Source organism: Dolomitihabitans soli (assembly GCF_022213955.1).
Classification (GTDB): domain Bacteria; phylum Actinomycetota; class Actinomycetes; order Streptosporangiales; family Streptosporangiaceae; genus Streptosporangium_A; species Streptosporangium_A soli.
This window is the reverse complement of sequence record NZ_JAKNTW010000006.1, coordinates 1-115,343: the sequence shown is the minus strand read 5'-3', so window position 1 is coordinate 115,343 and position 115,343 is coordinate 1. Positions and strand designations below refer to the sequence as shown.

Annotated in this window: 105 protein-coding genes and 1 tRNA gene (1 of these 106 running past the window's edge); 47 read left to right on the top strand and 59 right to left on the bottom strand. The window is 69.7% G+C overall.

Features of this window, described 5'->3' with window-relative positions; translation table 11 throughout:
- Positions 1-115: the 3' end of a S8 family peptidase gene (locus MBA17_RS13980; RefSeq protein ID WP_238496860.1), read on the top strand. 1,796 nt of this gene lie to the left of the window's left edge; the window shows 115 of its 1,911 coding nt (coding positions 1,797-1,911); the start codon falls outside the window, past its left edge; the stop codon is at positions 113-115.
- Positions 116-205: 90 nt separating this feature from the next.
- Positions 206-1,906: a signal peptide peptidase SppA gene (gene sppA, locus MBA17_RS13975; protein WP_238496859.1), complete on the top strand. Its 1,701-nt coding sequence runs from the start codon at positions 206-208 to the stop codon at positions 1,904-1,906.
- Positions 1,907-2,255: 349 nt separating this feature from the next.
- On the opposite strand, the gene MBA17_RS13970 is transcribed toward sppA, so the two are convergent.
- The 5 genes from MBA17_RS13970 to MBA17_RS13950 all read right to left on the bottom strand — a co-directional run bounded on the left by MBA17_RS13970 (position 2,256) and on the right by MBA17_RS13950 (position 6,464).
- Positions 2,256-2,732, bottom strand: a complete 477-nt coding sequence (locus MBA17_RS13970) for a flavin reductase family protein (protein ID WP_238496858.1) — start codon at positions 2,730-2,732, stop codon at positions 2,256-2,258.
- A gap of 306 nt (positions 2,733-3,038) precedes the next feature.
- Complete coding sequence (locus MBA17_RS13965) at positions 3,039-3,956, bottom strand: ABC transporter substrate-binding protein (protein ID WP_238496857.1); 918 nt, start codon at positions 3,954-3,956, stop codon at positions 3,039-3,041.
- Positions 3,957-3,992: 36 nt separating this feature from the next.
- On the bottom strand, positions 3,993-4,688 hold the full coding sequence (locus MBA17_RS13960; protein WP_238496856.1) for an ABC transporter permease: 696 nt from the start codon (positions 4,686-4,688) through the stop codon (positions 3,993-3,995).
- The gene (locus tag MBA17_RS13955; RefSeq protein WP_238496855.1) at positions 4,661-5,335 is read right to left on the bottom strand and encodes an ABC transporter permease; all 675 of its coding nucleotides are present in this window, start codon (positions 5,333-5,335) and stop codon (positions 4,661-4,663) included. Before MBA17_RS13955 ends, MBA17_RS13960 begins: the two co-directional genes overlap by 28 nt.
- On the bottom strand, positions 5,328-6,464 hold the full coding sequence (locus tag MBA17_RS13950; RefSeq protein WP_238496854.1) for an ABC transporter ATP-binding protein: 1,137 nt from the start codon (positions 6,462-6,464) through the stop codon (positions 5,328-5,330). Before MBA17_RS13950 ends, MBA17_RS13955 begins: the two co-directional genes overlap by 8 nt.
- A gap of 322 nt (positions 6,465-6,786) precedes the next feature.
- On the opposite strand from MBA17_RS13950, the gene MBA17_RS13945 reads away from it, so the two are divergent.
- The 3 genes from MBA17_RS13945 (at position 6,787) to MBA17_RS13935 (ending at position 13,036) form a co-directional block, all read left to right on the top strand.
- Complete coding sequence (locus MBA17_RS13945) at positions 6,787-8,334, top strand: hypothetical protein (RefSeq protein WP_238496853.1); 1,548 nt, start codon at positions 6,787-6,789, stop codon at positions 8,332-8,334.
- Between the two features lie 77 nt (positions 8,335-8,411).
- Positions 8,412-11,657, top strand: coding sequence for an AfsR/SARP family transcriptional regulator (locus MBA17_RS13940; protein ID WP_238496852.1), 3,246 nt, complete (start codon positions 8,412-8,414; stop codon positions 11,655-11,657).
- 209 nt (positions 11,658-11,866) lie between these two features.
- Positions 11,867-13,036 carry an FAD-dependent monooxygenase gene (locus MBA17_RS13935; RefSeq protein ID WP_238496851.1) on the top strand — a complete coding sequence of 390 codons (1,170 nt, stop codon included), beginning with the start codon at positions 11,867-11,869 and terminating at the stop codon, positions 13,034-13,036.
- 50 nt (positions 13,037-13,086) lie between these two features.
- On the opposite strand, the gene MBA17_RS13930 is transcribed toward MBA17_RS13935, so the two are convergent.
- From MBA17_RS13930 to MBA17_RS13910, 5 genes are all read right to left on the bottom strand, one after another.
- Complete coding sequence (locus MBA17_RS13930) at positions 13,087-14,247, bottom strand: lipid-transfer protein (RefSeq protein WP_238497166.1); 1,161 nt, start codon at positions 14,245-14,247, stop codon at positions 13,087-13,089.
- The gene (locus MBA17_RS13925; protein ID WP_238496850.1) at positions 14,247-14,663 is read right to left on the bottom strand and encodes a MaoC/PaaZ C-terminal domain-containing protein; all 417 of its coding nucleotides are present in this window, start codon (positions 14,661-14,663) and stop codon (positions 14,247-14,249) included. Before MBA17_RS13925 ends, MBA17_RS13930 begins: the two co-directional genes overlap by 1 nt.
- Positions 14,663-15,607: a bifunctional MaoC family dehydratase N-terminal/OB-fold nucleic acid binding domain-containing protein gene (locus MBA17_RS13920; RefSeq protein WP_238496849.1), complete on the bottom strand. Its 945-nt coding sequence runs from the start codon at positions 15,605-15,607 to the stop codon at positions 14,663-14,665. Before MBA17_RS13920 ends, MBA17_RS13925 begins: the two co-directional genes overlap by 1 nt.
- A 65-nt stretch (positions 15,608-15,672) precedes the next feature.
- A complete protein-coding gene (locus tag MBA17_RS13915; protein ID WP_238496848.1) occupies positions 15,673-16,827 on the bottom strand; it encodes an acyl-CoA dehydrogenase family protein in 1,155 nt (384 codons plus the stop codon).
- Positions 16,827-17,900: an acyl-CoA dehydrogenase family protein gene (locus MBA17_RS13910; RefSeq protein ID WP_238496847.1), complete on the bottom strand. Its 1,074-nt coding sequence runs from the start codon at positions 17,898-17,900 to the stop codon at positions 16,827-16,829. Before MBA17_RS13910 ends, MBA17_RS13915 begins: the two co-directional genes overlap by 1 nt.
- Positions 17,901-18,137: 237 nt before the next feature.
- Between MBA17_RS13910 and MBA17_RS13905 the strand changes: the two genes are divergently transcribed.
- From MBA17_RS13905 to MBA17_RS13895, 3 genes are all read left to right on the top strand, one after another.
- Positions 18,138-18,821, top strand: coding sequence for a TetR family transcriptional regulator (locus MBA17_RS13905; protein ID WP_238496846.1), 684 nt, complete (start codon positions 18,138-18,140; stop codon positions 18,819-18,821).
- 77 nt (positions 18,822-18,898) lie between these two features.
- Positions 18,899-20,038 (top strand): steroid 3-ketoacyl-CoA thiolase, encoded by a 1,140-nt coding sequence (locus tag MBA17_RS13900; protein ID WP_238496845.1) that lies wholly within the window; start codon positions 18,899-18,901, stop codon positions 20,036-20,038.
- A gap of 182 nt (positions 20,039-20,220) precedes the next feature.
- On the top strand, positions 20,221-20,895 hold the full coding sequence (locus tag MBA17_RS13895) for a FadR/GntR family transcriptional regulator (protein WP_238496844.1): 675 nt from the start codon (positions 20,221-20,223) through the stop codon (positions 20,893-20,895).
- 259 nt (positions 20,896-21,154) lie between these two features.
- Here MBA17_RS13895 and MBA17_RS13890 read toward each other — a convergent pair whose 3' ends face one another.
- From MBA17_RS13890 to MBA17_RS13825, 14 genes are all read right to left on the bottom strand, one after another.
- Positions 21,155-21,703 carry a GNAT family N-acetyltransferase gene (locus tag MBA17_RS13890; RefSeq protein ID WP_238496843.1) on the bottom strand — a complete coding sequence of 183 codons (549 nt, stop codon included), beginning with the start codon at positions 21,701-21,703 and terminating at the stop codon, positions 21,155-21,157.
- A 58-nt stretch (positions 21,704-21,761) separates the two neighbouring features.
- Positions 21,762-22,433 carry a hypothetical protein gene (locus MBA17_RS13885; RefSeq protein ID WP_238496842.1) on the bottom strand — a complete coding sequence of 224 codons (672 nt, stop codon included), beginning with the start codon at positions 22,431-22,433 and terminating at the stop codon, positions 21,762-21,764.
- A gap of 271 nt (positions 22,434-22,704) precedes the next feature.
- Positions 22,705-23,010: an L-rhamnose mutarotase gene (locus MBA17_RS13880; RefSeq protein WP_238496841.1), complete on the bottom strand. Its 306-nt coding sequence runs from the start codon at positions 23,008-23,010 to the stop codon at positions 22,705-22,707.
- Complete coding sequence (locus MBA17_RS13875) at positions 23,010-24,002, bottom strand: ABC transporter permease (RefSeq protein WP_238496840.1); 993 nt, start codon at positions 24,000-24,002, stop codon at positions 23,010-23,012. The genes MBA17_RS13880 and MBA17_RS13875 overlap by 1 nt, the downstream gene beginning before the upstream one ends.
- On the bottom strand, positions 23,999-25,480 hold the full coding sequence (locus MBA17_RS50410; protein ID WP_238496839.1) for a sugar ABC transporter ATP-binding protein: 1,482 nt from the start codon (positions 25,478-25,480) through the stop codon (positions 23,999-24,001). The genes MBA17_RS13875 and MBA17_RS50410 overlap by 4 nt, the downstream gene beginning before the upstream one ends.
- Positions 25,477-26,511 (bottom strand): sugar ABC transporter substrate-binding protein, encoded by a 1,035-nt coding sequence (locus MBA17_RS13865; protein WP_238496838.1) that lies wholly within the window; start codon positions 26,509-26,511, stop codon positions 25,477-25,479. The genes MBA17_RS50410 and MBA17_RS13865 overlap by 4 nt, the downstream gene beginning before the upstream one ends.
- Positions 26,512-26,594: 83 nt before the next feature.
- The gene (locus MBA17_RS13860; RefSeq protein WP_238496837.1) at positions 26,595-27,341 is read right to left on the bottom strand and encodes an SDR family NAD(P)-dependent oxidoreductase; all 747 of its coding nucleotides are present in this window, start codon (positions 27,339-27,341) and stop codon (positions 26,595-26,597) included.
- Complete coding sequence (locus tag MBA17_RS13855; RefSeq protein ID WP_238496836.1) at positions 27,338-28,630, bottom strand: enolase C-terminal domain-like protein; 1,293 nt, start codon at positions 28,628-28,630, stop codon at positions 27,338-27,340. Before MBA17_RS13855 ends, MBA17_RS13860 begins: the two co-directional genes overlap by 4 nt.
- Before the next feature lie 172 nt (positions 28,631-28,802).
- The gene (gene pucD, locus MBA17_RS13850; protein WP_238496835.1) at positions 28,803-31,097 is read right to left on the bottom strand and encodes a xanthine dehydrogenase subunit D; all 2,295 of its coding nucleotides are present in this window, start codon (positions 31,095-31,097) and stop codon (positions 28,803-28,805) included.
- Positions 31,094-31,558 (bottom strand): (2Fe-2S)-binding protein, encoded by a 465-nt coding sequence (locus MBA17_RS13845; RefSeq protein ID WP_238496834.1) that lies wholly within the window; start codon positions 31,556-31,558, stop codon positions 31,094-31,096. The genes pucD and MBA17_RS13845 overlap by 4 nt, the downstream gene beginning before the upstream one ends.
- Positions 31,559-31,561: 3 nt before the next feature.
- A complete protein-coding gene (locus MBA17_RS13840) occupies positions 31,562-32,419 on the bottom strand; it encodes an FAD binding domain-containing protein (protein WP_238496833.1) in 858 nt (285 codons plus the stop codon).
- Complete coding sequence (locus MBA17_RS13835) at positions 32,416-33,723, bottom strand: MFS transporter (protein WP_238496832.1); 1,308 nt, start codon at positions 33,721-33,723, stop codon at positions 32,416-32,418. The genes MBA17_RS13840 and MBA17_RS13835 overlap by 4 nt, the downstream gene beginning before the upstream one ends.
- Positions 33,724-33,728: 5 nt before the next feature.
- Positions 33,729-34,907: a peptidase dimerization domain-containing protein gene (locus MBA17_RS13830; RefSeq protein ID WP_238496831.1), complete on the bottom strand. Its 1,179-nt coding sequence runs from the start codon at positions 34,905-34,907 to the stop codon at positions 33,729-33,731.
- Complete coding sequence (locus tag MBA17_RS13825; protein WP_238496830.1) at positions 34,904-35,938, bottom strand: LLM class flavin-dependent oxidoreductase; 1,035 nt, start codon at positions 35,936-35,938, stop codon at positions 34,904-34,906. The genes MBA17_RS13830 and MBA17_RS13825 overlap by 4 nt, the downstream gene beginning before the upstream one ends.
- A 95-nt stretch (positions 35,939-36,033) precedes the next feature.
- On the opposite strand from MBA17_RS13825, the gene MBA17_RS13820 reads away from it, so the two are divergent.
- Positions 36,034-36,834, top strand: coding sequence for a FadR/GntR family transcriptional regulator (locus MBA17_RS13820; protein WP_238496829.1), 801 nt, complete (start codon positions 36,034-36,036; stop codon positions 36,832-36,834).
- A 370-nt stretch (positions 36,835-37,204) separates the two neighbouring features.
- Positions 37,205-38,419 (top strand): cytochrome P450, encoded by a 1,215-nt coding sequence (locus tag MBA17_RS13815; RefSeq protein WP_238496828.1) that lies wholly within the window; start codon positions 37,205-37,207, stop codon positions 38,417-38,419.
- 307 nt (positions 38,420-38,726) lie between these two features.
- On the opposite strand, the gene gmd is transcribed toward MBA17_RS13815, so the two are convergent.
- The gene (gene gmd / locus MBA17_RS13810) at positions 38,727-39,755 is read right to left on the bottom strand and encodes a GDP-mannose 4,6-dehydratase (RefSeq protein ID WP_238496827.1); all 1,029 of its coding nucleotides are present in this window, start codon (positions 39,753-39,755) and stop codon (positions 38,727-38,729) included.
- Between the two features lie 294 nt (positions 39,756-40,049).
- Here gmd and MBA17_RS13805 point away from each other — a divergent pair, with 294 nt between their 5' ends.
- The 4 genes from MBA17_RS13805 (at position 40,050) to MBA17_RS13790 (ending at position 46,259) form a co-directional block, all read left to right on the top strand.
- Positions 40,050-41,294, top strand: a complete 1,245-nt coding sequence (locus MBA17_RS13805; RefSeq protein ID WP_238496826.1) for a glycosyltransferase family 4 protein — start codon at positions 40,050-40,052, stop codon at positions 41,292-41,294.
- 28 nt (positions 41,295-41,322) lie between these two features.
- Positions 41,323-42,036, top strand: a complete 714-nt coding sequence (locus MBA17_RS13800; RefSeq protein ID WP_238496825.1) for a class I SAM-dependent methyltransferase — start codon at positions 41,323-41,325, stop codon at positions 42,034-42,036.
- On the top strand, positions 42,033-43,079 hold the full coding sequence (locus tag MBA17_RS13795; protein ID WP_238496824.1) for a prenyltransferase/squalene oxidase repeat-containing protein: 1,047 nt from the start codon (positions 42,033-42,035) through the stop codon (positions 43,077-43,079). The genes MBA17_RS13800 and MBA17_RS13795 overlap by 4 nt, the downstream gene beginning before the upstream one ends.
- A gap of 438 nt (positions 43,080-43,517) precedes the next feature.
- On the top strand, positions 43,518-46,259 hold the full coding sequence (locus tag MBA17_RS13790) for a type I polyketide synthase (RefSeq protein WP_238496823.1): 2,742 nt from the start codon (positions 43,518-43,520) through the stop codon (positions 46,257-46,259).
- A gap of 168 nt (positions 46,260-46,427) precedes the next feature.
- Here the strand turns inward: MBA17_RS13790 and MBA17_RS13785 are convergent, their stop codons facing one another.
- A complete protein-coding gene (locus tag MBA17_RS13785) occupies positions 46,428-47,066 on the bottom strand; it encodes a class I SAM-dependent methyltransferase (RefSeq protein ID WP_455432762.1) in 639 nt (212 codons plus the stop codon).
- A gap of 124 nt (positions 47,067-47,190) precedes the next feature.
- On the opposite strand from MBA17_RS13785, the gene MBA17_RS13780 reads away from it, so the two are divergent.
- From MBA17_RS13780 to MBA17_RS13770, 3 genes are read left to right on the top strand one after another with little or no spacing between them, the layout of a single operon-like run.
- Complete coding sequence (locus MBA17_RS13780; protein WP_238496822.1) at positions 47,191-47,661, top strand: pyridoxamine 5'-phosphate oxidase family protein; 471 nt, start codon at positions 47,191-47,193, stop codon at positions 47,659-47,661.
- 15 nt (positions 47,662-47,676) lie between these two features.
- A complete protein-coding gene (locus MBA17_RS13775; protein WP_238496821.1) occupies positions 47,677-47,868 on the top strand; it encodes a ferredoxin in 192 nt (63 codons plus the stop codon).
- A gap of 24 nt (positions 47,869-47,892) precedes the next feature.
- Positions 47,893-48,978, top strand: a complete 1,086-nt coding sequence (locus MBA17_RS13770) for an alcohol dehydrogenase catalytic domain-containing protein (RefSeq protein WP_238496820.1) — start codon at positions 47,893-47,895, stop codon at positions 48,976-48,978.
- A gap of 349 nt (positions 48,979-49,327) precedes the next feature.
- Here the strand turns inward: MBA17_RS13770 and MBA17_RS13765 are convergent, their stop codons facing one another.
- Positions 49,328-50,251: an AraC-like ligand-binding domain-containing protein gene (locus tag MBA17_RS13765; RefSeq protein WP_238496819.1), complete on the bottom strand. Its 924-nt coding sequence runs from the start codon at positions 50,249-50,251 to the stop codon at positions 49,328-49,330.
- A 178-nt stretch (positions 50,252-50,429) separates the two neighbouring features.
- On the opposite strand from MBA17_RS13765, the gene MBA17_RS13760 reads away from it, so the two are divergent.
- The 3 genes from MBA17_RS13760 to MBA17_RS13750 all read left to right on the top strand — a co-directional run bounded on the left by MBA17_RS13760 (position 50,430) and on the right by MBA17_RS13750 (position 53,181).
- Positions 50,430-51,005, top strand: a complete 576-nt coding sequence (locus MBA17_RS13760) for a dioxygenase family protein (protein ID WP_238496818.1) — start codon at positions 50,430-50,432, stop codon at positions 51,003-51,005.
- Positions 51,006-51,171: 166 nt separating this feature from the next.
- Positions 51,172-51,705: a GNAT family N-acetyltransferase gene (locus MBA17_RS13755; protein ID WP_455432761.1), complete on the top strand. Its 534-nt coding sequence runs from the start codon at positions 51,172-51,174 to the stop codon at positions 51,703-51,705.
- A gap of 201 nt (positions 51,706-51,906) precedes the next feature.
- A complete protein-coding gene (locus MBA17_RS13750; protein WP_238496816.1) occupies positions 51,907-53,181 on the top strand; it encodes an ATP-binding protein in 1,275 nt (424 codons plus the stop codon).
- Between the two features lie 58 nt (positions 53,182-53,239).
- Here the strand turns inward: MBA17_RS13750 and MBA17_RS13745 are convergent, their stop codons facing one another.
- From MBA17_RS13745 to MBA17_RS13720, 6 genes are read right to left on the bottom strand one after another with little or no spacing between them, the layout of a single operon-like run.
- The gene (locus MBA17_RS13745; RefSeq protein WP_238496815.1) at positions 53,240-54,247 is read right to left on the bottom strand and encodes a sugar phosphate isomerase/epimerase family protein; all 1,008 of its coding nucleotides are present in this window, start codon (positions 54,245-54,247) and stop codon (positions 53,240-53,242) included.
- Positions 54,244-55,425: a Gfo/Idh/MocA family protein gene (locus MBA17_RS13740; protein ID WP_238496814.1), complete on the bottom strand. Its 1,182-nt coding sequence runs from the start codon at positions 55,423-55,425 to the stop codon at positions 54,244-54,246. The genes MBA17_RS13745 and MBA17_RS13740 overlap by 4 nt, the downstream gene beginning before the upstream one ends.
- A gap of 15 nt (positions 55,426-55,440) precedes the next feature.
- On the bottom strand, positions 55,441-56,499 hold the full coding sequence (locus MBA17_RS13735; RefSeq protein ID WP_238496813.1) for a substrate-binding domain-containing protein: 1,059 nt from the start codon (positions 56,497-56,499) through the stop codon (positions 55,441-55,443).
- 8 nt (positions 56,500-56,507) lie between these two features.
- Positions 56,508-57,527 (bottom strand): ABC transporter permease, encoded by a 1,020-nt coding sequence (locus MBA17_RS13730; RefSeq protein ID WP_238496812.1) that lies wholly within the window; start codon positions 57,525-57,527, stop codon positions 56,508-56,510.
- On the bottom strand, positions 57,524-59,038 hold the full coding sequence (locus MBA17_RS13725; protein ID WP_238496811.1) for a sugar ABC transporter ATP-binding protein: 1,515 nt from the start codon (positions 59,036-59,038) through the stop codon (positions 57,524-57,526). The genes MBA17_RS13730 and MBA17_RS13725 overlap by 4 nt, the downstream gene beginning before the upstream one ends.
- A 15-nt stretch (positions 59,039-59,053) precedes the next feature.
- Positions 59,054-60,226: an ROK family protein gene (locus tag MBA17_RS13720; protein WP_238496810.1), complete on the bottom strand. Its 1,173-nt coding sequence runs from the start codon at positions 60,224-60,226 to the stop codon at positions 59,054-59,056.
- 284 nt (positions 60,227-60,510) lie between these two features.
- Here MBA17_RS13720 and MBA17_RS13715 point away from each other — a divergent pair, with 284 nt between their 5' ends.
- Positions 60,511-61,704, top strand: coding sequence for an ROK family protein (locus MBA17_RS13715; protein WP_238496809.1), 1,194 nt, complete (start codon positions 60,511-60,513; stop codon positions 61,702-61,704).
- A gap of 103 nt (positions 61,705-61,807) precedes the next feature.
- Positions 61,808-62,170 (top strand): DUF1801 domain-containing protein, encoded by a 363-nt coding sequence (locus MBA17_RS13710; protein WP_238496808.1) that lies wholly within the window; start codon positions 61,808-61,810, stop codon positions 62,168-62,170.
- A 72-nt stretch (positions 62,171-62,242) separates the two neighbouring features.
- Here MBA17_RS13710 and MBA17_RS13705 read toward each other — a convergent pair whose 3' ends face one another.
- Positions 62,243-63,139 (bottom strand): SDR family oxidoreductase, encoded by an 897-nt coding sequence (locus MBA17_RS13705; RefSeq protein ID WP_238496807.1) that lies wholly within the window; start codon positions 63,137-63,139, stop codon positions 62,243-62,245.
- 242 nt (positions 63,140-63,381) lie between these two features.
- On the opposite strand from MBA17_RS13705, the gene MBA17_RS13700 reads away from it, so the two are divergent.
- Both MBA17_RS13700 and MBA17_RS13695 read left to right on the top strand, forming a co-directional pair.
- Positions 63,382-64,440, top strand: coding sequence for an NAD(P)H-dependent amine dehydrogenase family protein (locus tag MBA17_RS13700; RefSeq protein ID WP_238496806.1), 1,059 nt, complete (start codon positions 63,382-63,384; stop codon positions 64,438-64,440).
- A gap of 385 nt (positions 64,441-64,825) precedes the next feature.
- Positions 64,826-65,683 carry an MBL fold metallo-hydrolase gene (locus MBA17_RS13695; RefSeq protein WP_238496805.1) on the top strand — a complete coding sequence of 286 codons (858 nt, stop codon included), beginning with the start codon at positions 64,826-64,828 and terminating at the stop codon, positions 65,681-65,683.
- A gap of 114 nt (positions 65,684-65,797) precedes the next feature.
- On the opposite strand, the gene MBA17_RS13690 is transcribed toward MBA17_RS13695, so the two are convergent.
- A complete protein-coding gene (locus tag MBA17_RS13690; RefSeq protein ID WP_238496804.1) occupies positions 65,798-66,646 on the bottom strand; it encodes a helix-turn-helix transcriptional regulator in 849 nt (282 codons plus the stop codon).
- A 138-nt stretch (positions 66,647-66,784) separates the two neighbouring features.
- On the opposite strand from MBA17_RS13690, the gene MBA17_RS13685 reads away from it, so the two are divergent.
- Positions 66,785-67,564, top strand: coding sequence for an NAD(P)H-dependent oxidoreductase (locus MBA17_RS13685; RefSeq protein ID WP_238496803.1), 780 nt, complete (start codon positions 66,785-66,787; stop codon positions 67,562-67,564).
- A gap of 260 nt (positions 67,565-67,824) precedes the next feature.
- On the opposite strand, the gene MBA17_RS13680 is transcribed toward MBA17_RS13685, so the two are convergent.
- The 7 genes from MBA17_RS13680 to MBA17_RS13650 all read right to left on the bottom strand — a co-directional run bounded on the left by MBA17_RS13680 (position 67,825) and on the right by MBA17_RS13650 (position 73,511).
- Positions 67,825-68,331 carry a flavin reductase family protein gene (locus MBA17_RS13680; protein WP_238496802.1) on the bottom strand — a complete coding sequence of 169 codons (507 nt, stop codon included), beginning with the start codon at positions 68,329-68,331 and terminating at the stop codon, positions 67,825-67,827.
- Positions 68,328-68,852: an NADPH-dependent FMN reductase gene (locus MBA17_RS13675; RefSeq protein WP_238496801.1), complete on the bottom strand. Its 525-nt coding sequence runs from the start codon at positions 68,850-68,852 to the stop codon at positions 68,328-68,330. Before MBA17_RS13675 ends, MBA17_RS13680 begins: the two co-directional genes overlap by 4 nt.
- On the bottom strand, positions 68,849-70,171 hold the full coding sequence (locus MBA17_RS13670; protein ID WP_238496800.1) for an LLM class flavin-dependent oxidoreductase: 1,323 nt from the start codon (positions 70,169-70,171) through the stop codon (positions 68,849-68,851). Before MBA17_RS13670 ends, MBA17_RS13675 begins: the two co-directional genes overlap by 4 nt.
- A complete protein-coding gene (locus MBA17_RS13665) occupies positions 70,171-70,359 on the bottom strand; it encodes a hypothetical protein (protein WP_238496799.1) in 189 nt (62 codons plus the stop codon). Before MBA17_RS13665 ends, MBA17_RS13670 begins: the two co-directional genes overlap by 1 nt.
- A gap of 178 nt (positions 70,360-70,537) precedes the next feature.
- Positions 70,538-71,590 carry an MBL fold metallo-hydrolase gene (locus MBA17_RS13660; RefSeq protein WP_238496798.1) on the bottom strand — a complete coding sequence of 351 codons (1,053 nt, stop codon included), beginning with the start codon at positions 71,588-71,590 and terminating at the stop codon, positions 70,538-70,540.
- A 52-nt stretch (positions 71,591-71,642) separates the two neighbouring features.
- Positions 71,643-72,929, bottom strand: a complete 1,287-nt coding sequence (locus tag MBA17_RS13655; RefSeq protein WP_238496797.1) for an MFS transporter — start codon at positions 72,927-72,929, stop codon at positions 71,643-71,645.
- 3 nt (positions 72,930-72,932) lie between these two features.
- Positions 72,933-73,511, bottom strand: coding sequence for an ArsR/SmtB family transcription factor (locus MBA17_RS13650; RefSeq protein ID WP_238496796.1), 579 nt, complete (start codon positions 73,509-73,511; stop codon positions 72,933-72,935).
- Between the two features lie 180 nt (positions 73,512-73,691).
- Between MBA17_RS13650 and MBA17_RS13645 the strand changes: the two genes are divergently transcribed.
- From MBA17_RS13645 to MBA17_RS13620, 6 genes are all read left to right on the top strand, one after another.
- Positions 73,692-76,223 (top strand): glycoside hydrolase family 9 protein, encoded by a 2,532-nt coding sequence (locus MBA17_RS13645; RefSeq protein ID WP_238496795.1) that lies wholly within the window; start codon positions 73,692-73,694, stop codon positions 76,221-76,223.
- 408 nt (positions 76,224-76,631) lie between these two features.
- Entirely contained in the window at positions 76,632-80,300 is a 3,669-nt protein-coding gene (locus MBA17_RS13640) for a multifunctional oxoglutarate decarboxylase/oxoglutarate dehydrogenase thiamine pyrophosphate-binding subunit/dihydrolipoyllysine-residue succinyltransferase subunit (protein ID WP_238496794.1), read from the top strand.
- Between the two features lie 361 nt (positions 80,301-80,661).
- Positions 80,662-80,895: a DeoR/GlpR family DNA-binding transcription regulator gene (locus tag MBA17_RS13635; protein ID WP_238496793.1), complete on the top strand. Its 234-nt coding sequence runs from the start codon at positions 80,662-80,664 to the stop codon at positions 80,893-80,895.
- Positions 80,896-80,904: 9 nt separating this feature from the next.
- On the top strand, positions 80,905-81,081 hold the full coding sequence (locus MBA17_RS13630) for a DUF6104 family protein (protein ID WP_238496792.1): 177 nt from the start codon (positions 80,905-80,907) through the stop codon (positions 81,079-81,081).
- A 90-nt stretch (positions 81,082-81,171) separates the two neighbouring features.
- Positions 81,172-81,975 carry a DUF4097 family beta strand repeat-containing protein gene (locus MBA17_RS13625; protein ID WP_238496791.1) on the top strand — a complete coding sequence of 268 codons (804 nt, stop codon included), beginning with the start codon at positions 81,172-81,174 and terminating at the stop codon, positions 81,973-81,975.
- A complete protein-coding gene (locus MBA17_RS13620; RefSeq protein WP_238496790.1) occupies positions 81,972-82,778 on the top strand; it encodes a PadR family transcriptional regulator in 807 nt (268 codons plus the stop codon). Before MBA17_RS13625 ends, MBA17_RS13620 begins: the two co-directional genes overlap by 4 nt.
- Positions 82,779-82,813: 35 nt before the next feature.
- Here MBA17_RS13620 and MBA17_RS13615 read toward each other — a convergent pair whose 3' ends face one another.
- From MBA17_RS13615 to MBA17_RS50405, 5 genes are all read right to left on the bottom strand, one after another.
- Positions 82,814-83,413, bottom strand: coding sequence for a TetR/AcrR family transcriptional regulator (locus MBA17_RS13615; RefSeq protein ID WP_238496789.1), 600 nt, complete (start codon positions 83,411-83,413; stop codon positions 82,814-82,816).
- The gene (locus MBA17_RS13610) at positions 83,410-84,285 is read right to left on the bottom strand and encodes an oxygenase MpaB family protein (protein WP_238496788.1); all 876 of its coding nucleotides are present in this window, start codon (positions 84,283-84,285) and stop codon (positions 83,410-83,412) included. The genes MBA17_RS13615 and MBA17_RS13610 overlap by 4 nt, the downstream gene beginning before the upstream one ends.
- A 69-nt stretch (positions 84,286-84,354) precedes the next feature.
- Positions 84,355-85,311, bottom strand: coding sequence for a zinc-binding dehydrogenase (locus MBA17_RS13605; protein WP_238496787.1), 957 nt, complete (start codon positions 85,309-85,311; stop codon positions 84,355-84,357).
- A 43-nt stretch (positions 85,312-85,354) separates the two neighbouring features.
- Positions 85,355-86,284, bottom strand: a complete 930-nt coding sequence (locus MBA17_RS13600) for a hypothetical protein (RefSeq protein WP_238496786.1) — start codon at positions 86,282-86,284, stop codon at positions 85,355-85,357.
- A 290-nt stretch (positions 86,285-86,574) separates the two neighbouring features.
- Positions 86,575-88,047, bottom strand: coding sequence for an acetyl-CoA acetyltransferase (locus MBA17_RS50405; RefSeq protein WP_238496785.1), 1,473 nt, complete (start codon positions 88,045-88,047; stop codon positions 86,575-86,577).
- Between the two features lie 180 nt (positions 88,048-88,227).
- Between MBA17_RS50405 and MBA17_RS13590 the strand changes: the two genes are divergently transcribed.
- The 3 genes from MBA17_RS13590 (at position 88,228) to MBA17_RS13580 (ending at position 90,487) form a co-directional block, all read left to right on the top strand.
- Positions 88,228-88,322: transfer RNA gene (locus MBA17_RS13590), tRNA-Sec, on the top strand.
- Between the two features lie 28 nt (positions 88,323-88,350).
- Positions 88,351-89,631: an L-seryl-tRNA(Sec) selenium transferase gene (selA, locus tag MBA17_RS13585; RefSeq protein ID WP_238496784.1), complete on the top strand. Its 1,281-nt coding sequence runs from the start codon at positions 88,351-88,353 to the stop codon at positions 89,629-89,631.
- Between the two features lie 256 nt (positions 89,632-89,887).
- Entirely contained in the window at positions 89,888-90,487 is a 600-nt protein-coding gene (locus MBA17_RS13580) for a dihydrofolate reductase family protein (RefSeq protein WP_238496783.1), read from the top strand.
- Between the two features lie 64 nt (positions 90,488-90,551).
- Here MBA17_RS13580 and MBA17_RS13575 read toward each other — a convergent pair whose 3' ends face one another.
- Together MBA17_RS13575 and MBA17_RS13570 are read right to left on the bottom strand one after the other, a co-directional pair.
- Entirely contained in the window at positions 90,552-91,307 is a 756-nt protein-coding gene (locus tag MBA17_RS13575) for an ABC transporter permease (RefSeq protein WP_238496782.1), read from the bottom strand.
- Positions 91,308-92,261 carry an ATP-binding cassette domain-containing protein gene (locus MBA17_RS13570; protein WP_238496781.1) on the bottom strand — a complete coding sequence of 318 codons (954 nt, stop codon included), beginning with the start codon at positions 92,259-92,261 and terminating at the stop codon, positions 91,308-91,310. It lies immediately after the preceding gene.
- Between the two features lie 161 nt (positions 92,262-92,422).
- Between MBA17_RS13570 and MBA17_RS13565 the strand changes: the two genes are divergently transcribed.
- The 3 genes from MBA17_RS13565 (at position 92,423) to MBA17_RS13555 (ending at position 94,762) form a co-directional block, all read left to right on the top strand.
- Entirely contained in the window at positions 92,423-92,872 is a 450-nt protein-coding gene (locus MBA17_RS13565; RefSeq protein ID WP_238496780.1) for a MarR family winged helix-turn-helix transcriptional regulator, read from the top strand.
- A gap of 58 nt (positions 92,873-92,930) precedes the next feature.
- Positions 92,931-93,362 (top strand): nuclear transport factor 2 family protein, encoded by a 432-nt coding sequence (locus tag MBA17_RS13560; protein WP_238496779.1) that lies wholly within the window; start codon positions 92,931-92,933, stop codon positions 93,360-93,362.
- 233 nt (positions 93,363-93,595) lie between these two features.
- Positions 93,596-94,762: an erythromycin esterase family protein gene (locus MBA17_RS13555; RefSeq protein ID WP_238496778.1), complete on the top strand. Its 1,167-nt coding sequence runs from the start codon at positions 93,596-93,598 to the stop codon at positions 94,760-94,762.
- Between the two features lie 311 nt (positions 94,763-95,073).
- Here the strand turns inward: MBA17_RS13555 and MBA17_RS13550 are convergent, their stop codons facing one another.
- A complete protein-coding gene (locus tag MBA17_RS13550; protein WP_238496777.1) occupies positions 95,074-95,883 on the bottom strand; it encodes an oxidoreductase in 810 nt (269 codons plus the stop codon).
- A 3-nt stretch (positions 95,884-95,886) separates the two neighbouring features.
- On the bottom strand, positions 95,887-97,059 hold the full coding sequence (locus tag MBA17_RS13545; RefSeq protein WP_238496776.1) for a cytochrome P450: 1,173 nt from the start codon (positions 97,057-97,059) through the stop codon (positions 95,887-95,889).
- 143 nt (positions 97,060-97,202) lie between these two features.
- On the opposite strand from MBA17_RS13545, the gene MBA17_RS50400 reads away from it, so the two are divergent.
- Together MBA17_RS50400 and MBA17_RS50395 are read left to right on the top strand one after the other, a co-directional pair.
- A complete protein-coding gene (locus tag MBA17_RS50400; RefSeq protein WP_455432760.1) occupies positions 97,203-97,898 on the top strand; it encodes a helix-turn-helix domain-containing protein in 696 nt (231 codons plus the stop codon).
- A 631-nt stretch (positions 97,899-98,529) separates the two neighbouring features.
- The gene (locus MBA17_RS50395; protein ID WP_238496775.1) at positions 98,530-99,279 is read left to right on the top strand and encodes a GNAT family N-acetyltransferase; all 750 of its coding nucleotides are present in this window, start codon (positions 98,530-98,532) and stop codon (positions 99,277-99,279) included.
- A 218-nt stretch (positions 99,280-99,497) separates the two neighbouring features.
- Here the strand turns inward: MBA17_RS50395 and MBA17_RS13525 are convergent, their stop codons facing one another.
- Together MBA17_RS13525 and MBA17_RS13520 are read right to left on the bottom strand one after the other, a co-directional pair.
- On the bottom strand, positions 99,498-99,989 hold the full coding sequence (locus MBA17_RS13525; RefSeq protein ID WP_238496774.1) for a GNAT family N-acetyltransferase: 492 nt from the start codon (positions 99,987-99,989) through the stop codon (positions 99,498-99,500).
- A complete protein-coding gene (locus tag MBA17_RS13520) occupies positions 99,979-101,037 on the bottom strand; it encodes a hypothetical protein (protein ID WP_238496773.1) in 1,059 nt (352 codons plus the stop codon). Before MBA17_RS13520 ends, MBA17_RS13525 begins: the two co-directional genes overlap by 11 nt.
- A gap of 467 nt (positions 101,038-101,504) precedes the next feature.
- On the opposite strand from MBA17_RS13520, the gene MBA17_RS13515 reads away from it, so the two are divergent.
- Positions 101,505-102,014 carry a hypothetical protein gene (locus tag MBA17_RS13515; RefSeq protein WP_238496772.1) on the top strand — a complete coding sequence of 170 codons (510 nt, stop codon included), beginning with the start codon at positions 101,505-101,507 and terminating at the stop codon, positions 102,012-102,014.
- A gap of 82 nt (positions 102,015-102,096) precedes the next feature.
- Here MBA17_RS13515 and MBA17_RS13510 read toward each other — a convergent pair whose 3' ends face one another.
- Entirely contained in the window at positions 102,097-102,708 is a 612-nt protein-coding gene (locus MBA17_RS13510) for an ATP-binding protein (RefSeq protein ID WP_238496771.1), read from the bottom strand.
- Positions 102,709-102,759: 51 nt separating this feature from the next.
- Here MBA17_RS13510 and MBA17_RS13505 point away from each other — a divergent pair, with 51 nt between their 5' ends.
- Both MBA17_RS13505 and MBA17_RS13500 read left to right on the top strand, forming a co-directional pair.
- Positions 102,760-103,584: a helix-turn-helix domain-containing protein gene (locus MBA17_RS13505; protein WP_238496770.1), complete on the top strand. Its 825-nt coding sequence runs from the start codon at positions 102,760-102,762 to the stop codon at positions 103,582-103,584.
- Positions 103,575-103,787: a DUF397 domain-containing protein gene (locus tag MBA17_RS13500; RefSeq protein ID WP_238496769.1), complete on the top strand. Its 213-nt coding sequence runs from the start codon at positions 103,575-103,577 to the stop codon at positions 103,785-103,787. Before MBA17_RS13505 ends, MBA17_RS13500 begins: the two co-directional genes overlap by 10 nt.
- A 161-nt stretch (positions 103,788-103,948) precedes the next feature.
- Here MBA17_RS13500 and MBA17_RS13495 read toward each other — a convergent pair whose 3' ends face one another.
- From MBA17_RS13495 to MBA17_RS13475, 5 genes are all read right to left on the bottom strand, one after another.
- On the bottom strand, positions 103,949-104,329 hold the full coding sequence (locus MBA17_RS13495) for a VOC family protein (RefSeq protein ID WP_238496768.1): 381 nt from the start codon (positions 104,327-104,329) through the stop codon (positions 103,949-103,951).
- Between the two features lie 39 nt (positions 104,330-104,368).
- Complete coding sequence (locus MBA17_RS13490; RefSeq protein ID WP_238496767.1) at positions 104,369-104,749, bottom strand: hypothetical protein; 381 nt, start codon at positions 104,747-104,749, stop codon at positions 104,369-104,371.
- On the bottom strand, positions 104,746-104,982 hold the full coding sequence (locus MBA17_RS13485) for a hypothetical protein (protein WP_238496766.1): 237 nt from the start codon (positions 104,980-104,982) through the stop codon (positions 104,746-104,748). The genes MBA17_RS13490 and MBA17_RS13485 overlap by 4 nt, the downstream gene beginning before the upstream one ends.
- A gap of 60 nt (positions 104,983-105,042) precedes the next feature.
- Positions 105,043-105,945: a DUF2293 domain-containing protein gene (locus MBA17_RS13480; RefSeq protein WP_238496765.1), complete on the bottom strand. Its 903-nt coding sequence runs from the start codon at positions 105,943-105,945 to the stop codon at positions 105,043-105,045.
- 184 nt (positions 105,946-106,129) lie between these two features.
- Positions 106,130-106,600 carry an SSI family serine proteinase inhibitor gene (locus MBA17_RS13475; RefSeq protein ID WP_238496764.1) on the bottom strand — a complete coding sequence of 157 codons (471 nt, stop codon included), beginning with the start codon at positions 106,598-106,600 and terminating at the stop codon, positions 106,130-106,132.
- A 318-nt stretch (positions 106,601-106,918) separates the two neighbouring features.
- On the opposite strand from MBA17_RS13475, the gene MBA17_RS13470 reads away from it, so the two are divergent.
- The 5 genes from MBA17_RS13470 to MBA17_RS13450 form a co-directional block, all read left to right on the top strand.
- Positions 106,919-107,977, top strand: coding sequence for a trypsin-like serine peptidase (locus MBA17_RS13470; protein ID WP_238496763.1), 1,059 nt, complete (start codon positions 106,919-106,921; stop codon positions 107,975-107,977).
- Between the two features lie 512 nt (positions 107,978-108,489).
- Entirely contained in the window at positions 108,490-110,055 is a 1,566-nt protein-coding gene (locus tag MBA17_RS13465) for a trypsin-like serine peptidase (RefSeq protein WP_238496762.1), read from the top strand.
- A gap of 304 nt (positions 110,056-110,359) precedes the next feature.
- On the top strand, positions 110,360-111,448 hold the full coding sequence (locus MBA17_RS13460; protein ID WP_238496761.1) for a trypsin-like serine peptidase: 1,089 nt from the start codon (positions 110,360-110,362) through the stop codon (positions 111,446-111,448).
- Between the two features lie 410 nt (positions 111,449-111,858).
- A complete protein-coding gene (locus tag MBA17_RS13455; RefSeq protein WP_238496760.1) occupies positions 111,859-113,451 on the top strand; it encodes a trypsin-like serine peptidase in 1,593 nt (530 codons plus the stop codon).
- 938 nt (positions 113,452-114,389) lie between these two features.
- Positions 114,390-115,343, top strand: a 954-nt coding sequence (locus MBA17_RS13450; RefSeq protein WP_455432759.1) for a trypsin-like serine peptidase, incomplete at its 3' end; no start/stop codon positions are given.

Below are 115,343 nucleotides of genomic sequence, written 5' to 3'. Positions count from 1 at the left end.
CGCGACCACGCTCAAGGCGGCCCTGGCCAGAGCGGAGTACATGCGCCTCGACAAGGGCGCGACCCCCGCCCAGCTCGCCCGGTCCACGACGCTGCTGGAGCGGCACGTCAACTAGTGAGCCCCGGGCCCGGTCGTGAGGCCGGGATTCCTCCGTCGTTTCAGCCAGGCGGCGCGGGGGGTGAAGACGTCGCTTAGGGTGGGCCACATGGACGCGACCAAGGCGATCATGGACACCGTCGGCAAGCTCAACCAGCGGCGGATCGCACCGCTGGTGCTGGAGCTCGACCTCACGGAAGGGCTCACCGAGGGGCCGCCGGCCGACCCGCTGAGCGCGCTGCTGTCCATGCGCAAGCCACGGCTGGCCGACGTGCTCTCCGGGCTCAAGCGGGCCAGGCAGGACTCGCGGGTCAAGGCGCTGGTCGTCAAGATCGGCGGGCAGCCGCTCGGGCTCGGCATGGTGCAGGAGCTGCGTGCCGCCGTCGTCCGGTTCCGGGCATCGGGCAAGCTGACGGTCGCGTTCGCCGAGACGTTCGGCGAGTTCGGTTCGGGCACCGTGCCCTACTACCTGGCCAGCGCCTTCGAGCGGGTCTACATGCAGCCCTCCGGTGATCTCGGGCTGACCGGGATCTCGCTGGAGCAGCGGTTCGTCAAGGGCGCGCTCGGCAAGCTGGGGGTGGAGTACCAGGTCGCCCAGCGTCACGAGTACAAAACGGCCGCCAACATGTTCACCCAGGGGGGCATGACCGAGCCGCACCGCGAGTCGATCGGCCGGATCGCCGAGTCGATCACCGAGCAGGTCGTGGCGGGCGTCGCCGAGGGCCGCAGGCTCGAACCCGGCAAGGTCCGCGAACTGGTCGACCAGGGCCCGTTCCTCGGCGCCGAAGCGGTCGACGCGGGCCTGGTCGACCGGCTCGCCTACCGCGACGAGGTCTACGACGAGGTGCGCAAGGCCGCCGGAGCCGACTCCCTCCTGCTCTACGTCGCCCGTTACGCCAAGGGCGCGCTGGCCAGAAAGCTGTCCCGGCCGGGCGAGGACGTCGTGGCGCTGGTCCACGGCTCGGGCGCGATCCGGCTCGGACGCAGCGGCCGCAGCCCGCTCGGCGGCGGAGGCGCGATGGGATCCGACACGATCTGCGCGGCACTCCGTTCGGCCAGGCGTGACGAGCACGTCAAGGCGGTCGTGTTCAGGGTCGACAGCCCCGGCGGCTCCTACGTGGCCTCCGACGCGGTGTGGCGCGAGGTGACGCTCACCCGGCAGGCGGGCAAGCCCATCGTGGTCTCGATGGGCGACTTCGCCGCCTCCGGCGGTTACTTCGTCTCGATGGCCGCCGACGTGATCGTCGCCCAGCCCGGCACGCTGACCGGCTCGATCGGCGTGTTCGGCGGCAAGCCCGTGGTCGGCCCCATGCTGGAGCGCCTCGGCGTGTCCACCGAGGTCGTCACCGAGGGCGCCAACGCGGGCATGTTCTCCCCCACGAACGCGTTCTCCGAGCCGCAGTGGGAGCGGGTCAACGCCTGGCTCGACCGCATCTACGATGACTTCGTCGCCAAGGTGGCACAGGGCAGGCGGATCGACCGCGATCGCGCCCACGAGCTGGCCAGGGGCCGGGTCTGGACCGGCGCGGACGCGTTCGGCAACGGCCTCGTCGACGAGCTCGGCGGCCTGGAGGACGCCCTCGCCCTGGCCCGCGAGCGCGCCGGCCTGCCCGCGACCGCCACGGTCCGCACCTACCCCAAGATGAACCCGCTGGACCGGCTGCGACCGGCCGAGTCGAGCGAGGACAGGTCCGCCGCCCTCGCCCGGATGCGCCTCGAAGCGTGGGGCCCGCTGACGCGCGTCGCCGCCGAACTCGGCCTCCCCGCCCACGGCCCGCTGCTCCTGCCCGGCACCTGGACCATCCAGTAACCACACGCCGCCCTCAGCACTTCCGAGGCCTCGTTGGATCGCAGGAAATCCAACGAGGGTTCGAGACGGCAGGGGATGACGACCTTGATCAAATACAGGTACGTCGACGGTCGGCGCTCCGGTCCTCGTCCGTCGGACAGGGCGCACCGGGTCAGGGTGGGTCGAGCGAGCCGACGGTTCACCTGGGTACGCGGGCCGTTGCGGCGGCCGGCCACGTGCGCTGGAGTGCCATGGGTCCACGGACACCGGCCAGGTGCGGCGCGGGGCGCCGGCGTGGCTTGCCGTACTTTCGCGGGCGCGAACGGCGAGCGGGCGCGAACGGCGAGCGGGCGCGAACGGCGAGCGGCGCTTAGGGGAGGGAGTGGTAGCGGGAGCGGAGGCGGATCAGGGGGGCGGCGGCGGTGATGTAGTCGATGGCGAGGGGGGCGGCGAGGAAGAGGGTGTGGTCGCCGGCGGGGACGACCTGGGTGGTTTCGAGTTCGAGGGCCGCGACGCCGTTCTCGATGACGAAGGCTTCGGTGTGCTCGCCACGGTGGTGCGGGGTGTCGGCGAGGAGCAGCCGGGCACTGGGCCGGCCCGCGGTGGCGAAGCGGCTGGCGATGGCCTTCTGGCCGGCGGACAGCAGGGTGGCGGCCCAGCGGTCGCGACGGAGCAGCACCTCACAGGGGTAGCCGTCACTGGCCAGGCTCACGACCAGCAACGGCGGGTCCAGGGAGACCGACATCAGCGACGAGACGGTGGCGCCCACGTCGTCCCGGTCCTCGCGCACGGTCACCACCGCCACGCCGGCGGCGAGCTGCGCCATCGCCTCGGTGAAGGCTGTCACATCGGCACCTCCGTGAGTAGGTTACGCGCCGGCGTCTTGAGCAGGGCGGTGGCACGAGGTGGGGACCCACGAAGGTCCCCGTCCGCTGGGACGGGGACCTTGGTGAGCCGTCCGGCCACCGCTGGGCGGGGACCTTGGAATCCGTCCGCCCAGCGCTGGGTGGAAGCCCTCGTGAGTGGGCCGCCGCCGGGCGGAAGCCTTCGTGAGTCGGCTGCCGCTGGGCGGGGCTTCGTGAGTCGGTCGGCCGCCGCTGAGCGGAAGCCTTCGTGAGTCGGCTGCCGCTGGGTGCGGGAGCCTGGGGGTCGGTCAGCCCAGGCCGTTCTGGGTGAGCCAGTCCTTGGCCACGACGGGCGGGTCGTCCTTGTCCACCGCGATCCGCTTCATCATGTCCACCAGGGTGGTGGTGTCGAGCTTGGCGGAGACCGCGTCGAGCGTGGTCTTGACCGTGTCGTTCACCCCGGCCTTGTTGACCAGCGGCGTGACGTTCTGGGCGGCGAAGACGTTCTTCGGGTCCTGGAGCGAGAGCAGGTCGTTGATCAGCACCTTGGGGTCGGTGGTGAAGACGTTGCCGACCTGGATGGTGCCGTCCTTCAGCGCGTCGGGCGTGGTCGTCCCCGTCGACTTCCACTCCTTGAACTCCAGCCCGTAGGCGTCCTTGAGCCGCTGTTCCTGGCGCTTCTTGAACTCGGGCGGGCCGCCCACCACGAAGTCCTTGGACACCTTGGCCAGGTCCTCGATCGAGGTGAGGGCGTTCTTGGTGGCGGTCTCCTTGGTGACGGTCAGGGAGTCCTTGTCCTCGGCGGGGGCGGAGGCGAGGACTTCCAGCTCGGCCGGGAGCTTCGACTTGAGCTCCGCGTTGACCTCGTCGGTCGTGGCCGCCGTGGTCTTGGGGTCGATGAAGGCGAGCAGGTTGCCGTTGTACTCGGGGAGCACGGTCAGCCCGCCGCTCTTCACCTGGTCGTACACGATCTCGCGGCTGCCGATGTTCGGCTTCTCCTGGACGGTGACGCCCTTCGCCTGGAGCGCCTGCGCGTAGATGGAGCCGAGGAGCACGCTCTCGGGGAAGTCGAACGAGCCGACGATCACGGTCCCCCCTGACGCGCTCGGCGCCCCGCTCGGTGCGCTGCTCGGCGACGCGGAGGTCAGCGGATCCCCGCCGCCACATGCGGATACGGCAAGCGCCGCGGTCAGGAACACCGCCGCGGTACTGAACAAGCGTCTCATCCGCTTTCCCTTCTTCCTTAGGGGGTAATGCATAGATTAGCGAACCTTCAAGCGCTGGCTGACTCCCGGCGAGACCGACAGACGGTGGGCCAGCGCGAACACCGCCTGCATCGCGAGCGCGAATGCGGCGACCAGCACGGATCCCCCGACCACGCTGGGGAAGTCCTTGGTCGCCAGGCCGTCGATGATGTAGCGGCCGAGACCGCCGAGGCTGACGTATGACGCGACGGTCGCGGTCGCCACGATCTGGATCGCGGCGAGCCGCAACCCCAGCAGGATCAATGGCAGAGCGACGGGCACGAGCACACGTAGGAGAACCTGGTTACCCCTCAGTCCCATTCCGTAAGCCGCGTCACGCAGATCGTGATCCACGCCACGGATGCCCTCGTAGGTGTTGACCAGGATGGGCGGGATCGCGAGCAGGACCAGCGGGATCAGCACCGGCAGCACCGTGCTCGTGCCCAGCAGCAACACGATCAGAACGAGCAGGCCGAGCGTGGGAAGCGCGCGGGCGAGGTTGGCCGAGACCACCACGATCAGCGCGCCCCTGCCGGTGTGCCCGATCAGCAGGCCGAGCGGCACCGCGATCAGCGCCGCGACCACCAGCGCGGCCAGCGTGAACTCCAGGTGCTCAAGCAGCCGGATCGGGATCCCGTTGGAGCCCGACCAGTTGGCGGGGTCGGCGAAGAAGTCGATCAGCCAGTTCACGTGCTCCGCCTCGCCTTCGCCCACGGGGTCAGGACCCGTTGCAGGAAGATCAGCAATCCGTCGGCGATGAGCGCCATCGCGATGATCAACACGATGCCCACGATCGCCGGGGTCAGGAAGTCACGTTTGAAGGCATCGGTGAACAGGTTCCCCAGTCCGCCCTGGCCGATCAGGGCGCCCACGCTGACCAGGCTGATGCTGGAGACCGCGACGACCCGGAGCCCGGCGAGCACCACGGGGACGGCCAGCGCCAGTTCGATCTGCAACAGCCGGCGCAACGGATTGAAGCCCATCGCCACCGCCGACTGCCGTACGTGGTCGGGGACGGCGGTTATGCCGTCGACGACCGCGGGCACGAGCACGGCCACGGCGTAGACGCCCAGCGGAATGATCACCGTGGCCCGCTCCAGCCCGGTCACCGGGAGCAGGAACATGAAGACGGGCAGCGACGGCAGCGCGTAGATCACGTTCATCACGCCCGACGTCGGCTGGTAGAGCCACCGCCACCGCACGCAGGCGATCCCCATCGGCAACGCGATGACCAGTCCCAGGACGATCGCCAGGCTCGCCATGATCACATGGTCGACGAGCAGGGACATGATGCTGCCCGCCCGGCCGGTGTCCCAGTTGCGCCCGATCCAGTCCCAGCGGATCAGCGGTTGATCATCCATCGGCGGCGTCCTTCGGATCGAAGGTCGCCGACGCGGCCAGCGCCATCGCCTCGTCCAGGGACTCCCTGGTGGCGACCCCGGCGACCCGGCCGTCGCCGTCGACCGCGATCGCGCACCCGGAGGGCGAGAGCAGGGCCGCGTCGAGCGCGGTGCGCAGCGAGTCCTTGCCGCGTACGAAGGTTCCGTGCGACAGCAGCCGAACGTCGCGCAGGGTGCCCGCCGCCGGCAGGTCGGCGGCCGCGACCCAGCCGATCGGCCGGTTCTCCTCGTCGACCACGGCCAGCCAGGGCGACTCGACGGCGGCTGCCGTGGCGGCGACCGCCGTGACCTCGTCGGCGACGGGGACCGTCAGGTCGGACCTGAGCCGCAGCCCGCTGTCGTCGATGAACGACAGCCGCCGGATGCCCCGGTCCTGCCCGAGGAACTCACGGACGAAGTCGTCAGCCGGGTCGCTCAGCAGCGTCGCGGGCTCCGCGTACTGGGCGAGTTTGCCGCCGACGCGCAGCACCGCCACCCGGTCGCCCAAGGTGATCGCCTCGTCGATGTCGTGGGTGACGAACACGATGGTCTTGTTCAGCTCGGACTGCAGGCGCAGCAACTCCTCTTGGAGGCTGGTCCTGACGACCGGGTCGACGGCGCTGAAGGGCTCGTCCATCAGCAGCACCGGAGGGTCGGCGGCGAGCGCTCGGGCCACGCCGACCCGCTGCTGCTGGCCGCCGGAGAGCTGGAACGGGTATCTGGAGGCCATCTCGGGACGGAGGCCGACCCGTTCGAGCAGCTCCATCGCCCGGTCGCGGGCCTTCTTCCTGTTCCAGCCGAGCAGGAAGGGCACGGTGGCGATGTTGTCGACGATCGTGCGGTGCGGGAAGAGACCCGCCTGCTGGATGACGTATCCGATGCCGCGCCGCAGCGTGGGCGGGTCGATCGTGCGCACGTCGACGCCGTCGAGCAGGATCTGCCCCTCCGACGCGTCGATCATGCGGTTGATCATCCGGAGCGATGTGGTCTTGCCGCAGCCGGAGGGGCCCACAAGGACCGTTATCTCCCCAGTGGCCATCTCCAGCTGGAGATGATCTACCGCGACGGTTCCATCGCCATAGCGTTTGGTGACACCGTCAAATGTGATCACGTGCGTCCTCGTGGTTCTCGGCGGCGGCTGACGTGACCCCCCAGTCACGGCCGCCTCATGATCTGCCCCGAACACCCTATGGGGATCGCTCCTCATCTGTCGTCCCGCCTTGTGCCCCCTTGTCCCCGCTTGTCAAGATCCAAATCGCTGACGGCGGCCCAATTTGATGGTGATTTCTATCAAATAGGCGTCCAGAGATGCGAAGGGCCGCCATGACTTGACATGATTACTCCATGTTGCCGGGTAGATCCCCGGCCGCACGCTTCTGTCGCCCCACGGCACCGCACGTTCCGCGTCCGCCCGACCGCAGAGGAAACGGCTCGTGACTCACCCGCTCACCGATCGTTCCAGGAGCGAACTGATCACCGAGCTCTACGACCGTCACGCCACCGGGTTGTTCGCCTACTGTCACGATCAGCTCGGCGACGCGGGTGCCGCCGCCGACGCGCTGATTTCCCTGCTGACCGGCGTCCCGGCCGTTCCGCCGCCGCGTGCCGGGCTCTACGCGCTGGCACGCCGCGAGATCTACCGGCGCGACATCGTCTACTGCCCGCCGCTCGTCGATCCGGCCGCCGACCCCGCCACCGCACTCGTCGAACGGGTGCTTCGTGAGCTGCGGGCGCACCAGCGCGAGGTGCTGCTGCTCTCCGTCGTCTGCGGGCTGACGATCGACGAACTGGCCTGGGTCCTCGACGTGGCCGCCGACACCGCCGCCGAGCTGGTCGTCAGCGCCGATCACCACTTCACCCAGACGCTCTCCCTGGCCCTCACCGGAACCGGCCCCGTGCCCGGCCACCTCACCGACGTGTACGGCGCGCTCGCCGTGGCCCCGAGCAGGGACGTGCTGGCCCGGCTGCCCTGGCGCCCGCCCCCCGCCCTGCTCCGGGCGCAGGTGTTCGGCGCACTCGGCGTCCTTCCCCGTGCGGCCCGCGCCAAGACGTCCGCGCTGCCGGTCAAACCGCTGTGGCCGACCACGCCCGCCTGGCCGGTCCCCCTCGGCGACACCGACGACGTGACCAACGCCGGGGTCTACGAGGTGGGCGTCGCCCCGCCGCCACCCGGCCGGGTCTCCCCCCACGAGGCGACCACCGAACCGATGCCGAGGCTGCACGGAGCCCCGCTCTTCCGGGCTCCCGCCTCCGCCCCGGTGCCCGCCGACATGCTCGCCCCCAACCTGCTCGACCCGCTTCCGCCGGCCCGGCGGCCGGGCATGTCCCGCCACCGCCCCATGACGGAGCCGGCGGACCTCCTCGACCCGCTCCCACCGTCCCGCCGCCCCACGTCGCAGCCGGCGGATCTCCCCGACTCGCTCCCGCCGTCTCGCCGCCCCACCTCGGAGCCGGCGGACCTGCTCGACCCGCTCCCGCCGTCCCGTCGGCCGGACACGCTCGACCCGCTCCCGCGGGTGTCCCGTCAGGTGCCGGCCGACGTGCTGGACAACTTCCCGCTGCCCCGGCACGTGCCCGCCGATGTGCTCGACGGCCCTGTGGAGAACCTGTTCCAGCCACCGCCCCGGCCGCCCAGGCCGGCCCGGGCACCCGAGCCCGTCTACCTGATGCCGCTGCCCACCGAGGAGGACGTGGAGGCGGCGGGTGAGACGACCGACGTGTTCGACGTCCCGATCCTGGACCCGGAGCCCGAGGCCGAGCCCGTCAAGCCCAAGCCCGTCGAGGCCGAAGGAGAGGATCTCGACGCCGCCAAGGCCCCCGCTCCCCTCAGATACCGGGCCCCGGAACGCGGGCACAGCCGCAAATACCGCAGAGTGCGCGAACACCACCATGATTGGGCCTGGGAAGTGATCGGCTTCGTGATCTGCCTGGCCCTCGCCCTGATCGTCTTCTTCGCTGTACCGACGATCGTCACCCCCTGAGCAGGAGGCGGCCCTCGCTGCGGGGGGCCGTCTCCTCCCGGATGACGCCTTCCCCGGAACCCGCGACAATCGATGACGTGCGGTTCGACATCCTGGGGCCACTGGAAGTCCGGACCGCCGACGGCGAGCCGGTTCCCGTCGGCGGCCGTCTGACGCGATCGCTCCTCGTGCTGTTGCTGCTGGAGGCGGGCCGGACGGTCAGCGTGCACCGCCTGGTCGACGTGCAGTACGGCGAGCGGCCCCCGGCGGGCGCCGCCAACGCGCTGCAGGCCCAGGTGTCCCGGCTCCGCCGCAGGCTTCCCGCCGGTCTGGTCGAGTTCCACGGTGCGGGATACCGGCTCGCGATCGACCCCGACGACGTCGACGCGCACCGTTTCGAACGGCTCGCCGCCGAGGGCCGGCGGCTGCTGGCCGCCGGTCACCACGCGCCCGCCGGAGCCCTGCTCGGCGAGGCGGTGACCCTGTGGCGCGGGCCCGCGCTGACGGACCTGACCGACACGCCGTACGCGCGGGCGGAGCTGGAGCGCCTGGAGGAACTGCGGCTGACCGCCACCGAAGACCACATCGAGACCAAACTGGCCTCGGCCGAGCTGGCCCTGCCGGGTGAGAGCGTGGTGCCGGTGCTGCGGCGTCTGGTGGCCGCCAATCCGATGCGGGAACGGCTTCACGGCCAGCTCATGCGGGCTCTGCACGCTGAGGGTAGGCAGGCCGAGGCGCTGGAGGTGTTCGCCGGCATCCGCCGGTTGCTCGCCGGGGAACTCGGCGCCGACCCGTCGCCCGAACTGTCGGCGATCCACCTCGCGCTACTGCGCGGCGAACGCCCCGCCCACAGCCGCTCGGTACGGCCCGACCCGGCAAGGCCGGCGCCGCCCGACCCGGCGACACGCCCTGGCCGGACGGCGCTGTCCGGCCTCGCGGCACAGCTGACCAGCTTCGTGGGCCGCGAGTCCGAGCTGGCGCGGATCGGATCGGGCGAAACCGCGCGGCTGCTCACGATCACCGGGCCAGGCGGGACCGGGAAGACGCGGCTGGCCGTCGAGGCCGCCGGTCGCCAGGAGCGCGAGGTGTGCTTCGCCGAGCTTTCGCCGCTCGACGCCGGTGAGCAGGTTCCGCAGGCCGTACTGAGTGCGCTGGGGTTGCGGGAGACGGGCCTTCAGGTGCTCGCCGCGCGTGGGCCCGCACCCGCCGACCGGCTCGTCACGGCGCTCGCCGAGCGGGAGACGCTGCTCATCCTGGACAACTGCGAGCATGTGGTGGACGCGGCGGCGGCGCTGGCCCGTCGCCTGCTCGACTCCTGCCCGGGGCTCGTCATCCTGGCCACCAGCCGCGAGCCGCTCGGCATCACCGGGGAAACGCTCGTCCGGTTGCCGCCGCTGGAGGTCCCGCCGCCGGATCTCCCGCCGGAGGCGGCGCTCACCTATCCCGCCGTACGGCTGTTCGCCGATCGGGCCTCAGCCGTACGCCACGGGTTCGCGGTGGAGGCCGGCAATCTGGCCGCGGTGGTCGGGATCTGCGCCGCGCTCGACGGGGTGCCGCTGGCCATCGAGCTGGCGGCCGCACGGCTGCGGTCGTTCACCGTGGCGGAGATCGCGCGGCGGCTGCCGGAGGGCGGGCGGTTCAGGCTGCTGTCGCGGGGCGACCGGACGGCGGCGGCGCGGCACCAGACGCTGCACGCGGTGGTGGAGTGGAGCTGGGAGCTGCTGACACCGCCCGAGCAGGTGCTGGCCAGGCGGTTCGCGGTGTTCTCCGGGGGCGCGACCCTGGAGGCCGTCGAGCGGGTCTGCGGCCTGGGCGGGCCGTCCGACGCGATCGCCGGGCTGCTGGCCGACCTGGTGGACAAGTCCCTGGTCGAGACCGACGGCGACCGCTACCGCATGCTGACCACCATCCGGCTGTTCTGCGACGAACGCCTCGCCCGCGCGGGGGAGGCGGAACGGGCGCGCGCCGCACACGCCGCGTACTTCCTCGACCTGGCCGAGCGTGCCGCCCCTCAGCTGCACGGGGCCGAGCAACTCCACTGGCTGGGCCGGCTGTCCGCCGAACACAGCAATCTGCGGGCCGCGCTGCGCTGGAGCGTGACGGACGCGCCCGTGACGGCGCTTCGGCTGATCGCGGAGCTGGCGGCCTACTGGTGGCTGGGGGGACGGCGCACCCAGGTCGTTCCCGTGGCCACGCGGCTGCTGGAGGTGATCGACGCCGCGCCGGCGGGCTGGGTGGCGGCGGAAGGGGAGGAGATCGACACCGCGCCGGCGGGCTGGGTGGCGGCGGCGGGGCTGGAGGAGGAGTACGTCCTGTGCGTGCTGCATGCCGTACCGAATGTGCCGCCGGAGCATTGGCGGCGGGCCGAAACGATCGTGCGGTCGCTGGATCGGCCGATGCGGAACCCGTTCGCCACGGCGCTGTGGGGGATGACCGCGGGGCCGGACGACCGCGCACCGCGGATCGGGGCCGATCCGTGGAGCCGGGCACTCGCCGGGCTGGGGTCCGCGTTGCTGAAGCTGTTCGGCGGCGAGGTGGCCGCGGCCGAGCGGGAGTTTGAGACGGTGCTGCGGAGCTTCCGCTCGCTGGGCGAGCGCTGGGGAACCGCCCAGGCGCTCGACTGGCTGGCGGAGATCGCGAGCTGGCGGGGGGACGGGGAACGGTCGGCGGACCTGTGGCGCGAGGCGCTGGACCTGCTCGGACGGCTCGGCGCCACCGAGGAGATGGTGGACATGCTGTGTCGCCAGGCGCGGGGGCTCGTTCGCACGGGCGCGCTCGGTGCGGCCGCCGCCGGCTACCGCCGCGGAGCGGAGTTCGCCCGCCGGGCCGGAATCCCGGGCACGCCCGTGGAGGTGGAGCTGGGTCTGGCCGAGATCGCCCGGCTGAACGGCGACTTCCCCGAGGCCCACCGCCGGCTGGCGACCGTGCCGTACGACGACGAGACCGGCCCGTTCGGCGCGCGGACCCTCTCGTTGCAGGCGCTCACCGCGCGGGGACGGCTGGCCGAGGCGGAAGGCGACGTCGAGGAGGCGGGCCGGTGGCACCGCCGGGCGCTCGTCGCCGCGCGGCGGACCACCCTGCTGCTGGAACTGGCCGAGGTCGCCGAGGGTCAGGCCGGAGGCGCACTGCTGGACGGCGCGGCGGAGCGTGCCGCGGCGCTGCTCGGGCTGGGCATGGCGCTGCGCGGGACGTCGGTGACCGGCGACCCCGATGTCGCCCGGGTGGCCGCGGGCGTCCGGGACCTCATCGGCGGAGAGGCGTTCGCGGCGGCCCACTCACGAGGCGCGGCGATGACACGCGACCAGGCCCTGACGTTCCTCGGCCACTCAACGCCCGCACACTGACACCCCCTGGGGCACTCAACGCCCGCGCACCGACACCCACCAGGCGCTCAACGTCCTGGCGCTGACGTCCACCGGGCACTCAACGCCCACGCACTGACATCCGGTACTCAACGCCTGCGGCCTGACATCCACCGGGCGCCTCGACGGTATGGGGCGCCCGTCAGCGGGATGTCGGTGAACGGTCAGCGGGCACGGTCAGGCTGCTGAGCATGAAGAACAACAGCATCCTCGTCTCCGGCGCGAGCATCGCCGGCCCCGCACTCGCGTACTGGCTGGCAAGGTACGGCTTCCAGGTCACCGTCCTGGAGAAGGCGCCGGCGCCCCGCCCCGGCGGCCAGGCCGTCGACTTCAAGGGCGACACCCACCTGACCGTGCTGGAGCGGATGGGCATCCTGGAAGACGTACGGCGGCGGCAGACCGGCGGGACCGACCAGGTCATCGTCGACGCGAACGGCAGACGGCTGACGACGATGCCCGGCGAGTTCACCGGCGGCGACCTTGAGATCCTCCGCGGCGACCTCTCCCGGGTGCTGTACGAGCGGACCTCCGGCACCTGTGAGTACGTCTTCGGCGACTCCCTCACGTCGATGACCGAGACCGCGGACGGCGTGCACGTCACCTTCGAGCGGGCCGCGCCGCGTTCCTTCGACCTGGTGGTGGGCGCGGACGGGATCCATTCGAACGTGCGCCGCCTGGCCTTCGGGCCGGAGTCCGGTTTCGTCCGTCATCTCGGCTACTACTACGCGCTCGCGGACCTCGGCGGCGCCGACTTCGGGCCCGTCCCGATGATGTACAACGAGCCGGGCAGGCTCGTGACCGTCGGCGGCAACAAGGCTCCCGCGTTCTTCGTCTTCGCCTCCGGGGAACTGGACTACGACCGCTACGACGTCCGGGCGCAGAAGCGGATCGTGGCCGACGCCTTCGCGGGCATGGGCTGGCGGACGCCCGACGTGATCGACGCGATACGGTCGGGCGGCGACCTGTATCTCGACTCGATCAGCCGGGTCACGATCGACCGCTGTTCCGGCGGCCGGGTGGCGCTCCTCGGCGACGCCGCGTACGGCCACACGCTGGGTGGATTCGGCAGCGGCCAGGCCATCGTGGGCGCGTACGTGCTGGCGGGTGAGCTGGCGGCGGCCGACGGCGATCACCGGGTGGCGTTCGCGCGGTACGAGGAGCTGATCCGCGGCTACGCCAAGGTCCCCGGTCGCGGTCGCGGCGGTGCGGGCCCCTTCCTCGCTCCGGCGACCCGGGCCAGGATCCGCATGCGGAACTGGATCTTCAAGTTCGGCTTCCTGCTGGGACTGATGCAGAAACTGGGTGACAAGTACGCCACCGACATCGAGCTCAGGGACTATCCCGCGCTCACCCGTGGCTGACCGGCCCGTCAGTCGATGCGACCGGCCCGTCAGTCGATGCGACCGGCCCGTCAGCCGGTGAGGATCAGGCCGCTCGTCGGCACGCCGGTGCCCGCGGTGACCAGCACGTTCCGGGTGCCGGGCACCTGGTTGACCGCGGTGCCCCGGATCTGGCGCACGCCCTCCGCGATGCCGTTCATGCCGTGGATGTACGCCTCGCCGAGCTGGCCGCCGTGCGGGTTGACGGGCAGCCGGCCGTCGATCTCGATGCCGCCGTCGGCGACGAAGTCGCGAGCCTCGCCGCGCCCGCAGAACCCGAGTTCCTCCAGCTGCGAAAGCACGAACGGGGTGAAATGGTCATAGAGGATCGCTGTCTGGATGTCCGCCGGCGACATCCCCGACTGTTCCCAGAGCTTGCGGCCGACGACTGACATCTCCGGCAGACCGGTCATGTCATCGCGGTAGTAGCTGGTCATCATCATCTGCTCGGCGCCTGCCCCCTGCGCGGCGGCGGCGACCACCACGGGCACGCGGCGCAGGTCACGGGCCCGTTCCACGGACGTCACGACCAGGGCCACCGCCCCGTCGCTCTCCTGGCAGCAGTCGAGCAGGTGCAGCGGTTCGACGATCCACTTCGACGCCTGGTGTTCCGCCAGCGTGATCGGGCGCTCGTAGAACCAGGCCGCCGGGTTGGTCGCGGCATGCCGGCGCATCGCCACGGCCACCCGCCCGAAGTCCTCGGACCTGGCCCCGTAGGCGTGCATGTACCGCCGGGCGAACATGGCGACCCAGGCCGCCGGGGTCATCAGCCCGTACGGCACGTGCCAGCTCATCTCCATCCCCTGCGAGGACGGCTCGCCGCCGAGCCGTGCGTCCGGCTGCCCGAACCGCCGCCCCGAGCGCTCGTTGAACGCCCGGTAGCACACGACCGTCGAGGCCGCCCCCGTGGCCACGGCCATCGCGGCCTGGAGCACGGTCGCACAGGCCGCGCCGCCGCCGTAGTGGACCCGGGAGAAGAACGACAACTCGCCGATGCCGGTCTCGCGGGCGACGGAGATCTCCTGATTGGTGTCCTGGGTGTAGGTGACCATGCCGTCCACCTCCGAGGGCGCCAGCCCGGCGTCGTCGAGCGCCTTGAACACCGCCTCCGCGGCGAGTTGCAGCTCGGAACGCCCCGACCGCTTCGAGAACTCCGTCGCTCCGATCCCGACGAGAGCCGCGCGGGACCCGATCACCCGAACTCCACCGGGATGGCGAAGCGGACCGTGCCCACGACGTGGTCGCCGAGGCTGACCCTGCCGCGGACCTCCACGGTGAACTCGCCCGCCCGTTCGGACAGCACGCTCCCCGTGAAGGTCATCGTGTCGCCCGCGTAGCCGGGGACGCCCAGTTTGACGTTGATCCCTCGGATCAGGACCTCCGGCCCGGCCCAGTCGGTCACATACCGTTCCACCAGGCCCATCGTGGTCAGGATGTTGAGGAAGATGTCCGTCGACCCCTGGGCGCGGGCCCGGTCCACGTCGTGGTGGACCGGAGTGAAGTCCATGGTCGACAGGGCGGTGGAGACGATCATCGTCGGGGTGAGCTCCACCGACAGTTCGGGGAGCGTCGTACCGACGGCGAGCTGGTCTTCGGAGACGGTCCGCATCACGACCCCCCGGGAGCCCACATCGGCAGGGTCAGCTCATCGTCCATCTGGACGAACCTCACACGCACCGGCATACCGATACTCACTTCCTCAGTCAGGCAGTTCACCACGTTGCCCACGATCCGCACCCCTTCCGGCAGTTGCACCACAGCGACCACAAAAGGCGTTTCAAGCCCCGGAACGGGTGGATTGTGGTGAACAATGAAGCTGAACACTTCGCCCTCACCACAGGCGACCACATGGGTGCGCGCCACCGACCGGCACTTGGGGCAGAGTGGCCCCGGAGGATGCCGGAGCTCGCCACAGTCGGCGCACCGCTGGATGCGGAGCTCGCCCTTGCGCACACCTTCCCAGAAGAACTCGGTGTCCCTGTTGACCGCCGGCCTCAGCGGATACGGCTGGGAACTCCCAGACTGGGGTTTCCTCTCCCTGGGGCGAAACTTCAGCACCCGGAACAGCATCTCGGCGACCGGTTCGCCCGATGAGTACCAGCTCACGTTCCAGGTGACGAAGTAACCTTCGCCGAGCGCGGTCTGCTTCGGCCCGGTGAACCCGGTCATCCTGGTGGCCGGTTCGAGCCGTTCGCCCAGCCGCAGGTAACGGTGGTAGGTCTGCTCGCAGTTGGTCGCCACCACACCCGTGTAGCCCGAGCCGTCGAGGGCGGCGAGCACGTCGTCCACCGGCGTGCCGCCCTTTTCGTCCCGGCCCCGGCCCGGCATCGTCCACACCTGGGCCATCGCCGGCGGCGCGACGATCTCCCCGTGCACACTGCCCCGGGCGTACTCCTCGTCGGTGTAGACCGGGTTCGCGTCGCCCATCGCCGTGGTCCAGTGGCGGATCATCGGCAGGTTCACCGGATCGGCGGCGGGCGTGCCGCGCACCTCTCCGACGGCGATCTGGCGTTCGGCGAGCTGGTGGACGGTCTCCTGGGTGACGGCGGTCATGCGGCTCCTCCGGGCGGTCAGCGAGGCGGGCGGGGAAGCTGGAGCATGCGGCTCCTCCGGGGCGGTCAGCGGGGCGGGCGGGGAAGCTGGAGGCCGAGCATGGCGATCAGCTCGCGCTGCACCTCGTTGACGCCGCCGCCGAAGGTGAGCACGATCGCGCCCTTCACCCCCCGGTCGAGACGTCCGATGAAGTCGGCGGTCTCCGGGTCGGCGGGGTCGCCGTACCGGGCGAGCACGTCGCCGACGATCCGGCCGATCTCCTGAACGCGCTCCGACCCGTAGACCTTCGTCGCGGAGGCGTCGGGGGCGCCCAGCCAGCCGAGGTCCATGTTCGCCGCGACCTGCCAGTTGAGCAGTTCGTTGGTGCGGAAGAAGGCGCGGACGCGGGCGAGCGCGCGCCGTACGTCCGGCTGTTCGATCAGGCCGGTCGTCCGTGCCCAGTAGGCGAAACGGTCGTAGGTGTGGCCGATGTTGCCGGCCGGGCCCAGGGTGACGCGTTCGTGGTTGAGCTGGTTGACGATCAGGTCCCAGCCCTTGTTCTCCTCGCCGACCAGCATGTCGACCGGGACGCGGACATCGGCGTAGTAGGTCGTGTTCGTGTGGTGCCGGCCGTCCATCGTGACGATCGGGGTCCAGGAGAAGCCGGGGTCGGCGGTGTCGGCGATCACCATGGAGATGCCGCGGTGCTTCTTGGCGGCCGGGTCGGTGCGGACGGCGAGCCAGATGTGCTGGGCGTAGTGGGCGCCGCTGGTGAAGATCTTCTGGCCGTTGACGACGTAGTGGTCGCCGTCGCGGACGGCGCTCGTGCGCAGCGCCGCCAGGTCGGTGCCCGCCTCCGGCTCGCTGTAGCCGATCGCGAAGTGGCACTCCCCGGCGAGGATGCGCGGCAGGAAGTGCTCCTTCTGCCGGGCCGTGCCGTACTGCATCAGGGTCGGGCCGACGGTCTGCACCGTGATGATCGGGTACGGCACCTCGGCGCGGGCGATCTCGTTGGCGAAGATCTGCTGCTCCAGCGGGCCGAAACCGCCTCCGCCGTACTCCTTCGGCCAGCCCAGCCCGAGTTTGCCGGCCTGGCCGAGCCGTCGGCAGTGCTCCATGTAGGCGTGCCCGAACGGGTCTTCCGCGATCTTCCTGCGGTCCTCGGCGGTGAGGCAGCCCTGGAAGTACTCGCGCAGTTCGTCGCGCAGCAGCTTCTGCTCCGCGGTGAGGTCGATCAGCATCAGACGTGCGCTCCGATCAGGTCGAGCTGGGCCTGCGCGCCGCCCAGGAGGTGGGCGAGGTGCTTGCCCCAGGCGAAGTAGCGGTGCAGCGGGTAGGTCACGTCCAGGCCGAGGCCGCCGTGCAGGTGCTGGCAGGTGTGCAGGGCGGTGAGCGCCGACTCGGCCACCTGCAGCGCGGCTATGGCCAGGTCCTCCTCGGCGGGCAGGCCCGCGGCCAGCCGCCACACACCCGACCACATCGCCACGTCCAGCGCCCGGCCGGCGATGTAGACGTCGGCGATCTGCATCGTGACGGCCTGGAACTCGGCCAGCGCCCGGTCGAACTGCCTGCGCGTCCTGATGTACCCGGTGGTGAGCTCCAGCGCGCCGGCCAGCACTCCCGACGCGGTCGCGGTGATCCCGGCGAGCGCCAGCCCGCGCAGCCCGGCCACCGCGTCCGCCCCGCCGGCCCACTCCCCCCGCGTCCCGTCCAGCACCACGGTGCCCACCGGTTCACGGCCCGCTCCCGGCTCCTCCCGTACGGCTGCCGCCCCCTGGGCGACCAGGAACAGGGCGGGGCCGTCGGGAGTGCGGGCGGGAACCAGGATCCGTTCCGCCTGGGCCGCGTAGGACACCATCGTCTTGCGCCCGTCGATCAGCCAGGAGCCGCCGTCGCGCCGGGCGACGGTCTGGAGACCGGCCACCAGGTCCGCGCCGGGTTCCCTGAGCGCGACGGTCAGCGCGGCCTCGCCCTGTGCCAGCGGTGCGAGCGCCGCCCGCTGCTCCCGCGTGCCGTACCGGGTGACGGCCTGAGCGGCGATGAGGCTGTGCAGGGCCGGCACCGGCGCGACGTGCGCGCCCACCTCCCGCAGGAGCACGGCCATCGCCACCGGCCCGAGCCCCGCGCCGCCCGCCTCCTCGGGGAGGCACGCCCCGATCAGCCCCGCCCTGCCCATCGCCGCCCAGACCCGCCGGTCGTACGGCTCGCCGCGTTCCTCGTGCTCCTCGATCCGCGCCTGCGCGGCCTCCTTGGCCAGCACCTCCACGGCGAGTTTGCGTAGATCCGTCTGGGTTTCGTCGAGTTTGAAGTCCACTACCGCTCCAGGGTGTTTCCAGCAGCGAGAAGGCGGGGCGCCGAACAGAAGGCTACCTAACGATTGCTTGGCGCACCTTGACTGAGAAACTAGAACAGAGTCTATTCCGTGTCCAGTGGCCGCCCACCTGACAAGTCGTGACATGTGACCGCAACATGAAAGCCATAGGTAGACCGGCGTTCTTAGGTACCGGTGAGTAACACCGCACTCGACGGCAAAGTCAGATAACGTGTTCTCATGCGCACCCCGCATGTGACCACCGCGGCGCCGGCGACCCAGCGTCGCGCGGGCGCACCCGTCCCCGGCGACACCGAGGGGGCCATCATCGTGGACGACCAGCCGGCGACCGGCGGCGTGCGCACGCGCAGCCAGCTCCAGCGCCGGAAGCGAATCGTCCAGGCCGCCGCCGCCCTGGCCTCGCGCGGCGGGGTCGAGGCGATGCAGATGCGCACCGTCGCCGAGCGGGCAGGCGTGGCACTCGGCACCCTCTACCGCTACTTCCCCTCCAAGATGGATCTCGTGGTGGCGGTCGTCAGCGAGGAGATCGATCTGCTGGAGAGCAGCATCGAGCGCCGGCCGCCGAGCGCGGCGACGCCGGCGGGCCGCGCGGTCGACGTGCTGATGCGGGCCACCCGCGGGCTGATGCGCGAGCCCGAGCTGGCCGACGCGCTGATCCGATCACTGATCATGGCCGAGGTCGAGACCCCGTTCGGCGACCGGCTCGCCCGGCTGCTGCTGCGGGTCTCCCGATCGGGGGACAGCGCTGGGGAGGCCACCGAGGAGGAGTTCGCGCTCACCGGGTCGCTGGCGAGCATCTGGGTCCACGAGTTGCTGGAGATGCTGCGCGGCCGGCGCACCTACGACCAGATCCAGCAGCGCATCGAGATCGCCGCCGGGCGGCTGCTCTCCGACTTCTCCTGACCTGCCCGCCCTTCCGCAAACAAAGTAGAACGCGTTACAGTCCGATCAAGGACTAGAGCGAGGTTCTGGAGCGGCTCATGGGCGCGGTCATTGTCGAGGCGGTACGCACTCCGATCACGAAACGCGACGGCTGGCTCTCCGGCCTCAAACCGCAGGCGCTGCTGGCCGCCGCCCTCAACGGGCTGATCGACTCCTCGGGCGTCGATCCCGCCCTGGTCGGCCAGGTCGTCGCCGGGTGCGTGACCCAGGCCGGCGAGCAGGGCGGGCACATCGGGCGATACGCCTGGCTGTACGCCGGCCTGCCGTACACCACGGGGGTGACCACGGTCGACGCCCAGTGCGGGTCCTCGCAGCAGGCCGTGCACCTGGTCGCGGCCATGATCCAGGCCGGGGTGATCGACGTGGGCATCGCCTGCGGGGTCGAGATGATGAGCCGCGCGCCGCTCGGCAGCAACGTACGGCCCGCCAAGCCGCGGCCCGACGACTGGTCCCTCGACCTGCCCGACCAGTTCACCGCGGCCGAGCGGATCGCGCAGCGGCGCGGGCTGACCCGGGAGCGGCTCGACTGGTTCGGCGCCCGTTCGCAGCACCTCGCCGCCAAGGCGTGGGCCGGTTCCGTGTTCGACCGGGAGATCGTCCCGGTGGTCGCCCCCGGCGAGGACGGCCGGCCGCACAAGGTGACCATGGACCAGGGGCTGCGCGAGACCACGGCCGCCGGGCTGGCGAAGCTCAAGCCGGTGCTGGGCGAGGGCGGACTGCACACGGCGGGCACCTCCTCGCAGATCTCCGACGGCGCGGCGGCGGTCCTGCTGATGAGCGAGGAGGCCGCCGTCAGGCACGGGCTCCGGCCCAGAGCCCGGATTCTGGCCCAGGCCCTCATCGGCAGCGAGCCGTTCTACCACCTCGACGGCCCGGTGGACGCCACGGCCAAGGTGCTGGCGTCCACCGGCATGACGATCGGCGACCTCGACCGGTTCGAGGTCAACGAGGCGTTCGCGTCGGTCGTCCTGTCCTGGGCGTCGGTCCACCAGCCCGACATGGATTCGGTGAACGTCAACGGCGGCGCCATCGCGCTCGGCCATCCGGTCGGCGCCACCGGCTCCCGTCTGATCACCACCGCCCTGCACGAGCTGGAGCGGTCGGACTCGGGCACGGCGCTGATCACGATGTGCGCGGGCGGCGCGCTCGCCACGGCCACGATCATCGAACGGATCTGAGCGCACGGCACCGGCCAGCGCGGCCCGGCGGTCGCCGCACGGCTCGACGGCATCACGTGGGCGTCGGCGTGGGAGCTGCGCGGCCCAGCCGTCGCCGCACAGCGCCCCCAAGGGGTTCCTCCCGGCCCTACACTCCTAGACATCGGATGTATGTCTCAGCGGCTCGTGAGGGTGGTGCGCGCGTGGCGGTCACGGACGCGGCGATCGACAAGATCAAAGAGATGATCATCTCCGGCGAGCTCTCCCCCGGCGCCCGGCTGCCCAAGGAGTCCGACCTGGCGACGCGTCTCGGCCTGTCCCGCAACTCGCTCCGCGAGGCGGTCCGCGCGCTCGCCCTGATCCACGTCCTCGACGTACGGCAGGGCGACGGCACCTATGTCACCAGCCTGGAGCCGCACCTGCTGCTGGACGCCATGTCCTTCGTCGTCGACTTCCACCGCGACGACACCGTGCTGCAGTTCTTCCAGGTCAGGCGCATCCTGGAGCCCGCGGCCACCGAACTGGCCGCCACCCTGATGACGGAGCCCGACATCGCGGACCTCCGCACGATCCTCGACTCCCTCCCCACGGAGCCGACCGTCGAGGAACTCGTCGCCAACGACCTGCAGTTCCACCACCGCATCGCGCAGGGCTCGGGCAACGCGGTGCTCTGCTCGCTGATCGAGAACCTGTCGGGCCCGACGACCAGGGCCAGGATCTGGCGCGGCCTCACCCAGGAAGGGGCGTTCGCCAAGACGCGCGAGCAACACGTGGCCATCTGCGACGCCATCGCGGCCCGCCAGCCCGAGGTCGCCAAGGCCTGGGCCACCGTCCACGTCGCCGGCGTAGAAGACTGGCTACGCAACGCCCTGGCCTGAACCCGACCACGGAACCAGCAGGTTTCGAGATCACCCGCACCAAGAAGGCCGACAACACGGCACCGACCCCCGAAGGTGTGCGAGCTCCACTCCGCAACCGGCTGGGCGTGTGAGTGCGGATCTACACCGACCTCGGCCAGGGCTGCGTGTGGGCGGAGATGCCCTGCTGTGACCGGTGCCGCTGAGATCGAATTCGAACCTCGTCGCAAGAAAATGGGGAAGCCGTCCGGACCTTCTGCATGCTCGTAACGGAGTACAGCTACTGGGCGAGCCCGATAACCATGATGTCCATGACCGGCGCGTCGGGCGCGGGCTGGCACGTGCCCGACACCCTCCACCCCCATCTCTCGTAGAGAGAGTGCGCAGGCGCTTCCGGGTGCGACAGGAGCGTGGCGTACGGCTCGGCCCGGCCGGTTAGCAACTCGCCGAGGAGTTGCTTGCCGATGCCCTGCCCTCGGTATGGCTTACGAAGAATCAGTTCGATCACAGCCAGCTTCGCAATGTCGGCGACCTCCGCAGGAAGCGCGGTGGACTCGCCGCCCCACCACCGCCCGACGTCCATGACGAAGCCGAACGCGAACCCGGCCAGAGTCTCCCTATCTTCGGCCGACACCAGCTCGAACCCCGGACGATGCACCTGGGCACGAGTGCGCTCCAAGAACCGCCCTCGCGTGAACAACGGGCCCGCGTTGTACGGCGGCTCCGCGTAGATCTCCTCGTACGCGTCCCCGTAGGAATCATCAAGGACGGCAGCGGCGCGATCCCGGGCCAGCCCTTCGCCGAGATCCTGCTCACGCGCCCTCCGCACTCCGGCCCCACCGTCCGCGCCTCCCAACGCCGCATCACGGGCGCGCCGCCCTGGCCCGTCAGTCCTTCCTGCGGTCCCAGGGGTCGCCGATCCAGCTGTCGAAGGAGGGGATCAGGGCCACGAGGGCGGCTCCGAGCCGCCAGTCCAGCTCCGGTGCGTACAGACGCACCGTGTCCCCGGACGACTTGAACTCCAGCGGGACCTGTCCGCCGGAGCGCCACTTGATGCGGCGGGGGCCGCGCGGGAAGTCGCCGCCGGTTTCGAATATGGCGACCACGACGACGAGCGGCAGCAGGGGCGAGCAGAGCCACCACACGCACCACCAGAAGAGCCGGCCCTTGTATCCCACCGCGTCGGGGCTGCCGGCGCGACTCACCGTCCAGCGTGTGCGCAGTCCCCGGCTGAACGCCTTGTCGCGTGTGAACATACCGAGCAGTTCGCCCTGCGGGCCGAGCACCTGGAACTGTGCCCGCCCGCTGCCCGCGGAGACGGTGACCAGGGTGGCGACCCGCGCCTGGCGGTGCTCGTCCGCCCACAGGACGAAGGAGCGGGCTCCGCTTTCCCGGGCCGCGAGGTAGGCGGATATGCCGTTGGGCGGCAACTCGCGTTCCACATAAGCGACCGGCCGCGAAGTTCCCGGTCCGTCGGAGAAGCTGATCCGGCAGTCGAGCTGCCCGCCGGGGGTGGTCCTCAGTCGCCGCAGCGCTGTCAAGGTCAGAGTACTGGTCACCCGACGGCTCCTTCACGCGCGCCGAGCTGCAAAGGGCGATCGGCCAGGTCGGGGTGCTGGTCGCGCAGCAGCTCCCGCACCAACTCCGCGCTGATCTCGATCTCGGGGTGAGTCATGCGGAGCAACAGTAGCCGGAAGGCGGCCCGCCGTTTCGGCTGCCTTCGCGAGGTTCGGAGGCTCGAGTCCCGCACTCAGCGTCGGCGGTGGAGCGGAGTGACGTTCGGTTCGGGCAGCTCCGGCTGCGCCCGGCCGACCTGATCGAAGGCAATGGTCACACCATCTCCCACACCTGGTGCAGGCCGGAGGAGCCCGGGTCGAAGTCGCCGTCGAGGAGGCGGTTCATCTGGCGCTGCCACGCCTGGTTGGCGGCGCTCGCGGCCAGTTTCTCCTGCAGGACCGCGTAGTCGTCCACTTCCACAAGATGGAACAGGTCGAGCCCGTCGCGCCAGATCCGCCAGGTGTGCACGCCGTACGCGCGCATCTCGGACTCCAGGTCGGCGGGGATCGTGGCGTGTTCGGCGTCGTAGATCTCCGCGCAGCCGGGTTTGAGTCTCGTGCGCAGGGCGAGTCGCTGCATCAGTCTTGGGCCTTTCCGCCGGCGAGCCGGCTGATCATGAGGGCGATCAGAATGATCGCACCATAGACGAGCTGCTTCCACTCGCCCGGGACCCCCTTGAGCGTGAGGATGTTCTCCACCAGGCCGATCACCAGCACGCCGGTGAGCGCGCCCAGGATCGTGCCCTTGCCGCCGTCCATGCTGACTCCGCCGATCACCGCGGCGGCGAACACCATGAAGATCCAGCCGACGCCCTGGTTGGCGCTGATGCCGCCCAGCCGCCCGGTCTCCAGCACGCCGGCGAGCGCGGCGAGCGTGCCGCCGATGATGAAGACGGTCCACACCACCCGCTCGACCCTGATGCCCGCGGCCCGTGCGGCGTCGGCGTTCCCGCCGATCGCGTAGAGCGCCCGGCCCAGCCGGAAGTAGCCGAGCGCGGCGATGCCCGCGGCGAACAGCAGGCCGGTGATCCAGATGGCGGCCGGGTAGCCGAGCCAGGAGGCGTTGCCCAGGTAGAGGAACGACTCGGGGAGCGCGAACAGGCTCTTGCCGCCGGTCAGGCCGAGCTGGAGGCCGTGCACGACGATCAGCATGGCCAGCGTGACCACGAACGCCGACAGCTTGAAGCGCATGATCAGCAGCCCGTTGAACGCGCCGACGAGCGCGCCGATCAGCAGGCACATCGGGATCGCCAGCCCGGCGGGCACACCGAGCCCGAAGCCGCCCGCCGACGCCGGGATGACCAGCATCACGGCCAGCGCGGGCGCCATGCCCACGGTCGACTCCAGGGACAGGTCGAACTTCCCGGCGATCAGGATCATCGCCTCGGCCAGCACCACCAGCGCGAGGGCCGACTGCTGCTGCAGCACGTTCGTGAGGTTGCCCTCGGTGAGGAACACCGGGTCCACCATCGCGCCCGCCACGAGCAGCACGATGATGACCGGCACCAGCGTCAGGTCCCTGAACCGGCCGAGATTGAAGCGGGGGGACTCGGTCACGGTCTGCGTGCTCAACGGTCGACACCTTCCACTACGGCCACCAGCTCAGGATCGCTCCAGCCGCGCGGCATGTCCTTGACGATCCGGCCGTGCAGCATCACCAGCACCCGGTCGCAGATCCGCAGGTCGTCCAGCTCGTCGGAGACCAGGACCGCGCCCGCGCCGCCGGCGACGGCGTCCTCGACCGCGCCGAGCAGCGCCTGCTTCGCCTTGACGTCCACCCCGGCCGTCGGGTTGATCACGACCAGGGCGGCGGGCGCGTCGGCCAGCGCCCTGGCCATCACCACCTTCTGGGCGTTGCCGCCGGACAGGTCGCCGACCGGCTGGTCGGGGCCGGTGGTCTTGATGTCGAGCTCGCCGATCAGCGTCGCCGCCCGGGCCCTGCGCCTGGCCGGGGAGACCGTGCCGAGGCGGCCGAGCTTGTGCGCGATCGGCAGGGTGGCGTTCTCCGCGACCGACAGCAGCGGGACGAAGCCCTGGGCGTGCCGGTCCTGCGGGACGAAGCCGAGCCCGGCGCGCAGCGCGGCGGCCACGTCGCCCGGCCTGATCGTGGTCCCGTTCACCGATACCGCGCCGGCGTCGGCCTTGCGGAGCCCGACGAGGGTCTCGGCGAGGCCGACCTTTCCGCTGCTGCCCGACCCGGCCAGCCCGACGATCTCCCCGGCCCGCACCGCGAGGTCGATGCCGGAGTAGCGGCCGGCCAGGGTCAGCCCGGCTGCCGAGATGACGACCCGGGCGGAGGCGTCGGCGCTGCGCGACCTGGTCTGGTAGTCGGTGGTGGCCTCGCCGGTCATCGCGGCGACCAGTTCGTCGTGCGGCAGGCCGGCGACGGGGCTGGTGACGACGTGCCGGGCGTCGCGGAAGACGGTGACGCTCTGGCAGACCTCGTACACCTCCTCCAGGTGGTGGGAGATGAACATCATCGTCACGCCCTGCTCGCGCAGCGATCTCATCCGGGTGAACAGCCGCTCGATGGCCGGGCCGTCGAGCTGGGCGGTCGGCTCGTCCAGGATGATGAACCTGGCCCCGAAGGAGAGCGCCCTGGCGATCTCCACGAGCTGGCGCTGCTCCACGCCGAGGTCGCCGGCGAGGACCTCCGCGTCCACGGCCACGCCGTACTGGTCGAGGACCTGTCTGGCCCTGGCGCGCAGGGCGCGCCATCTGATCGGGCCGCGTTCCGACTGGCGGTTGAGGAACAGGTTCTCGGCGACGGTGAGGCTCGGGATGATGGTGGATCTCTGGTAGACGCAGGCGACCCGCCGCCGCCAGGCGTCCCGGTCGGACATGGCGGGCGCGGGCCGGCCGTCGAAGAGCACCTGCCCGGCGTCCGGCCGTTGCAGGCCGGTCAGGATGGAGACCAGGGTGGACTTGCCCGCGCCGTTCCTGCCGACCAGCGCGTGGGTCTCGCCCTCGGCGATGACGATGCCCGCGCGCTCTAGCGCCGTCGTCGGGCCGTACCTCTTGGTGATGTCACTGGCTTCGACGGCGCTCACTGGACCTGGTTGCCCCACAGCTCGGCGTCGTCGACGTTCTCCTTGGTCACCAGCGGGGCGGGGAGCTGGTCCTCAAGTCCGTTGGGCAGCTGGATGATCGTGCTGTCGTGGTCGGTCGGGCCGGGTTTGAAGGTCTTGCCGTCGACGGCGGCCTTGGCGTAGAAGAGGGCCCATTTGGCGTAGAGGTCGGCCGGTTGGGAGACCGTGGCGTCGATCTCGCCCTTGCGGATGGCCTCGAACTCCTGCGGGATGCCGTCGTTGGACACCACGAAGACGTGCTTGGGGTCGTCGGTGGGCACCAGCAGGCCCTTGGCCTTGAGCACCTGCAGGGTCGGCGCGAGGTGCACCCCGCCCGCGTGCATGTAGACGCCCTTGATGTCCGGGTGCTGCTCCAGCCGGGTCTGCAGCATGGAGGCGGCCTTGGTGCCCTCCCACTCGGTGGGCTCCTCGAAGACCTGGATGCCGGGGAACTTCTCCTTCATGCACCCGCGGAACGCCTCGGCCCGGTCGCGGCCGTTGATCGAGGACAGCGCGCCCATCAGCTGGACCACCTTGCCCTTGCCGTCGAGCTTCTCACCGAGGAACTCGCACGCCTTGGTGCCGTACGCCTGGTTGTCGGCCCGCACCACCATGTAGACCTTGCCCTTGTCCGGCCGGGTGTCGACCGAGACGACCGGGATCTTCTTGTTCTCCAGTTGCTGGAGGGTGGCCGCGATGGCGCCGGTGTCCTGCGGGGCCATCACCATCGCCTTCGCGCCCTGGCTGGTGAGCGCCTGGGTGTTGGCGACGAGCTTGCCGATGTCGTTCTGGGAGTTGGTCGGGGCCATGAGGTCGACGCCCAGTTCGGCGGCCATCTTCGGCACGTACTTGTTGTAGGAGTTCCAGAAGTCGGAGTCCGCGCGGGGAAGGTCGATGCCGACCTTCCCGCCCGTGGTCTCCGGGGCCGCCGCGGTGCCGCCGTTCTCGGATACGCCGCACGCGGCCAAGGACAGGCCGAGCGCGAGCACGGCCGCCGCTGGTCCGATCTTCATGGTGGTGCCTCTTCCATGGGGGGGTGTTCAGGTGACAGGTCTGAGGCGCAGACCCCGCGCTCGCCGTCGAGCGCGGGAGGTGTTCAGGTGACAGGCCTGAGGCGCAGGCCCTGCATACCGCCGTCGACGGCGAGCGCCGTGCCGGTGGTCGAGGAGGCGAGCGGGCTTGCCAGGTAGACGATCGCGGCGGCGACCTCTTCGGCGGTGACCAGGCGTCCCATCGGCTGCCGCCGGTTGAGGGCGTCCCGCTCGGCGACCGGGTCGTCGGCCGCGTCGAGCAGCCGGCCGACCCATGGCGTGGCGGCGGTGCCGGGGTTCACGCAGTTCACCCGGATGCCCTCGCGGACGTGGTCGGCCGCCATGGCCAGGGTGAGCGACATGATCGCGCCCTTGGAGGCGCTGTAGAGGGCGCGGTCGGGCAGGCCCGCGGTGGCCGCGACGGAGCAGGTGTTGACGATCGCGGCGTTGCCGGATTCGCGGAGGTACGGCAGGGCGGCGCGGGCCACCCTGACCATGCCGAGGACGTTGACGTCGAGGACCCGGTGCCACTCCTCGTCGGAGTTGGTCTCGATCGTGCCCGCCGCGCCGATCCCGGCATTGTTGACGACGATGTCGAGACCGCCCAGGCGTTCGGCGGCCTCGGCGACCGCCTGCCGTACGGAGGAATCGTCTGACACATCCGCTTTTATCCCGATGAAGGGGGCGGAGGGTGGGTTGAGGTCCAGGCAGGCGACCCGGGCGCCCCGCTCGGCCAGCAGGGTCGCGGCGGCCAGGCCGATGCCGGAACCGCCGCCGGTGACCAGGGCCGCCAGGCCGGTGAACTCGCTCATGCGCTCCTCCAGGCGGGGCCGTCGGGGAAGGTGAACTCCGCTATCGACTCCGGTCGGATGGCGGCCCCGAAGCCGGGTGCGACCGGTGCCGTGTAGTTGCCCTTACTGATCACGACGGGATCGGTGAAGTGCTCGTGGAGATGGTCGACGTACTCGATCACCCGGCCCTCCATGGAGCCGCTCACCGCGACGAAGTCGAACATGGCCAGGTGCTGCACCAGCTCGCAGAGGCCCACCCCGCCCGCGTGCGGGCAGACCGGCACGCCGAACTTGGCGGCGAGCAGCAGGATCGCGATGTTCTCGTTCACGCCGCCGACCCGCGCCGCGTCCAGTTGCAGATAGCTCAGCCCGCCCGCCTGGAGCAGCTGCTTGAAGACGACCCGGTTCTGCACGTGCTCGCCGGTGGCCACCTTGACCGGCGCGATGCCGCGCGCGATGGCCGCGTGGCCGAGCACGTCGTCGGGGCTGGTCGGCTCCTCGACCCACCACGGGTCGAACTCCGCCAGCGCGCGCACCCACTCGATGGCGGAGCCCACGTCCCAGCGCTGGTTGGCGTCGATGGCGATGGGGAAGCCCGGGCCGCAGACCTCGCGGGCGATCCGCATCCTGCGCCGGTCGTCGTCGAGGTCGGCGCCGACCTTCAGCTTGATCTGGGTGAACCCGTCGTCGAGCGCCTCCTGGCACAGCCGGCGGAGCTTGTCGTCGTCGTAGCCGAGCCAGCCGGGGGAGGTCGTGTAGGCGGGGTAGCCGTGCGCCTTGAGGTGGTCGATCCGCTGCCGCCTGCCGGGCTCCGCCGTACGGAGGATGGTGAGGGCCTCCTCCGGGGTGAGCGCGTCGCTCAGGTAGCGGAAGTCGACCAGCTCGACGAGCTCCTCGGGGGACAGCTCGCCGAGCAGCAGCCACAGCGGTTTGCCCTCGCGCTTGGCCCGCAGGTCCCACAGGGCGTTGACCACCGCGGAGATCGCCATGTGCATGACGCCCTTCTCCGGGCCGAGCCAGCGCAGCTGTGAGTCGTGGGTCATCTCCCGGTACAACGCGCCGACGTCGTCCGCGTCCTTGCCGATCACGTGGGACGCGAGAGCCCTGATCGCCGCGGTCTGCACGTCGTTCCCGCGCCCGATGGTGAACGCGAACCCGTGCCCCTCGGTCCCGTCGTCGGCCCGCAGGATGACGTACGAGGCCGAGTAGTCGGGATCGGGGTTCATCGCGTCCGATCCATCCAGTTCCCGCGAGGTGGGGAACCGGATGTCACGGGTGTCCATGGAGACGATATGGGCGGCTTTCCTCACGCAGCATCCTCACCTATACATCGGATGTCTTGTCACGTGATGCTGCTGGACGGCGAGGCCCTCCGTCAACCCTTCATCGGGTAGATACATCCGACTTGACTCCGAAAACCCCTCCACCTCAGCCTTTGACAGTCAACCGTATACATCGGATGACCTGGGATGACATCTACCGTCAACGGCCGACGGCAGCCGCCGCCACCGCCTCCGGGGTCACCGGGATGCGGTCGAGTGCCGCGCCGACGGCGTCCCTGATGGCCGCCGCGACCGCCGCCGGGGCCGACAGCAGCGGCGGCTCCCCCACGCCGGTGAGACCGTACGGCGAGTCGGCGCGCGGCAGCTCCAGAATGTCCAGGACGGTCGGCGGCATGTCCATCGTGGTGGGGATCAGATAGTCGGTGAACGACGGGTTGAGGATCCGCCCGTCCCGCACCTTGACCTCCTCCATCAGCGCCAGTCCCAGCCCCTGCGCGATGCCGCCGTGCATCTGGCCCTCCACGGCGGCCGGGTTGATCGCCTTGCCCACGTCCTGCGCGCACGCGATCTCCACGACCCGCACGGACCCCAGCTCGGGATCCACGTCCACGACCGCCCGGTGCGCCGCGAAGGCGTAGGCCACGTGGGCGTCGCCCTGACCGGTCTCCGGGTCGAGCGGCTGGGTGTCGCGGTGCCGGAACACCGCGGTCTCCTCGATCTCCGTGACCAGCAGCTCCACCAGCGGAACCGCGCGCCCGGACAGTTCCGACACGGCCTGCCCCGATTCGAGCCGGAGCGCCTCCGCCCCCTCGCCGAGCACCTCCGCCGCCCGCTCCAGCAACCGCGCCCGTACGGCGGCGCACGCCGCGCGCACCGCGCCGCCCGAGATCCACGTCTGCCGGGAGGCCGAGGAGGTGCCGGCGTCGCCGACGGCGGTGTCGGCGGGCAGGATCGTCACCCGCTCGACGCCCAGCTCGGTCCGCGCGATCTGCGCCTGCACCGTCACCAGGCCCTGGCCGACCTCGGCCGCGGCGGTGTGCACCTCGGCGAGCACGTCGCCGCCCCGCGCGAGCACCCGCACCCGGGCGGTGCCGAAGTCGTCGTACCCGGCCGACTTGCAGATGTTCTTCACCGACAGGCCGTAGCCGACGCCCCGCAGCAGGCCCTCGGCCCGCGTCGAGTTCGACATCCCGCCGGGCAGCAGCCGGGGATCGGTTCCCGGCGGCGGCGGCAGGGGCTTGCCCGCGACCCGCCGCAGCAGTTCCGCCACCGGCGCGGGCCCCTCGACCCGTTGCCCGGTCGCCATCACCGACCCGGTGTCCACCGCGTTGCGCAGGCGCAGCTCCACGGGGTCCATGCCGAGCGCCGCCGCCAGCCGGTCCATCTGCGACTCGTGGCCGAAGCAGACCTGGACGGCGCCGAAGCCGCGCATCGCCCCGGCGGGCGGGTTGTTCGTGTAGACCGACCGGCAGTCGATCTCGACGGCGGGAACCTCGTACGGGCCGGCCGCGAAGCAGCCCGCGTTCCCGGTGACCGCCGCCGACGTCGAGGCGTAGGCCCCGCCGTCGAGCAGGATGTCCGCCTTGACGTAAAGGAGCCGGCCGTCCCTCGTCGCGCCGTGCTCGTATCTCATCCGGGCCGGGTGCCGGTGCACGTGGCCGACGAAGGACTCCTCCCTGCCGTAGCTCATCTTCACCGGCCGTCCGAGGCGCAGCGCCAGCAGGCAGGCGTGGGCCTGCACGCTGAGGTCCTCACGACCGCCGAACGCGCCGCCGACCCCCGACAGCGTCAGCCGTACCTTCTCGGCCGGCAGGCCCAGGCAGTCGGCGAGCTGGTCCTGGTCGACGTGCAGCCACTGCGTCGAGCAGTACAGGTCCACGCCGTCGTCGGCGTCGGGCACGGCCAGGCACGACTCAGGGCCGAGGAACGCCTGGTCCTGCATGCCCACCTCGTACTCGCCCGTCACGACGACGATGTCGGCGGCGGCGGGCATCGCGCCGCGCCGGATGCGCAGGTGCCGCACCAGGTTCCCGTCCTCGTGCAGCACCGGACCGCCGCCCGACAGGGCCAGCTCGGGGTCCGTCAGCGCGGGCAGCTCCGCGTAGTCCACCCGGACCAGGGCGGCGGCGCGGCGGGCCAGCTCGGGGTCGTCGGCGGCGACCACGGCGACGGCCTCGCCGATGTAGCGGACCAGGTCCTCGGCGAGCACCGGCTGGTCACGGCGTTCGAGCCCGTAACGGTTGACGCCGGGGACGTCGCCGGCGGTGAGCACCAGGTGCACCCCGGGCAGCGCCAGCGCGGCGGACGCGTCCACGCCCAGGACGCGCGCGTGCGCGTGCGGGCTGCGGACGGTCGCCCCCCACACCATCCGATCGTGGCCGAGGTCGGAGGAGAACGCGAACTCGCCGCGAACCTTGGCCACCGCGTCGGGACGGCGGGCCGAATCGCCCACTCCATCACGAACGGCCACAGGGCGGGCAGGCGCGACCGTCATCGTGCCTCCCCCGCGGCCAGCCGTACGGCGTCGAAGATCTTCTCGTAGCCGGTGCAGCGGCACAGGTTGCCGGCCAGGGCCTCGCGGATCTCCGCCTCGCCGGGGTCGGACGTGCGGGCCAGCAGATCGTGCACCGTGACCACCAGGCCGGGGGTGCAGAACCCGCACTGTACGGCTCCCGCCTCGACGAACGCCCGCTGCACCGGGTGCAGCTCGGCGCCGTCGGCCAGCCCTTCGACCGTCACCACCCGTGAGTCCTGCGCCTGCCCGGCGGCCACCAGGCACGCGCAGACCGCCGTCTCGTCGAGGTAGACGGTGCAGGAGCCGCACTCCCCCTGTTCGCAGGCGTTCTTGGAACCGGGGAGGCCCACCCGCTCACGCAGCAGATGGAGCAGGCTCTCCCCCTCCCGCACGCCGTCGAGGCTCCGTCGAACCCCGTTCACCTCAAGATCGACCCGCATCAGTCAGCTCCTCCGGTATTCCTGCCAGGCCCACGTGAGCGTGCGCCGGGCGAGTACGGCCACCGCGTGCCGGCGGTAGCCCGCGGTTCCCCGCACGTCGTCGATGGGTGCCGTGGCGGCCGCCGCGAGTTCGGCGAACCGCGCCGTGACCGATGCCGGCAGCTCGCGGCGGCCGTCCCAGTCGAGCTCGGCGCCCGCGAACGTCTCGGCGTCCCCGGCCACCACGGGGGTGGGCGCCGCCGAGCCGACGGCACAGCCCACCCGGCGGCGCGGCGGATCCAGCGTCACGGCCACGGACGCGACCGCGATCACCATCGCGTTCCGCGGCCCGAGCTTGGCGAACTGCTCCGCCCCCGCAGCCACGGGGATCCGCACCGCCGCCACGATCTCGTCGTCCGCCAGCACGGACCGTCCCGGGCCGAGGAAGAAGTCACGGGCGGGCACCCGGCGCGTCCCGCGCAGCGAGGCGAGCTCGATCGAGGCCCGCGCCGCGAGCAGCGGGGGCAACGCGTCCCCGGCCGGCGACGCCGTACCGAGGTTCCCGCCCACGGTCGCCCGGTTGCGGATCTGCGCGGACCCGATCGTCCGCGCCGCCCGCGCCAGGCCGGGCAGCGCGCCGCCCAGCTCGTCCACGATCCGCGTGTACGGCACGCCCGCGCCGAGGACGATCGTGTCGTCCTCCCGCGACCACTCCCGCAGTTCGGGCACCCGGCTGACGTCGAGCAGCGCCGCCGGGGAGGTGTGCCCGAAGTTCAGCCCGACCATGACGTCCGTGCCGCCCGCGATCAGGGTGGCGTCCGGATGCGCGGCCTTCAGCTCGCAGGCGTGCCGCAGATCGGCCGCCGTGTGGAACCCCGTCATACCCGGCCCGCCTCGGGGGCCGGGTCCACCGCCGCCGTCGCCGGGTCCGCGTGCCGCTCGGTGAGGAAGATCGTGGCCACCGCCCCGACCACGCCGGCCGCGGTCATGTAGATCGCGATGGCCGACCACGACCCGGTCGAGTCGAACAGCCAGGTGGCGATGATCGGCGCCAGCCCGCTGCCGAACACGGTCCCCAGCGTGTAGCCGACCGACATGCCGGTGTAGCGCACGGCGGGCGGGAAGACGTGCGCGAAGAACGTCGGCATCGTGCCGTAGTTCGCGGCGTACGGGATGAACAGCAGCACGAACCCGAGCAGCATCAACCCGAAGGACCCGCTCTGGAAGGTGCTGAACCACACGTACGGCAGCGCCGCCATCCCCACGATGCCGATCCAGAAGATCTTCTTCCGGTCCACCCGGTCGGACAGCCAGCCGAAGAACGGGATGGCCACGATGGTGAACACGTTCACCAGCAGGACCAGCTCCAGGATCATGTTCCGGTCCATGCCGAGTTGCTTCTCGCCGAAGCTGAGCGAGTAGACCGTGGCGATGTAGAAGGTCGCGCCGGCCGGAATGTAGGCCAGGCACATCAGCAGCACCCGGGACCAGTGCTTGGTGAGCACCTCGGCGAGCGGCGCCTTCCTGACCTCGCCGCTGTCCTTGACCTGCTGGAAGTCCGGGCTCTCCGCCAGCTTGAGCCTGATGAGCAGGCCGAGGCCGACCAGGATCGCGCTGAGCAGGAACGGCACCCGCCAGCCCCAGGTGAGGAAGGACTCGTCGGAGAGCTGCGAGGTGAGCAGGAAGACCAGGTTGGCCAGCAGCAGCCCCCAGGCCGCGCCGGTGTTCACCAGGGCGCCGAAGAACCCCCGGCGGGAGCGGGCGGCGTGCTCGACGCTCATCAGCACGGCTCCGCCGTACTCGCCGCCGAGGGAGAGGCCCTGCACGATGCGGAGCAGGACGAGCAGGATCGGGGCGGCGGCGCCGATCGAGTCGTAGGTCGGCAGCAGGCCGATGCACAGCGTCGCCCCGCCCATCAGGCACAGGGTGACGACCAGCATCGACTTGCGGCCGATCCGGTCGCCGAAGTGCCCGAACAGCGCGCCGCCGATCGGCCTCGCCACGAACGCGAGGGCGAACGTAGACAGCGAGAGCAGCGTCCCCACGAAGTCGTCGTAGCTGGGGAAGAAGAGCTTGTCGAACACCAGGACGGCGGCGGTGCCGTAGATGAAGAACTCGTACCATTCGATCGTCGTGCCGGCGAGGCTGGCGAGGACGACCCTGGTGGAACTCGATCGGTGGGCCATGATGCTCACGCCTCCAGGAACCGGGTGACTGTGTCACGGAGCACGGCGGCCTCGTCGCGGAGGGCAGATAGCCGCACGTAGTCGTCGCCGAGCAGGTCACCCTCGGCGGGGACGCCGAACATGACGGTGGGGATGCCCATCTCGGACGGGCCGCCGGCGTCGAAGGTACCGCCGTAGACGCCGTGCCGGGGCTCGCCGAGCCGGGCGCGGATCGCGGCGTCGAGCGGGCCGAGCACGTCCCGCCGCTCGGGCGGGAGGTAGGCGGGCAGCATGGTGACGCCCGCCCGGACGTCGATGTCGCAGCCGCCCGCCGCCAGGTCCTGCAGGGCCGCGCCGATCTCGGCGGCCGCCGCGACCGGGTCGGTGCCCGGCACCAGCCGCCGGTCCACCGTGATCCGCGCCGACTCGGGCAGCGTGTGCGGGGCCAGCGGCTCGTAACTCACCAGGTACGGCACGACCTGCTCGTGGCCCAGCTCCGGATGGGATCGGGTCCGCGCCTTCTCGTCGAGTGCGCGCAGCCGGGTGACGACGTCGGCGACGGTGTCGATGACCCGGCCGCCGTCCGGCGGGACCGAGGAGTGCGTCGCCTTGCCCTTGACGTCGATGAGCACGTCGACCCGGCCGCGGTTCCCGATCGACACCTCGAAGCCGGTGCAGAAGAGCTGCACGACGAGGTCGGGGGTGTGCGGCAGGGCGTCGAGCATCGCCCACGAGCAGTCGTGGCTGCTGCGTCCCTCGTTGTTGACGCAGAGCAGCAGGGTGCCGTGCAACGGGACGCGCTCGGCCACGATCCACCGGGCGAGGTCCAGCAGGCACGCCTGGTGCGCCTTGTTCTGCGACACTCCCTGGCCGAACAGGCACGGCTCGTCGACGCCGAGCTCGATCGGCGTGCGGATGGCGCCCGACCAGGGGTCGGCCATCAGGTTGTGGTGCTGCGTCGGCGTGTAGGCCATCAGCGCCAGGGTGGGGCCCTGGCCGTCGCCCAGCCGTACCGCGAACTGGTTGCGGGGGAGGTCGATGATGTCGAGCGCGCCGGCCGCCAGGAACGCGGGGCGCAGGGATCCCTGCACGTAGTCGGTGAGGATCGGGTGGTCGGGCTCCATGAGCGTCTCCGCGCCCAGCGGCACGGCGGAGGGCACCCGGGCGAGCGCCGCGAGGGCGTCCACCACGTATTCGCCGGTCATGAGGTCGCCGCCGTGTCCGCGCGAAGCCGGGGCAGCACGTCGCCGCCGAAGCTCTCGATCAGCTCGCTGGGCAGCGTGTAGTTGCCCACGTGCCGGAGGTAGAAGCCGGTCGCGCCGAGCTCGACCGCCCGCCTCGCCCGGACCAGGATGTCGTCGACGGTGCCGAACAGGCAGAACGTCTGCGCGAAGCGGACCGCCATCTCGTCGGTCACCCACTTCGAGGCGTGCTTGATCGCCAGCTCCCAGTCTTCGGCGTGCACCATGTCGGGATAGACCTCGGGCACCTTGGGCGGCGGGGCCAGCTCGATCCCGGCCAGCCGGAGGAACTCCTGGCCGCCGATGGTCGCCATGTGCAGGCAGATCGGCTTCAGCACGGCCGCGTCACGTTCCAGGTCGTCGGTGACCTTGCAGAAGGCGCCGACGGTGAACTCGAAGTCCCGCTCCGCCCCGGCCATGCCCGTCGCCACGGACTTCCTCGTCTGGTCGAGGGTCTCCGGCGAGATGCCGGCCAGGGTGACGACGCCGTCGGCGATCTCGCCGGCCAGTTCCAGCGTGCGCGGGCCGCTGGCCGCGATGTGCACCGGCACGGTTCCCCGGGCGTCGCGCAGCCGGAGCCGCCGCTCGCCGTAGTCCCGCTCACCACCGCTGAGCAGCCCGCGGATCTCCTCGATGGCCGCGCGCAGCTCGGCCCGCTTGGTGGGCCGGATGCCCAGCGGCTTCACCGAGCTGTCTCCCGTGCCCAGGCCGAGCACCACGCGACCGGGCGCCAGCTCCGCGACGGTGTTGATGCCGGAGGCCACCACGGTGGGATGGCGGGTGACGACGTTGGTGACGGCGGTGGCCAGTTCGATGGTGTCGGTCCGGGTCGCGGCGAGCGCCATCACGGCGTAGACGTCGCGCCACAACAACTGGGAGTCGGCGATCCAGGCCACGTCGAATCCGTGTTCCTCGGCGCGCCGTACCTCCGCCGCCACCTGGTCCGCGCGCGTCGCCGGGGGGAAGCGGACGCCGATCTTGAGTCGTGTGCTCACACGATTCACCTCTGCTCTGGTGTCCTCATCTGCGATTAGGTCGGCAAACTAGTCTGCTGTCAGACATCAGTCAATCGCTGTGGCACAATGTTCTGGTGAGCACCGACCAGGCACCGGCCCGTGACACCCTGCGTTACGAACCGCTGGCCCGGACTCCGCTACCCGATGTCATCGCCGAGCAACTCCTGGCCGAGATCGACTCCGGCGCCCTGCGTCCCGGCGACAAACTCCCCTCCGAGCCCGAACTGGCCCGCCAGTTCCAGGTCGGCCGCAGTTCGCTGCGCGAGGCCATCCGCAAGCTGCACACGCTCGGCGTGGTCGAGGTCGTCCGCGGCCGCGGCACCTTCGTACGGCACCGCACCGAGCCCGAGCCGACCCCGCAGTTCGCGCACTGGAGCGCCACCGAGGGCCCGGCCATCGCCGAGGTCCTCGAAGTGCGGATCGGGCTGGAGCTCGCCGCCTCCGGGCTGGCCTGCGTCCGCGCCACCCAGGCCGACATCGACGCCATGGCCGCGCGCTGCCGGGAGCACGAGGCCGCCCGCCGCAAGGGCAACCTGGACGAGCTGGTGCGCACCGACGAGTTGGTCCACGAGAGCCTGATCCGCGCCGCCCACAACGACCTGCTGTTGCAGATGTATCTGGTGCTGGTCCCGCAGATGGCCGAGTTCCGCGAGCACACGCTCGCCCTGGGCCGGGCCGACGAGCGGTTCGACCCCGATCACCGGGCCATGCTCGCCGGGCTGGTCAAGCGGGACGCCGCCGCCGTCCGCCAGGCGGCCGTCCACCACATCGGCGCGCTCTACGGCGAGGTCCGGGCGGCGGGCACCGCCGAGACGAACGGCCGCCCCGCGCCCACCATGCTCGACTTCGCCACCATTCTCGCCACCTTCACCTGACTGCTCCTGCCGTTCTCTGAACGGTCACGTATTGAATCCATCCCTTGCCGCACCAGCATGGGCAGCATTCGATACATGGACTTTCCGGCGCGAGCAATATGACGGGCGCGTGTCGACCAACGGGGATGGCCGGCGGGCAGGTGGGGCGGCCATCAGCCACGGGCGCTGGAGTGCCATTGGTCCACGGACGCCGGGTGCCGTACGCACTTAAAAGTGAGCTGTCCTCCAATTGGCGCCCAGATCGTCTCAGGTGACCGTGCGACAGCGGTACGGTGGCCTTGTCTTGACTTACCCTTCCGCGCGTAATAGAACACGTTTCAGCACGCCGTTCTGACCAAGCGCTTGATCAAGTCGGAGGTACTCGGCCCGCATGAACCCCTCTGACATCGACCTCGTCGACCAGGATCACTACGCCGAGCACGGTGCCCCCCACGAGCAGCTCCGCTGGCTGCGGGCCAACTCCCCGGTCTTCTGGCACCAGGGCGACCCCGAGCGTGACTGGCCCGGCTTCTGGGCCGTCACCAAACTCGACGACGTCGTGCAGGTCTCCCGCAACTCGGAGCTGTTCTCCTCCAGCCGGCGGCTCGCGCTGTTCAACGAGGTGCCCGAGGAGCAGCGGGCGCTGCAGCAGATGATGATGCTCAACCAGGACCCGCCGGAGCACACCCGCCGGCGCTCCCTGGTCAACCGCGGCTTCACCCCCCGTGCCATCGGCGCGCTGGAGAAGCACATTCAGGACATCTGCGAGTCGCTGCTCGACGAGGCCGAGCGCCTCCCCGAGGTCGACTTCGTCCGCGACATCGCCGCGCCCCTCCCCCTCTACGTGATCTGCGAGCTGCTCGGCGCCCCCGTCGAGGACCGCGACAAGATCTTCACCTGGTCCAACCGGATGATCGGCTCCGAAGACGCCGACTACGCCGAGTCGCCCGAAGAGGGCGCGGCCGCCGCGATGGAGATCTACGCCTACGCGAACCGGCTCGCCGCCGAACGCCGCGAGAACCCGCGTGACGACATCGTCACCAAGCTCATCCAGCCGGGCGACGGCGGCGAGGTGCTCAGCGAGGACGAGTTCGACCTGTTCGTGCTGTTGCTCATCGTGGCGGGCAACGAGACGACCCGCAACGCCGCCTCGGGCGGGATGCTCGCCCTCTTCGAGGAGCCCGAGCAGTGGCGACGCCTGGTCGCCGACCCCGCCCTGGCCCGCACCGCCTCCGACGAGATCGTCCGCTGGGTCTCCCCGGTCAACCTCTTCCGCCGCACCGTCACCGCCGACACCACCATCGGCTCGCAGGCGGTCGCCGAGGGCGACAAGGTCGTGGTCTTCTACTCCTCGGCCAACCGCGACGAGTCCGTCTTCGCCTCGCCGTACACCTTCGACATCGGCCGCGACCCCAACCCGCACATCGGCTTCGGCGGCGGCGGCGCGCACTTCTGCCTCGGCAACCACCTGGCCAAGCTCGAACTCCGCGTCCTGTTCGAGACCCTCGCCCGCCGCTACCCCGGCCTCCGCCAGACCGGCGAGGCCCGCCGCCTCCGCTCCAACTTCATCAACGGCATCAAGGACCTTCCGGTCAGCCTGTCCTGATCCCCCGCGAGATCCCCCGCGAGCGTTCGTACGGCACAGCCCACGTGGCACCACTCGCCGCCGGCGACCGGGGTCCGTGGGCCCACGCCACTCCAGCGCACGGGGCTGGGCGCCGTGACGACCCGGCCGCCGGCCATGGTCTCCGGTTCAAAAACCCGCCCATCCACACCGTCAGGCGATCAAGGCCCGCCCTCCTCAGGACCGGCGGCGCCCACATCTCATCGAACTCACACGTGATGCAACTCACGTCCGATGCGAGTTGCGTCACGTGTGAGTTACCGATGTGGCGGCTCACATCGAGGAACCGTCAGGGCCAGGAGGAGTCCTGGTCGGGGTCGCCGCCTTCGGAGAGGAGGCGGAGGTCCGACTCGACCATCATGGCGACGAGTTCCTCGAAGGAGACCGTGGGTTCCCAGCCGAGCTGGGAGCGGGCCTTCTTCGGGTCGGCGCACAGCAGGTCGACCTCGGCGGGACGATGCAGCGACCGGTCGGAGACGACGTACCGTTCCCAGTCGAGACCGGCGGCGGAGAAGGCGGCCTCCACCAGGTCGCGCACCGACTGGGTGCGGCCGGTGCCGATCACGTAGTCCTCGGGCGTCTCGGTCCGCAGCATCAGGTGCATGGCGCGCACGTAGTCACCGGCGTAGCCCCAGTCGCGGCGGGCCTCCATGTTGCCCAGGCGCAGCTCGGTGGCGAGGCCGAGCTTGATCCTCGCCACCCCGCGGGACACCTTCCTGGTGACGAACTCGGCTCCGCGCCGGGGGGACTCGTGGTTGAACAGGATGCCGGAGACGGCGAACATCCCGTAGGACTCGCGGTAGTTCTGGGTGAGGAAGTGCCCGTAGGTCTTGGCCACGCCGTACGGCGAGCGGGGGTGGAAGGGGGTGCTCTCGGTCTGCGGGGTCTCCCGGACCTGGCCGAACATCTCGGATGACGAAGCCTGGTAGAAGCGGATCTGCTCGGAGCCGGCGGCGGTGCGGGACGACGAGATCCCCGAGCACACCCGGATCGCCTCCAGCATGCGCAGCACGCCCATTCCGGTGACCTCGGCGGTCAGCTCGGCCTGCTCCCAGGACATCGGCACGAAGGAGATGGCGCCGAGGTTGTAGACCTCGTCCGGCCGTACCTTCTCGACCGCCGAGATCAGCGAGCCCTGGTCGAGCAGGTCGCCCCGGACGAGGTGGAGGTCCTGCAGCAACCGGCGGACGCGCGAGGCCCGGGGGTTGGCCTGGCCGCGCACCAGGCCCCACACCTCGTAGCCCTCGGCGAGCAGATACTCGGCGAGATAGGAACCGTCCTGCCCTGTTATGCCGGTGATGAGCGCGCGCCTGGCCAACGGTTTCCTCCAACACTCGTCTTTGAGAGGTGAATGTACCGCTACGCGCCCTGCCGACCGCTATGACCGACCCGGCGCAGTGCCGCCCCATCGCCTAGAACACGTTCCACCGAGTCACGCTCGGTTAGGCTAACTGTGCAGTTCGCACACCATGGGAGTGACCTGAGGCACAATTCCACATTAGGTCCGGCTGAGCTCCTGGATGGTAAGGTTCGCGACTAAGGTCATCTTTCACGGTACATGCCCGCTCCGGGCGGTCACCGTCGCGGCTACCTTCGGAGAAAGGGGTGTCCCGTGGCAGATGCGGAGGCCCTGCGGGTCGCGCTGCTCTCCTACCGCAGCAAGCCGACCTGCGGAGGTCAGGGCGTCTATCTCCGCCATCTCAGCCGCGAGTTGATCGCGCTCGGTCACCAGGTCGAGGTCTTCTCCGGCCCGCCGTACCCCGAGCTCGACGACGGCGTGGTCCTGACCAAGGTGACCAGCCTCGACCTCTACCGCGACGAGGACCCGTTCCGCACCCCCAAGCTCGCCGAGTACCGCGACTGGATCGACCTCCTGGAGGTCGGCACCATGTGGACGGCCGGCTTCCCCGAGCCGCTGACCTTCACCCTCCGCGCCTACCGCGAGCTCAAGCGGCGCGTCGGCGACTTCGACGTCGTCCAGGACAACCAGACCCTCGGGTACGGCCTGCTGGGCATCCAGAAGCTGTTCCCCGTGGTCGGCACGATCCACCATCCGATCAGCGTCGACCGCCGCATCGAGCTTGAGGCCGCCACCGGGTGGAAGAAGCTCACCATGCGCAGGTGGTACGGCTTCGTCCGGATGCAGGGCCTGGTCGCGGCCCGGCTGAACCCGATCCTGACCGTCAGCGAGTCGTCCATCGCCGACATCCACCGCGACTTCAACGTGCCCCAGGCCAACATGCGGCTCATCCCGCTCGGCGTGGACACCCGCTTCTTCCACCCCCGCCCGCACCTGCCGAGGCGCAAGGGGTCGATCGTCGCCGTCGCCAGCGCCGACTCCCCCATGAAGGGCGTGGCGACGCTGCTGCGCGCGGTCGCGAAACTGGCCACCGAGCGCGACGTCAACCTGACCGTGGTCAGCAAGCCCACCCCCGGCGGCCCCACCGAGCGGCTGGTGGCCGAACTGAGCCTCGCGGACCGGGTGCGGTTCGTGCACGGCATCTCCGACGACGAGCTGGGTGAGCTGATCGCCACCTCGGAGATCGCCGTCGTGCCCTCCCTCTACGAGGGCTTCTCCCTGCCCGCCGTGGAGCACATGGCCTGCGCCACGCCGCTGGTCGCCAGCCGTACCGGGGCCCTGCCCGAGGTCGTCGGCGACGCGGCCGTGCAGGTGCCGCCCGGCGACGCCGAGGAGCTGGCCGCGGTGCTGCGCCGGTTGCACGACTCGCCGGACGAGCGCGAGCGGGTCGGCCGGGCGGGCTACGAACGGGTCCTCGCGCGCTACACCTGGAACGTCGTGGCCAAGCGCACCGTCGAGACCTACCGTGAGGCCATCCGCACCCGTGCGGGCAAGTGACACCACCTGAGGAACAAGGGAGCGGCGCGTGCTGACTGTCGACTTCGGACGCCTGCCGGTCGGACCGGGGAACCGTGTCCTCGACCTGGGTTGCGGAGGCGGGCGGCACGCCTTCGAGGTGCTGCGCAGAGGCGCCGACGTGGTGGCCTTCGACCAGGACGCGGCCGAGCTCGACACCGTCGCCGGCATGTTCGCCGCGATGGACAAGGCGGGCGAGGTCCCCTCCGGCGCGTCGTCAGACACCGTCGTGGGAGACGCGCTCGCGATGCCGTTCGAGGACGCCGGCTTCGACCGGGTGATCGCGGCGGAGGTGCTGGAGCACATCCCCGACGACATGGCCGCGATGCGGGAGATCTTCCGGGTGCTCAAGCCGGGCGGCCGGGCCGCGATCACCGTGCCGAGCTTCCTGCCCGAGCGCATCTGCTGGGCGCTGGACGAGGATTATCACACCGCCCCCGGCGGACATGTCCGGATCTACACGCTGGCGGAGCTTGAGGCCAAGCTGAAGTCGACCGGCTTCGAGATCGGCCCGCACCACCACGCCCACGGCCTGCACGCGCCGTACTGGTGGATCAAGTGCGCGGTCGGCGTGAACAACGACGAGCATCCGCTGGCCAAGGCGTACCACGAGATCCTCGTCTGGGACATCATGGCGCGCCCGGCCGTGACCCGGCTGGCCGAGAGCGTGCTCAACCCCCTGATCGGCAAGAGCGTGGTGCTCTACGTCCGGAAGCCCGCGTGACGGAGGTGCTCGGGCCGGGACGCTTACTCCAGACCGCCCAGAGCATCGCGGCCATCCAGGACGACGACGGCGGAGTGCCGTGGCCCGAGGGTCACGTGGACGCCTGGAACCACATCGAATGCCTGATGGCGATGCGCGTCGCGGGCCTCCACGACCAGGTCAGGCGCGGCTACGAGTGGCTCGTACGGCACCAGCGGGCCGACGGTTCCTGGCCCATGAAGGTGACCGGCGGCCAGGCCGTCGAGCACGGCGGCGAGTCCAATCACGCCGCCTACATCGCGGTCGGCGTCTGGCACGAGCTGCTCGTCACCGGCGACGACGCGTTCGCCCGCCGGTTGTGGCCCGTCGTGCGGACCGCGCTCGACTTCGTCGTCGACCTGCAGACCGAGCGCGGCGAGATCGTCTGGGAACGGTCCGCCGCCGGCGTCGCCGCGAGTGAAGCGCTGCTCACCGGCTGCTCCTCGATCCACCAGAGCCTGCGCTACGGAGTACGGCTGGCGGAGCACGTCGGCGATCCGCAGCCGGAATGGGAGCTCGCCGCCGACCGGCTCGGCCACGTCGTCGCCGCCCATCCCGAGGCGTTCGCCGACAAGGGCCGCTTCTCCATGGACTGGTACTACCCCGTGCTCGGCGGAGCCGTACGCGGGGACGCGGCCCACGCCCGGCTGGCCGCCGAGTGGGAGACCTTCGTGGTGCCCGGCCTCGGCAGCCGGTGCGTCTCCGACCAGCCGTGGGTGACCGGCGCCGAGACGTGCGAGCTCGTCCTCACGCTGGACGCCGTCGGCGACCGGGACCGCGCCGGACGGCTCTTCGCCGACATCCAGCGCCTCCGCCACGAGGACGGCTCCTACTGGACGGGCTGGCAGTTCGCCAACTCCCGCTGGTTCCCCCACGAACGCTCCGCCTACACCGCCGCCGCCGTGATCCTCGCCGCCGACGCGCTGACCGACGGCACCCCGGGCGCCGCCGTCTTCCGCGACGCCACCGCCCCCGTCGCCGCCCCCACCGACCTCTGCGGCTGCCGCACCCCCTCCCACACCTGACCGCTGCGATCAGGACGCCGGGTCGCTCAGGTGTACGCGCCCCGGCGCGACCCGGTGCGGGCCGGCGCGACCCGGTGCGGGCCGGCGCGACCCAACGCGGGCCGGTGCGGGCCGGCGCAACCCGGTGCGGGCCAGTGCGGACCAGTGCGGGCCGGTGCGGACCAGTGCGGGCCGGTACAACCCAGCGCGGGCCGGTGCGGGCCGCCGCCACGCCACGGTGCTCTGCCGCTGATCACCGATTCTTTGCGCGGACGCGTGAGTGCCGCGCTTGAACGGCCGCGACGGCGCCGGTTACCTTCAGCGATGGCCTGATTCCACCGGGCCATCGGGGAGTCGTTGTCGGCAACGTTGCGCAAACCGGGATCATCGCCGCGGTTCGGGTGACGCGCTGCCGCAACCCGCAGCGGGTACGGCGGCGCGACAGCACAGGGAGTACACGTGGGGACCACCACCGTGACCGCCGCGATCGTCGGGATGGCCTGTGTCTTCCCCGAGGCACCCGACCCCGGCGCCCTCTGGGAGTCCGTGCTCTGCCGCCGCCGGGCCTTCCTCCCCGACCCGGCCCGCGAGGGTTCCCTGATGGCGCGGATCGAGGGCGCGTCCTTCGATCGGCGCGGCGACGGCCTCGCGACCGACACGGCGGCCCAGGCACTCGCCGACGCCGGCTTCCCCGACGCGAAGGGCCTGGACCGGGAGCGCGTCGCCGTCGTCATCGGCGCCGCCGGTGGCGCGCTGCTCCCGCAGAGCGGCATCTCGATCAACGGTCTCCCCGACGGCACGGACCAACGGACGATCGCGGGCAACGTGTGCCACCGGCTGGACCTGCGGGGCAGCGGCTACGACGTGGCCGCCGGCTGCGCGTCGTCACTGGTGGCGGTGGTCAACGCGTGCCGGTCGCTGCGTGACGGCGGAGCCGACTTCGTGCTCGCCGGCGGCGTGGACCTCGGGCACGACCGTCCCGACGGGTACTGGCCGGGCGAAGGCTGCGGAATCGTCGCCCTGATGCGCACGGCCGACGCCCTCGACCAGGGCCTCCGCGTCTACGCTGAGATCGCCGGCTGGGGCGTCTCCTCCGACGGCCGCGACGGCGACCCCCGCGGCGACTCCGACGGCCAGCTCCTCGCCCTGCGCCGCGCCTACGCGCACGCGGGAGTCCTGCCCGGCGAGGTCGGCCTCTTCGAGGGGTACGGCGGAGCCGCCGCCGACGCCACCGACCTGGCCGCGCTGGCCGCCCTCCTCACCCCGGTCCCCGCCTCCGCCGGCCCCTTCACCCGTCCGGCGATCGGCTCCGTCAAGTCGAACATCGGCCACACCAGGGCCGCCGCCGGAGTCGCCGGGCTGATCAAGGCCGCCCAGAGCGTGGCGTACGGCGTGCTCCCCCCGGCCACCGCCTGCGGTCGCCGGCACGACCTCCTCGACGACCTGGCCACCCCGCTCCGCGCCCTGGCCCACCCGGAGCCCTGGCCCACCGAGCCCGACGACCCCCGCCACGCCGGGGTGAGCGCCATGGGCCCCGGCGGTGTCAACACCCACCTCGTCCTCCGCTCCGCACCCTTCTCCCTGGCGACCCCCTCCGCCGCCGGCTCCGCCTCAGTCGCCCCCTCCTCCACGAACGTCTCCCTCACCAGCCCCTCGTTCACGAGCGCCGACTTCGACGGCCATCCGTTCGCGAGCCCTGCTGCCGCGACCTCGCCGTCGGCAGGCCGTCCCGGCGCGGGCCCGCCCTTCGTCCGCCCTGGTTCGGCGCCCCCTCCCGCGGCCGGCCGTTCCACCGGACCTCCGTTCGCGCGCCCCGGTTCCGCGAGCCCTCTCGTCGCGGGCCGTACAGGCGCGACCCCTTCCTCGGCAGGCACCCGGCCGCCCCGCCGTACCGGACCGCACGAAGCCGCCGTGACCGGCTGCGGCGGGCCGGTTCCGGGGGCGGCGCCTTCGATGGCGGAACCGCTGGTGTTCGCGGTCTCCGGGGGCGGCGAACGAGAGGTGCTGGAGGTGCTCGACCGCGTCGCGGACCAGGCCGGGCGGTGGACGGAGGGCGAGTTGCACGATCTGGCGTGCGCGCTGAGCCGTCGGCCCGCCGGTGGGCCCACCCGGGTGGCGATCGTCGCCGGGACCTCAGAGCAGCTCGCCGAGCGGGCGCGGCTGGCCGGGAGGCGGGTGCGGACCCTTGTCGAGGGGCGGCTGACGACCGGGCCGGGGTTCTACGCGGGGGTGGCCGTACGAGGGCGGGTCACGCTGCTGTTCCCGGGGCAGGGCGCGCCGGTGCGCCGGAAGGAGGAGGCGGGACGCGGTCCGGCGAGCATCGCGGGAAGCGGTCCGGCGAGCATCGCGGGAAGCGGTCCGCGGGTGGTCGACACGGCGGTGGCGCAGCCGGCGATCCTGGACGCCTCGATCGCGGCGCTGCGCGAGCTGGACCGGCTGGGGCTGAACGCGGGGGCGGCGATCGGGCACAGCATCGGCGAGATCGCCGGCATGGTGTGGGCGGGCTGTCTGACGGTCCACGAGGCCCGCAGGCTGGTGCGCCGGCGCGGGCAGCTGATGAGCGAGCTGGGCACCCCCGAGACGGGCATGGTCAGCGTCCGCACGACCAGGGAGGGCGCGGAACGCCTGGTCGCGGGCACCGGAATGGTCATCGCGGCGGTGAACGGGCCCGCGTCCCACGTACTCGCCGGCCGCGACCCGGAGGTGGCGATGGTCGCGAAACGGGCCGCCGAGGAGGGGGTGGAGGCCACCGTGCTGCCGGTCTCCCGGGCGTTCCACTCGCCGCACGTCGCCGTCTGCGGCAACGCCTTCGCCGACTGCCTGTCCGGCCTGGTCTTCCAGGCTCCGCAACGCACGCTGATCTCCACGGTCACCGGGATGCCGCTGGCGCCCGGCGACGACCTGTCGATGCTGCTCCGGGCGCAACTGGTGGTCCCCGTCCGGTTCTGGGACGCGGTCTGCGAGGCGGCGGACGCGACCGACCTGTTCTGCGAGGCGGGCCCCGGACGCGGTCTGACCTCGCTGGTGGCGGAGACGGGCGTGCCCACGGTCAGCACCGACACCTTCGGCCCCGACGACGTCCCCGCCGCCGAGATCCCCGCCGCCCTGTGGGCCTGCGCCGCCCTCCCCGACCTGGCCACCCTGTACGGCACGCGCCACGCCCGCCCGATGGACATCTGGCGCGACCGCCACTACCTGTGACCGGGCCCGCCCCTCGGCCTACCGGAGATTGTCAGCCGGTCCCCTGACGATTCGGGGCGGCCGACCGGTTCACGTGCACGATGCCGACCGGTTCACGTGCACAACCCGGATGCCGACCGGTCCGCGTGACAGCCCGACGGCGGCCGATCCGCCGACCGCCAGGGGGCGTCAGCCGATCCCCGGGCCGACGCGCTCCAGGACGCGGAGCGATCCCTCCTGCCTGACCTCGATGAACGCGCCCGACTCCAGGGCTCTGCGATAGATCCGCCATGGCGCCTGCCCGCCGTCCTCCGGCCGCTCGAACACGTCGTGGACGGCCAGCACGCCGCCCTGCATCACGTGTGGCGCCCAGCCTTCGTAGTCGGCCCTGGCGGGGTCGTCGGAGTGGCCGCCGTCGATGAAGAGCACGGCCAGCGGCGTGTTCCACAACCGTGCGACCTGCTCCGACCGGCCCACCACGGCGATGACCTCCTCCTCCAGCCCGGCGGCGGCGATCGTCTGCCTGAAGACGGGCAGCGAGTCCATCTTGCCGATCCTGAGGTCCATCAGGGTGGGATCGTGGTGCGCCCAGCCGGGCTGGATCTCCTCTGAACCCCGGTGATGGTCGACGGTGACCACGACCGAGCCCGCCTGCCGGGCCGCCGCGCCGAGGTAGACGGCGGACTTCCCGCAGTAGGTGCCGATCTCACAGATCGGGCCGCGCGTGCCGTACGAGGAGGCGACCTCGAACAGGACCAGGCCCTCCTCAGCGGGCATGAATCCCTTGGCGCGCGCGGCCGCGTGCAGCAGCTCCGTTGGCATGGTCATCCGGGCATCCTGCCACCTGGCCCGGCCGCCGGACCACCCAGGTCGGGCCGGGGGCCGGGCAATGAACCGAATAACATTCCAGCGGGCCCTTGCCCGGCTTGGTGGAACCTGTTCTACTAGCTGCGTGAACCAGCGCGCTCGCATCGTGATGTCCGACGACGAGGTCACCTCCTTCCTCGGGGAATCGCGCAAACTCCAGCTCGGCACGATCAATTCCGACGGCACGCCGCACCTGGTCACCATGTTCTACGGGCTGTCCGGAACCGACCTCGCCTTCTGGACGTACAACAAGGCCCAGAAGACGATCAACATCGCGCGCGACCACCGGGTGACCTGCCTGATCGAGGCGGGAGACGACTACGCCGAACTGCGCGGCGTGATGGTCTACGGCGCGGCGCGGCTGGTCGACGACCCGTCGGAGGTGCTGGAGATCGGCATGTCGGTGACCCGCCGGATGGCCGGCATCACCGACGTCGACGACCAGCTACGCGAGTATGTCGCCCATACCGGGCGAAAAAGAGTTGCCTTCGTCATCGAGCCCCGGCGCGTGGTCTCATGGGACCATCGCAAGCTCAGCGTGACGACGTCCGCCTGACGTAACCGAGGTGACATGAGAATCGCATTCGATTATCTGGTCTGCGAGGCCAACGCGGTCTGCACGGGACTCGCACCGGAGGTCTTCGAGCTCGACGACAACGATCACCTCCACCTGCTGCTGCCCGAACCGCCGCCCGAGATGCTGGACCGCGTCCGGCACGCGGTGCGGTCCTGCCCCAAAGCCGCCCTTTCCCTAGAGGACTAGGCGCCCGTCAAGGAGGTATTCCCCATGCGAGCCGCGCTGTTGCACGCCGTCGGCGATGACAAGCTCGACATCCGCGATGACATCACGCTCGCCCCGATCGGCCCGGCCGACGTCCGGGTGAAGGTACGGGCGACCGGCGTCTGCCACTCCGACCTGTCGGTGCTCTCCGGCGTGCTGCCGATGCCGCTCCCGGTGATCCCCGGTCATGAGGGAGCGGGCGAGGTTCTCGAGGTGGGCGAGCACGTCACGTCGGTGCAGCCGGGCGACCACGTGATCGTCAACTGGACGCCCGCGTGCGGGCACTGCGCCAACTGCGTCGTCGGCCAGCCGTTCCTCTGCCTGACCTACGTCATGGACAGCTTCGTGAACGCCCGCTTCCGCTATGACGGCGACACGCCCGCGTTCGGCATGGCCGGCTGCGGCACCTGGGCCGAGGAGATCGTCATCCCCTGGCAGGGCGCCATCAAGGTCGACTCCGAGGTGCCGTTCGAGATCGCGGCCCTGATCGGCTGCGGCATCACCACGGGCGTCGGCGCGGCGATCAACACCGCGAAGGTACGGCCGGGCTCCACCGTCGCCGTGGTCGGCTGCGGCGGCGTCGGCCTGTCGGTGGTCCAGGGCGCCCGCGTCTCCGGCGCGAGCACGATCCTGGCCGTCGACCCCCTGGAGTCGAAGCACGCGCTCGCCAAGAAGGTCGGCGCCACCCACACCTGCACCCCCGACCAGCTCGCGGACGGCATCGCCGCGGCGACCGGCGGCCGTGGTTTCGACTACGCCTTCGAGGCGGTCGGCAAGTCGGCCGCCATCCTCACCGCGTGGAAGGCCGCACGCCGCGGCGGCGACGTCATCGTGGTGGGCGCGGGCGCGGCGGACGACATGGTCTCCATCTCGGCCTTCAGCCTGCTGTTCGAGGGCAAGAACCTGCTCAGCTCCCTCTACGGCGGGTCCGACACGCGCCGCGACTTCCCCTTCTACGCCGAGCTGTGGAAGGCCGGCAAGCTCGACCTGGAGAGCATGATCAGCTCACGGATCAAGCTCACCGACCTCAACGAGGCGGTGGCGGCGCTGAAGGGCGGCGAGGTCCTCCGCCAGATGGTCATCCTCGACTGACAGCGATGACATAGGTGAACGCCTTCCGGCGGGGTCCGACCGCGGGTCCTCAACAGGATCCACCGGCCCCGCCTGGGAGGCGCTCCACTCCAGACGGCGACCCCTGGGCGCGGAGCCGTCCACCCGGTTGAACGAGGCCGACGGGCGACCGGCTCCGCATCGTCTCAGGCGACGCCCCCGAGCTGTACAGGTCAGCACCGCCTCATCACAGGCCACCGGGTCGAACGAGGTCGGCGGGCGACCGGCTCCGCATCGTCACAGGCGACGCCCCCGAGCTGCACAGGTCAGCACCGCCTCATCACAGGCCACCGGGTTGAACGAGGTCGGCGGGCGGGTCGGCTGGGCGTCGTCACAGGCGGTGGTGGCTGGGCGTCGAGCCGTACGCTCGGCGGAAGGCCCGGCTGAACGAGGCCGGGTCGGGGAAGCCCCAGCGGGCGGCGATCAGGCCGACCGGCTCCCCACCGGCCAGTTCGCGGCGGCAGCGGTCCAGGCGGCGGGCGCGGACATGGGCGGCGACGGTGGTGCCGGCCTCCTGAAAGATCCGGTGGAGCTGGCGCACCGAGATGTGGTGGGCCTCCGCGACGGCGGCGGGGGTCAGGTCGACGCGGTGCAGGTTACCCTCGATCCACTCCTCGATACGGGCGAGCAACTCGGCATGCGCACCGTTCGCCGCCGGCTCGCCGTCGAGTCGTTCCTGCACCGCGCCAGTCACCAGGTTGACCAGCGCCTCGCCGAGATGGGGACCGGACGGTCCCTCCGCGGCGGAACCGTCGGCGGCCAGTGCCGTCAGGAACGACACCGCCAGCCTGCCCGGCCCCCTGCTGCTGGCCAAGATCGTGCCAGTGAGCATCCCGACCCGCGCCGGCGACACCGGCAGTGTCGCCTGCCGCATGGTGAGCGCCAGCAGGTGGTGCGCCTCCATGGTGAAGCGGATCGGCCGGGTCAGGTCGTAGAGGACCAGGTCGCCCGGGAACACCTCGACCTCCCGGCCCGACTGCTCCACCACACCCGAACCGCGCAGCAGCAGGCAGAGCTTGTACTGCTCGCTGCCGTCCGTGGTGACGCGCCTGGCCGCCCTGCTCACCACGTGCGCCGGCGCGCGCACGTCGGCCACCTCGACCGGTCCCAGCGTGCGGGCGGTGATCCGGGCGGGGAAGTCCGCCCTGTCCTCCGCCCGCATCTCCAGCGGGCCGAAGGCCTCGGACACCACGTGCTGCCAGAAGCCGGCCTGGTCCCGCACCGGCTGATCTGCGGTGTCGATGCAAATTGGCACCTTCCAAGAGTGCGTGCGGCAGGAGAGGAGGGGAAATCCCATCCGATACGCAACCGGTGTTATGCCCCCACCCGGCGTCGCCGGTCAACAACCTGGCGCGCACGGCAAAGCTCCCGGCGGGCGACCCGGATATACACATCAGGATGGTTGATTCGGATATTGGTAAGGAGCTGCTGCGATGACGCGCACTGCCGACGAGGAGCCGGGTCTCAGCCGCGAGGCGCACGTCACGGCGGGCGGCTTGGGCACCCTGACCGCGGCGATCCCCGGCTCCGCCGTACTCACTCCCGCCTGTGAGGACGGCGACGCCCTCGCCGCGCCCGACTTCGAGCCGGACTCCCCGGAACGCACCAACCTGATCACCCCCGGCACGTACGGCACCCGCCTGCTGCTCACCGGCCACGTGTACGGCGAGCCGGGCCGGCCGTTGCCCCGGGTGCTGCTGGACTTCTGGCACGCCGACTACCTCGGCCGCTACGACCTGACCGGCTTCCGGCTGCGCGGCCACCAGTTCACCTCGGAGACCGGCGCGTTCGCACTCTCCACGGTCGTCCCCGGCCTCTACCCGGACCGCACCCGCCACCTCCACCTCAGGGTCCGCCACGCGGACGGCCCGCTCCTGACCACCCAGCTCTTCTTCCCGCACGAGCCCCGCAACCAGACCGACCCGAAGTTCCACCCCGACCTGGTCATGACCGTCCAGACCGGCCCCACCGGCAGGATCGCCACCTTCGACATCGTCCTGCCCACATAGGGGTCCCCCGTACGGCGGGCCGGGGTCGCGACACCCGGCCCGCCTTTCTATGTAGATTGAATCTAGGTAGATGGCATCTACATAGGAGGGCTCGACGTCGTCTGGGGTCCTGACGACGTCGTCGCCGTGTGGTCGTGACCGGCGTTCGTGCTGGAGGATGGCAGGCGTGACCGAGGTGCGAATCGCCCATACCTCCGACCTAGCCGCCGCCACCCTCAAGGCGGCCCGTGTCCTGCTTCATGACGCCTTCGAGGGCGACCTGTCCGATCACGACTGGGAGCACGCGCTGGGCGGCGTGCACGCCCTGGTGTGGGAGGGAGCCGAGCTGGTCGGGCATGCGTCCGTCGTCCAGCGGCGGCTGCTGCACGACGGGCGGGCGCTGCGCACGGGCTACGTCGAAGGCGTCGCCGTACGCGCGGACCGCCGCCGTCGCGGCCTCGGCGCGGCCATGATGGCGGCGCTGGAGCGAGTCGTGCTCGGCGCCTACGACCTGGGCGCCCTGAGTTCCTCCGAAGAGGCCACCACCCTCTACGCCGCACGCGGCTGGCGGCTCTGGCAGGGCCCCACCTCGGCGCTCACCCCCACCGGCATCCGCCCCACACCCGAGGACGACGGCGGCGTCTACGTCTTCCCGCCGGCCGTCCCGCTCGACCTGACCGGCCACCTCACCTGCGACTGGCGCGACGGCGACGTGTGGTGAGACCCCACCGAACCTCCTGTGAAGTGTCGGTTGGAAGCCCTGTGAAATGTCGGTTCGGAGTCTGTGAAGTGTCGGTTGGAAGCCCCGTGAAATGTCGGTCCAAGATCTGTGAAGTGTCGGTTCGAAGCCCTGTCAAATGTCGGTCGTGACATACTGAGCTGCTGGTTCGCAGATCTTGGGAGTACCGGTAGGGGCTGGTCGATGATGGCTGACGAAGGTACGACCCGTGGGCTGGTCACCCGATGTATCACCGACCGCGCTCACGAGTTCCTCGACGACTTCAGGGTGCTGATCATCAACGGGCCTCGTCAGTCCGGCAAGACGACACTGCTCAAACAGATGAAGCACGACCGGGGTGGGACGTATCTCACCCTCGACGACGGCCCGCTGCGGGCCGCCGCCCAGACCGACCCGGCGACCTTCATCTCGGACGGTCCACGGCCGATGATGATCGACGAGATCCAGCGTGGCGGCGACGATCTCGTACTGGCCATCAAGGCGGCGGTGGACGTGGCCTCCCAACGGAGCCAGTTCGTTCTCGCCGGATCCACCCGGTTTCTCTCCACTCCCTCGCTGAGCGAGTCGCTGGCAGGCCGCGCCGCGGTCATCGAAGTGTGGCCGTTCGCCGAAGCGGAACTGTCGGGCAAGCCGACGTCGTTCCTCGCCACGGCGTTCGCCGAACCTGAGGCACTCCGCACGGGCGCGCCCTCTCAGCTCAGCCGCCGCGACTACTTCGAGCTGATCTGCCGGGGCTCCTATCCCGAGGCGATCACGATGCGCTCGGAGCGCGCCCGCGGGCAGTGGTACCAGACTTACGTCCAGTCTGTGATCGATACCGACATCCGCGAGATGGCACGGATCGAGGAGCCGAGTAACCTGCGTCAGCTCATGGCGTTGTCGGCGGCGAACACCGGCCAGGAGTTCAACAGCATGAAGGCCGGGAGCGACCTCCAGCTTCACCGCAGTACGGTCAACCGCTACCTCGGTCTCCTCGAAACCGTGTTCCTCGTCCGGCTGCTCCCGGCATGGTCGAGGAATCTCGCGGCCCGTGCGCTCAAGCGGCCGAAGCTTCACCTGACCGACACTGGTTTGGCCGCACATCTGCTCGCCGTGGACGCCGAAGGTTTGACCGCACGCGTGTCGCCCGCCAGGGGTCCGCTTGTCGAATCCTTCATCGTCAACGAGATCGCCAAGCAGGCGACCTGGTCCTCGGCTTCCCTGCGTCTCAATCACTGGAGAGTCAGCCAGGGGCCCGAGGTCGATCTCGTGATCGAACGTACGAACGGGCTGGTGATCGGGGTGGAGTGCAAGTCCACCGACGCGATCGACCAACGTGACTTCCGCGGGCTCACAGCCCTCCGGGAGATGCTCGGGGACGACTTCGTCCACGGCTTCGTCTTCTACACCGGGCCGCGGTCGCTCTCGTTCGGCGATCGGCTGACGGCCCTGCCGATCAGTGCCCTGTGGGACAGGTGAGCCGGCCACACCCGTTCGGAAGGTATGGCCGGCGTGGTCTCGCTGCGTGGACGGCGGGTCAGTCGGAGGCGAAGGCGGCGTCGAAGGACGTGGTGGGCGGTGTGATCGCGTTGAGTTCGCGGATGTAGGAGAGGGCCTCGGGGGCGCCGTCGAGGCGGTCCATGCCGGCGTCCTCCCATTCGATGGAGACCGGGCCCTGGTAGCCGATGGAGTTGAGGGCGCGGAAGCAGTCCTCCCAGGGGACGTCGCCCCGGCCGGTGGAGACGAAGTCCCAGCCCCGGCGCAGGTCGGCCCAGGGCAGGTGGGAGGAGAGCCGGCCGCGGCGGCCGTCGCCCACGCGGACCTTGGTGTCCTTGCAGTCGACGTGGTAGATCCGGTCGGCGAAGTCGAGGATGAAGTTCACCGGGTCGATCTGCTGCCACACCATGTGCGAGGGGTCCCAGTTCAGCCCGAACGCCGGGCGGTGCCCGATGGCCTCCAGGGTGGCGACCGTGGTGTGGTAGTCGTAGGCGATCTCGCTGGGGTGGACCTCGTGCGCGAACCGCACGCCGACCTCGTCGAAGACGTCGAGGATCGGGTTCCAGCGGGCGGCGAAGTCGGCGTACCCGGCCTCGATCATGGCGGGCGGCACGGGCGGGAACATCGCCACCGTGTGCCAGATGGAGGAGCCGGTGAAGCCGACCACCGTGTCCACGCCGAGCAGGGCGGCGGCGCGGGCGGTGTCCTTCATCTCCGCCGCGGCGCGCTGCCGTACCTCCTCGGGGTCGCCCGAGCCCCAGATTCGGGCGGGCAGGATCGCCTCGTGGCGCTGGTCGATGGGGTGGTCGCAGATGGCCTGGCCGAGGAGGTGGTTGGAGATCGTCCAGACCTTCAGGTTGTGCTTGTCGAGGGTTTCGAGCTTGCGGGCGACGTAGGTGTCGTCGGCCAGGGCCTTGTCGACCTCGAAGTGGTCGCCCCAGCAGGCGATCTCCAGACCGTCGTAGCCCCAGCCGGATGCCAGCCGGCACACCTCTTCGAAGGGCAGGTCGGCCCACTGGCCGGTGAACAACGTGACGGGGCGGGTCATACTTCCTCCACGGGTACGTATCGGCTGTCGTGGGCAGCGCTGTGTTCGACCGCCGCGAGCACCCGCTGCACGCGCAGGCCGTCGTCGAAGGACGGGGTGGGGTCGGTGTCGGCGACGATGGCCTCCAGGAAATCCTTCACCTCGTGGGTGAAGGTGTGCTCGTAACCCAGACCGTGCCCGGGCGGCCACCAGGCGTCCATGTACGGATGGTCGCCCTCGGTCACCAGGATCCGCCGGAACCCGGCCTCGGCCGCGGGCAGGGTCTCGTCGTGGAACCACAGCTCGTTCATCGACTCGAAGTCGAAGGCCAGGCTGCCCCGGGAGCCGTTCACCTCGATCCGCAGCGCGTTCTTCCTGCCGGTGGCGAACCGGGTGGCCTCGAAGGAGGCCAGCGCCCCGCCCTCCAGCCGGCCGATGAACAACGCAGCGTCGTCCACCGTCACCTGCCCGGTCGATCCGCTCCGGCCGTCGCCGGAGAGCCCGGCCGACGCCTGCGCCAGCGGGCGTTCCTTGACGAACGTCTCGGTGATCGCCGAGACGCCGGCCAGGTTCTCCCCGGTGATGAAGGAGACGCTGTCGATGATGTGCGCGCCGATGTCGCCCAGCGCGCCGGACCCGGCCCGATCCTTGCGCAGCCGCCACACCAGCGGGAACTCGGGATCGGTGATCCAGTCCTGGAGGTACTGCGCCCGCACGTGCCGGATCGTGCCCAACCTGCCCTCGGCGACCAGCCGGCGGGCCAGCGCGATCGCCGGAACCCGCCGGTAGTTGAAGGCCACCATCGAACGCACTCCCCTGGCCGAGGCGTCCCGGGCCGCGGCCGCCATCGCCTCGGCCTCAGCGACCGTGTTGGCCAGCGGCTTCTCGCACAACACGTGCTTACCCGCCTGCAGCGCGGCGATCGCGATCTCCGCGTGCGTGTCGCCAGGGGTGCAGATGTCCACGATCTGGACGTCGTCGCGGCGGATCAGCTGCTTCCAGTCATGCTCCACAGCCGCCCAGCCGAGACGTCCGGCGGCGTCGGCGGCGTCGGCGGACCTGCCGGACAGCGCCGCCATCGCGGGCCGTACCGGCAGGTCGAAGAACGCGTCCACGCTGCGCCATGCCTGGGAGTGAACGCGGCCCATGAAGGCATAGCCCACGATGCCGACCCCCAGCGCCGGCCTGTTGTCACGCACGAAATGATCCCCCGATCAGGATTCGAAGCCCAAAGGCAGGTACTGCCCCACGTTCTCCTTGGTGATGGTCTCCGAGGCCAGCGTGATCGACTGCGGGACCTGGTTCTCCACCAGGTCGCTCATCCCCTTGCCCTGCGCGACCAGCCGGGCCAGCTTGATCGCCGAGGAGGCCATGGTGGGGCTGTAGGTCACCGTCGCCTCCAGCACGGAGCCACCCGTCTGGATGTCACGCATGGCGTTGGCGGAGCCGGCGCCGCCGACCATGAAGAACTCGTCGCGGCCGGCCTCCTTGATCGCCGCGAGCACGCCGATGCCCTGGTCGTCGTCGTGGTTCCACATCGCGTCGATCTTCTTGTGGGCCTGGAGCAGGCTGCTGGCGACCTCGTTCCCCGACTCGACGGTGAACTGGGCGTCCTGCTTGGCCGTGACGCTGAAGCCGTGCGACTTGAGCGCGTCGGCGAAGCCCTTGCTGCGGTCCTGGGTGAGCGGCAGGGTCGCGATGCCCTGAATCTCGACGATCACCGGATTGGTGACCTTCTTCTCCTTGAGCTTGGCCGCGACGTGGTTGCCTGCGGCCACGCCCATGCCGTAGTTGTCGCCGCCGATCCAGGTCCGGTACGACAGCTTGTCGGGGAAGACCCGGTCCAGGTTGATCACCGGGATTCCGGCGTCCATCGCCTGGCGGGCCACCTGGTTGAGCTGCCCGCCGTCGTTGGGAAGCACCACCAGCGCGCTGACCTTCTGCTGGATCAGCGACTCCACCGCAGAGATCTGCTGGTTGATGTCGTTGGTCGGCTCGACCGGGACGAACTCCACGTCGGTGAATTCCTTCGCGGCGGCCTCCGCGTTCTTGGCGATCGCGGCGATCCAGCCGTGGTCGGCCGCGGGGGCGGAGAACCCGATCCGCACCTTCTCCCCCGGCTGGTCGTTCGCGCCGGTCGCGGCCGGCTGCGGCGCCTGGCTCGCGGCGGGCGCGGCCGCCGGTTCGTTGCTGGTGCACGCGGTGACCAGGGCACCGGCGCCGACCACGGCCCCGCCGAGCAGGAAGCCACGGCGTCCGACTCTCTCGCTCATTCGTTCTCCTAGGTGCGTGTTTCGAGGCTTCGCCTCTGGAGCAGTACGGCGACGATGATGATCAGCCCTTTGGCGATGAGCTGGTCAGCGGTGTCGAGACCGTTGAGGATGAAGAGGTTGGTGATCAGGGTGAAGACCAGCAGGCCGAGGATGGCGCCGATGATCGAGCCGCGGCCGCCGGTCAGCAGGGTGCCGCCGATGATCACCGCCGCGATCGCGTCCAGCTCGTACAAGTCGCCGTGGGTGGAGGCGCCGCTCGTGGTCCTGGCCATGATGATGATCGCCGCGATGCCGCAGCACAGGCCCGACAGGGCGTAGAGCAACATCGTGTGCCTGCGCACGTCGATGCCCGCCAGCCGCGCGGCCTCCGGGTTGCCGCCCACCGCGTAGGTACGGCGGCCGAAGGTGGTCCGGTTCAGCACCAGCCAGCCGATCACCACCACCAGCGCGAAGATGTAGACCAGCAGCGGCACCCCCAGCACCCGCGTGGTGGACAACTCCACCAGCGCGTTGTCGGATGGGATGAGCTGGCTATTCCGGTCCGACATCCGCTGCGCGAGCCCGCGCGCGGCGACCAGCATCGCCAGCGTGGCGATGAACGGCACCAGCCGCCCGTAGGCGATCAGGAACCCGCTCACCAGCCCCGCTCCGGTCCCGACCAGGATCGCGCAGACGGCCATCACCACCGGCCCGTACGACTGGGTGGCCAGTGTCGTGGCCCACACCGACGCCAGCGCCATCACCGCGCCCACCGACAGGTCGATCCCGCCACCGATGATCACGAATGTCATGCCGACCGTGATCACGCCGATGGTCGAGGCCAGAGTCAGGATGCTGACCAGGTTCGACGTCGTGGCGAAGTTCTCCGGCCTGGTCACCAGCCCGACGAGCGCCAGCAGCACGATCGCCAGGACCAGGCCCACGTGCCGTGCCTCGCTGATCCGGCCCAGCCGCACCGCGCCGGCGCTCCGCGCCCTGGGCTTGACTTCACGCTCTTCCACGGGCGGCACGGGTGTCGCCTCTTTCACCGGAATCCTCCTGTCGATGTGGCCATGACCAGATCGAGCACCTGGTGTTCGTCGAGATCACGGGCGGCGGCCTCGTGCACGACCGCGCCCTCGCGGATGACGAGCACCCGATCGGCCAGGCCGAGCACCTCGGGTACCTCGCTGGAGACCAGCAGCACGCCGATCCCCTCGTCGGCCAGCCGCCGGATCACGGCGTAGAGTTCCGCCCGCGCCCCCACGTCCACGCCGCGGGTCGGCTCGTCCAGCAGCAGCAGTTTGCGGCCGTTCACCAGCCAGCGCGCCAGGACGGCCTTCTGCTGGTTGCCGCCCGACAGCGTCTTGATCGGCCTGCGCACGTCACCGGGCCGGATGTCCAGGGTCTCCGCCAGCGTCCGCGCCTCGGCCAGTTCCCGCCGCCGATCGATCCAGCCGAACCGCGAGAAGCGCTCCAGCCCGCCGAGGGTGATGTTGCGGGCCACGCTCTGGTCGAGCAGCAGGGCCTGCGCCTTGCGTTCCTCCGGAGCCAGTCCCATCCCCAGTCGCACCGCCCGGCTCGTGCTGCCCGGCCGTACGGCATGGCCGTCCAGCAGGATTCGGCCGGAGGCCCGGCGCGCGCCGTAGATCGCCTCGACGATCTCCGAGCGGCCCGAGCCGACCAGTCCGGCCAGCCCCACGATCTCGCCCGCGCGCACCGAGAACGACACCCCGGAGACGACTCCCGGCACCACCAGGTCCGTCACCTTCAGCACCTCGGCACCCGGCGGCTCGGTGCGGCGCGGCGGGAACACGTACTCCACGTTGCGGCCCGTCATCAGCGACACGATCTGGGAGGTCGGGGTGTCCTTGGCGGGCAGCCCGACGGCGGCGGTCCGGCCGTCCTTGAGCACCGTCACCCGGTCGCCGATCTCCCGGATCTCCTCCAGCCGGTGTGAGATGTAGACCACCGCCACGCCCTGCGCGGTCAGTTCCCTGATGATCCGGAACAGGTTGCCCACCTCGTCGTGGGACAGCGCCGCGGACGGCTCGTCCATGATGATCAGACGGGCGTCGTGCGACAGCGCACGGGCCATGCTGACCACCTGTTTGCCCGCCGGCGACAGCCGGCCCACCTCGCCGCCCGGCCGGATCTCGCCGTGACCGAGGCGGTCGAGCAGTTCGCGGGCGGCACGGTTGCTCTCCGCCCGGCGGGTGAACCCGAGGCTGGCCTTCTCGTGTCCCAGGAAGATGTTGTCGGCCGCGCTCAACCCGTCGACCAGGTCGAGTTCCTGGTAGATCGTCGAGATGCCGAGCCGGATCGCGGCCGTGGGATTCGCCGCGCGCACCTGCGCGCCGCCCAGCGTGATCGTCCCCTTGTCGGGCAGCTGGGCGCCGGCCAGGATCTTGATCAGGGTCGACTTGCCCGCGCCGTTCTGGCCGAGCAGGCAGTGCACCTCGCCGGCGCGGACCTCCAGGTCCACGCCGTCCAGCGCGCGCACCCCGGGGAACTCCTTGACGATCCCCCGCATCACCAGGAGAGGGGCGTCCTCAGACATGGGACCTCCGATCGGTCATGACGCGCTGAACACGTGGTCGCTCGCGAGGCTGGCCGCGCCGATCACGCCCGCGGTCTCGCCGAGCTCGGAGAGCACGATGGGCAGGTTGCCGGTCGCGAGCGGCAGCGAACGGCGGTAGACGACGCTCCTGATCTCCGCGAGCAGCACGTGGCCCAGCCGGGCGACACCGCCTGCGATGATCACGAGGCCGGGGTTGAAGAAGCTGACCAGGCCGGCCAGCACCACGCCGACCCGCCTGCCTCCGTCGCGGATGAGCCGGGCCGCCGCCGCGTCGCCCTTGTCCGCCGCGATGGCCACGTCCCGCGCGGTGAGCGAACCGGCCGCGGCGAGCCGCTCCGCCAGGTACGGCGAGCGGCTCGCGACGGCCTGTGCCTCCCTCGCAAGGGCGGCGCCCCCGAAATAGGCCTCAAGGCAACCCGTGTTCCCGCAGGCGCAGACCGGGCCGTGGTCGTCGACCCGGATGTGGCCGATGTCGCCGGCGCTGCCCGACACGCCGCGGTAGACCTTGCCGTCCACCACGATCCCGCAGCCGACGCCGGTGCCGATCTTGACGAGCAGGAAGTCGCCCACCTGCTTGGCGAGCCCGGCGTGCAGTTCGCCCAGGGCCATGATGTTCACGTCGTTGTCGACCACGGCCGGGCAGCCGAGTTGCTGGCCGATCGTCTCGCGCACCGGGTAGCGGTCCCAGCCCGGCATGATCGGCGGGGCGACGGGCCGGCCGTCGCGGAAGCTGACCGGGCCCGGGACGCCGATCCCGGCGCCCTGCAGACGGTGGTAGTGGCCTTCGTCGCGCAACTTGCCGAGCAGGTCCAACGTGCGGTCGAGGACGTACGCCGGGCCGCGCCGTACGTCGCAGGGCTCGTTCGCGTGGCCGATGATCTCCAGCTCGCCGTTGGTGACGGCCACGTCGATCGAGGTCGCGCCGACGTCGACGCCGGCGAATCGCAGGCCCTCCGCCAGCCGTACCATGCCTGATCGGCGGCCGCCCCTGGAGGCGGCGAAACCGGCCGATTCCACCAGGCCCAGTTCGACCAGCCGGCCCAGTTCCAGGGTGAGCCTGGATCTCGACAGCTCTCCCAGGTCTCCCAGCTCGGCCCGGGAGCGGGGGCCGTCCCGGAGCAGCAGGAGCAGGCCGGCCTGCTGCGCGTTCTCCGGCCGCAGCGACATCCGCTTCACAGTGCCCCCCACATCGGAGTGACCTGAGCAGAAGCTAACCCCGGCTGCGGCGCCTTGTGAAGACCTTTTGACACGCCAGCCTCAACTTCCGCCCAGATCGGCGAAAGTTCGCGTGAGTCCGCGAGCACCGACAGCATCGGCGGACGCCTGGCCTATGTCCTTCATGTTTCGGGATGCTAAGCGCGACTTATGATTGCGGTCAAGCAAAAGTCTGTTGACGTAGGCCATAATGAGATCTGGGATCATCGGAAGCGACATCGCGAAAGGGGGCGGTCTTGGCCCAGGACACGCTGAGCGAGGCCGGCGGAGGCCCGGCTGCGGGAGCGGGAGCGCTGCTCTCGATCCTGCGCGACGGCCAGGCGCGCACGCGCGCCGAGCTGGTCCAGCTCACCGGCCTCGCGAGATCCACGGTTTCGCAGCGGCTCGACGCACTGCTCACCCAGCGGTGGATCGTCCCGGCGGACGACGCCATCTCCTCGGGCGGACGGCCCGCCGTCGCCTTCTCCTTCAACCGGGACGCCCGGATCGTGCTCGCCGCCGACCTGGGCGCGACCCACGCCCGGCTGGCCGTCACCGACCTCACCGGAGCGGTCCTCGGCGAGCACACCGCCGACCTGGCCATAGACAGAGGTCCCGAGCACGTGCTCGGATGGCTGGCCACGGCGTTCGAGGAGTTGCTCGCCGAGTGCGGCCACCGGCTGCCCGAGGTGTGCGGCATCGGCGTCGGCCTGCCCGGACCGGTGGAACACGGCACCGGACGGCCCGTCAACCCGCCGATAATGCCCGGCTGGGACGGTTTCCCCGTGCCCGCCTGGCTGGGCGAGCGCCTCGGCGCCCCCGTGCTGGTCGACAACGACGTGAACATCATGGCCCTGGGCGAGCACTGGACGGCCCGCCCCGAGACCGACCACCTGATCTTCGTCAAGATCGGCACCGGCATCGGCTGCGGCATCATCGCGGGTCGCCGGCTGCACTGGGGCGCCCAGGGCGCGGCGGGCGACATCGGCCACATCCAGGTGCCCTCCTTCGACGACGTGGTCTGCCGCTGCGGCAACGTCGGCTGCCTGGAAGCCGTCGCCAGCGGCGGCGCCCTGGCCGGCCGGCTGAAGGCGGCAGGCGTCGAGGCCACCGGCAGCCGCGACGTGGTCCGCCTGGTCAGAGCCGGCAACACCCAGGCCGTCCAGCTCGTACGGCAGGCCGGACGCGAGGTCGGGGTGGTCCTCGCCTCGATCGTCAACTTCTTCAACCCCGCCGTGATCGTGATCGGCGGCGACATCGCCGAGGCGGGAGAGCACGTCCTCGCCGGAGTCCGCGAGGTGATCTACAGCCGGTCGCTCCCCCTGGCCACCCAGCACCTCAGCATCCGCGCCAGCGACCTGGGCGACCGCGCGGGCGTCATCGGCGCCGCGGTCATGGTCATCGAGCACGTGCTGGCCCCGGACGCGGTCGATCGGACCATCGCCACCTGATCACGTCCGGCACCCCGGCCACCACCCCTAAATGTGGTCCGGAACCCCAGAAAACGCCGAATGCGATTGATCATCTTATGGCGCGGTGATAGAAACTAGCAGCATGACCGAGACAAAGAAGGTAAACGAGTTCCTGGGCAAGCTCGAACACCCGATGAAGGCGGAGATAGCAGCCGTCAGAGACATTTTCGTAAAGGCCAGCTCCAAGATCGAGGAAGATATCAAGTGGGGCGGCCCCAGCTTCTTCTACAAGGAGGACCTGGCCAGCCTCAACCCGCGGGTCAAGAATTACGTGCCCGTCATCTTCCACAAGGGCGACCTGCTCAAGGACGAGTCCGGCCTGCTCGAAGCGGGTCCCAAGGGCCGCGCCTACGCCAAGTTCCACAGCATGGAAGAGATCGAGGCCAACAAGGACGTGCTGGAGAAGCTGGTGAACGACTGGATCGAACTGATGGACAAGTCATAACCGCTCCATAACGGCCGGACGCCGCACCACCCGTCCATTGAGGTGATGCGGCGACGCGTATGGAGCCAGGGGTCAGAGCATGGCCCTCATGGAGGCGCTGGCCTGCTCACCGAGAGTGGTGGGGGTCAGGTAGGGCTGTTCGGACATGATGGCATCCCAGTTGTCGCGGATGTCCTCGACGGTGTGGTCGTCCTGGCGCCAACCGGGCCCTTCGGCGACGAACACGCGGGCCACCCGGCCACCGCCCACGCTGAAGACCTCGCCGGTGGCGCCGCAGGTCTCGTGGGCGAGGAAGGCGACCAGGGCGCTCACCCTCTCCGGAGTGAACTTCGCCTCGAACTCGGCGGGGAGCAGCGCCTCGGTCATCCGGGTCCAGGCGATCGGCGCGATCGCGTTGGCCTTGATGTTCGCCCGCGCGCCCTCGATGCCGAGCGTCTTGGTCAGGCCGACCAGACCCATCTTCGCGGTCGAGTAGTTCGCCTGGCCGAAGTTGCCGAACAGGCCCGCCGGCGACGACGTGTTGACGATCCGCCCGTACCCCTGCTCCTTGAGGTAGGGGAACGCCGCCCGGCTGACCAGGAACGCCCCCCGCACGTGTACGGCGAGCACGGCGTCGAACTCCTCGACGGACATCTTGCCGAACGACTTGTCGCGCAGGATGCCGGCGTTGTTGACGACGATGTCGAGCCTGCCGAAGCCGTCGACGGCGGCGGCCACGATCGCCTTGGCGCCCTCGGGAGTGGCGACGTTGTCGGTGTTCGCGACGGCCTCGCCGCCGTTCTTGTTGATCAGCTCCACCACGTCGGCGGCCGGCCCGGCCGAGGCGCCGGTGCCGTCGAGTGAGCCGCCCAGGTCGTTGACGACCACCTTGGCGCCGCGCTCGGCCAGCAGGAGCGCGTGCGAGCGTCCCAGACCATGGCCGGCGCCGGTCACCAGCGCGACCTTTCCGTCAAACCGCAGAGCTGCCATGCGCCCTCCCAGAAGAATAAGGTTCTAGTTACCAGAACAATAGCCTGCCTTCTCCTTTCGCGACATCGCTGGAACGTTTCGGATAGACGCAGGTCACAGGGGGTCACTCCGCTGAAACGTTGCAGATAGTGATCGGACGAGTAAATTCCTGCTAGAGTTTCGCACTCCCCGAACGGGCGTGGGTCAGCGTCGACTCCCCTCCCAGCACGGCCCCCGCCACACATCTGGGCTGGAGGCTCTGCATGCCCGTACAGCCGCCCTTTCGCGTGGTCCAGTGGGCCACCGGCGCGGTCGGACGTTGCTCGTTGCACAACCTGATCACTCGCCCCGAGTTCGACCTGGTGGGCGTCCTCGTATACGACCCCGACAAGGTGGGCCAGGACGCCGGGCGGCTCGTCGGCCTACCGGACACCGGCGTGCGCTGCACCGACGACGTCAAGCAGGTGCTGGCACTCGACGCCGACTGCGTCCTGCACATGCCGTTGCCCGCGTCCTACTTCGGCGGCGACCACGTCAGCGATCTGGAGTCGATCTGCACCCTGCTCGCCTCCGGCAAGAACGTCATCACCACCACCGGGTTCGTCCATCCCCGCTCCTACGGTCCGGGCGTGGTCGACCGCCTGGAGACCGCCTGCCGGGCAGGGTGCAGCACCCTGCACGGCACCGGCATCAACCCGGGGTTCATGAGCGACCTGCTCCCGCTGGCCCTCACCGGCCTGTCCAGCCGGGTCGACCACATCTTCGTCCGCGAGTCCTCCGACTTCAGCGGGCATCCCTCCCGGCAGATCGTCGTCGACCTGATCGGGTTCACCCGCTCCCCCAAGGACTACGCGACGGCGGTGCGCCCCTTCCGCGCCTTCCAGCGGGCCCTGTTCGCCGAGAGCGTCCAGCTCGTGGCCGACGCGCTGGAGGTCACGCTCGACGAGGTGGAGGAGAGCGACGAGTTCGAGCTGGCCCGCGAGGAGTTCGAGATCGCGGCGGGCACGGTCCTCCCCGGCACCGTGTGCGCCTCCCGCTGGGTGTTCTCCGGGCTGGTCCGCGGCCGGCCGATCATGACCATCGAGTGCGTCTACAAGGCCGACGCCGCCCGGGTCCCCAGGTGGGCGGAGCCCGGATTCACCCTGCACATCGAGGGCATGCCGCAGATGACGGTCACCGTGAACGAGGTGTCGCACGGCCTGGCCGGCGCGGCCGCGCACGCGGTCAACTCGATCGCCGCCGTGTGCGCCGCCGCCCCGGGCATCCGCACCGTCCTCGACCTCCCCCTCGCCACAGGCCGGGGAACCGTACGGCTCGCCTAGTCTCATTGGACAAACAACGCAGAACGGTCGCTCTTAGCGGAGACACCCGAACGAATTAATATATGCACTCATCCTAGAAATGCAGAAAGCCGACCGAAGCACCATAAAGGCCGACGGGAAGCTGGTCCCGGAAGCGAGCGCCGCCCCCGATGAGATTGCGCGGGCGGTTTTCGTCAAGTGAGTCCGAGCCGGAGCGTGGGAGCCGCGACTGGCAGACAGAGGGAGCTTGCGCTCAACTGTCAGTGCTGTTGATCGTGGCAGTGACTTTCCGTGATCTCCAGGGGCGTATCGGCTCCATGTCCCACCGGTCTCGTCGAGCAGCACGTTCAGGAGCCGGTGCTGGGCGAGTCACCACCCGCGTGCAAGGCGTGGCAAGATCGCGGCCATGTCCCTCAGCGTCCCCCGCGTCCGAATCGGCTCGACCGAGATCATTGCCCTCGCCGATGGCGAGGGCCCATTCTTCTCCCCGCGCGCCGAGGCCTTCCCCGAGGCCACGGCCGCTCAGTGGGCCGAGGCCGACCGCTACGACCCGGGCGCGGTCGACGCCGAGGGCCGCTGGCGGCTCCAGTTCCGCGCGTACGCGATCCGCAGCGACAAGGGCCTCACCATCGTGGACGCCGGGATCGGTCCAGCGGACAGCCCGGCCCGCTCGTGGGCGCCCGTGCCCGGTGCGCTCCCCGAATCGCTCGCCGCCGCGGGCATCGACCCGGCAGAGGTCGACACCGTGGTGCTCACGCATCTGCACACCGACCACGTCGGATGGGCGGTCGTGACCGAGGCGGCCGTCCCATCAGCGGGCGGCGCCCCTGCGCCCGGCAGCGCGACCGGCGACCGCCGCCCCTACTTCCCGAACGCCGAATACCTGCTCCAGCGGGCCGAGTTCGACGCCCTCGACGCGCTCAACCCGCAGCTTCGCGAGACCCTCACCGACCCTCTCGTGGCGGCCGGTCGGCTCCGGCTCCTCGACGGGGACACGCCGCTGCGCGCCGGGCGCACGGTCGCCACGCCCGGTCACACGCCCGGGCACCAGAGCGTGCTGGTCGCCGACGGGCGCGAGCTGGCGCTCGTCACCGGCGACCTCCTGGTGCACGCGCTCCAACTGCTCCACCCCGAGCTCGCCTACTCGCACGAGATCGACCCTGAGGCGGCCAGGCACTCAAGGAAGCGCATGCTCGGCCGCGAAACCGCCACCACGCTGCACCTGGCGACACCGCACCTGACGGAGCCGTTCATCTCGGCGTGATCGCGGCCGTGTCCGCGCGCATCGGACAACGACGATCGTGAACTACATCGGTACAGCCGTTGGCGCCGAGAATGATCATGATCGGCTCGCACAGCGATCGTCCCCGAAGCGGGGTTACTCGCGGACCTGAGCGTTCACTGTGGGATGCGCGTCACCGCTGTCCGCGCCCAGGCCCGCGAGCAGGCGCAGCCCGTCCTCGGCGGGGCTGCCGGGGACTGCGGACAGCACCAGCAGCTCCATGCCCGATTCGTCCGGTAGTGCGAAATTCTCCTGGTGCAGTTCCAGCAGTCCGACCAGCGGGTGCCGGTACGCCTTGCGTCCATGTGTGCGGGCGCGCACGTCCGCGCGGGCCCAGAGGCGGCGGAAGCGCTCGCTGCCCATCGCCAGCTCGCCGATGAGCGAGGCCAGGCGGGGGTCCTCGGGGTATTTGCCGGCGGCCAGGCGCAGGTGCCCGACCACGTCGAGGGTGCATTTCTCCCAGTCCGCGTAAAGGCCGCGCTCGGTCTCCTCAAGGAAGATGTGCCGGGCGGTGTTCAGGCCCGGCATCGGCCGGCCGTAGAGGAGCCCGGCGAGGCGGTTCCCGGCGAGCACGTCCAGGCGGTAATCCATGATCAGCGCGGGCGCGTCGGCGACCAGGTCGAGGACGCGCAGCAGCTCCGGCCGGACCCGCCCGCCCGGCGCCTTCGCGCGGCGGCGGCGCTGCCGGGCGAGCCGGTAGAGGTGCCCGCGTTCGGTCTCGTCGAGGCCCAGGACGCGGGCGAGCGCGTCGAGGACCTGCTCGGAGGGCTGGGTCGCGCGGCCCTGCTCCAGGCGTACGTAGTAGTCGACGCTGACTCCGGACAGGTGTGCGACCTCTTCGCGGCGCAGCCCTTCGACCCGGCGGCGGCTGTCGGTGGGGATGCCGACGGTCGCCGGGTCGACCCGGGAGCGCCGGGTCCGCAGGAAGCCCGCGAGATCGTCCATGCCTCCAGTATGGCCTCGGTGGTGCCCGTGAAGGTGGTCCTGCCATTACCAGGAAGTCCCGTCCGATGGAAGAGGCGCCCCTGAACGCCGGGCGCCGCAACTCCCAGAATCGAAGGCACCCGACCCGAAGGAGTTCCCATGAAGACGCTGATCGTCTACGCCCACCCGGAGCCGAAGTCGCTCAACAGCTCGCTGAAGGACCTCGCGGTGTCCACATTGGAGACCGCCGGGCACGAGGTACGGGTGAGCGATCTGTACGCGATGAACTGGAAGGCGGTCGTGGACGCCGCGGACTACGGCCCTGACGCCTCAAGTCCGCTGAAGGTCGCCCTGGACTCGGGCCGGGCCTTCGACGCCGGGACGCTCACCCCGGACATTCTCGCCGAGCAGGAGAAGCTGCTGTGGGCCGACACGATCATCTTCCAGTTCCCGCTGTGGTGGTACACGATGCCCGCGATCCTCAAAGGCTGGGTGGACCGGGTGTTCACCTACCACTTCGCGTACGGCGTCGGCGAGCACAGCGACACCAAGTACGGCGAGCGCTTCGGCGAAGGCACCCTCGCGGGCAGGAAGGCTCTGCTGTCGGTGACCGCCGGCGGCCCGGAGTCGCATTACGCCGCTCGCGGGATCAACGGCCCCATCGACGATCTGCTGTTCCCGATCCACCACGGCATCCTCTACTACCCGGGCATCGAGGTGCTGCCGCCGTTCGTGCTGTACAGCACCGACCGGATGACCAGCGAGGACTACCCGGACATCGCCAAGGCCTGGGAGCAGCGCCTGCTCACCCTGGAGTCGACCGAGCCGATCGCGTTCCGGCGGCAGAACTTCGGTGACTACGAGATCCCCTCGCTGCACCTGGTGGAGGGCCTGGAGCCCGCGGGCCGCACGGGTTTCGGGCTGCACGTGCGCGGCTGACCGCCGGCGATGGACAGGACGAGCCGGGGCGCGAACCCCGAGGAGCAGCCCGAGGGCCGTGGCGGCGGTGAGGGCGAGCGCCAACGGCTGTACCGATGTCCCCCAAGGCTGTGAATGACGCCCTCGGCGGCACACGGTCAACCATGCGAAACCACCGGGAGAATTCCGTACGGCCGGCGCGGCGGCACACGCGCCGTATGCACCGCCGCGCCGGGGAAACCGGCCCCGGCCTCCCCCTCGACAAGCCGGGAACGGTACGGCTAGCCGTACGGGATGAATCTGCCGAACCGGCCGCGGTGGTAGAGCAGCGGGCGGCCGGTCGGGCCGAGCCGGGCCTCGGTGACCAGGCCGACCACGAGGTGATGGTCGCCCACCTCGATCGTGGTGTGCGGAGCACAGACGAGGTGGGCCGACGCGCCGTCGATCAATGGCACGCCGAGCGGGCCGGGACGCCAGGTGGTGGGCGGGGCGAACCGGTCAATCCCCTTGCGGGCGAATCTGGAGGCGATCTCCGCCTGGTGGTTGGCGAGCACGTTCACCGCGAAGTGGCCGGCCTCGCGGAGCCAGGGCCACGTGGTGGACGACTGGTCCACGTAGAAGGAGACCAGCGGCGGGTTCAGGCTGACGGAGGAGAAGGAGGTGGCGGTGAGCCCGACGGGCAGGCCCCCCGATCTGGCGGTGACGACCACGACTCCGGCCGCGTGCACGGCGAGGGCCCTGCGGAAACCCTCGGCCTGCACGGCCTGCTCGGCGGCGATGTCGGTCACGATCTCACTCCTTCTCTTCGGACTACCCCCGCCACCTGCGGGGCGACCCTGTCCGCCCAGGCGGCGAGCACGTCGTCGAGATCGGCGAGCTGCGACTCCAGCAGCGCCAGGCCGGGCGTGGGGACGAAGGCCCCCAGTTCGACCAGCAGCGGGCGCAGGTGCACCTCCACCGCGAGGCTGTGCGCCGGGTCGCCCATGACCAGCAGCGGGAGCGCCGCGGTGCGCGACAGTGCGCCCGAGGGCAGCCGGTCGAGGAACGCCTTGAGCAGACCCGTGTAGGTGCCCTTGTACGTCGGGGACGCCACCACCAGCACATCGGCTCCGGTGACCAGTTCGAGGGCGACCTCCACGCCCGCCGACGGGACGGGCGCCAGCAGCACGGGGGCCAGCGCGGAGAGGTCGACGACGTCGGGCGGGGCGGGCTCGCCGATCCTGCTCGCGACCGCTTCGGCCGCCGCCACCGCCGCGCCGTACGTGCGGGAGCCCGTGCGGGGGTTGCCCACCAGGGCGACGACGGTCATGAGGCCACCGCCGCGACCTCGTCACGACGGGCGGCCGGACGCGGCAGCCCGTAGTGGTCGCGCAGGGTGCGCCCTTCGTAGTCGAACCGGAACAGGCCGCGCACCTGCAGTTCCGGGACGACGTGGTCGACGAAGTCCTCCAGCCCGCCGGGCAGGTGCGGCGGCATCACGTTGAAGCCGTCCGCGGCTCCCGACTGGAACCACTCCTGGAGCTGGTCGGCGATCTGCTCGGGTGTTCCGGCGATCACCCGGTGCCCTCTGCCGCCCGCGAGGCGCCCGATCAGCTCGCGGATGGACAGGCGTTCTCTCCGCGCCAAGTCGGTGACCAGCTTGAACCGGCTCTGCGCGCCCTCCGTGCTCGCGGGCAGGGCGGGGAGCGGGCCGTCGAGCGGCTGGTCCGACAGGTCGACGCCGAGGATGCCGGAGAGCTGCGCCACGCCGTACGCGGGGGTGATCAGTTCTTCCAGCTCGCGCTCCAGCCTGAGCGCCTCTCGCTCGGTCGAGCCGATGATCGGTGAGATGCCCGGCAGGATCTTCACGTCGTGGCGGCCGTACTTGGGCAGGCGGGCCTTGAGGTCGGCGTAGAACTCCTGGGCGTCCTCCAGGGTCTGCTGGGCGGTGAAGACGGCCTCGGCGTGGCGGGCCGCGAACTCCTTGCCCTCCTCGGAGGAGCCCGCCTGGACCAGCAGCGGATGGCCCTGGGGCGACCGCGAGCTGTTGAGCGGCCCGTGCACATGGAAGTGCCGGCCGTGATGCTCGATCGGGCGAATCTTCTCGGTGTCCGAAAATATCCCGGTGTAGCGGTCGATCACCAGGGCGTCGTCCGCCCAGCTGTCCCACAGCTTGGTGGCGACCTCGACGAACTCCTCCGCCCTGTCGTACCGCTCGCTGTGGGCCGGGCGCTCGATGCCGAAGTTGAGCGCCTCCGCCTCGCCCGCCGAGGTCACGATGTTCCAGCCGGCCCGGCCGCCGCTGATGTGGTCCAGCGAGGCGAACTTGCGCGCGAGGTGGAACGGCTCGTTGTACGTCGTGGACGCGGTCGCGATCAGGCCGATCCGCTCGGTCACCGTGGCCAGGGCCGCCAGCAGGGTCAGCGGCTCAAGACCGCCGAACGCGTTGTGGCGCACGTTCCCGCGCACGGCCAGGCCGTCGGCCAGGAACACGGAGTCGAGCCTGCCCCGCTCGGCGGTCCGCGCCAGGTCCTGGTAGTGCCGCACGTCGGTGACCCGGGACGGCTCGGTGCGCGGGTGCCGCCAGGCCGCCTCGTGGTGTCCAACGCCCATGAGGAAGGCGTTGAGATGCATCTTCCTGCCGGTCATCAGGTGGTCCTCCAGATAGCGAAGCGGCGCTCCAGCCGTACGAGGAACTGCTTGAGGAACGGGGTCCGCGCCCATGGGACGACGGGAGGGACGGAAAGGGCGGGGGGATCGTCGTCGAGTTCGGTTTCGTCGTCGGGAAGGTCGTACCAGTGCTTGTCGCCTTCGGGCGGCAGCGCGATTTCGGGCATGCGAAACTCCTGAGGGCTGATCACGGTCACGGGCAAGCGGGCGCCGTGATCAGCGACACTGGGCGCTGCCGACGCGGCAGAAGTCGACATGCGCGCGCCGGGTCAGATAGAGGACGACCTGGCTCATATCCGAAAAGCTACGCACCCCGTAGGGCTAAGTCAATATTACCTACTTGATTTATAGGGAATACCAGAGATCCGGCTCCCCGATCACCCGCCGGGCCCGTCCCCGCGCCTCCAGCCAGACGAGGTGCGCGAGCGTCTCGTTGTTGGCGCTGCGACGCATGAACGACGGGATCGTCTCCCACGGCCGCGACCAGGTGAGGCGGGTGGCCGTCGCCCAGCAGCTGACGCCGTCGGCCGAGGCGAGCACCGCCTCGATCTCGGTCAGCCGCTCCTCGTGGTGCGCCAGCACGTCGTCCACCCGCTCGGCGAGTCCGAGGAAGCGGTACTCGTGGGCGGGCAGCACCTCGTCCACCTCCCACTTCCGGATGGCGGTCAGCGCCTCCAGGTAGTCGGCCAGCGGATTGGGCGCCGACTGCGGATGCACGGCCACCATCGGCGTGATCTTGGCGAGCACGTGGTCGCCGGAGAACAGCAGCCGCCGGTCCTGCTCGACGAAGCACAGGTGACCGGGCGAGTGACCGGGCGTCCACACGGCCTGAAGGTTCCAGCCGCGCAGGTCGAGCCGCTCGCCGTCCTCGATCAACCGGTCGGGCTTGGCCATCGAGACGAACGACCTGATCATCTTCGAGGCGCCCGCCAGCTCCTCGGCCGCCGGCTCGGGAACGCCGCACCTGAGCAGCAGCCCGCGCTCCTTGTCGATCAGCGACTCGATCGCCTCGTCGTCATAGCGCTCGTGGACCAGCCGCGCGTCCGCCGGATGCAGCCCGATCCAGGCCCCCGACTCCTCGCGCACCCGTCCGGCCAGCCCGTAGTGGTCGGGGTGGATGTGCGTGACGAGTACGGCCCGCACGTCGGTGATCTCGTATCCGGCGATCCGGAGCCCCTCGACGAGCCCGGAGTACGCCTCCTCGGTGTTCCAGCCGGCGTCGATGATGGCGACGCCGTCGGGCAGCTCAAGGGCGTAGACCAGCACGTATCGCAACGGGTTGATCGGGATGGGCACCGGGATCGACCACACCCCCGGCCGGACCCGCTCCACGACCGGGAACCCTCCCGTCCGCCACGCTTCCCGCTGAGCCTCGTTCGCCGGTGTCACCATGCGCATCCCCGAACTCCTTTCGCAGGCTACGATTCTGCCCTCCCCGCAGAATCATGTTCTACCCGGGGGCGTTCACCGGCGTCGAGGACACCACGGCGGGAGCGGGCAGCCGTACGAACAGCAACGCCCCGGCCAGCAGGATCACGGCGGCGATCCCCCAGACGAGGCCCGTGCCCGCACCGGCGGCGAGCAGGCCGCCCGCCACCGAGGCGACCATGCCGCCGAACTGGAGCTGGAGCGAGTCGACCGACATGAGCGTCGCACGCTGGGCGGAGGGCACCCGGTGGTGCATCATCTCGGTCCGCAGCAGGGTGAGCACCGACAACGCGGCGAACAGCGCCACATAGGCCACGGCGGCGGCGACGACGCCGGGCGGGCCGTCCAGCGCGGTGGACGCCGCCAGCGCGCCGGCGGCCAGCGCGGTGACCACCGTCGCCGCGATCGCCGCCCTGACCGAACTCCCGGCCAGCCGGGCGAGCGCGGGCACGAGCGAGCTACCGAGCGCGTGGGCGCCGAAGCCCAGCGCCGCGACGACCGCGTACGCCGTGCCGCCGGTCTCCGGCCGCCCGGTCAGTTCGGCCAGCCGGCCGGGGGTGAGCAGCTCGATCGCGCCGAGCACGACGCCCACCGTGAGGGCGACCAGCAGCAGCCGGCTCAGGCCCCGGTCACGCAGCCCGAGCCGCAGGCCCGCACGGATCGTCACCGGCACGTCGCGCAGCACGGCGCCGAGCGTGGTGCGCGGGCGGGCCGGCTCGGGCATCGCCACCAGCGCGGCCACCAGCAGCAGCCCCGACGCCGCCGCGCCCGCCAGAACCGGTACGGCCAGCGGCGTGATCGGTCCCTCCGGCACGACCAGCGGCACGAACCCGCCGGCCAGCATGCTGACGCAGAGCGAGATCGAGCCCGCCGCCCCGCCCCGCGCCAGCCCCGGCTTCAGGTCGGCGTCCGGCCCCGCCACGGCGTGCAGCGTGTCGACGTACCACGCCTGTGCGGGACCGCTCGACAGCGCCCGGGACACGCCCTTGAGCACCGAGGCCACCAGGAACTGCCACGGCGCGACCGAGAAGGCCATCACGGCCAGCCCCACCAGGCCGAACGCCGCCGAGGCGGCCAGCACGACCCGGCGGCTCAGCACGTCGGCCAGTCCGCCCGTCGGCAGTTCGAGCGCGATGCACACCGCCGAGTAGACGGCCGTGATCACGCCGATCTCGGCGATGCCGATGCCCCGCTCGGCCATCAGCAGGACCATCGGGGCCATCATCAGCCCACTGGGGAGCCAGTTCAGGAAGCTGATCAGCGCGTAGCGCCGCCCGGCCGACCGGGCGGTCAGGACGTGGGAGCCCATGGGTCACTCGCCTTCGGGGTCGCGCGGGATGGCGTACATGTAGACGGCCACCTCTTCGGCCGCCGGGTCGCCCGCGTCGTTCCTCGCGAGCTCCTGGAGCGCGCTGGAGAATCGCGCCCAGTGTTCCCAGAGCGCGGCCATCGAGCCGGGCGTCAGCCGTACGATCTCGTCGGCCATGCCCGACGCGTCGACCCACTCCCTGCTCATCGTGTCCATGCGCTGCCCGAAGGCTTCGTGGTCGTGCAGAAGGTTGGCGATCTGGCGACGGCGCATGAACTCGTCGGCCTCGCGTCCCTCGGGGGTCGCCGACATCTCGCCGGACCGCCACGACGTGTACATGTGTGCGGCCCGCCAGCGGCGCTCGCGGGCGTCGCGTTGCTCGGGGTCCTCCTCGATGAAGCCGTATCTGGCCAGCTCGCGGAGGTGATAGCTGGTCAGGCCCGAGCTCTCGCCGACCTTTCGCGCCAGCTCGGTGGCCGTCGCCGGGCCGTCGAACCTGAGCAGGCTCAGCATCCGGGCGCGCAGCGGGTGGGCGACGGCCTTGAGAGTTCGCGGGTCGGTGACGCGGAAAACCTCGCTCATACCGGTTGATCGTAGAACCGCAAGGGGAAGTTTGCAAAGGTTCCCTTGCAATGTAAGTTTCAGCGGCCCACCCGCAGGACGACCGGCCCGGCGGGCGACTTCATTGACTGCGGTGAAACCCGGTGGAAACAATCGAGGGGCGCGCCTATGGGAGCGCTCCCACAACCCCCGAGGACCCTCGTGACCACTTCTCTCGCCATCGTCGCGGCCCTGCTGGCCGCCTTATCCACCGCACCCGCTCAAGCGGACGATCCCCCCGAGCAGATCGTCAACGGCACCTTCGACACCGCCACGGAACCCTGGTGGGCCACCGCCAACACGCGGCTCGAACTCGACGGCGGCCGGCTCTGCGCCGACGTCCCCGGCGGCACCGTCAACCCGTGGGACGTCATCATCGGCCAGGACGGCGTCCCGCTGGTGCAGGGCGAGACCTACGCCTACACCTTCACCGCCGCCGCGAGCTCCGCCAAGCCGGCCAAGGCCCTCATCCAGCTCCCCACCGACCCGTACACCCAGTATCTCGGCGCCTCCCCCGTGCTCAGCGTCTCCGGCGACACCTACGACTACACCTTCACCGCACCGGTCGACCTGCCCAACGCCCAGGTCGCCTTCCAACTCGGCGGCAGCGCCGAACCGTGGCGATTCTGCGTGGACGACGTCTCGCTCAAGGGAGGAGCGGATCCCGAGGTGTACGAACCCGACACCGGCCCGCGCGTCCGCGTGAACATGGTCGGCTACCGGCCCGCGGGCCCGAAGAACGCCACCGTGGTCACCGAGCGGACCGAGGCGACGGCCTGGCGGCTCAAGGACGCCGCCGGCGACGTCGTGGCGGACGGCCAGACCACGCCGCGCGGCCTCGACCAGAGCTCGGGCCAGAACGTGCACGCCATCGACTTCGGCGCCTACCGCACCGCCGGCACCGGCTACACGCTGGAGGCCGACGGCGAGACCAGCCGCCCCTTCGACATCGGCGCCGGCCTGTACGAGTCGCTGCGGACCGACGCGCTGAAGTTCTACTACACCCAGCGCAGCGGCATCGAGATCCTCGACAGCCTCCGCCCCGGGTACGGCAGGCCGGCCGGGCACGCGGGGACCGCCCCCAACCAGGGTGACGTGCGGGTCCCCTGTCAGCCCGGCGTCTGCGACTACACCCTCGACGTCAAGGGCGGCTGGTACGACGCCGGCGACCACGGCAAGTACGTCGTCAACGGCGGCATCTCCGTCCACCAGCTGATGGCCGCCTTCGAACGCGGCAAGACGCTCGGCCTGTTCAAGGACGGCGAGCTGGCCATCCCGGAGAGCGGCAACGGGGTGCCCGACATCCTCGACGAAGCCCGCTGGGAACAGGAGTTCCTGCTCAGCATGCAGGTCCCGGACGGCGAGCCGTACGCGGGGATGGCGCATCACAAGATCCACGACGCGCAGTGGACCGGGCTGCCGCTGCTCCCCCACCTCGACCCGCAGAAACGCGAGCTGCACCCCGCCTCCACCGCCGCCACGCTCAACCTGGCCGCGACCGCCGCGCAGGCGGCCCGCCTCTACGCGCCCTACGACGCGGCCTTCGCCGCCGAGAACCTCGCCGCGGCCCGCAAGGCGTGGGCCGCCGCCAAGGCGAACCCGGCCCGCTACGCCGACCCGAACGACGGCATCGGCGGCGGCGCCTACAACGACGGCGACGTGACCGACGAGTTCTACTGGGCCGCCGCCGAGCTCTACATCAGCACCGGCGAGAAGGAGTACCAGGACTACGTGCTCGCCTCGCCGCACCACACCGCCGACATCTGGCGCGAGCGCGGCTTCGACTGGGGCAACACGGCGCAGCTCGGCCGTCTCCAGCTCGCCTCGGTGCCCAACGCCCTGCCCGGCCGCGACGCCGTACGGGCCTCGGTGCTGGCCGGGGCCGGGAAGTATCTCGCCACCCAGCGGGCCCACCCGTACGGCGTGCCGTACGCGCCCGCGGAGAACACCTACGACTGGGGCTCCAACAACCTGATCCTGAACAACATGGTGGTGATGGCCGTCGCCCACGACCTGAGCGGCGACCGGAAGTATCTCGACGGCGTGCTGGAGGGCATGGACTACCTGCTCGGCCGGAACGCGCTCAACCACTCGTACGTGACCGGCTACGGCGAGGTGGCGTCGAAGAACCAGCACAGCCGCTGGTACGCCAACCAGCTCGACCCCGCCCTGCCCAACCCGCCCAAGGGCACCCTGGCGGGCGGGCCCAACTCCGCCATCCAGGACCCGATCGCGCAACGGCTCCTCAAGGACTGCAAGCCGCAGTTCTGCTACATCGACGACATCGAGTCCTGGGCGACCAACGAACTGACCATCAACTGGAACTCGCCGCTCTCCTGGATCTCCGCCTACCTCGCGGCTCCGCTCCCCGAGGCCGCCGACTGCCGCGTGACCTACACCAGGCACGGCCAGTGGCCCGACGGCTTCACCACCCAGGTCGACATCAAGAACACCGGCCGCACCACCCTGGACGGCTGGACCCTGCGCTGGTCCTTCCTGGCCGGCCAGACCCTGAAGAACCACTGGGGCGCCACCCTGACCCAGTCGGCCGGCACCGTCACCGCCAAGAGCCTCCCCTACAACGGGCGGCTCCGCCCCGGCCAATCCACCACCTTCGGCTTCGTCGGCAAGACCACCCCCACCGCGAACCCCGTCCCCGACCTGTTCCTCCTCAACGGCAAAACCTGCCGCTAACCCGAGCTTTGGCAGGCCGGCCAGCGGGGCTGACGGGACCGCTGACCTCAGCCGTACGGCAAGCCCCCTTGGCGCCCAGCCAGGGGGGTGGTCGCCGTCCGTGGACCCACGGCACTCGGGCGCGCCCGGCCGGGCGCCGTGACAGCACCGCCTTGCCGTGGCCCCTTCGCTACAAACCCGCGCGACAGACTTTCCGCTGGTATGACCGCCCGGTGACAGCCGCCTGTCCTATGCGCTGTAGGAGGAAACCCCCCTGATGGGCTACCCGATGGTGACCTCTTTGGAGTGTCCTGGGAGGATCGAGCCTGGGCCCAGGTGCCGAGCGGCACTCGGCGCCTGCAAGGGCGAGTAACCTTGAACAGGTTCTCTATCATCAACGCCGATCTGCGGAAGAGGGCGATTTCCGCCGTGTCGTCTGAGTCGTCGCGGACAAACCCGCTGGCAAGCTTCGGGCAGAACGAGTGGCTTGTCGACGAGCTGTACCAGAAATACCTTCAGGACCCGGAGTCTGTCGACCGGGCCTGGTGGAATTTCTTCGCTGATTACAACCCCGACAACGGACCTGGCCGCGCCGCCGCGGCTCCGAGTTCGGCCAACGGCTCTGCAGCCGCGGCCGAGCCCCAGGCTCCACCAGCTCCCCCGGCGGCCAAGATCACCCAGACGGCTCCTGTCAAGGCCCCCCCGGCCAAGGACACGGCGAAGAGCACGCCCGTTCCCGCGGGTGCGGAAGAGGTGCGCCTGCGTGGCGCGGCCGCCCGCACCGCGGCGAACATGGAGTCCTCGCTCACGGTTCCCACCGCGACGAGCGTGCGGGCCGTGCCGGCGAAGTTGCTCGTCGACAACCGGATCGTCATCAACAACCACCTGTCGCGCGGGCGCGGCGGGAAGGTGTCGTTCACGCACCTGATCGGTTACGCGATCGTCAAGGCGCTCCAGACGATGCCGGACATGAATCACTCCTACGCCGAGGTCGACGGCAAGCCGGTACTGGTCAAGCCGGAGCACGTCGGTCTCGGACTCGCGATCGACGTGCAGAAGAGCGACGGCTCACGCCAGCTCCTGGTGCCGTCGATCAAGGCGGCGGAGACGATGGACTTCCGCCAGTTCTGGATGGCGTACGAAGAGGTCGTCCGGAAGGCGCGCGGCGGCAAGCTGAGCGTCGACGACTTCGCGGGCACCTCGATCAGCCTGACCAACCCGGGCACGATCGGCACCGTCCACTCGGTGCCGCGCCTGATGCCGGGGCAGGGCACGATCATCGGCGTCGGCGCGATGGAATACCCCGCGGAGTACCAGGGGGCCTCGCCCGACACGCTGTCGCGCCTCGCGGTCAGCAAGGTCATGACGCTCACCAGCACCTATGACCACCGGATCATCCAGGGCGCCCAGTCGGGCGACTTCCTGCGGCAGATCCACCGGCTGCTGCTGGGCGAGGACCGTTTCTACGACGAGATCTTCGAGGCGCTGCGGATCCCGTACGAGCCGATCCGCTGGACCCGTGACGTCTCGGCCACGCACGACGATGACGTGGCCAAGTCCGCCCGGGTGATCGAGCTGATCCACGCCTACCGGGTGCGCGGTCACCTGATGGCCGACACCGATCCGCTGGAGTACAAGCAGCGTCGCCACCCCGACCTCGACATCCAGTCGCACGGGCTGACCCTGTGGGACCTGGAGCGGGAGTTCGCCACCGGCGGCTTCGGCGGCAAGCCGCTGATGAAGCTGCGCGAGATCCTCGGCGTGCTGCGTGACACTTACTGCCGCACCGTCGGCATCGAGTACATGCACATTCAGGGTCCGGAGGAGCGTGCCTGGATCCAGTCCCGGGTGGAGCGGCCGCACGCCAAGCCTGACCGCGAGGAGCAGCTCCACATCCTGCGCAGGCTCAACACGGCCGAGGCGTTCGAGACCTTCCTGCAGACGAAGTTCGTCGGCCAGAAGCGGTTCTCGCTGGAGGGCGGCGAGTCGCTGATCCCGCTGCTCGACTCGGTGATCGCCGAGGCCGCGGCGGAGGACCTCGACGAGGTCGTCATCGGCATGGCGCACCGCGGGCGGCTCAACGTGCTGGCCAACATCGTGGGCAAGTCCTACGGCCAGATCTTCGGCGAGTTCGAGGGCAACCTCGACCCGCGCAGCGCGCACGGCTCCGGCGACGTGAAGTACCACCTGGGCTCCGAGGGCGACTTCGTCTCCCCCGACGGGAAGAAGATCACCGCTTCGGTGGTCGCCAACCCCTCCCACCTGGAGGCGGTCGACCCGATCCTGGAGGGCGTGGTCCGCGCCAAGCAGGACCTGCTGGAGCGGGGCGAGGAGGGCTTCACGGTCCTGCCGCTGCTCGTCCACGGCGACGCGGCCTTCGCCGGCCAGGGCGTCGTGGCCGAGACGCTGCACCTGTCTCAGCTGCGCGGCTACCGCACCGGCGGCACCGTCCACGTGGTGGTCAACAACCAGGTCGGTTTCACCACCTCCCCGGCGTCCTCACGTTCGTCCGTCTACGCCACCGACGTGGCGCGGATGATCCAGGCGCCGATCTTCCACGTCAACGGCGACGACCCGGAGGCGGTCGTCCGGGCCGGCCGGCTGGCGTTCGAGTACCGCCAGGCGTTCCGCAAGGACGTCGTCATCGACCTGGTCTGCTACCGGCGTCGCGGTCACAACGAGACCGACAACCCCGGGTTCACCCAGCCGCTGATGTACGACCTGATCGACGCCAAGCGGTCGACGAGGAAGCTCTACACCGAGGCGCTGATCGGCCGGGGCGACATCACGGTGGAGGAGGCTGAGCAGGCGCTCCGCGACTACCAGGAGCGGCTGGAGCGGGCCTTCACCGAGACCCGCGAGGCGCTCAAGGAGCACACCGGCGAGTTCTCCCGTCCGGTGGACCACGAGGTGGTCCCCTGGTCGCACAACGACACCCCGACGGCGATCTCCGAGGAGACCGTCAAGCGGGTCGTGGAGACCCAGCTCAACATGCCGGAGGGCTTCACCATCCACCCGAGGCTGGCGCCGGTGATCCAGCGCCGCGGCCAGATGGTGGCGGAGGGCTCGATCGACTGGGCGATGGGCGAGACGCTCGCATTCGGCTCGTTGCTGATCGACGGCCGCCCGGTCCGTCTCGTCGGGCAGGACTCCCGGCGAGGCACCTTCGGCCAGCGGCACGCCGTGCTGGTCGACCGGGTCACCGGCGAGGACCACACCCCGCTGAAGGCGTTCAACCACGGTACGACGAAGTTCTACGTCTACGACTCGCTGCTGAGCGAGTTCGCGGCGCTGGGCTTCGAGTACGGCTACAGCGTGGTCCGCCCGGACGCGCTGGTCGCCTGGGAGGCCCAGTTCGGCGACTTCGTCAACGGCGCTCAGACGATCATCGACGAGTTCATCTCGGCCGGTGAGCAGAAGTGGAGCCAGCGCTCGTCGGTCGTGCTGCTGCTGCCGCACGGCTACGAGGGCCAGGGCCCGGACCACTCCTCCGCCAGGATCGAGCGGTTCCTCCAGCTCTGCGCGCAGGACAACATGACCGTCGCGCAGCCGACGACCCCGGCCAACTACTTCCACCTGCTGCGGTGGCAGGCGTTGTCCGACCGTCATCGGCCGCTGGTGGTCTTCACGCCCAAGTGGCTGCTGCGGCTCAAGGCGGCCGCGTCGAGCGTGGACGAGTTCACCTCGGGCGCCTTCCAGCCGGTCATCGGCGACAGCACGGTCGACCCCTCGCGGGTCCGCCGGGTGGTGCTGTGCTCCGGCAAGGTCTACTACGACCTGGCCTCCGCACGTACCAAGCGTGAGCGTGACGACGTGGCGCTCGTCCGGTTGGAGCGGCTCTACCCGTTCCCGACCGAGGAGATCCAGGCCGAGCTCTCCCGTTACCCGAGCGACGTCGAGCTGATCTGGGCGCAGGACGAGCCGGTCAACATGGGCCCGTGGCCCTACCTGACCCTCAAGCTCACCGAGCACCCCGACTCTCTCGGCGGGCGCACCCTGCGCCGGGTCTCCCGCAAGCCCAACTCCTCTCCCGCGGTCGGCTCACACGCCGCCCACGACAACGAGCTGGAGCAGATCGCCACGCAGATCTTCGGCTGACCTCGTCTCCCGGCTGAGCACCACCACTCAGCCGGGAGCGGCCGACGCGGGCCACCACCTGCTAAATTTGGCAGTTACTAGCAGCTATGTAGCTGCTAGTAACTGCTAATTTTGGCAGGTCACGAGATGAGAATGCCGCAACGACCGCCTCCCTGGCGCGAACTGTGGCTCGAAGCCGACAGCCTATGGCTGCTCTCCGCCGTCGACTCGACCGAGCGCTAGAGCCTGCCAGGCCACTCCAGCGGCTGTGCGACTTCGCCGATGCGGCCTCGGACTCCTCGTACGTCCCGCCCCCTCACCCGTGTGACCGGCGTACCCTTCATGGTCCGTCCCTTCGAGGACGGCGACGGCCGTACGGCGCATGCAGACCGTACTGGCCTCCCGGCAGGTCACCCTGTTGATGGATGCCGCCGAGCATCCGGCGGCCGAGTACACCGTCGCCTCGCACGCGGCGGGTCACGGGGTGGTGTTGCAGACGGCCCGTACCGACCTCCAGGAGCTGGAGGGGCGGGGTTTGCTGGCTAGAGTCAGACGAGGGCGGGCGAACGCGTGGGTTCCCGCACCGGACCTGGCGGATCGCCTGGGTCGGAGATAGAGGAGAAGGATGTACTTCACGGATCGGGGCATCGAGGAGCTGGTCGAGCGGCGAGGGGAGGAGGAGGTCAGTGTCGGGTGGCTGGCGGAGCGGCTGCGGGAGTTCGTCGATCTGAACCCCGACTTCGAGACTCCGGTGGAGCGGCTCGCCACGTGGCTCGCGCGGCTGGACGACGAGGACGAGTAGCCTGGCCCCAAAACGCGATACATCTTGACTTTTCCAAGACACGACATATCGTGTCTTGTGTAGGGTGTCGCGTAGCGAAGGGCGAAGTCAATGTCCCAGTGGGAGATAGAGGGGCCCGAACAGCTCACGTTCGGGCCGGTCCGGACACTCAACGTCCGGATCGTGGCCGGTCGGCTGGCCGTGCTGGCGAGTGACGGGCCGCCGACCCTGGAGGTCACCGAGATCGGCACACCGCCGCTGATCGTCACACACGACGAGGACGGCACACTCACCGTGGCGTACAAGGACCTGACGTGGGAGGGGATGCTCGGCTGGCTGCGGCCGGGCAAACGCACCACGACGCTGACCCTCACCGTCCCGAAGGACTGCCCGGTCCAGGCGGGCGTGATCTCGGCCTCCGCGCTGGTCGCGGGCTTCGAGAACCGGACGCGGGTGAAGAGCGTCTCCGGTGAGATCATCCTCGACGGCGTGAGCGGCGACGTGCACGCCGAGACCGTCAGCGGCGCGGTCGAGAGCCGCAGTCTCACCGGCGACCTGTCCTTCACCAGCGTCTCCGGCGAGCTAACCGTCGCCGACGGCACCCCGCGCAGGCTGCGCGCCAAGACGATGTCCGGGCGGATCACCGCCGACCTCAGGCTGCCGCCGACCGGCCACGTGACGCTGAACAGCGTCTCCGGCGCCATAGTCGTACGGCTGCCGCCGGACGTCGACACGGACGTGAGCCTGCGCTCCACCTCCGGGCGTCTGGACAGCACCTTCGCCGCGCTGAACGGCCGTGACCACACCGCCCCCGGATCCCGATCGCTGGCGGGGCGGCTCGGCGGCGGCATGGCGTCCCTGTCGGCGGCCACCATCTCCGCGGACGTCACTCTGCTCAAGGGGGAGAAGTCATGAGCCCGGTCTTCGGCCACGGCCGTCTGAGGTTGTATCTGCTGAAGCTGCTGGAGGAGAGCCCCCGGCACGGTTACGAGGTGATCCGGCTGCTCCAGGACCGGTTCCTCGGGGTCTACTCCCCCTCGCCGGGGACGATCTACCCGCGCCTGGCCCGCCTGGAGGAGGAAGGGCTGGTGACCCATGAGGTCATCGACGGCAAGAAGGTGTTCTCGCTGACCGACAAGGGCCGGGCAGAGCTCAACGGCCGGATGGACGAGCTGGCGGACCTGGAGCTGGAGATCTCCGAGTCGGTGCGCGACATCGCCAGGGAGGTCAAGGAGGACGTCCGCGACACGGTCAAGTCGCTGCGCGAGGAGCTCACCCAGATGGCCCGCGACGTGCGGCGCGAAGGGGGCGCGAGCGCGGGCACCTGGCGCGAGCAGAAGGCCGAGTGGAAGCGCACGCAGCAGGAGCACCAGGCGGAGTGGAAGCGCGCACAGCAGGAGCACCGGTCGGAGTGGCAGCGGATCGCGCGTGAGCAGGCCGGGGAGTGGCGCGAGCACGTGAAGGACTGGCGTGCCGAGGGCGGCCGCTGGGCCGGCGAGTGGCGGCACCTCTGGACCGACGCGTGGTCGACGCTCGGCGGGGTGCAGGACTCCGCGCAGCGCGCCGAGCTGGACACCGCGCTGGGCGAGGCGCTGGCCGACTTCGTGGCTCAGGTCAGGAGCGACGCCTTCGACGGCCCGCTGACCGAGGCCAAGATCGAGGAGTGCAAGGTCATCCTCGACGAGGCCGCCGCCCGCATCCGCGACACGCTCAGATGATCATGCTGGCGGGCCTACGCCCCCCGATCTTCCGATCAGGACCGCCGCAACAGCGGGACCAGGCAACTTCTGGCGAACCGCCGGGCCTGCTCCTCCTCCCCGAGGGGCACCCGGCCACCGGGAGTCAGCACGAACGACAACGCCAGCCGTACACAGGTCTCGGCGACGGGGGCGGCCTCCTCGGCCGGCACCCCGAAGCGGGCGGCGCGTTCGATCAGGAAGTCGGTGGCGAGGTCGAGGCCGGGACCGGCGCCCACGGTGAGGTACGGAAGCAGCAGGTCGGGCTCGTCGGCGAGGACGCGGGTGAGGAGGGGATGCCCGCGCACATGCCTGAGCGTGACCACGAACCCCTCGACCAGTTGCTCCTCCAGCGTGGGGAGCGGCGAGACGACCGCGTCGAACGCGGCGAGGAACCCGCGCAGCTCCCGCATGATCACGGCCTCGACCAGGTCGTCCCTGCGGGGGAAGCGCCGGTAGACGGTGATCCGGGACACGCCGGCGCGGCGGGCGACCTCCTCCATGGTGGTACGCCTGAGCCCGGTGTCGAGGAATCCGGCGAGGGCCGCGTCGAGGATGCGGTTCGCCGGGGCGTCTTCCGTGCTGTCCGTCGCGGCCAGTCTCAGCAGGAGGTTCATGCCGCACGCAGCGCCTGCTCCAGGCGCGCGCGGGAACGCGCGGCGCGGCGGGCGTGGTAGGCGATCGGCAGATAACGCACCCGTTCGGGCAGGTGCGGGGTCAGCGCCGCGACCGCCCGCCCGAGGGCGCGCAACCGCCGCTCGTCACGGGCGCTCCACGACAGGCCGAGCTTCTCCCGTACGGCGGGCGGCAGGGTGCCGACGGTGACGAAATGGTTGATCCGCCCGGAGGTCAGGCCGAGCGGGCGCCAGAGCGGGCCGAAGGCCGGGGGCAGCATCGGCGGCGGGCCGACGCCCGACACCGCGTCGAGCACGTCGTGGGCGGTGGGATGGTCTTCGAGAGTGTCGGCGACCATGCGGTCGAAGTAGCGCCAGTAGTCTTCGACGGTCGGCGGGAACATCCGCTCGGGCACCTGGAGGATGCGGCCGAGGTGCATGATCTCTGCATACATCCGGCGCTGTCGCTCCATGGTGACCGGCTCGCCGAAGTAGCGGGCGCTGGTGACGGACCGCTCGAAGGCCGTCAGGTGCACCCAGGCGTACGGCTCAGCGCTTAGAGCATGATATTTCCTGCCCTGTAGGTCTACGCCCTTGATGTCACGATGGAGCGCCCTGAGCCGCCGGCCCTCCTCGATCGCGGCGGGCCCGCCGTACACCCATTTCTGCAGTGAGGTCAGGGAGCGGGTGAGTCTGCCCCACGGGTCGGTGCGATAGACCGACTGCTCGCCGACGGCGGCGCCGATCGCCGGATGCATGACCTGCATGATCAGCGCCCCGCCGAGCAGGAACACGAGCCGGACGTCTCCCATGCCCTCCCAGAGGAGCGAGTCCGGGCCGAACGGCTTCAGCTCGTGTTCGGGTTCTGCGCTCATGGCGACCTCCCGGTGATACATCCTTCTCTCCTTTGTATCACCAGGAGTCCGACCGGAGTAACCGACTGCTTACTGCGTGAAGACCACCTTGCCGAACAGGTCGCCCTCGTGCATCGCGGCGAAACCGTCGCGGGCGTCCGTCAGGGGCATCGACCGGTCGATCACCGGCCTGACCCCCGTCTGATCGAGGAAGGTCGCCAGCCGGGCGAGCTGGTCACGGGTGCCCATCGTGGAACCGATCACCGAGAGCTGCAGGAAGAACACCCGGTTCAGCTCGGCCGACGGGGTCTGACCCGAGGTCGCGCCCGAGACGACGATCCGGCCGCCGGGGCGCAGCGACTTCAGCGAGTGGTCCCAGGTGGCCTGCCCGACCGTCTCCATCACCGCGTCCACCCGCGCCGGCAGTCTGGCGCCGGTCGGGAACACCTGGTCGGCGCCCAGCTCCAGGGCCCGTTCCCGCTTCTGCTCCGAACGGCTGGTGGCCCACATCCGGTAACCGCCCGCCCGGCCCAGCGCGATCAGCGCGGTCGCGACCCCGCCGCCCGCCCCCTGCACGAGGACCGTCGAACCAGGCTCCAGACCCGCCTTGTCGAACAGCATCCGATACGCGGTCAGCCAGGCCGTGGGCAGGCACGCCGCCTCGGCGAAGGTCAACGTCGCGGGCTTGGGCACCAGGTTGCGACGGGGCACGACCACGCGTTCCGCGAAGGTGCCGTCGTACGTCTCCGACAGCAGCGACCGCTTCGGATCCAGCGTCTCGTCCGCGCCCGTGCCGATCACGGAGTGCACGATCACCTCGTTCCCGTCCTCGTCGAGCCCCGCCGCGTCGCAGCCGAGCACGATCGGCAACCGGTCCTGCCTGATGCCGACCCCCTTGAGGGTCCAGAGGTCGTGGTGGTTGAGCGCGGTCGCCTTGACGGTCACCGTGGTCCAGCCCTCGGGCACCTTCGGCTCCGGATGCTCTCCGAGAGCCAGTCCCGCGAGCGGATTGTCAGCATCGGTCTGTACGGCGGTAACGGCAAACATTTCCGAACCTTACCCATCTCCATCCCGGGGATGTGTGGGGAGGTCATCGCCCACGTGGCGGGAGGGGGTCCACTCGTAGGTCCCGGACGATCCGGCGGACGAAGTCGCGGTCGCCGCCGGCGGCCACCAGGATGTCGCCCCGGCAGCTTCGCTCCGCGTAGCCGCGGCCGGAGACGACACGCGGCAGCACCGATCGCGGCCCGCACCCGGGAGTGCGCGCGAGCACCACGACCGGGTCCATCCCGCCGCCGAACCAGAGTTGCGGCCCGAGCGTCGCCCCGCCGGCCAGCTCGCCCGGCCGGCCGATCGAGGCGGTCTCCCCGGCCGTCAGCACGAGGAATCCCGCACGGTCCACCTTTCCGCGCACTCCCAACGCCAACTCCATGCGCTGCTCGAAGGTCAGTTCGGGGGCGTAGTCGTCACCCATCGCCATGCTCCACCGGCCGAAGGTGAAGACCATGACATATCCCCCGCCGCCCAGCCGGCCCGCCCGCTGCGGCCACAGCCCGACGGTGCCGGTGAGGCGGCGGAGCATGGGCTCGCCGCCGGAGATCTCCACCTCGCCCAGCAACGGCGCGTAGAGCCTGCGCAGTTCGCCGCTCTTCCCGGGCCGCACGCCGACCGCCGGCCGTACGCCCAGTTCGGCGAGTTTCAGGCGGGCCGGGTAGCTGAGCCTCGCTCGCGTCCCGTCGGGGAAGGTGACGTCGAGCACCCTTCGGTCGCCGTCCTTGCGGGTGTCGGGAATCAGCACGTTCGGCCGTACGTCGACCCGGTTCAGCGTCGGCTGCGACCTCGGCGCCGGCACCGACGAGGAGGACGAGGGCGGCTGGGGCTCGGGCTCCTTCTCCCGCCCGGTCAGCAACCCGATCACCGGCACCCCGATCAGCGCGAGGAGCGCCACGACGGCGATCCAGCCGACACGCCGCCGCCGTGGCCCCGCGTCGATGATGTCGCGTCGCCCGTCACCGGCCACTGGGCCATCCTCTGGGATGCACCGCGCACACCTGGCCGGTGCCCGCCCTCTCACCAGTTCAGTTCAGCGGATGCCGCGAGCGCAAGCCCTCGAACTCGGCGAAGTCGGCATCACGGGTCACGAATTCGCAACCGTGCTCGATCGAGAGCGCGACCGGACCGGCCTCCCGGTCGCGTCGCCCTCCTCACCGAGGCGCTCGAAGGCGCCGGCGACCATGCGACATGATCTCGCGTCACCCCGTCGCGTCCACCCGGCATCCGTGTCCCGACGTCGTCCGGCCCCGCACGCGTCTACCATCTCGCCAGGTTGACGGAGCCGTTCGGGACCAGCCGTACGGATTCGCCGGTCAGCTCGCGCGACTCGGCATCGGCGATCAGATCAGGCTCGACGAACCAGGCATGGGCCCGGCTGCCGTCCGGCAGATCGGCGATCAGCACGCCCCGTTCGGCGGCGCCGTCCCGCCCGTGCGCGACCGTGTACCCCGCGACGGTCGCCGTCCCCTCGTAGGCGGCCGTGATCGCGACGGGCTCCGCCACATGGACCGGCACGGCGGCCGCGGCGAGCAGACCGGACCCGCCGCCGGGCACACCGGACCAGACCGCGGAGGTGTGCTTGGTCAGATGCATGCCGACCCCCGTGACCAGCCCGTGCCCGCCTTGCTCGCGCAGTCGCACGGCCATCGCCGCGGTCGAGTGCAGCACATAGTCGCTGGCGGGCCCGCCGGCGTACGGCAGCCCGCCGGTGACCGTGAGCCCGCGCGGATCGAACGGGTCGAGGCCGAGCGCGGCGCAGGCGTACCGGAGGGCCACCGCGAAGCAGCTGTACAGGTCGAGCGCCGTCATGTCCTCCAGCCGCGTCCCGGCCCGGGCGAACGCCTGCTCGGCGGCGGCCCGCATGGCGGGCGACGAGGCGAGGTCGGGCCGGGCGGCGACCTCCCACGTGTCCTCGGCGTAGGCCCAGCCCCGCAGGTAGAGCCGCCGCTCGCCGGGGATCCCCAGCCGGTCGGCCAGCTCGGTGCTGACCAGGAGCACGGCCGCGGCCTGATCGACCTCCATCACCGCGACGGTCCTCCTGGTGTACGGCCAGCCCACGAACCGGTTCTCGGCGCTCGGCGTCACCAGTTCCGCGGCGGTCCGCACGGTACGGTGCCACGCGTACGGATTGGCGGCGGCGACCGAGGTCATCGGCGCCATGATCCGTCCGCGCTCCGCCTGCTCGCCGGCGATGGTCTGGCCGTCCCTGGCCCGCCGGGCGACGTCCATGATCGCGTAGGTGTGCACCGGCAGGAACAGCTCGTGGGCCAGCTCGGCGGGATGCGGCGGGCGTTCCCACCCGTACGGGGGCTTGGGGTCGGCGGCGTGGCTCCACCGGACCTTCTCCCCCGACCTGCGGCAGGCCCGGCGGGTGGCGAGGGCCTCGGCCCCCGCGACGAGGGCGGAGTCCAGCTCGCCGGCCTGGATGCGGGCCGCGGCGGCGCCGATCAGGAGCTGCGGCGCGGTGCCGCTCACCCTGGAGTAGGCGCGGTGCCGAGGCGTCGCCCCGAGGCGGCCGGCAAGCCGGGCCACCGGGTCGTCGTACTGCCAGGACTCGGTGTAGACGATCTGGATCGAGTCGAGGCGCGCCAGGACGCCCGGCACGCCCGCGTCTGCCGCCGCCTCGCGGGCGACGTGTTCCCATAGGTCGAGGGGTTCGGGGCCGGGCTGGTCGCGGACGGTGTGCTGGGCCACACCGACGAGGCAGGGCGTGCGGGCATCGATCGTCACCCGGCCATACTTACCAGAACAAGGTTCGGCAGGTAAGCGCTGGTCGCCCCGGCGGAGTCCAGCGCATCGAGGGCGGCAGCCCGCACGTCCCCCGCGTCATCCCGGTCACCCTGATGCCCAGGAAAAGCTCCGGCGGTTCGCACCCGACGGCCTGAGATGGCAACCGTTAGAGTCTGTGCCGGAGGCGTCAAGGCGCCTGGTGGCCCTCCCGGTCTTCAAAACCGGTGGCGCCGAGCATCTCGGCGCGGCGGGTTCGATTCCCGTCCGCCTCCGCAGCCCACCTGACCAGAAGTGATCACCATCGTGGACAGACGCCGAGCCGTGCCCCGCACCGACGCCATGCTGGCCGACACCCGGCTGACGGCCGCCGGCGAGACGCTCGGCCGCGACCTCGTCAAGGCCGCCGTGCGCGACGCCCAGCAGCGGATCCGCGAGGGTCTGGCCGCTCCCGAAGAGGCCGTGGACGTGGCGCTGACCCTGCTGCCCGGGCACGCGGGCGGCATCCGGGCCGTGATCAACGCCACCGGCGTCCTCGTGCACACCAACCTGGGCCGGGCTCCCCTCTCCGCAGCCGCGATCGAGGCGATTCGGCAGGCGTCGGGCTACGCCGACGTCGAGTTCGACCTGGCGGACGGCCGGCGGGCCGAGCGTGGCCGTACGGCTCTCGCCGCGCTCGCGCGGGCGGTGCCCGAGGCGCAGGACGTGCACATCGTCAACAACAACGCCGCCGCGCTGCTGCTCGCCGCCACCGCGCTCGCGCGGGACAAGGAGATCGTGATCAGCCGTGGCGAGCTGGTCGAGATCGGCGACGGGTTCCGGCTCCCCGAGCTGCTCACGTCGAGCGGGGCCCGGCTCCGCGAGGTCGGCACCACCAACCGGACGAAGCTCGCCGACTACGCCATGGCATGCGGGCCCGAGACGGGCTTCATCCTGAAAATCCATCCGTCGAACTTCCGGATCGAGGGCTTCGTCTCCGAGACGCCCGTGCGCGAACTGGCCACCCTTGGACCTCCGGTGGTGGCCGACGTCGGCTCCGGGCTGCTGAACGCGGAGCCGTACCTGCCCGGCGAGCCCGACGTCGCCGGCGCGCTGCGCGAGGGGGCGGCGCTGGTCACGGCCAGCGCCGACAAGCTGCTCGGCGGACCCCAGGCCGGGCTCCTGCTCGGCTGGGCCGACCTGGTGGAACGGGTGCGCCGCCATCCCATGGCCCGCGCCGTGCGGGTCGACAAACTGACGCTGGCGGCGATCGAGGCGACCCTGTCGGGCCCCGAGCCGCCGATCCGCCGGGCTCTGCGCGTCTCCCCCGCCGAGCTGCGCGACCGGGCCTGCCTCCTCGCCCGCCGCCTCCCCGGGCGGGCGGAGGTCGTCTCCACGATCGCCCGGGTGGGCGGCGGCGGCGCGCCCGGCGTGGAACTGCCCAGCGCCGGCATCGCGGTCGCGGAGCGGCTGGCCGTACCGCTGCGGAACCACGATCCCGCGGTCGTCGGCCGGATCACGGACGGGCGGTTGGTGCTCGACCTGCGCGCGGTCGCCCCCGCGCAGGACGATCTCCTCGCCGCCGCCGTGAACCACGTCTCCGGCTGACACCCGACGGCCGTCCTCGTCATCCTGGCCACCGACCACGGTGTGTCGCGACGCCCGTCCTCGTCATCCTGGCCACCGACCACGGTGTGTCGCGACGCCCGTCCTCGTCACCCTCGCCACCGACCACGGCGGGCGGCAGGTTCGCACCTTCGCCACCGGGCGAAAAGAAATCCGGCTGACATGTAGAGAGCGGGCAGGCGGCTCCGACTTCATGGTGAACGGCGCGAGACGAGCGCCGAACCTTGGAGGCAGCGAGATGAGCAAGGTCACCTGTGACATGGCGATGTCCGTCGACGGCTACGTCGCCGGACCGAACCAGAGCCTGGAGAACCCGATCGGCGAGGGCGCGGAACAACGCCTGCACCGATGGATGTTCGACGAGCCCGACGCGCACGCCGCGGTGATCGAGGACATCACCGCGGCGGGAGCCTTCATCATGGGCCGCAACATGTTCGGTCCCGGCCGCGACGCCTGGGACCTGGACTGGCACGGCTGGTGGGGCGAGGAGCCGCCGTACCACGCGCCGGTCTTCGTCCTCACCCACCACCCGCGTGAGCCGCTGCCGATGAAGGGCGGCACGACGTTCTTCTTCGTCACCGACGGGATCGAGGCCGCCCTGGCCCGGGCACGCGAGGCAGCGGGCGATCGAACCGTCTCCATCGCGGGCGGCGCGCAGACGGTCAACCAGTACCTGGCGGCGGGGCTGATCGACGAACTGCGCCTGCACGTGGCACCGTTGATCCTCGGCAGGGGCGAGCGGCTGTTCGACACCGTCGGCGACATCACCCTCGAACCGCTCGGCGACGTGTCGGGCACCGCTCTCGTCACGCACCTGATGTACCGCGTCGTCCGGTGACGAGGGAGACGGCGGCCGGATTTCCCGGCCGCCGTCCGGGGGACCTGTAATGGGTCCTGGCGCCTCAGAGCGAGGCGCGGCGCATTCCCCTGGTCCCCAGGAAGAGCCCGATCGACGCGACCGCCACGGCGGCGACCACCCCGTACAGCACCGTGATATTCGTGAGGTCTCCGGCGAACAGCGCCCGCTCCGCCTCGACCACGTACGTCAGCGGGTTGATCCCGGCCACCGTGGCGAGCCAGGCGGGAGCCGTGTCCATGGGCAGCAGCACCCCGGAAAGCAGCAGCAACGGCATCAGCAGCATCTGCTGCACGACGTAGAAGAGCGTCGGCGACTTACGCGCCTTCAGTGCCAGCGCGAAGGACAGCGACCCCAGCCCGACCCCGAGCACGACCAGCACGACCAGCCCCGCCAGGATGCCGACCAGGTGCAACTCGAAGCCGAGCGGCAGCACCACGATGATGATCAGCAGCGCCTGCACGAGCAGCGTGACCAGTTCCTTCATCGTCCGGCCGATCAGCATGGCGGTCCGGCTCAGCGGGGTGACCAGCATCCTTTCCAGGGTGCCGCTGTCCCCTTCGACCAGAAGGTAGTAACCGGCCGAGAACGTCCCGAACAACCCGAGCATCACCACGATCCCCGGCACGAACCACTGCCACTGCGTCTCCTGCCCGCCGGACATCCCCGAGAGCAGCGGGCCGAACAGCAGCAGGAAGACCAGCGGCTGGGCCATCCCGAAGAGGATGCTGACGGGATTGCGCAGATCCGGCCGGATCTCCCGGGCGAACACGGTCCCGGTGTTGGCTACGAAACTCATCATTCAGGCTCCTTCGCTGGATTCGCGCAGACTGCGGCCGGTGAGGGCGAGGAAGACGTCGTCGAGCGTGGGCCGGGTGACCTCCGCGGCGAGCACCTTCACCCCGGACGCCTCCAGTTGACGCAGCAACTCCGGCAGTACGGCGGGGCCACCCGGCACCCGCAGGGTCACCGTCATCCCGTCGACGGCGATCTCGTGCGCCGACGGGATCCGCCCGGCGATCTCCGCCGCCAGGCCGGCGTCCTCCGCGGTGATCGTGAGACGGTCGCCCGCGAGGTCGGCCTTGAGCTTCTCGGAGGTGTCGTCGGCGATCACCTTGCCGTGATCGATGATCATGACGCGCTCGGCCATCGCGTCGGCCTCGTCCAGATAGTGCGTGGTCAGGAAGATCGTCGTGCCGTACTCCCTGCGCAGCCGCAGGATGTGCTCCCACAGGTTGGCCCGGTTCTGCGGGTCCATCCCGGTCGAGGGCTCGTCGAGGAAGAGCAGCGGCGGCCGGTGGACCAGCCCGAGCGCGATGTCGAGCCGGCGCCGCTGCCCGCCGGACAGCGTGCTCCCGTTCCGCTTGGCCAGAGATTCGAGGTCGAGCGCGGCGAGCAGTTCGTCGGCCCGGCTGTGCGCGTCCGTACGGCTCAGCCCGTAGCAGCGCCCCTGGGTGACCAGTTCGTCCCGGACCCGGAAGTTGTCGCCGGATCCCGTTCCCTGCCCGATGTAACCGATTCGCCTGCGCGTCCCGGCCGGGTCCTTGAGCACGTCGCAGCCGGCGACGGTGGCCGAGCCGGAGCTGGGCGGGAGCAACGTGGTGAGCATCCGCAGGCTGGTCGACTTGCCCGCGCCGTTCGGGCCGAGGAAGGCGACCAGCTCACCCTCGCCGACGTCGAGGTCCAGGCCTCGGACCGCCTTGACGGTCTCCTTCTTGACCCGGAACTCTCGGGTCAGCCCCCTGCTGTGGATCATGTCCGCTCCTTCGAGTTTTGGGCATGGCTACGCCGTCAGTTGCCTGACCGCGGTGATGAGTGGGATTCGCTCGGCCCGGTCCGCCGGGCTTCGAAGCTCAAGAAGCGTAGACCGAAATATGACGTTACCGTCAGGCTCCCTGACACTTGTAGCCTGGCGACGTGTATGAGCAGCCGAACCCGCCCATCCCGTACCTGCTGGCGTACGCGTTCACCATCGCGTCCCGCCGCGCCGACGAGGAGTTGCGCCCGTACGGCCTCACCACCAGGCAGTACGGCATCCTGATCCAGCTCCGGCTCGAACCGGGGCTGACCATGTCCGACCTCGCCCGCCAGCTCGGCATCACCCGCCAGTCGCTGCACGAGATGGTCGGTGACCTCGAACGGGCCGGCCATCTCAGCCGCGCCCCCGGCGCGTCCGGCCGTACCCGCAGACTCGTCGTGACTCCCGCCACCGCCCGCCTGCTCGCCGACGCCGAGTCGGCCCTGCTCGACGCCGAAGCCGACTTCCTCGGCGACCTCACCGCCGAAGAGGCCGAGACTCTGCGCGGCCTCCTCCAGCGCCTGCTCGCCCAGGCCACCGACGACGAGGCCTGGCTGCCTCCCGCTTGACATCCCTCCCGCTCACGCCTATAACTCTATACACCGTAGAGAGATTAGGGGCACAGGCATGGAAATCGGTTCCGGCGGATTCGTACCGACCGACCAGGACAGGGAGAGCGTGGCCGCCTGGTTCGAGGAGTACGACGGGCACACGGCGGCGAACGACGTCGAGAAGATGGCCGACATGGCGATGTTCCCGCTCAGCGTGGTCAGCGACGACTCCACCGGCAACGGGGTGGCGGGCCAGTGGACCCGCGAGGAGTTCGTCCAGGGCATGAACCAGGCTTTGGCCGGATCGTCAGACGTCAAGATGGACTCGACCCGCACCCCCCACTTCCTGACCAAGGACCTGGTCGTCGTCATCACCGACGCCACCGTCACCTATGAGGGCACCACCCAGCAGACGCGCTACGCCGACCTGCTGGTCAAGGACAACGGCCGCTGGGTCTTCCAGACCATGGTCCAGGGCGGCTGGGGCGACATGCTCAAACAACCCTGACCCGCGGTACGGCGGGGGCCTTCACCAGCCGTCCGGCCCCGGCCGGCTGGTGGAGTCACCTCCGGTGCGCCGAAGGCGTCCTACTCGGCCGTGATCTCGACCGGCCGGCCCGGGTAGCCGAGACCGGACATGCGAGGCGGGTGGGATGCATCACCGTTTGAAGGTTTTCGCGGTGAAGGCAGGCATTTCTCGGGAAAAGTTTACATCGAAAGTTCAACGATACCGTTGAGGCCATGGACATCAAGGACACAGCCCGTCCGCTGGACGGCGCGGCCGTCTCGGCGTTCCTCCGGTCGCTGCCCGCCCAGCCCCTGCTGCTCGGCCTGGGCGAGGCCAGGCACTTCGTGGGGGAGCTGGGCGAGTTGCGCAACGAGATCTTCCGGCATCTGGTCGAGCACGAGGGCTACCGGTCGTTCGCCATCGAGAGCGACTGCCTCAAGGGACTCGTGGTCGACGACTACGTCACGACGGGCGCGGGCACGCTCGACGACGTCATGGAACGCGGCTTCAGCCACAACTTCGGCGAGCCCCCGGCCAACCGCGAGCTTGTGCGCTGGATGCGGGCGTACAACGAGGAGCATGATGAAAAGCTCCGGTTCTTCGGCTTCGACGGCCCGCTGGAGTATTGGGCGGAGAGCCCGCGCCAGGCGCTCACCGCCCTCTACGCCCTCCTCGACGGCCCCCTCCCCTACACCATGGAAACCCTCGACACGCTGCTCGGCCCGGACGACCGGTGGACGAACGAGGCCACGGCCATGGATCCGTCCCAGTCGATCGGCCAGTCCGCCGACGCCCAGCGGCTGCGCCTGATCGCCGACGACCTGGTGGCGCTGCTCGACACGCAGGCGCCGCGGCTGAGCGCGCAGGACAGGGAACAGGCGGCACTGTACGGACGCACCGCCGTCGGCCTGCTCCGCTACCACTACTGGATGGCCGACGCCTCCCCGGAACGGTGGACCCGGCTGTCGGCCCTGCGGGACGCGATGATGGCCGCCAACCTGCGTGCCGTCGCCGAGCAAGGCCCGGCCCTGGTTTTCGCCAGCAACCTTCACCTGCAGCGGAACAAGAGCCTCATGTCGTTCGGCGACCAGACGCTGGAGTGGTGGAGCGCGGGGGCGATCGCCGGAACACACCTGGGCGACCGGTACGCCTTCCTGGCCTCGGCCCTCGGCACGGTCGGCGACGACATTCCGTCCCCGGACACCATCGAGGGCCTCCTGTCCACGCTCCCGTCGGACCACTCTCTCATCGACGCCCGCCGCCTGGCCGAGGCCGTCACGAAGCCCGCCCCGCGTACCTCCCACGATTTCGCCTATTTCCCGCTGGACCCGGCCCAGCTCGACATGATCGACGGCATCGTCTTCCTCAAACAGGCTGTCAGGCTGAAAAAGCTGGGTTGACAGGCGTGTGCGCGTCAGGCTGGGCTGACCCGCACGCGCATCAATCACACCCTCCATGCCCATCCCCTCACCGAAGGCGGCACCAGGCGATTCCTGTTGGGCGGGCTGGTCGCCGGCCTGCTGAACGGTGGCCTTCGCCGTCGGCCTGAGCCGGGCGCTCAAGGTGCTCTGGGGCATCACCTGCCTGGTGCCGACGCGGGTGGGAGGCGGGGCTGGGCCGCGTACTCGATCGCCGCCGCCGTGGTGTTCGCGGTCGCGTTCGCCCAGCACCCGGCACTTGTGGCCTGCGGCGGGCTCTTCCGTGGCTTCGCCTACTTGATCGAGCGTGTGACGATTTCGTCGAACTCGCGGTCCGGCAGGTCGCGGTTGAGCTGCAGGAGCTTGTCGGCCAGCCAGCCGACGGCGTAGCGGGTGTCAGGGCGGTCGGACTCGATGGCCTGGCGGATGGCCGCCGCGACGACGCCGGAGTCGGAGCCCTCGCTCAGGCCTGTCTCGCCGCGGCGGGCCATGGCCTCGGCCATGTTCTTGTAGGCGCCCCCGCCGGAGAACTCGCGCAGCTGGGCGGCGGTCTGGTCCTCGAACTCGGTCTTGATGATGCCAGGCTGGATGACCACGACGTTGACGCCGAACGGCTCGACCTCCATGCGAAGCGTGTCGGAGAAGGCCTCGAGGGCGTGCTTGGAGGCGTAGTACCAGGCGCCGAGCGGCAGCGCGATCTCGCCGCCGATGGACGAGACGTTGACGATCGTGCCCGATCGCTGTGCGCGCAGGTACGGCAGGACGAGCTGGACCAGCCTGGCCGGGGCGAAGAGGTTGACCTCGAACTCCTCGCGTGCGAGGCCCAGCGGCACGTCCTCGACGGCGCCGTGCAGGACGGTTCCCGCGTTGTTGACCAGGACGTCGATCCGCCCCTGCTCGTCGAGGACGGTGCGGACGGCACGTTCGAGGTCTTCCTGCTTGGTCACGTCCGTGGGCAGGGCGTGACCACCGGCTTCACGGATCGCGTCCATTCGCTCGACGCGGCGGGCCGCGCCGTACACGATGTGGCCCGCACGCTGGAGCTCCAGTGCGGTCGCCAGCCCGATCCCGGACGAGGCGCCGGTGACGAGGCATACCTTCATCGTTCACACCTCCCAGGTGACGGGCAGGCTGTGCACACCGTAGATGATCATGTCGGAGCGCATGGCGATGTCCTCGGCGGGGACCGCCAGGCGCAGCGCGGGGAACCTGGTGACCAGGGCGGGCAGCACCACCTGCAGTTCTACCCGCGCCAGCTGCTGACCGAGGCACTGGTGGACGCCGTGGCCGAAGGCGACGTGCCCGGCGGTCGAGCGGAGCAGGTCGAGCGTGTCGGGATCGGCGAACCGAGCGGGATCGCGGTTGGCCGCGGGGACCGAGACGGTCACGGTTTCGCCGGCCTTGATCTGCTCGCCGTACAACTCGAGATCCTCCAGCGCGGTGCGGACCGTGAACGGGATGATGCTCAGGTAGCGCAGCAGTTCCTCTACGGCCTGATCGGCGATGCCCGGGTCCTCGCGCAGGAGCTTGAGTTGGCGGGGATTGCCGAGCAGGGCGAAGGTGCCGAGTGCGAGCATGTTGGCGGTGGTGTCGAGGCCGGCGACCAGCAGGGTGAAGCCGATGTTGACCAGTTCCTCGTCGGTGAGGTCGCTCGTGGTCAGGCCGCTGAGCAGGTCGTCGGTGGGGTTGGCCCGCTTGTCCTGCACCAGCTCACCCATGAAGCCCAGCACGGCCGTGAGGGCGGTCGCCATCTCCTCGGGCGTGGCGCCCAGGCGGAGGAGATCGAGCGCGTGGCCCTGGAATCGGGCGCGGGCCGCGTACGGCACGCCGAGCAGCTCGCAGATCACCTGAGCCGGGACCGGCAGCGCGAGCGCCTCGAACAGGTCGGCCGTCGGCCCGGCCTGCTCCATGGCGTCCAGGTGGTCGGCGGTGATTTCCTGGATCCGCTCGGTGAGCATGCGCATGCGGCGGACGGTGAACTGGCCGGTGAGCAGACGCCGGTACGTGGTGTGTTCGGGCGCGTCCATCGCGGTGAACATGCCGGGCGGCGGCGGCCCGTTGCCGCCGGGGGCGCCGGGGATGGGCAGGTGCCGCAGCTCGGGCCGCACGCTGAAGCGCGGATCGGCCAGCACCTCGCGCACCAGGGCGTGGCTGGTCACCAGCCAGCCTTCGTGCCCGTCGGGGTAGCTCATCCGGCTCAGCGGGCCGCGCTCACGCAGCCCGGCGGGCGGATCGAACGGCCGTTCAGCCAATCGCTCTGTCGGCAATGATCCAGTCATGTCGGTTCCCCTTTCGTCGCGACGCAGGGAACGCTAGGCAGGCATTTCGTACATCGACAACATGCGATCGTCATTACCCCAGCTAGAGGCAATATTGTGGGTGCAATGACATTGATGCTGAATGCACCGACTTGGAGGATGGGATGCCGGGAGGCCGGCTGAACTACGAGGATCGGCAGCGCATCTCCGCAGGCCTGGCGGCTGGGCGCAGCTACGCCGAGATCGCCCGCGACCTGGGGCGGCCCAGGTCGACGATCAGCCGCGAGGTCACCCGCAACGGCGGGGCGGGCCACTATCGGTCCAACCTGGCACAGCAGGCGACCGGCTGGCGAGCCCGCCGCAAGCCCGGCCTGCATCCGGCAGCGCCGGTCCCCGCCGACACCCCGGGGCGTGACCTGGCGGCGGTGCGCGATTTCGAGGTTCGCTTCACCGGGATGATGATCGAGACCGGCGTTCCGCCGATGGTGGCCAAGGTGTTCGTCAGCCTCTTCACCAGCGACTCCGGGAGCTACACCGCCGCCGAGCTCGTCGCCCTGCTGCAGGTCAGCCCGGCCTCCATCTCCAAGGCCGTCGGCTGGCTGACAGCTCGCGGCCTGGTCAGGCGCGAGCGAGACGACCGGCGCGAGCGCTACGTGATCGACGACCACGTCTGGTACCAGGCGTGGCAGGCCAGCGTCCGGTCGATGGCGTTGTGGCGGGACTTCGCCCAGGAGGGCGCCGAACTGCTCGGGCGCAACAGTTCGGCCGGTGCCCGGATGCACACCACGAACCAGTTCCTCCAGTTCCTCAGCCACGACATGCTCCAGGCGGCCGAGCACTGGCGGCGAATCCTCGGCTGAGCGGAACGCGCCCGCCCAACGGCCGAGCGCTCAACGCGCCGGGCCACCGCTTGATGTGCTGGTGAGCCCGGCACACGGTCGAGCGGAACTCGCCCGCGCAACAGCCGAGCGCTCAACGCGCCGGGCCACCACTTGACGTGCTGGTGAGCCCGGCACACGGTCGAGCGGAACTCGCCCGCGCAACAGCCGAGCGCTCAACGCGCCGGGCCACCACTTGACGTGCTGGTGAGCCCGGCACACGGTCGAGCGGAACTCGCCCGCGCAACAGCCGAGCGCTCAACGCGCCGGGCCACCACTTGACGTGCTGGTGGGCCCGGCACACGGTCGGGTCGACGCTGATGTCCCAGGCGATCAGGCCCTTCGCGTCGGCCTGCTCGAAGAGCCGCTTCCACCTGCCGTTGCGTTGCCGATATTTCGGTTGACCGGATTCGAGGGTGCTGGATACGTTTGCGACAGATCATTCGCTGGAGCTGGAGATTGAGGAGGATTGAGGCCTATGCCGGCGAGCCCCCACGGGCCGCTGCGCATCACCGGCCGGGACCTGTCGTCCCGTTGACCGGTGCTGGTCACTGGAGCGGCCCGGTTCAGCCGACCGTTCTCACTCCGGTTTCCAACGAAGGATCACATCACCGTGTTCGATCATGATGTCCATGCATATCTGCGCGCCCTGGCCGGGGAGCGAGCTCGCCGTACCGGACCGTTCCTGGCGACCTTCGACGAGCACGACGCGGGCCCGTACCGCAACTACGCCGTGCCCGACGACGACGCCGACCCCACCCCCGGCGACCTCGCCGAGCTGATCACCGCCTTCACCAACCGCTCCCGCGTCCCGCGGCTGGAGTACCTCCCCGGTGCCGCCCCGAAGGTCGAGCCGGCTCTGCTGGCGGCGGGCTTCACCGTGGAGACCCGGCTGCCGCTGCTCACCTGCTCACCCGCCGACGTGGCCGCACCACCGGCCATCGACTCCGTCGAACTCGTCCTGGCCCGCACCGACCGCCAACTGAGGCAGGTCGCCGAGGCCCAGAACGAGGCGTACGGCCAGCCGGAAACCGGCGACCACGACGTGGCCCGGCTACGCGGCGTCCTCGACCGGGGCGGCCTGGTCGCCCTCGCCGTGGACACCGGGGCCGGGACCGGCGTGGGCGGCGGGGAGTGCGGGCCACCGCTGCACGGGGTCAGCGAACTGGCCGGCATCGGCGTACGGGAATCCCACCGCCGTCGCGGCATCGCGGCAGCGCTCACCTCGACCCTGACCAGGGCCTGCCCGGCCGCCGGGATCACCACGCCGTTCCTGATGCCGTTCGACGACGACGCGGAACGCATCTACCACCGCGCCGGCTACCGGCCGGTCACCGAGATGCTGCACATCTCACTCCGCTGAACGACCCCGCGTGGGTGAGCCGACTCCCGGTCTCACCCACGCGGGCCCGACCGCAAGCGTCCGCGTCACAGCCGCAGCGGCATGCGCCCAGCCCGACGACAGGCCGCCCGCCGGGTGCTGGCCCCTACCCGGAGATCGCTGGATCAGCACCGATGACTCAGTCAGCACGCTGTTCGCACTGCAGAACGACACTCTCATCGAGGTCGGGAGCCCGTCCATCAGCGGATTGCCAGGCTCCAGCGTCGCTCTCCGTCGTGCCACTGGTCAGTGGGGACAAGACCGGCAGAGGCGGCCACGGCAGCCGACGCGAGGTTCTCCGGATGGATGTGCGCGATCACCGTGTCGACCTTCTCCCCCGTCAGCCAGCCGACGAGCCCGCCTGCGGCTTCCTTCGCGAACCCGCGCCCCTGCCAGGGCGTGCCCACCACCCAGGCGATCTCCGCCGTCGGCCCCTCGATCGTCGCCTGGACATAACCCACCAGGCGCGCTTCCTCCTTGCACCAGATCACCCAGTTGCGCCAGATGATCCTCACATCGGGTGAACCCTCCACCATGCGTTCATAACGGGCGCGCAGCTCGTCCGTGGTCGCGGGCCTGCCACCGATGTAGACGTGCAGCGCCGGGTCCGAGAGCACGACGGCCATCTCCTCGGCGTGCTCCACGAGCAGCGGCCGAAGATCAAGCCGTTCCGTCGCGATGTCATCCGTCATCGGCACTCCGTCCCCGATCGATGCCAGAGTTCCTAGCCAGGATCGCTTCCGTGATCTCCCCGAGCCGAGGCAGGAAGTCCATCACCTCCTGCGCCCGCCGCTGGAGATCGGTGAGCCCCAGCCCTGCCGTCAACTCCTCGAAGGCCGGGACGAAGCGAGCGTACGTGGCCGGCGAAGCGTCATGCGCGAGAATCTTCAGACAACGAGCGTACGTCGCGACGATCCAGAACACCGCCTCCCGATGCCGCCCCCGCTCGACGAGGTGCCGACTACCGTCGACCGCGATCGGCCTGGCCTCGGCCGTGATGTCACTCGCGAAGAAGAACGGCGTCCTGACCAGGGGAACCGTGGCATCGAACACCTCCGTCATCGCCCCCAACCACCGCTCGACCTCCGCCCGGGTGAGGTCTGCGCAACCGAGCAGCCCCAGCAACTCCTCCTGAACCTCCGGCATGCCGTACTCAACGAGAAGCTCCCGAACCGCCAGATAACGCAGCCGCACGGTCGGATTACGCAACCCCGCGCTCAACAACACGTGCGTGGTCACCCCCGCCGGAAACAACCACCCCGTCACCTGCTCGTACGGCGCAGCCGACGCGTCGAGCGAGCCGATCCCGGCGACAATCCGCCGCTCCGCGTCCAGGCATCGGCGGCGAACCCACGGGAGTTTCGCGTAATCCCTGGCCGTCGCCTTCTGCAGCTCGGTCAACCTGCCGGTCGGGTCGGCGATGACGGTGTCCGTCCGGAAACTGCCGGCCAGATGATAGGACGCCAGGATGTGGTCAGCCGAGCGGATCTGTTCCCAGGACAAATAGGTGACCTCAATGAGCACACCTTCGTGACGGAACTTCCCCAACTTCGGCGGCGCCTCCACACCGTCGGTCACGACCATCACATCGACGTCGGACCCAACGGGCAACTCGGCATCATCAGGCAACCAAATCGACGACCCACTGAAATACGCGCCCGCAAAACCAGGAGCCCCAGCGGCCTGCCCAACAACCCACCGCGCCGCCACCGCCCGCGCTTCCCTCACCCCTCGTGCCACCCAGCGAGCCTAGCCAGGTTGCATCGCAAGCGATCCATCCAGATCAGGAGCACCTACACCACCCGGCCAACTGCTTCGCCAGGCCCACCATCGCCTGGCGCTACGTGCGCGAGGTCGACTTGGCGACACTATACCGACCCGTTCTGGCCGGTTCCCGCTGGATTCATGGAATGGGGAAAGACATATCAGTGGGAAGTCTCAGCACGTGATGCCACTACGGGGGCAGCGAATTATCACAAGGGCATGAAGTTCACCACCGGGATCAGCCAGCCCGGCGTGAGCTCACAGCTCGCCACCCAAGGAGCGAACGGCCAGACTGACGCGGAGCAAGTAATGCTAAATGCCGTGGACCAGGGGCGTCTGTCGGATCAGGGTAGAATGGCGACCTCTCGTCCGCCGTGTGGACCCAGTCGGCAAAACTGTGCTGGACGGATTGGCGAGTATCCCGGTGTTGATTTAGTTGGAGGGTGCTGATGCTGCTCTGGGACCATGAAATGGCTTCTGAGCGAGAGATGCTAGCCACTCTCAATCCGGCTGAACGACTGGCGCTGGCAGTGGCTGCAATTGAGTGGACATTGGAAACGATGTCTCCGCCAATCCAGGATGGTGCGACGCTAGCTTTCTTGGAGAGGGCATTAACGGTTTGCCGCCAGGCTGTAGCTGAAGAGAGGGGGGGCATTTCGGAGCAACCGGAACTAGTTGAGGACTTCGATGACGTATACGAGGGGACTGAAGAGCCTGGTACTGCCCATCTTCTTTCGGCTGTAATGGAATGCTGCGAAGCTTCCGATGGCCTGCATGCAGAAGGGGTGTACAACGTTCTTTCTTACTGCTATGAAGGATCGATGGATAGAGAGGAAGTCGCCGATCTCAGTGTCGATGCTGAGCGTAATAATAGGAGGTGTACTTCAGTGATCCTATACCAGCGTGACCTTATTCGAAATTCGCTTATTCATGGTGGTCGTGAGGGCTTCTAATCTGCCTATTGCAGAAATGCTGAAAATGCATTGAGCTGGCGTAGCCCGACGCGGGCAGAGTTGTCGGCAGTGATGTTTGCAGCTAATCCGAGCGATCGATCTGACTCCGTCCAGAATTATCAACTTCGGTCGAGCCCGTCTCTCCGAGTAGCCGAACTGTCAGGGAATCGGCTGTCGATCGAGAGATGCACTTGTCCTTTAAGGTCCAGGCGAGGAGGGTGAACCAGACGGTTTTGCCGGAGGGGGTGAAAGTCCAGCCCCAGTTGTCGGCGAGGGTTTGGACGATGGTGAGGCCGCGGCCGGATTGGGCGAGGTAGTTGAGGCGGCGGATTCGGGGGATGGCGGTGGAGGAGTCGTGGACGGCGACTCTCAGGGTGGAGCGTTCACGGGTGACGGTGACGTGGATGGTGCTGGTGGTGGGGGCGTCGGAGGAGCCGTGGGTGAGGGCGTTCGTGGCGAGTTCTGAGACCAGGAGGGCGGCGGTTTCGGGGATGTCTTCGGCGGCTTTCCAGTCTGCGGCGATGTCGTGGACGAAACGGCGGAGGGAGGCGACGGCGGCGGTCTCGCGGGGGATCCGCTTTTCGCCCAGGACGCATGATGTGGGTTCCCGCGTGTAAGGGTGGCCGGCGAACACCATCCTGGTTTTGAGAGCCTTTTCCATGCGCTCTGCTCCTTTCCGGTTTCCTGTGCTCATCCTCTCGCCGCGAACTACTCTCTGTAAGGAATCGGCTACCAGGGTGAGCCCTTGAAGGCCGTCCGGATTTCGTTGAACTCCGACAGGAAGGGCATAGTGGCCGACCTTTATGCGCCTCAGGCGATCTGGGGCAGGGAACTGCGTCACTACCGCCAGGCGGCGAGCCTCACGCAGGCCCAGCTCAGCCAGAAGATCCACTTCAGCGAGTCGCTGATCAGCGGGGTGGAGACAGGGCAACTCCCGGCCAGTCCCGAGTTCGCCCAGAGCTGCGACGAGGCCCTGGGGACTGGGGGGTGCCTCCATCGACTGCTCGACTGGCGACGCGGTCAGCACATCCCGTCGTGGTTCGGCAGGTGGAGAGACAAGGAACAGGCTGCCACCACGCTTCGAACCCACGAAGCGCTTGTGATTCCTGGGCTACTGCAAACCGAGGCGTATGCCCGTGTCCTACTAATGGGTGACGAAACAGCTCTAGCAGTCCGTCTGGATCGTCAGACCATACTCACCCGCGATGATCCTGCCCCACCAATTCTTCGGTGCGTGATCGACGAGGCAGTTCTCCATCGTCCGATCGGCGGACCTGCGGTGATGCGTGCACAACTAGAGCACTTGATCTCGGCGATCAACCCGCGGCTCAGTGTTCAGATCGTTCCGCACGGGATGCATTCGGGGCTACTCGGGGGATTCGCAATCGCCACGTTCGACGGAGGAAGCGACATACTGTATGCGGAGACGGCCATCCGAGGTATCACCACGAGCGATCCGGAGGATGTAGCAGCGGCAGTGGAGTGCTTCGAGGCCATTCGCACCGAAGCCTTGCCGCTCGCCATGTCCGTGGATCTGATCAAGAGGACGGCAGAGGAAAGATGGACCTGAGTAATGCGACGTGGTTCAAGTCGAGTTTCTCTGGAAGTAACGGCGGCAACTGCGTCGAGGTCGCCCGGATCAACGGCGAGCCGGGCCATGCCGGGCTGATCGCGGTGCGTGATTCGAAGGACCCCGACGGCCCCAAGCTGTTCTTCACCCCGCCCGAATGGGACGCCTTCCTGAGCGGTGCCAAGGCCGGCGAGTTCGGCTGAGGTCTGGTGCTTCGTCAGGGCGATGCCGTCCTGACGAAGCAGAGAGCTCTACCTCACCTCGCCCTCATCCATAGAGGGCTAGGCGAATTCCTCCCATGAGGCGACCGGCAAACCAGGCCGGCAACCCAAGCCGACAAACCAGGCCGGCGTCACCAGGCCGGTCAGTTCGCCGGGCTCTCCGGAACCAGGCAGAAGGGGTGACCTGCGGGATCGGCGTAGATCCGCCATGACTGGGCGTCGTCGAGAAGGGTCGCCCCGAGGGCGACGACCTGCCGGTAAGCCTCATCGAGATCGGCTACGTCGATGTCGAGGTGAAACTGCTGTGGCCGGGTGGGGTCCGGCCACTGGGGCGGGTGATAGTCGTCGACTCCCTGAAAGGCGAGGACCAGGCCGGTGTCGGTGTGGAGGGTCGCCCACTGCTCGTCGAGGCTCCACCGGCGGTCGGGCCTGTTGACCTCACCGCCCACCAGCACCTGGTAGAACCGGGCGAGCGCAAGCGCATCGGGACAGTCGAGCACCACACACTGCAGATTGCCGATCACTTACACTCCTGCGCGCAGAAACGGCACCGAGACATCTGGTTACTGGGCATGCTTCAACTGATGGACTCGCTGCTTCGACAGCCCCATCAGCCTGGCTCCGTCGCGCTCCGTGATTCCCTCGGCCGTGAGGGCACGGGCGGCTGACTTCGCCGCATCGTCATAGGCGGCGGTGACATCCTTGACCCTCCCCGCCAGCTCTGTGAAGCGGTCTAGGGCGCGAGCCGCCTCAGTTCCGATGTCATAGACATACTCGACCGTCAGTTCGTCAGACTCGCAGTCGGCGAGCAGTGGCAAGGCGGCACGTGCCTCGTCCATCATCTCGTCGAGGGTCTTGCCCGCGAAGCTGCCGGGAACGTCCACCGGGAGGCCGATCCAGTAGCCATCTTCCCGGATCACCTTGACCCGTACCGTGATGCTCACTGCAGCCAATCCTTTCCGAAGACGCCTTCCAGATCCTGGCTCAGCCGCGCCAGTCGAGATGGGGTCAATGCTCGCGTGGGCACAGTCGCGCGGGCAAGGACCTTCTGCTCCGAATCGAGAAGAAGAAGCGTGCGGCCCGTCGGATGGTCTTCCACCCAGTCTGGACGAACACCCTTCCGACGTGCCAACTCATAGATCCTGTCTCGTATCTCGGGATACGTACGCAGCGTCACCCACGAAATCTAGCCTACTAGGCGACAACGCACCTAGTGAACTAGGCGACCCGCGGGACCTTAGATGAGGTGACGGAATCGCTCCAGTATCCGGTCGATCGTAGGGCGGATCTGGTCGCGGGCCGTCATCCGGGGGACGCCTGACATCAGGAGCCGGTCGTAGTCGGTGTCGAGGTGGCGGATGGAGGCGATCACGGCGAGGGTGATCGCGTTCTCGTCGAGCGCGCGGGCGGCAGCCGTACGGCCGACGCGGCCGCTGCCTCGCACCGCGGCGTGGGCGGCGATCGAGTCGGCGCGGGCGGCGTCGATGCCGGGGAACAGGCGCAGGATCTCGGCGGCCATCCGGGCCTGGAACTCCACGTCCTGGTCGGCCCGGCGTTCCCGGTCACGGTCGCGGCGGCGCTGCCGTACCTCTTCGTCCGCGAGGCACTGTTCCTCGGCCTGCGCCAGCGCCGCCTCTTCGATGAGCACGCCCTGGCGTTGGTAGACCTTCCGGCGGCGGTTGAACTGGACGACGACGGCCGACAGGCCGCTCTCCTTCTTGGCCCGGCGGCTCATCGCGGCGTTCCCAGCCGGCAGGAAGACCAAGTGGTCCATGTCCGCGCAGCTCAGGCAGTGTGGGGCGTCGTCTTCCATGATCAGGTAGGGGCCGGTGCCCTGGCAGGTGGCGCAGGTCCAGTCGTCGAGGGGGGCGACGACGACGAGGTCGGGCACCTTGGCCGGCCTCGGCTTGGCGCCGGGAGTGACCCAGTGGGTACGGCAGGCGCGTTCGACGTGATCGTCGGCGGTGGCGGTGAAGCGGAGCTCCCGGCGGTCGCGCGTGCCACCCGGATAGGGGGTTTCGACCGGGGTGAGCCCTTTCTCCTCGGCCCATCGCCGGAGCAGGTCGACCGCCGAGGCGAGCCGGTCTGCGTCGACCGCCGCCAGCTCTTCGAGGTGTGACACCCGGCCTTGACGCCACATGTCCAAATGGCGAGATTTCAACCAGCGGAGACCGGTGAGCACGTCAACGAAAGTGACATATTTTCGGTTGGCGAGCGCGATTTCGGCCGCATCAGCGACCCTGCGCGCCAGGCTGGGGCGGCTCATCCCTACAGATTAGAGTCCGGGTCGAAAATAACGACCCGGACTCATGATTCGACATCTGTCAGAACCTGTAGACAGAGCCCGTCGTGGCGTTGAGTGTGCAGGAGTTGGCGAAGGTGCGCTGGTAACGGATGTAGTTGCCGTCCCAGACGCCGTTCGCGGTGACCGTCACCGGGTTGTACTCCCTGGTGCAGGCGAGTCCCCAGGTCGGGCGGAGGTAGGCCGGGTTGCCGTTCGCGCGGGCGAGCTGGATGCACGCCGACCAGGCGTTCGGGTGCCCGGAGTGCCTGGGCGAGCAGACCAGCTGCACGCGCCGATCGGGCTGGTCATACGACTGCCAGCTCTCGCTGATGGTGAGCGTGAGCGTACGGCGTGGGCTGTATTCGGGCTGCCAGGGCCACCACGAGAAAACGTCACCAGGCGGCGGCGTGGTGACGCCCTCCGTGGCTGCGGCGGCGGGCGTGGCGGTGGCCAGGGTGGCACCGATGAGTAGGGCCGGGCCGAGTGCGGCCAGGCGCGCGAAGCGACGCATCAATCCCCCGATTGTGGTTGACATCGATTGCGCGCTCAGCCTCTCCCATCACTCCAGTTCACCTGCGAAACGACACTTCAAGATTTGGCTAATTGGGACGCGATGATCACCAAATCGGTTCCTGCCGCTCAGTAACGAAGCGATAACGGTCCGGCTGTTTGCCCAGTTTCGGGCTGCTTGGACCATGATCAGGTGGCTACGGTCTCTTCTTGTCTCTTTACGCGGCCATGGACTGTCCTTTGACAAGTCTTGACCAAGGCTCGTACGGCTGCGCGGCGCAAGGCGTCCACGCCGCACGACGATCATGAAGGAGCAAGATTGAACACCCGAGCCAAGCGCCTGGTCCTCCCGCTCGGAGGCGTCGTGATCGCCTCGACAGTGGTGGGCGCGTCGCTCGCCACTTCGGCAGAGGCGGCACCTGAGCGGAAGACGCACTCGCTGTCCTCGACCAAGAGTGCGAAAGCCGTCGCGGGCAACTGGACGGCCAGCAAGCTCAAGGCCGCCAAGCACTACACAGAAGACGCTGGAGCGTCAGGCAAGTTCAAGACCTCCAAGAAGGCCGCAGCGGATGGCAAGTCAGGGCTCGTCGCCCCGACCGACGTCAACCGCTCCGCGGGCAGGGCGAAGAACGTGAACCTGCCGACCACGGTCGGCCGCGTCTTCTTCGAGGTGGACGGCCAGCCGTACTACTGCTCCGGCTCCGCCATCGAGTCCAAGTTCAAGAACCTCGTCGCCACCGCGGGTCACTGCGTCTACGACACCGACAAGAACAAGCCGGTAGACAACTTCGTCTTCATCCCCGGCTACTACGAGACCAAGGCGCCGTGGGGGATCTACGTCGGCGCCAAGATGCACACGCACTACGACTTCGATGTCTTCGAGGACTATGACAGGGACTACTCCTTCGTCAACGTCTACAACGGCATCAAGCAGACGGACAAGGGCTGGGTCGACGCCGGTCGCCTGAGCGACAACGTCGGCGCCCAGGGCTTCGCGTGGAACCAGAAGCTCGGCAAGAACGTCTTCGCGTTCGGCTACCCGACCGGTCCGCACCTCGACGGTAACAAGGCCTACACCGGCGAGACCATGAAGCACTGCTACGGCAAGACCTACGCGGGTCCGGCCGTGCCGAAGTACAAGGTCGAGGAAGGAGTCGCCATCAAGTGCGCCTTCACCCCCGGCTCCAGCGGCGGCCCGCTTCTGCTGCAGTACAGCAACAGCAAGCGCGTCGGCTACCTCAACGGTGTGGTGAGCCTGGCTCTCGACACCGATGGCAACCAGAGGTATGACCGCGTCTCCTCGCCGTACTTCGACGGCGAGACCGCTGGGATCTACAAGTACGCCTCCAACCTCTGGACCGGTAAGTTCGCCGGCTGAGTGTTGATCAGGTGACGTGCGAGAGGGCTCGGTTCCGACCGAGCCCTCTCGTCCTCTTATATGACCTTGTTATATGACCTTGGCCGAGACCTCTTGTAGTGGCTGAGACGCGCGCCTCCCGATCGCGGCCCGCAACTATGCGGCAACGGGCTGCGACTCGCTCGATCCGGTTCCCTCGTCGGCGAACTTCTTCACGGAGACTCTGCGCCTCGCGTCGACCACGCAGTCTCACCCATCACTCCAGGTCACAGGGGGAACGCCACCCCAAAGCGCAGCAATATCAGACGCAGCCGTTCCCAGTTCGGTTCCATGGCTTTGATAACAACACGGTAACGGTCCGGCCATTTGTCCGGTTTTCGGCTGCTTAGACCATGATCAGGTGGCTACGGTCTCTTCTTGTCTCTTTACGCGGCCATGGAACGTCCTTAGACAAGCCGTGACCAACGCTCGTACGGCAGCGCGGCGCAGCACCCCCTGATGCCCCTCCGTACGACGATCGAGAAGGAGCTAGATTGAACACCCGAGCCAAGCGCCTGGTCCTCCCGCTGGGAGGCGCTCTCATCGCCTCGACCGTGGTGGGCGCGTCGCTCGCCACCTCTGCTGAGGCGGCACCTGACCGCAAGACCCACACGATGTCCACATCGGGCGACGCGAAGTCCATCGCCGGCAACTGGACGGCGACCCGCCTCAAGGCGGCGAAGCACTACACCGAGGACGCCGGCGTTTCCGGCAAGCTCTCGACCTCCAAGAAGGCCTCGGCCGACGGCAAGGCGGGCCTCGTTCCCCCCACCGGCCAGGGCAAGGGCAGCGCCGGCAAGTCGAAGAACGTCAACCTGCCCCTCACGGTCGGCCGGGTCTTCTTCGAGGTGGACGGCAAGCCGTACTACTGCTCCGGCTCCGTCGTCGAGTCCAAGTACAAGAACCTCGTCGCCACCGCGGGCCACTGCGTCTACGACACCGACAAGAACAAGCCGGTCCAGAACTTCGTGTTCATCCCCGGTTACCACCAGGGCAAGGCTGCCCGGGGCATCTACGTCGGCGCCAAGATGCACACGCACTACGACTTCGACGTCTACGAGGACTACGACAGGGACTACGCCTTCGTCAACGTCTACGACGGCATCAAGCAGACCGGCGAGAAGGAAGTCGTCAAGTCCGAGTACGACAAGCACAAGGGCTTCAAGTACACCGTCGACCGTAAGATCACGGCCGACGAGTACGCCAAGGGCATCGACAAGTACGGCCTCAACGGCCCGTTCTGGAAGAAGCTGACCGACCCCAAGGTCGAGACCGTCGCCAAGCCGGCCGACGCCCAGCAGCACCTTGAGGAGTACATCAAGGAAGGCCGCAACGGCATCAAGCTGGCGGCCGAAGAGGTCACCGAGGCGGTCTACAAGGCCGCCCCCAGTGGCCTGGACAACAACGCCAAGTTCGAGCGCAAGTCGAAGAAGCAGCCGATCACCCAGCAGGAGTACCAGCAGCTCCTCAAGGACAAGGGTGACGGCAAGTTCCTCGGCAAGCTCGAGGCCGACAAGGACACCAACGGCAACGAGACCGCCTGGTACAAGACCAACTTCTTCATCAAGAAGTGGGTCAAGACCACGGTGAAGGAGGAGTACTACCAGTCTCGCTACTTCATCAAGACCTTCGCCAGCGCCGGCCGCCTGGGCGACAACGTCGGCGGTCAGGGCTTCGCCTGGAACCAGAAGCTCGGCAAGAAGGTCTTCGCGTTCGGCTACCCGACCGCGGCGCACCCCGACGGCAACAAGCCGTACAGCGGCGAGACCATGAAGTGGTGCTACAACAAGACCTACGCGGGTCCGGCCGTGCCGAAGTACAAGGTCGAGGAGCAGGTCGCCATCAAGTGCGCCTTCACCCCCGGCTCCAGCGGCGGCCCGTTCCTGCTGCAGTACAAGAGCAGCAAGCGCACCGGCTACCTGAACGGCGTGGTGAGCCTGGCTCTCGACACCGACGGTAACAAGCGTTACGACCGCGTCTCCTCGCCGTACTTCGACGGTGAGACCGCGGGCATCTACAAGTACGCCGCCAACCTCTGGACCGGCAAGTTCGGTGGCTGAGGACTGATCGGTTGAACGCGAAGGGGCTCGGTTCCGACCGGGCCCCTTCGTTCTCTTTGCCAACGGATTTCACGACGTGCTCGTACGACGGAAACCCCGTTGACGTAGTCCTTATACCAGCGAAGGCACGCTTGATCAGGTAACGGACCAGAGCCAGATCGACCAAGCGCGATACCGAAAAGCTAATTGATCTGGGAAAATCGCTCGAACACAGCTTTCGTTCCCCCCACGACAGCGGAAAGGCCAGGTCCACATGTCTCCCCGCGCAAGGCGGCTCACGGCTGCACTCGCCGGCCTCTTGGTCGTGGGTGCGATCGTCGTGCCCGCATCCGCGGGAGCCGCGTACGCCCTGGCTCCCTCCGCTCGCGTCCCATCCGCGGTCCTGTCCTTTCCTCTCGCGCAGAGCAAGGCCCACGTGACCGCGGTCGAGGAGTTCTGGAAGCCCGACCGCCTGAAGAAGGCCGACGACTCCACTCCGAAGACCGCCGACCCGAAGGCCGAAGCCGCCTCCTCGGCAGCCGCCGCCCGATCGGCCGGGAACACCGCCGCGACCGCGGTGACCGCGGTGACGAACCCCCTCTCCGCCGCCCTCTGGACCGTTCAACCGGCGCTGCCCACCAAGAAGCCGGCGACCTCCACCAGCCCCGCCACCGTCGGGAAGGTGTACTTCCGAACCGGGCAGAAGGAGTACTGGTGCTCGGCCACGGCCGTGCGGGCGCAGAGCCGCAGCCTGGTCGCGACGGCCGGGCACTGCGCCTTCGACCTGCGCCAGAACAAGGCCGTCGACTACTGGGTGTTCGTCCCGGCCTATCGCGAGGGGTCGCAGCCCGAGGGCATCTACGTCGGCCACACGCTGACCATGCACACCGATTACGCCAAGGGCGACTACGACTACGACTACGCCTTCATCACGGTGCACCGCGGGTTCAAGTGGGAGGCGACCAAGGACGCGAAGGGGCAGAGCACCTACCGCAAGGTGGATGTCGGCCTGCTCCAGGACCAGGTGGGTGGCCAGGGCATCACGGCCGGCCGGGGGGCTTCGGTGGCGGCCACCGCCTTCGGCTATCCGGCGGGACCCCAGCCTGACGGCAGCCGCCCCTACAACGGTCACTCGCTGAAGTCGTGCGCGGGCCAGACCCGGAAGGTGGGATCGCCCACCTACCTCCTCGACCGCGGCATCGCCATCAAGGGCTGCACGTTCACCGCCGGCGCCAGCGGCGGTCCGTGGCTGATCGTCTACAACCCCGCCACCGGCACCGGCCTGCTCAATGGGATCAACAGCCTCAGCTGGAACCGGAAGGCCGACGGGAAGAACGACGAGATCTCCTCGCCGTACTTCAACGCGTCCACCCAGATCATCTACAACTACGCCCAGAGCCTGAAGGCGGCGTGACCGGTTAGATGGTGTTTGTCCCCACTTGCGTGTGACGCGGGCCCCGGCGGATTCGCCGGGGCCCCGCCGTTTGGGTCGGCTTAGACGTGCTGGGCACCGAATCGGTGCCATCTGCTTGATGTGATCTGAGTCACACCAGAATGGTCACTCTGCGCGATCATAGCCGTCGGGCCACATTGGCCCCACTGACACCATCCTCACAGTGGCCTGCGGAAACAGTTGCCACTCGAGGAGTCCAGGCCCCACTCACACTCAGCGCCCAAATATCACGAAAAGGTCACGCACTCTCAGGCCCCGTTTTTCGTATCAAAGCAGCTATCTGCACTCAAGATCGGCGCTGTATGTTCCTGGCTGTCCCTTTACTGACGCATGAGACGCAAGTGCGTCTCACGACAGCGCAAGGAGTCACCTTGAAGCGCATCCTCCTCCCCGCCACTGGCGCGATCATCGCCACCGGCCTGCTGGCCGCCGGTCTGGCCGGTGCCGCCCAGGCAGCGCCGACCCAGGCGACCGACCCGCTGGCGGCCAAGCCCGCCGACGCCGCCTCGGTGGCGAACTTCTGGTACGCGGCCAACGGCGCGGCCATGAAGAAGGCCAAGGAGTACCAGTGGGACTCCAACGTCACCAAGACCAAGCTGGTGTCCGGCGGCGGTTATAGCCCCGACGGCAAGCCCGGCCTGGTTCTCCCCACCGGCGCCAAGAAGGTCACCCCCGGCGTGGTCAAGAACATCAACCTGCCGCTGACCGTCGGCAAGGTGTTCTTCCAGACCAGCAAGGGCGACCTCGGGTTCTGCACCGGCACCTCGATCGACGCCAAGTACAAGAACCTGGTCGCGACCGCCGGCCACTGCGTCTACGACGTGGCGAGCAACGGCGATGTCATGCGGAACTGGGTGTTCGTCCCGGGCTACCACGAGGGCAAGGCTCCTCGCGGCGTCTACGTGGGTAAGACCGCTTACACCCACTACGACTTCGACAACTTCGAGGACTTCGACCGCGACTACGCGTTCGTGACCGTGTACAACGGCTTCTCCCTCGACTCCTCCAAGCAGGTCCTCAAGTCCGAGTACGAAGCCTGGAAGGGCGAGAAGTACACCAAGGACAAGGAGATCTCCAAGGAAGAGTACGAGGAGGGCGTCAAGAAGTACGGCGAGAACGGCCCGTACCAGCGCAAGTCCGCGGACCCGAAGGTCGAGACGGTCGCCAAGCCGGCCGACGCCCAGCAGAACCTGGACAAGTACCTCTCGGCTGATGGCTTCAACGGCATCAAGCTGACGAGCGCCGAGGTCACCGAGTCCGTGTACAACGCGGCCCCGACTGGACTCGACAACAACGCCAAGTTCGAGCGTCTGTCGCAGAAGGTCGCGATCAGCCAGGACGAGTACAAGGCTCTCCAGACTGCCAAGGGCGACGGCAAGTTCCTGGGCTCGCTGACCACGAACGCCGCTGGGACCGCTTGGTTCAAGCAGCAGTTCTTCGTGAAGAAGTGGGTCAAGACCTCCGTCAAGGAGATCTACTTCGTCCAGTACTACTTCATCGTCTCGGCAGTCGACCGCGGTTCCCTGGGCTCCCAGGTCGGCGGCCAGGGCTTCGCGTGGAACCAGAAGAGCGGCCAGCCGGTCTTCGTGTTCGGCTTCCCGGCGGCGCCCCACGCGGACGGCAACAAGCCGTTCACCGGTGTCACCATGAAGTACTGCTACAACAAGAAGCCCAGCGGCAAGATCTACACCGCCGCCGCGTACAAGGTCGAGGAGCACATCGCGATCAAGTGCGCCATGACCGCTGGGTCTGACGGTGGGGCGTGGCTCATCAAGTACAGCAACGCCAAGCGCATCGGCTTCGTCAACGGTGTCACCAGCCTCTTCGGCGACCAGGACCAGAACGGTCGCGTTGACGCGATCTCGACCGCCTACTTCGACGGCGAGACCGCCACGGTCTACAACTCCGCCGCGAACAAGTGGTCCGGTTCGATCGTGTCCAAGGACGGCATCGTCCTCCGCTAGATCCCGAGGATCGTCGTTCGAGCGAGAGGGTCCAACCCTCGAACTCACACCAGTTCCATCGCAGGGCTCGGCTTCGGCCGGGCCCTGCGCCTGTTTCAGGGGGCACACGCATCGCCGTGAGCCTGATCGCAGGGCTCGGCTTCCGCCGGGCCCTGCACCCGTTCAGGGGTGGCGCACGCATTGCCATAAGGGTTCCGCGTCCGCCTCCGGGATGTCGAAGCACTCGCCGCTCACCGGGTGCACGAGCGAGCCCGCCGCTCCGGTCACAGCCGGGCCCTGTGCCACTTCGCGGGCACACGCATCGCCGTGGGTCCGATCGCAGGGCTCGGCTTCCGTCGGGCCCTGTGCCACTTCGCGGGGCACACGCATCGCCGTAGGTCCACTCGCTGGGCTCCGGTCAGCCCCCGGTTACGCCCCAACACGGGGCGCATGAGCCGCTCTGAACACCTTGCGGGCCCCGGCTCCGGCAGAACCCCGCTTGCCTCTTTTGCGGAGCGCGCGCGTCACCCGCAGACCCCGGAACGCCTACCCGCTCGCGCCTGGAGGCGTTCCGCGACTCACAAGTCATGACCGGTTCAATCCTGTTTGTCCGGACTCCCGAGGTGGGGCCCGCCGGTGAGGTGGTCGCGTTAGACGCGATGAGCGCCGAATCGGTGCCACTTCAAAGTGTGATTTGCGTCACACAAGCCTGCCGGCTCCACCCCTTGGTTCACATTGACACCACTTACACCATTCTTATGTTGATCTGCGGAAACAGCCCCCACAGGAGGGCTGGGCCCCTGCCCACTCCGTGCGGGCGAAAACCCCTTAACGGGTCGCACGCCAACAAGTGCTGACCCTTTCCACCAAATCTCCATGATCAACCATGTATTGTCCTGGCTATCCCTTTACTGACGCATGAGACGCAAGTGCGTCTCACGACGGCGCAAGGAGTCACCTTGAAGCGCATCCTCCTCCCCGCCAGTGGCGCGATCATCGCCACCGGCCTGCTGGCTGCTGGACTGGCCGGTACCGCTCAGGCGGCCCCCAAGCTGGCCAGCGACGCGTTGGCCACCGCACCGGCTGCGGCCGCCAAGGTCGCCAGCTTCTGGCTCGACTCCAACGGCAAGGCCCTCAAGGCTGCCAAGAGCTACGAGACCGCGGTCAGCGCCGTCGGCGCGAAGCTGGAGTCCGGCGGCGGTTACAGCCCCGACGGCAAGCCCGGCCTGGTTCTCCCCACCGGCGCCAAGAAGGTCACCCCCGGCGTGGTCAAGAACATCAACCTGCCGCTGCAGGTTGGCAAGGTGTTCTTCCAGACCAGCAAGGGCGACCTCGGGTTCTGCACCGGAACCTCGATCGACGCCAAGTACAAGAACCTGGTCGCGACTGCCGGCCACTGCGTCTACGACACCGCCACCAACGGTGACGTCATGCAGAACTGGGTGTTCGTCCCGGGCTACCACGAGGGCAAGGCTCCTCGCGGCGTCTACGTGGGTAAGACTGCTTACACCCACTACGACTTCAGCAACTTCGAGGACTTCGACCGCGACTACGCGTTCGTGACCGTGTACAACGGCTTCTCCCTCGACTCCACCAAGCAGGTCCTCAAGTCCGAGTACGAAGCCTGGAAGGGCGAGAAGTACACCAAGGACAAGGAGATCTCCAAGGAGGAGTACGAGGAGGGCGTCAAGAAGTACGGCGAGAACGGCCCGTACCAGCGCAAGTCCGCGGACCCGAAGGTCGAGACGGTCGCCAAGCCGGCCGACGCCCAGCAGAACCTGGACAAGTACCTCTCGGCTGATGGCTTCAACGGCATCAAGCTGACGAGCGCCGAGGTCACCGAGTCCGTGTACAACGCGGCCCCGACTGGACTCGACAACAACGCCAAGTTCGAGCGTCTGTCGCAGAAGGTC

Excerpts from the sequence above, each read along its gene's own strand:
- MBA17_RS13500 (WP_238496769.1), top strand. The coding sequence starts at position 103,575 with ATGGACCTGAGTAATGCGACGTGGTTCAAGTCGAGTTTCTCTGGAAGT.
- MBA17_RS13510 (WP_238496771.1), bottom strand. The coding sequence starts at position 102,708 with ATGAGCACAGGAAACCGGAAAGGAGCAGAGCGCATGGAAAAGGCTCTC.
- MBA17_RS13475 (WP_238496764.1), bottom strand. The coding sequence starts at position 106,600 with ATGCGTCGCTTCGCGCGCCTGGCCGCACTCGGCCCGGCCCTACTCATC.
- MBA17_RS13785 (WP_455432762.1), bottom strand. The coding sequence starts at position 47,066 with ATGACCATGCCAACGGAGCTGCTGCACGCGGCCGCGCGCGCCAAGGGA.
- MBA17_RS13710 (WP_238496808.1), top strand. The coding sequence starts at position 61,808 with ATGACCGAGACAAAGAAGGTAAACGAGTTCCTGGGCAAGCTCGAACAC.
- MBA17_RS13860 (WP_238496837.1), bottom strand. The coding sequence starts at position 27,341 with ATGAGCGAGTTCACCGGCCTGGCGGCCCTGGTCACCGGCGGCGGTTCC.
- MBA17_RS13900 (WP_238496845.1), top strand. The coding sequence starts at position 18,899 with ATGGGCGCGGTCATTGTCGAGGCGGTACGCACTCCGATCACGAAACGC.
- MBA17_RS13635 (WP_238496793.1), top strand. The coding sequence starts at position 80,662 with ATGCAGACCGTACTGGCCTCCCGGCAGGTCACCCTGTTGATGGATGCC.
- MBA17_RS13905 (WP_238496846.1), top strand. The coding sequence starts at position 18,138 with ATGCGCACCCCGCATGTGACCACCGCGGCGCCGGCGACCCAGCGTCGC.
- MBA17_RS13545 (WP_238496776.1), bottom strand. The coding sequence starts at position 97,059 with ATGACTGGATCATTGCCGACAGAGCGATTGGCTGAACGGCCGTTCGAT.
- MBA17_RS13625 (WP_238496791.1), top strand. The coding sequence starts at position 81,172 with ATGTCCCAGTGGGAGATAGAGGGGCCCGAACAGCTCACGTTCGGGCCG.
- MBA17_RS13840 (WP_238496833.1), bottom strand. The coding sequence starts at position 32,419 with ATGACGGGGTTCCACACGGCGGCCGATCTGCGGCACGCCTGCGAGCTG.
- MBA17_RS13880 (WP_238496841.1), bottom strand. The coding sequence starts at position 23,010 with ATGCAGCGACTCGCCCTGCGCACGAGACTCAAACCCGGCTGCGCGGAG.
- MBA17_RS13700 (WP_238496806.1), top strand. The coding sequence starts at position 63,382 with ATGCCCGTACAGCCGCCCTTTCGCGTGGTCCAGTGGGCCACCGGCGCG.
- MBA17_RS13925 (WP_238496850.1), bottom strand. The coding sequence starts at position 14,663 with ATGCGGACCGTCTCCGAAGACCAGCTCGCCGTCGGTACGACGCTCCCC.
- MBA17_RS13650 (WP_238496796.1), bottom strand. The coding sequence starts at position 73,511 with ATGAGCGAGGTTTTCCGCGTCACCGACCCGCGAACTCTCAAGGCCGTC.
- MBA17_RS13570 (WP_238496781.1), bottom strand. The coding sequence starts at position 92,261 with ATGATCCACAGCAGGGGGCTGACCCGAGAGTTCCGGGTCAAGAAGGAG.
- MBA17_RS13525 (WP_238496774.1), bottom strand. The coding sequence starts at position 99,989 with ATGACGGATGACATCGCGACGGAACGGCTTGATCTTCGGCCGCTGCTC.
- sppA (WP_238496859.1), top strand. The coding sequence starts at position 206 with ATGGACGCGACCAAGGCGATCATGGACACCGTCGGCAAGCTCAACCAG.
- MBA17_RS13935 (WP_238496851.1), top strand. The coding sequence starts at position 11,867 with ATGAAGAACAACAGCATCCTCGTCTCCGGCGCGAGCATCGCCGGCCCC.
- MBA17_RS13575 (WP_238496782.1), bottom strand. The coding sequence starts at position 91,307 with ATGATGAGTTTCGTAGCCAACACCGGGACCGTGTTCGCCCGGGAGATC.
- MBA17_RS13550 (WP_238496777.1), bottom strand. The coding sequence starts at position 95,883 with ATGAAGGTATGCCTCGTCACCGGCGCCTCGTCCGGGATCGGGCTGGCG.
- MBA17_RS13660 (WP_238496798.1), bottom strand. The coding sequence starts at position 71,590 with ATGCGCATGGTGACACCGGCGAACGAGGCTCAGCGGGAAGCGTGGCGG.
- MBA17_RS13835 (WP_238496832.1), bottom strand. The coding sequence starts at position 33,723 with ATGGCCCACCGATCGAGTTCCACCAGGGTCGTCCTCGCCAGCCTCGCC.
- MBA17_RS13845 (WP_238496834.1), bottom strand. The coding sequence starts at position 31,558 with ATGCGGGTCGATCTTGAGGTGAACGGGGTTCGACGGAGCCTCGACGGC.
- MBA17_RS13655 (WP_238496797.1), bottom strand. The coding sequence starts at position 72,929 with ATGGGCTCCCACGTCCTGACCGCCCGGTCGGCCGGGCGGCGCTACGCG.
- MBA17_RS13665 (WP_238496799.1), bottom strand. The coding sequence starts at position 70,359 with ATGCCCGAAATCGCGCTGCCGCCCGAAGGCGACAAGCACTGGTACGAC.
- MBA17_RS13915 (WP_238496848.1), bottom strand. The coding sequence starts at position 16,827 with ATGCTGATCGACCTCACCGCGGAGCAGAAGCTGCTGCGCGACGAACTG.
- MBA17_RS13965 (WP_238496857.1), bottom strand. The coding sequence starts at position 3,956 with ATGAGACGCTTGTTCAGTACCGCGGCGGTGTTCCTGACCGCGGCGCTT.
- MBA17_RS13775 (WP_238496821.1), top strand. The coding sequence starts at position 47,677 with ATGAGAATCGCATTCGATTATCTGGTCTGCGAGGCCAACGCGGTCTGC.
- MBA17_RS13705 (WP_238496807.1), bottom strand. The coding sequence starts at position 63,139 with ATGGCAGCTCTGCGGTTTGACGGAAAGGTCGCGCTGGTGACCGGCGCC.
- MBA17_RS13560 (WP_238496779.1), top strand. The coding sequence starts at position 92,931 with ATGGAAATCGGTTCCGGCGGATTCGTACCGACCGACCAGGACAGGGAG.
- MBA17_RS13555 (WP_238496778.1), top strand. The coding sequence starts at position 93,596 with ATGGACATCAAGGACACAGCCCGTCCGCTGGACGGCGCGGCCGTCTCG.
- MBA17_RS13920 (WP_238496849.1), bottom strand. The coding sequence starts at position 15,607 with ATGACCGCCGTCACCCAGGAGACCGTCCACCAGCTCGCCGAACGCCAG.
- MBA17_RS13670 (WP_238496800.1), bottom strand. The coding sequence starts at position 70,171 with ATGACCGGCAGGAAGATGCATCTCAACGCCTTCCTCATGGGCGTTGGA.
- pucD (WP_238496835.1), bottom strand. The coding sequence starts at position 31,097 with ATGACGGTCGCGCCTGCCCGCCCTGTGGCCGTTCGTGATGGAGTGGGC.
- MBA17_RS13735 (WP_238496813.1), bottom strand. The coding sequence starts at position 56,499 with ATGAGCGAGAGAGTCGGACGCCGTGGCTTCCTGCTCGGCGGGGCCGTG.
- MBA17_RS13580 (WP_238496783.1), top strand. The coding sequence starts at position 89,888 with ATGAGCAAGGTCACCTGTGACATGGCGATGTCCGTCGACGGCTACGTC.
- MBA17_RS13745 (WP_238496815.1), bottom strand. The coding sequence starts at position 54,247 with ATGACCCGCCCCGTCACGTTGTTCACCGGCCAGTGGGCCGACCTGCCC.
- MBA17_RS13605 (WP_238496787.1), bottom strand. The coding sequence starts at position 85,311 with ATGTTTGCCGTTACCGCCGTACAGACCGATGCTGACAATCCGCTCGCG.
- MBA17_RS13695 (WP_238496805.1), top strand. The coding sequence starts at position 64,826 with ATGTCCCTCAGCGTCCCCCGCGTCCGAATCGGCTCGACCGAGATCATT.
- MBA17_RS13830 (WP_238496831.1), bottom strand. The coding sequence starts at position 34,907 with ATGACCGGCGAATACGTGGTGGACGCCCTCGCGGCGCTCGCCCGGGTG.
- MBA17_RS13675 (WP_238496801.1), bottom strand. The coding sequence starts at position 68,852 with ATGACCGTCGTCGCCCTGGTGGGCAACCCCCGCACGGGCTCCCGCACG.
- MBA17_RS13685 (WP_238496803.1), top strand. The coding sequence starts at position 66,785 with ATGAAGACGCTGATCGTCTACGCCCACCCGGAGCCGAAGTCGCTCAAC.
- MBA17_RS13690 (WP_238496804.1), bottom strand. The coding sequence starts at position 66,646 with ATGGACGATCTCGCGGGCTTCCTGCGGACCCGGCGCTCCCGGGTCGAC.
- MBA17_RS13620 (WP_238496790.1), top strand. The coding sequence starts at position 81,972 with ATGAGCCCGGTCTTCGGCCACGGCCGTCTGAGGTTGTATCTGCTGAAG.
- MBA17_RS50400 (WP_455432760.1), top strand. The coding sequence starts at position 97,203 with ATGCCGGGAGGCCGGCTGAACTACGAGGATCGGCAGCGCATCTCCGCA.
- MBA17_RS13720 (WP_238496810.1), bottom strand. The coding sequence starts at position 60,226 with ATGTCGCTGCGGCCGGAGAACGCGCAGCAGGCCGGCCTGCTCCTGCTG.
- MBA17_RS13955 (WP_238496855.1), bottom strand. The coding sequence starts at position 5,335 with ATGGATGATCAACCGCTGATCCGCTGGGACTGGATCGGGCGCAACTGG.
- MBA17_RS13630 (WP_238496792.1), top strand. The coding sequence starts at position 80,905 with ATGTACTTCACGGATCGGGGCATCGAGGAGCTGGTCGAGCGGCGAGGG.
- MBA17_RS13615 (WP_238496789.1), bottom strand. The coding sequence starts at position 83,413 with ATGAACCTCCTGCTGAGACTGGCCGCGACGGACAGCACGGAAGACGCC.
- MBA17_RS13725 (WP_238496811.1), bottom strand. The coding sequence starts at position 59,038 with ATGTCTGAGGACGCCCCTCTCCTGGTGATGCGGGGGATCGTCAAGGAG.
- MBA17_RS13770 (WP_238496820.1), top strand. The coding sequence starts at position 47,893 with ATGCGAGCCGCGCTGTTGCACGCCGTCGGCGATGACAAGCTCGACATC.
- MBA17_RS13865 (WP_238496838.1), bottom strand. The coding sequence starts at position 26,511 with ATGAAGATCGGACCAGCGGCGGCCGTGCTCGCGCTCGGCCTGTCCTTG.
- MBA17_RS13610 (WP_238496788.1), bottom strand. The coding sequence starts at position 84,285 with ATGAGCGCAGAACCCGAACACGAGCTGAAGCCGTTCGGCCCGGACTCG.
- MBA17_RS13750 (WP_238496816.1), top strand. The coding sequence starts at position 51,907 with ATGATGGCTGACGAAGGTACGACCCGTGGGCTGGTCACCCGATGTATC.
- MBA17_RS13815 (WP_238496828.1), top strand. The coding sequence starts at position 37,205 with ATGAACCCCTCTGACATCGACCTCGTCGACCAGGATCACTACGCCGAG.
- MBA17_RS13760 (WP_238496818.1), top strand. The coding sequence starts at position 50,430 with ATGACGCGCACTGCCGACGAGGAGCCGGGTCTCAGCCGCGAGGCGCAC.
- MBA17_RS13480 (WP_238496765.1), bottom strand. The coding sequence starts at position 105,945 with ATGTGGCGTCAAGGCCGGGTGTCACACCTCGAAGAGCTGGCGGCGGTC.